Here is a 107,421-nt window from a genome sequence, read left to right as displayed (position 1 = left end):
AGGGCAGCGTAGATGGGAAACCGGTCCGGCGAGGCATAAAAAGCCGGGCATGAAAAAGGGGCCGCCCCCCGAAGGAAGCGGCCCCCGTTCGATCAGCGGCTGCTGGTGCGCACGCTGTCGTAGTTGAACTCCGGACGCTCGCGCAGGCCGTCGCGGGTCGCACCCGGCAGCACCACGCGCTCACGCTCGGCGTTCCACTGAAGGTCCGTCAGCGGCACCGCCACCAGGCGGCCGCCCAGGCCCAGGAAGCCACCCACCTGGATCACGGCCAGCGGACCACGGCCCGCACCCGCGGCGGCACCGGCGGCCGCGGCACCCGCGGGCGGCACCAGGATGATGTCATCCACCGAACCGATGCTGTCGTTCTCGTCGTTGTAGACGTTCGCGCCGATGATCTGGCTCATCCGCGGGCGCGCCATCACGGCGGAACCGGCCGGGAAGGCGGCGCCGACACCGGCGGTCGTGCCGGGGGCCGTCATGCCGGCGGCCGGAGCGTTCGTGCCCCGCGTGGTGCCGGGAATGTTGCCACCCGGCGTCTGGCCGATGGCGCCACCCGGCGTCATGCCCGGCGCGGTGCCGGCGGTCGGCGGGGCGGGCTGGCCGGGCGTCACGCCCTGCGGGGAGGTCTGCGTCATGGTCGGCCCACCGCCGGCCGGGGAGGACGCGGTCTGGCCATGAGCCAGCATCGGCGCCACGAGCAGGGCGGAAGCCAGGGCGGCCGGCGTCAGGATGTTGCGTCGCATGATGGTGTTCTCCTTGTCTGGCAGGCCTCGAAGGGACCCACACACAGGAAACGCTCGGGCTTGAGCTTGGTTTCCAAGGTTTTTCAATGTTTTGAATGCGACTGAAGCGCATGTGGCCGCGACCGGGGGCACCGGCCGCGGCACGGGTGGGGAGGGGGCGCCGCCGCTCCTGGCGGCGACTGCGCCGACTGAATCAGCGGCGCCTGCGCCGACGCCCGAAGATCAGCGCGAAGACGGCGAAGAGAAGTTTCCGCCCGATCCCCACGCCCACGCGGCCAGCCAGACCGACCGCCAGGCCACGCCAGGGAATGATGTTCGCCACCTCGCCCACGGGAGAGGACTGGCGCACCATCCGCAGGCTGTCGCGCCGGATCGCCAGCGCCTCATCGGCCGCGCGCCGGTACTTGTTGCGCCGCGCCACGAGGAGGAAGAGCCCCGCGATCACCGCATCGGCGGCGGCGACATAGAGCGCCGCCCGCAACTCCCCGTGATCCTCGGCGAGCCACAGCAGCGCCGCGAGATGAAGCAGCGCGAGCATGAACAGGCCGAACAGCCCCGCGACCGCCGCAAGAGCGGCGGACCGCGCCATGCCGGCCGCCTGGCAGCGCAGGCGGAGTGCTTCCGCCTGCGCCGCGACCTCGAGAAGCCGCAGGCTTCGCATTCTCAGCGCCGCACGAGCAGCGCGAAGACGAAGCCGGCCAGCGCGGCCGAGGCCATCGCCATCAGCGGCTTCTCATGCACGAAGTCGCTGAGGTTCTCGGCCTGGTGGCGCACCGCGTCGGTGGCGCGATGGGCCGCCGCTTCGGCGGAGCCCACGGCACTGCCGATGGCGGGCGAGACGCGCTCGCTCATCAGCGCCTCGACCTTCTCGCGCAGCGCCGTGATCTCGGCATGCGGGTCGAAGCTGGTGGAGCCGGTGGTGGTGCCGGCGGTGCCCACGCGGGGCGGATCATTGCGGAAATCGCTCATGGAAATTCTCCTTGGCCCATGTCGTCTTGGGCGTTGTCGTGTGTGGTCAGGCGACGTGGCTGCGCAGCAGCCAGGCAGCCTTCTCGTGCACCTCGATGCGGTGGACGAGCATGTCGTGGGTCGCGATGTCCTCCGCCTCCTCGGCGGCTTCGGCCAGTTCGCGCGCGCGGGCGGCGATCTTGGTGTTGTCGTCGGCCAGGGTGCGGTAGGCACCGGCCACGTCCACCTTGCCCTCCAGCTCATCGAGCGTGGCGAGGTCCAGCATCGCGGTCAGGCCGCGCGGGGCCGGCTCGCCCAGGGCGCGCAGGCGCTCGGCCAGCTCGTCCACGGCGATGAACAGCTCCTTGTACTGCGCCTCGGTCAGCTGGTGCATGCCGATGAAGCCCGGACCGGTCGCGTTCCAGTGGCAGGCCTGGGTCTTGGCCATCAGCACATAGGTGTCGGCGACATAGCCGGTCAGGGCGGAGGCGATGCCCCCCGCCGCGTCATTGGCGGCGGGGCTCTTCTTCGTCGTGCTCATGTCGAAGCTCAGCGCCAGGCCGGACGGCCGACGTTCACGTCACGGGGGCTGGTCAGCACACCCGTCGCACCGCCGGCCACGCCGCCGATCGCGGCACCGGCCAGCGGGCTGCCACCCGTGGCGGCGCCGATCGCCGCGCCGCCGGCCGCGCCCAGGCCCGCGCCGGAGAGCAGGCGGTCGCCCTGCGTCTGACCGCAGGCGGCGAGGCCGCCGGCGAGAATGAGGCCCAGGGCCAGCTTCGGGCCAATGTTGGAAAGCTTGCGCATGTCGGCTTCTCCTTCTGCGTCTGTCTGGAGAAGCAACGTGCGCGCCCCTGTCCGGTTGCAGCGCGACCGGCTCAGCTATCGTTTCGCGAAGCCTCCAACGCCTCCACCAGCGCGCGGCGGATGCCCTCGGCGGTGTGCGGCGGGCGCAGCATGCGCGGCGGCGCCTCGTCGCTCTCGTTGTCGAGGCCAAGCGTGTTGAGGAACAGCAGCGCCGAGGCGCGGCGCCGCAGCAATTGCGCCAGAGGCTGCGCCGAGCGGCCTTGCAGCGTGCCCGACAGCACGGCCGCGTCCACGCGCTTCTCGGCCTCGATGAGTTCCACCGCCTCCTCGATGCTGGTGGCGGGGCCGAGCACGGCGCAGCCCGAGGCGCGCAGCAGCCCCGCGAGGCTCCGCGCCTCGCCCGCGTTCTCCACCGCCACGATCACGCGCCGGCCGGCGAGCGGCGAGGTCTCGCGCAGCCCCGTCACGAAACGGCTGCCGGCCAGCGCCTCCGCGCCCAGCACCAGGGTGCAGCGCAGGCCGGTCTCGGCCCAGTCGCGCTCGATGTCGCCGGCCAGCAGGCCGCGGATGTTGGCGTCGATCAGCCGGGTGCCGAAGCCGCGGCGCAGCGGCGCCTGCACCATGGGCGGCCCGCCCTCCTCGCACCACTGCATGTGCAGCTTGTCCTGCTGGCGCGTCCAGCGCAGCGTGACCTGCCCCTCGGGCACGGAGAGCGCGCCGTATTTCAGCGCATTCGTCACGAGTTCGTGCAGCACGAGGGTCAGCGGCTGCGCGGCCTCGGCCGTCAGGCGCACGGGCGGGCCCTCGGCATGGATGCGGCCCGATTGCGGGGCGAATTCCTCGCGCACGATCTCGCTCAGTTCGGCCCCCACCCATTTCTCGCGCGAGAGCAGGGTGTGCGCGCGGCTCATCGCCGCGATCCGCCCCTCCAGCACCTCCACCAGCGCCGGCACGTCATCGGGCGCGTCGGCCGCGGAGAGGCGGATCAGGCCGCGCACCACGGCCAGGGCGTTCTGCGCGCGGTGGTCCACCTCGCGCGAGAGCAGGCGCTCGCTCTCCTCCACGCGCTTGCGCGCCGTGATGTCCACCTTCGAGCCGGTGACGCAGGTGATGGAGCCGTCACTGCCGCGGATGGGCCGGTAGCTGGCCAGCCAGAAGCGGGGCTGGCCGTCCACCTCGCAGGTGACCTCCAGCTCCTCCACAGGCTCCCCCGTGGCGACCACGCGGCGCATGGCCTCCTCGATGACGGGCGGCATGTCGGGCGCCACCTCGGACAGCGTCCGCCCGATATGGTCGGCCACTGGCACGCCATGGATGGCGGCCAGCATGTCGTTGATGGCGATGAAGCGCAGGTCGCGGTCCACCAGGCAAAGGCCCACCGGCGCGTTCTCATAGGTGGCGCGCAGCTGCGCCGCCGTGTCCTCGGCCTGGGCCTGGATGACGCGCAGCTCGTGGAAATCGATGCCGACCATGGCCCAGGCCGCGATCTCCGACGGATCATGCCGGATGGCCGCGCCCTTCATCAGGTGCCAGCGCCATTGCTTGTCCTCCGCGCGGCAGAGCCGCACCTCATGGCTGAACCCCTGCGCGCCATCGCCCAGGCCGCTCGCCACCATGGCGTCCCAGGCCGCGCGCAGCCCGGGCTGGTCCTCGGGGTGGGTGGCGTCCATCCAGCCCAGCCCCAGGCTGCGGGCGTTGTCGAAGCCCGTCAGCTCCTGCCAGTAGGGGTTGGTCCAGTCCACATGGCCGGCGCGGTCGGCGGTCATCACGATCTGCGGGGCCACGCCCACCACCGCCTCCATGCGGGTCAGCGCGCGGCGCCGCGCCGCCTCGCGCGTCAGCACCGCATCCGCCATGCTGTCGAGGGCCGCGGCCAGGCGCTGGAATTCCCGCCCGCCGCGGATATGGCCCACGCGCGCGCCCCAGTCCTGCCGCGCCCAGTGGTTGGCCGCGCGCAGCATGCGCTGCACCGGCCTGTCCACCGCCGCGTTGAAGAAGACGAGGCCCACCACGAAGGTCAGCAGCAGCGATCCCACCACCATCACCGCCGCCTCGACATTGGCGTCCTCCTGCGCGGCGATGGCGCTGGCGGTGTCGAGCCCGACCGCGACGAAGAGACCCTCGGGCTCGATCTCCACGGGCAGGTAGGCCACGGTGCGGACCACGCCGTCGAGCGAGGTGGCCTCCATCACGCCCGGGGCGCGGGCACGGAGCATGGTCATCCCCTGGGCGCCGAGCGGGCGGCCCACGAAGCGCTCCCGCGCGGCGGAGCGCGCGACGACGTTGCCCGCGCGGTCGGCGATGACGGCGACGCCGCCCTCGGGCAGCAGCAGGGCCTGCAATTCATCGTTCAGCCACCCGACCGAGATGGCGATGACGAGCACGCCGGCCACCTCGCCATCCGCGCCCATCAGCGGCTGGCTCATGTGCAGCGAGGCCTGGCCGCTGGCCCGCCCCGTGGCGAACTCACCGAGCTCCATGCGGCCCGAGCGAAGGGTGCGCTGGAAATAGGGGCGGTCGGCCACATTGGTGGACAGCACGGCCGGGTTGGAGGCGCAGAGCGCGTTCCCTTCGCGGTCGAAGACATTGGCCGTGGCATAGCGCGGCGCCACGGCCACCACGCGCTGGAGGAACAGGTCGCAGGCGGCGCTGGCCTCCAGGCGGCGCACATCCTCATGCGCGGCCATGGTCCGCAGCGTGTGGCGCGCGCTCTCCAGGGTGCTGGCCACCTGGCGGCCCACCAGGCTCGCCAGCTGCATGGCCTGGGCCTCGAGGTCCCGCGTGCGCGTGTCCCGCGCCTCGCGTTCCAGCTGCACCTGGACGATGCCGGCGGGAATCAGCGCGAAGAGCAGTCCAAGAAACGCAATGAGCGCGAGGGGCACTGGTGGTCATCTCCCGAATGCGGGCGCCGAGGGATGCCGGCGCCGCCTTTCGTGCGGCGGTATTCCGCCGTCAGTTGCTCTGGCCTCCCGGCGTGCCGTGCGGTGCCGGCACCGCCCTGGCCTGGACCTCCACCGTGAGAGGCAGCGGGTCCGAGGGGTCCCCCACGAAGCCGCCGGCGACCGGCATGGCCTGCGCGGGGGTGCGTGTCACCCCTACCCGGATGAGGTTTTGCCCGGCGATGATGCCGTTCGTCGGATCATATTCCACCCAACCGGCCCCCGGCAGATAGACCCCGCACCAGGCATGGGTGGCGCCGGCGCCCTGGTTGGGGGCGTCCGGCTCCTCGTAGAGGTAACCTGTGATGAAGCGCGCGGCGAAGCCCAGGCTGCGCGCGGCCTCCATCATCAGCACGGCGAAGTCCCGGCAGGTGCCGCTGCCCATGGACAGCGTCTCGGCCGGGGCCTGGGTGCCCTCGGCCTCGCGCCCCACATAGGTGAACTCCGCCTTGATGGCGCGCGTCATCTCCTCCAGCAGCCCCAGCGTGTGCACCCCGCCCTCGCGCGCGGCGAAGCGACGCGCCCAGGCATCCACCTGGCGCTCGGGGTCGGGCAGCTGGCGTTCGGTCAGGCGGGCCAGGTCCGGGATTTCATCGGCCGCGTAGGAGAAGGGGTAGAGCTCGGCCAGGGGATCCAGCGCCTCCCGCCGCAGCGAGGTTCCGGCGGGGTAATGGGTCAGCGCCAGCTCCGAGACGATGCGCAGATAAGGCGTGCGGAGGTTCTCGTCCCATTCCAGGTGGCAGATGGAATTGCCGAAGACGTCGTGCGCCCAGCGCATGCGGGCGGCGGGCGGGTCCACCGTCAGCGTGGCCTCGTGCAGCCGCAGGTCGTGGCTGTCCTGGGGACGCAGCATGAGCCGGTGCGGCATCAGGCCCACCGGACGTTGATAGGCGTATTCCGTTCGATGGCTGATCTGCACGTCGGGCATGGGTGGTCCTTGGCCGGGGTCGCGGGCGGCTGTTGTGGGGGGAGAGAAAGTCGCGTCGGCTGATGCAACGCGGCAGCCGGCGCGTCGTTGATGCAGTATCATTCCGGTGGTGCGGTGGATGTCTCCGCCAGATCCCCCCCCACTCCCTCGTCCGGCTCGCCGGGCAGGGGAGGGTGGAGCCCGCCCCGTCAGGTCCTCGCGGCTTTCCCGCGGGCCCGGTGCCGCCGGATTGTGCCATTTCGCCCCTCGCGGGCGGGCTTGGCGCAGGGTGCCGGTTCCCCCCCTCCGGCATCCTCTCTCCTTTGGCCGGAACCCCCACGGGTTCCGGCCATTTTTTTCATCCGAAGTTATCAGCCCACGGGCAGCGCCATGGCGCGGGCGAAGGCCTGGGCGAAGCGCACCGGATCGCGGTCGGTCTGGCTGCGACCGGGCTCGTCGTCGATTCGCGCCGCAATCAGATGCGGACCATCGGTGGTCAGCGCCGTCTCGATCAACGCGTCGAACTCCGCCTCGTCCGCCGCCCAGTGGCTTTGCGCGATGCCGCTGGCGCGCGCGATGGCCACCCAGTCCGTGCCCGACTGCGCGGCCGGCGTGGGTTGCCCGCCCGTGATCTGGTAGATGGCGTTGTCCCACACCACGATGACGAGGTTGCGCGGCGCCCGTGCCGCGATGGTGGAGAGGCAGCCCAGCTGCATAAGCAGGGAGCCATCGCCCTCCAGCGCCAGCACGCGCCGGTCGGGCTGGGCCAGCGCCACGCCCAGCGCGATGGGCGCGGCCAGGCCCATGCTGCCCAGCATGTAGAAATTCTCGGGCCGCGCCGGGTCGGCCGCCCAGAGGTCCCAGTTGGAATTGCCGATGCCGCCCACCACGGCCTCACGCCTGTGCAGCTTGCCCACGATGCGCTTCGTCAGCGCCGCGCGGTTCATCACCTGGGTATTGGAGCGGAGGGTTTCGGGGCGGGTCATTGCGGCCTCGCGGTCAGGAGCGGCGAGAGGATGAGGCAGGCGGGCCAGCGCGTGGCGAAGGCCTGGCGCAGCGCGCGGTCGGCCTGGAAGCCGCACTCGTCGAGGCGCGAGAGCGTGTGGTGCTCGATGCCCATGCTGTCCAGGATGGGGCGCATGGTGCGGCAGACGATGGCCTGGCCGGGGTTGAACTCGCCCAGCGTGCCGCGCTCGCTCACCACCATCACCACCGGAAGCTGGAAGGCGCAGACCAGCGAGGCGAGCGCGTTGGGCAGGGTGGCGAAGCCCGAGGTCTGCATCAGGCAGGCGGCGCGCATCCCCGACATGACGGCGCCGGCGGCGATGCCGATCGCCTCCTCCTCGCGCGCGCAGGGGAAGGCGGTGAAGTGCGGGTCGGCCTCGATGGCCGCGATCAGCGGGCGCAGGACGTTGTCGGGCACATAGGGCACCAGGCGCACATCCTGGGCCTTGAAGGCCGCGAGGATCTCGCCCGGCCAATGGGATGGCGCGGCGGTGGTCATGGGTGTTCCTCCTCTCCGGGGCGGCGCGGGGCCGCCCGGCCCCAGCGGGGGCTAGGGGGGGGTGGCACGGATCGCGCGGGATCGCCAGATGAAGGCAAAGACGGGGCTTGTATCGCCCATCGGTCAATGCAAGGTTTTTCTGGCAGGACATGGCTGCGTTGCAGTATGAGCGCGCGGCGGTCCCGGGGAGTGCGAGCGTCATCACCACGTCATCCGAGCCGGGCGCGCAGGGCGCGCCCAGGGAATCCGGCCCGCATGCGGGGCCGGCGGAAGTGACCCATGCCGGGCCCGAGAGCGCCGAGGCGGCGCTGCAGGCGGAACACCCGGTCCCGATTTCCGAGCTGATCGGCATCATCGCGCGCGACTGGCCGACCGAGCGGGTGACGCTGGGCGAGCTGATCGAATCGCTGGGGCCGCGCGGCTATGGCATCCTGATCGTGCTGTTCGCGCTTCCGAACCTGCTGCCGATCTACATCCCGGGCCTCAGCCCCATCTTCGGCTTTCCGCTGATGATCATCTGCGCGCAGCTGGCCTATGGGCTGCCCACGCCGCGCCTGCCCGCCTTCCTGACGCGCCGTTCCATGAAGCGGTCGGACCTGCGGATGATCACGAGCCGGGCGCTGCCCTGGCTGAAGCGCGTGGAGCGCTGGGTGCGGCCGCGCCCCTCCATCGTCACCTCCCGCCTGGGCGACCGGGTGATCGGCGCCTATGGCGTGCTGCTGGCCTGCATCGTGGTGATCCCGCTGCCCTTCACCAACGGGCCGCCCTCGCTGGCCTGCCTCATCATGGCGATGGGGATGATGGAGGAGGACACCTTCACCATCCTGGGCGGGGCGATGTTCGGCATCGCGGGCATCGCGCTGGCGCTGTCCATCATCGGCAGCGTGGGCTGGATGCTGATGGCGGGCTTCGGCTGGATGTTCGGGATGTGAGGGGGCGCTGGTGCTGCCGAAGAGGATTGAACTCTTGACCTCTCCCTTACCAAGGGAGTGCTCTACCACTGAGCTACGGCAGCGCGCGGTGGGTCTCTAGCGGCGAGGCGACATTCCCGCAAGCCCGCCCTTCACGGATAAGCTTCAGCCCTTCCGCATCGGCACCCGCGAAAAGGCGATCTTCTCCCCCGCATAGGATTCCCAGTCGCGCGGGGCCGCGCCGATGGTCAGGCTGCCGCGGCCGAAGCGCTGGTGCACCCGGTCGAGTGCGGCGCCCAATGCTGACCCAGGGGCCGAGCCGGTGGCGGAATCAGGCGCCTCCTCACCCCCGGCGGGCGGGCCGGCGGCGAAGAGGTCGGGCGCGGCCGCATGCTCCCGCGCCGAGACGATCTCGGCCAGCGTCACGCTCACATGCCGCAGCCGGCGCGGCGCGGCGGGCCGCGTGAGCCAGGCGCGCCACATCGCCTCCACCGCCTCCAGCACCGCGCGCTCGTCATCGGTCGGGCGCAGCTTCAGGGCGGCGTGCAGCGTCTCGGCCACGGGTTCGGAACGCCCGGGCCGCGCCTCCAGCACCACGAGCCCGGCCAGACACCCCGCCGCCCGCAGCCGGGCGGTGGCCTTCTGCGCCAGCAGCCGCGCCACATGCCTGGCCCCCTCGGGGTCGCGCAGTTCGGGCGGCAGCACGCGGGCATGGCCGAGTGAGCCGGGCTGGGCGGGCAGGGGGGGCTCGGGGATGTCCGCGCCGCGCAGCCCATACCAGAAGCGCTCCCCCTCCACGCTGTTCCACACGGCGCGGGCGCGCTTGGGGCCCATCTCCCACAGGCCCCGGACATCGGTCACACCGCTGCGCGCCAGCCGGGCGGCCAACCGCTCACCGATGCCGGGGAATTCGCGCAGGCCGATGGAGAGCAGGCGGGCAGGCAGGTCCTGGGGCAGCAGGGCCACCAGCCCATCGGGTTTTTCCAGCTCGGTCGCGAGCTTGGCCAGCCGCCAGCTGGGGGCGAGGCCGATGGAGCAGCGCAGGCACGCCCCCACATCTTCCGCGATTCCCGCCCGGATGGCGCGCGCCAGCGCCATCGCCCCCGCCGGCAGGCGCTGCGCGCCCGCGAGCCGCACCGAGAACTCATCCACCGACCAGGCGCGGGAGACGGGCGCGTGATGCTCGATCGCGGCCAGCACCCGCTGGTGATAGGCGACATAGAGCGCGTGGCGGGCGGGCCGCAGGGCGATGCCGGGGCAGAGGCGGCGGGCCTCATGCACCGGCGTGCCGGTCCGCAGCCCCAGCCGCTTGCCCTCCAGGCTCACGGCGATGAGGGAGGTGTTCTCGCCCTCCGATGGCACGACCCCGACGGGCCGGCCGCGCAGGGCCGGGTCCTCCTGCTGCTCCACGCTGGCGAAATAGCTGTTGAGATCGAGGAAGAGCCAGCGCAGCGGGGCCTGCGGGTCGGGTTGCAGCAGGGGGTCGTCGGCGTGGGGGTCGGGCTGCATCGGGGGCGGAACCAGGCCCTTCCATCTCGTGCCGGCCAGCCGGAAGGCAAGCCGTGGCCACGCCCGCCGGGCGCCAGGGCCTTCACGGGAGGGGGAGTGTGGCCTAGACAGCGCGTCACGGAAAGCCCGCCCGGGCTTGCCACCCCTTGTTCGCAGGTCTTCTGAGGAGTTCCCCCGCCCATGGCGAAGATGCAGGCCAACCAGATGCGTGCCGGCATGGTCATCGAGTTCGAAGGCCAGCGCTACACCATCCTCAAGCAGAACATCATGATCCCGGGCAAAGGCAACGCGATCATCCAGGTGGACATGCGCAACATCAAGACGGGCGCCAAGAAGGACCAGCGCTGGCGCACCGCCGACGTGGTCGAGCGCCTGACGACCGAGGACAAGGAGTTCACCTACTCCTACGCCGATGGCGACAACCTCGTGCTCATGGACCCCGAGACCTTCGAGCAGACGCAGGTCCCCGGCGCCATCCTGGGCGACCGCCTGCCCTTCCTGCAGGAGAACATGGTGGTGAACGTCCGCCTCATCGAGGGCGACCCGGTCTCCATGGACCTGCCCGAGCTGGTCACGCTGGAAATCGCCGAGGCGGACCCGGTGGTGAAGGGGCAGACCGCCTCCTCCTCCTACAAGCCCGCTTTGCTGGTAAACGGCGTGAAGACCATGGTGCCGCCCTTCATCACGGCCGGCGAGAAGATCGTGGTCCGCACCGAGGACGCCTCCTACGTCGAGCGCGCCAAGGGCTGAGGCCCACCCGCCGGGGGCACCGCCCCCGGCCCCCCACTTCCGCAAGGCTCTCCCATGTCCGGTGCCAACTCCCCCCGTCTGTCGCCCGCGCTGAACGTGGTGGTCGCCGCCTGCCGCAAGGCGTCGCGCCGCCTGCTGCGCGACTTCACCGAGGTGGAGACGCTGCAGGTCTCGGCCAAGTCGGCGGGCGACTTCGTCTCCCAGGCCGACCTCCGCGCCGAGCAGACGCTGCGCGAGGAACTCTCCAAGGCCCGCCCGGGCTTCGGCTTCCTCATGGAGGAAAGCGGCGCCAGCGGCGACAAGGACTGGGAATGGCGCTGGGTGGTGGACCCGCTGGACGGCACCACCAACTTCCTGCACGGCATCCCGCACTGGGCCATCTCGGTCGGCATCGAGAAGCGCGTGAGCGAGACGTCGGGCGAGATCATGGCCGGCGTCATCTACAACCCCGCCTCGGACGAGCTGTTCTGGGCCGAGAAGGGCATGGGCGCCTTCCTCAACGACAAGCGGCTGCGCGTCTCGGGCCGGCGCGTGATGAACGAGGCGCTCTTCGCCACCGGCATCCCCTTCGCCTCGGTGCCGCGCAAGGCGGAGTTCACCCACGCGCTGGTGCGGATCATGCCGCAGGTCTCGGGCGTGCGGCGCTTCGGCTCGGCGGCGCTCGACCTCGCCTGGACGGCGGCCGGCCGGTATGACGGGTATTGGGAACTCGGCCTCAACAAGTGGGACATCGCGGCCGGCCTGGTCATGGTGCGCGAGGCGGGCGGCTATGTCACCGCGCCCGATGGCGGCGACCCCTATGCGGAGGGCCATGTGGTCGCGGGCAACCCGAACCTTCAGGGCAAGCTGCGCGAGATCGTGGCCGACAGCATCGCCGCCGCCGCCGCCGGCCGGGGCCGCGCAGAGGTCGGCTGATGGGGGCTGGCTGAGGATGCGCGCGCGCCGGGCGCTGCTGGCCGCGATGGCGGGGCTGCTGGCGCGGCCCGCCGGCGCCCAGCCAAACCCTTCCTTGCCCGACCCCGCTTTGGCGCCCCCGCCCCCCGTGCGCCTGCCCACCTCGCCGCCGCCGGCCGCCCCCTTGCCCCTGGCGCGGCCCGTGGCGATTGGCGGCCTGCTCAGCATGAATGGCGGCGGCTGGCGCCTTGCCTTCGAACCCGGCACCGAGTCCCCCACCGCCGCCCAGCGCCTGGGGCTGCTGCGGCTGGGCGGCCATCTGGCGCGGGAGACCACCGGCCGCATCACCCTCTGGGCCGAGGCGGCGGGGAATGAGGACGTCTCCACCACGCGCCGCCTCTCCCTGCGGCGGGGTCTGGCCGTGCGGGCGGGCCTCGTGGCCGGCGGACTGCCGGAGACGCGGGTGGACATCCGCGCCCTCGGCCGTGTCGAGGCGGGGCAGGACCTGGTGGACATCCTGCCCATGGGCGCCACGCGCGGCTGAAGCCCGGCGGAGTCGCGGGCTCGCCCGGCAACCTCCAGGAGCGGCGCCGGCACGCGGCGGCGCCCCCAGGTCGCGCGGCGAGGCTTCGCTTGGTGCGACGGGGCCCAGCCTCTACTCTCCCGCCCCATGACGCAGCCTTTGCAATATCTCTGGCGCATGCTGGGCTTCCTGGCGCTGGTCCTGCTGGCGGCCCTGCCGCTGGCCGGCACGCTCTGGACCGCCTTCCTGGCCAACCCCGCGCTGAATGGCGTGATCCTGGGCGTGCTGGCCATCGGCATCGCCTGGAACATCCGCCAGGTGCTGCTGCTGCGCGACGAGGTGGCCTGGCTTTCCGCCTTCCGCAACGCCCGCCAGGGGGCGCCCGCGCGCGAGACGCCGCGGCTGCTGGCGCCGCTGGCCAGCATGCTGGCCGCGCGGCGTTCGGACCGGCTGAGCCTCTCGGCGGGTTCGCTGCGCTCGGTGCTGGACGGCATCCTCTCGCGGCTGGACGAGACGCGGGAACTCTCCCGCTACATGACCGGGCTGCTGATTTTCCTGGGGCTGCTCGGCACCTTCTGGGGGCTGCTGCTGACCATCGGCGCGGTGGCCGACGTGATCGGCGCCATGACGCTGGGCGTGGGCGATGTGAACGCGCTGTTCGACCAGTTGCGCGGCGGGTTGGCGCAGCCGCTGCGGGGCATGGGCGTGGCCTTCTCCTCCTCGCTGCTGGGGCTGGCGGGGGCCTTGGTGCTGGGCTTCCTCGACCTCACGGCCGGGCAGGCGCAGAACCGCTTCGCGACCGAGCTGGAGGATTGGCTGGCCGGCCAGACCCGCCTCTCGGCCGGATCGGGGGGTGAGCTGGAGGGGGAGGTGGAACTCCCCGCCCTGCTGGAGGCCAATGCCCATAGCCTGGAAGTCGTGGCCGGCATGCTGGCCCGCGCCGAGGAAGGCCGCGCCCAGCACGAGGCCGGCCTGCACCAGCTGGCCGAGCGCATGTCCATCCTGACCGAGCAGATGCGCGCCACCCAGATGCTGCTGGCGCGCCTCGTGGACCAGCGGCTTTCCACCGGCGAGGAGGCGAATCGCGGCCATCTGCGCGCCATCGAGGCGCAGCTTGGTGGGCTGGTGCAGGAGCTGGCGCAGGGCCGCCAGCAATCCACCGCCGAAATCCGCGCCGAGATCCAGGAAGTCACGCGCATCCTTGCGGCACTGGCGGAAGGCCCGCGCTGATGGCGCGCCGCGCGCGGCGGGGGGCGCCGGGCTTCGACGCCTGGCCCGGCTATGTGGACGCGCTGTCCACGCTGCTGATGGTCATCATCTTCGCGCTGCTGGTCTTCGCGCTGGGGCAGGGCTTTCTCTCGGCGGCACTGTCCAGCCGCGACCGGGCGCTCGACGCGCTGAACCGCCAGGTGGCGGAACTGGCCGAGATGCTGGCGCTGGAGGAGGGCAGGGCGCGTGCCCTGCGGGGCGAACTCTCCGCCGCCACCGCCCGCGCCGCCACCGCTGAGGGGCGCGCGCGCGACGAGGCGGCCGTCGCCGCCGCCTCGCGCGAGGAGGTGGGGCTGCTGGTGCGGCAGATCACCGACCTCCGCGCCCAGCTTTCGCGGCTCGCCGCGGCGCTCGACGTGGCCGACACGCGCGAGGCCGATGCGGCCGCACGGATGGAGAACCTCCAGGCCCGGCTGGACGCCGCGCTGCTGGCCCGCGTGGAGGATTTGCAGGGCTATCGCAGCGAGTTCTTCGGCCGTCTCTCCGCCCTGCTGGGCGAGCGGCCGGAAATCCGGGTGGTGGGGGACCGGTTCGTCTTCCAGTCGGAGGTGCTGTTTCCCACCGGATCGGCCGACCTGACGCCGACGGGGCAGGCGCAGCTTCGCACCCTGTCGCGCCTGCTGAACGAGATCGCCTCCAGCATCCCGCCCGGCGTGAACTGGCTGTTGCGGGTGGACGGGCATGCGGACCGCAACCCCATCCGCTCCACCCGCTTCGCCACGAACTGGGAGCTTTCGGCGGCGCGGGCCATCGCGGTGGTGAACCTCTTGATCGAGGCCGGGCTGCCGGCCAGCCGCGTGGCGGCCGCCGCCTTCGGCGAGCACCAGCCGCTGGACGAGGGCACCACGCCCGAGGCCTTCGCCCGCAACCGGCGCATCGAGCTGCGGCTGACCGACCGCTGACACCAGACTTCCGGCGGAGGTGATTGTAGGTTAACCGCCACGCATGGACTCGACCTTCCGCGTGCCGCGCCACGCCCTCCTGCGCGCGAAGCTGACCCTGATCCGCCGCCGCGAGACGGACAGCGCCACCTTCCGCCGCGTGCTGGCGGAGATGGGCGCCATCCTCACCGCGGAAATCCTGCGCGACCTGCCCGAGGCCATGGCCGGCATCGAGACGCCCGTAGGGCCGATGGACGCGCCCGTGCTGGCCGCGCCCGAGCCTTGCCTGGTTGCCGTGCTGCGCGCGGGGCTGGGGCTGCTGGAAGGCGCGCGGATGGTGCTGCCCGATGCGCCCGTGGGCCATCTGGGCCTGGTGCGCGACGAAGCGACGCTCCAGGCCAGCGAATATGTGGTGCGGCTGCCGCGTGACCTGGCACAGCGTGGCGCGCTGGTGCTGGACCCGATGCTGGCCACCGGCGGTTCGGCCATCCAGGCCATCGCGCGGGTGAAGCAGGCCGGCGCCACCAGCGTGCGCTTCGCCTGTGTGGTGGCGGCGCCCGAGGGCGTGCGGGCCTTGCAGGCGGCGCATCCGGACGTGCCCATCCTCTCCGCCGCGCTGGATGAGCGGCTGAACGAGCATGGCTATATCGTCCCCGGCCTCGGCGATGCCGGGGATCGGTGCTTCGGGACGGACTAGGACCGCGTCTGATCGGCCCCGGTGTGTCACCGGGGCCGTGAATCAGCCGCCGAAAGCTCGGGGCCGGGGATGCGCCCATGGGTGAGGAACAGGTCCAGCAGCTCCAGCCGGTCATTGCCGAAGAAGAGCTTGCCGTCGGCGATGGTGGCCGGCAGGCCGAAGATGCCGGACTGGGCCGCGGCCTCGGTGTTCGCCTCCACCTCCGCCTTCCAGCGTTCCTCGCCGGTGGCGGCGATGACGGCGGCGCGGTCCAGCCCCACCCTGGCGCCCAGGTCGCCCAGCAGGCCCGCGTCATCAATCTGCGCGGCCTCGGTCCAGTAGGCGGCCAGCACGGCGCGGGCGAAGGCGCCGCCTTTTCCCTCACTCCGGGCGAAGCAGCAGGCGCGCAGCGCGCGGGCGGGGCGGAGCGGGTAGTCGGGGTGCTGGCGCAGGGTCACGCCGGCCCGCGTCGCCCAATCCTGCAAGTCCTGCCGGTACCAGGCGACGAAGGCCGGGTTCGCCTCCAGCGGGCGGCGGCCGCCCACGCGGTCCATCAGCCGCGCCAGGTGCAGCGGCACCCAGTCCACCGCGCGGCCATGCTTCGCCGCGATGGCCTCGACCCGGAGCGAGGCCAGGAAGCACCAGGGGCTATGGACGTCGAAATGGAAGGCGAGGGGGGTCGTCATGCCGTTGGTGTGGCGGGCGCCGCCGGGCGCGGTCAAGACGTGGTAGGGTGGCGCCATTGCCGGAGGAACCCATGCGCCACGCCATCATCGCCCTTGCCGTGACACTTGGCGCCTGCGCCACGCCGCCCGCCCCCGCCACGCTGACGGGCCCCGAATGGCGGCTGGAGAGCATCGCCGGCGCCGCCCCCGCGCGCCCCTCCACGCTGCGTTTCGAGGAGGGACGGCTCGCGGGGCGCGGCCCCTGCAACAATTACGGCGGGTCCTGGCGCATGGAGGAGGGGCGGCTTCGCACCGGCCCGCTCATCGCCACCCGCATGGCCTGCCCCGAGCCCGCCATGGGGCAGGAGGCTGTGGTGCTGCGCCTGATCGAGACCGGGCGCATCGCGCGCCTCACCGGCGACCGGCTGGAACTGGTGGGCAGTGATGGCACGCGGCTGGTGGCGCGGCGCTGAAGGGTTCATCCTGGGCGGGACATTCCCGCCGAAGAGAGGCCGCCCCATGAATTCCTCCGTCATCGAGACCGTGCGCCAATGGCAGCCCGAGCTGGCCGCCATCCGCCAGGACATCCACGCCCACCCGGAACTGGGCATGGAGGAGGTCCGCACCGCCGCGCTGGTCGCGAAGGAACTGCGCGCGCTGGGCATCGAGGTGACGGAGGGCGTGGGCAAGCTCGGCGTCGTCGGCACCATCAAGGGCACGCGGCCTGGGCAGCGCGTCATCGGTCTGCGCGCCGACATGGACGCGCTGCAGATCCCCGAGGCCACGGGCAAGCCCTATGCCTCGAAGCATGAGGGGCTGATGCACGCCTGCGGCCATGACGGCCACACCACCATGCTGCTGGGCGCGGCGCGCTACCTGGCGCAGCACAAGGATTTCGCCGGCACCGTCCACCTGATCTTCCAGCCGGCCGAGGAAGGCCGGGGCGGCGCCAAGGCGATGATCGCCGACGGGCTGTTCGAGCGCTTCCCGGTGGATGCCGTCTATGGGCTGCACAACAAGCCCACCATTCCGGCCGGCAGCTTCGCCATCCGCAAGGGGCCGGCGCTGGCGGCGTCCGATCGCTTCATCGTCACCTTCAAGGGCACGGGCGGGCATGGTGGCTCGACGCCGCATTTGGCCACCGACGTCACCATCGTGCAGGCGCATTTTGTGCTCGCGCTTCAGACCATCATCGGCCGCAACGTGCCGGCGGTGGAGACGGCGGTGCTGAGCGTGGGGTCCATCCAGGGTGGTTCCCCCATCTCGGCCAACGTCATGCCGGCGGAGATGACCGTCACCGGCACGGCGCGCAGCTACACGCCGGCCATCCGGGATCTGCTGGAGCGGCGCATCGGCGAACTCGCGCACGGCCTCGCCGCCTCCTATGGCGTGACGGCCGAGGTCACCTATCGCCGCGGCACGCCGGCCACCGTGAACCATGACGAGCAGACCGATGTCGCCGCCGCCGCCGCCCGCGCGCTGGTGGGCGATGCGGCGGTGAACACCAACAACGCGCTGGTGACGGGGGCCGAGGACTTCGCCCTGATGCTGGAGCAGCGGCCCGGCGCCTTCATGTTCATCGGCGGCGGCAATGGGCCGGACGGCACCTCCGCCAACCTGCACACGCCGCACTTCGACTTCAACGACGACATCATCCCGCTGGGCGTCGCCTACTGGGTCAGCGTCGTGGATCACGAACTGCGCGGCGCCTGAAAGAAGTGGTTCCTGCCTGACGCGATGCGTTAGCCTTTCCCGGGAGACACATCTCGGGAGAGGCGGGCATGGACGAAAACGGTCTGCGCGAACTGATCGGCCGGGTGAAGCGCGGCACCCTCTCGCGCCGGGGCTTTGTCCGGCGCATGGCGGCGGTGGGCTTCACCGCGCCGATGGCGACGCAGCTTCTCGCCATCTCGGGCGTCTCGGCCCAGACCGCGCCCGAGGCCGTGCCGCCCTATCCCGGCACGCGCCGCGGCGGGGGCGGGCCGCTGCGTGTGCTCTACTGGCAGGCGCAGACGCTGCTGAACCCGCATTTCGCCGTCGGCACCACCAACCAGGACGCGGCGCGCGTCTTCTACGAGCCGCTGGCCGGCTGGGCCGCGGATGGCACGCTGCACCCCATCCTGGCGGCCGAGATCCCCTCCGTGGACAATGGCGGGCTGGCGGAGGATGGGCGCTCCGTCACCTGGAAGCTGAAGCGCGGCGTGAAGTGGCATGACGGCCAGGATTTCTCGGCCGATGACGTGGTGTTCAACTGGGAATATGGCCGCCACCCCGCGACCGCCGGCGTCACCTCGGGCAGCTATCGCGGCGTGAACGTGGTGAAGGTGGATGACCACACGGTGCGCGTGGAGTTCGAGCGCCCCACGCCCTTCTGGGCCGACACCTTCGTGGCCTCGCGCGGGATGCTGATCCCGAAGCACAAGTTCCAGGATTTCGTGGGCGCCAATTCGCGCGACGCGCCGACCAACCTCCGCCCCGTGGGCACGGGCGCCTACCGCTTCGTGAGCTTCACCCCCGGCGACACGTTGCGGGGCGAGCTGAACCCGACCTACCACGCCGAGAACCGCCCCTTCTTCGACACGCTGGAGATCAAGGGCGGGGGCGATGCGGCGTCGGCCGCGCGGGCCGTGCTGCAGACCGGCGATTTCGACTTCGCCTGGAGCCTGCGCGTGGAGGATGACCTGCTGCGCCGGCTGGAATCCGCGGGCCGCGGCGTGGTCAGCTACCTGCCCACCGGCGGCATCGAGCACATCCAGCTCAACCGCACCGACCCCAATGTCGAGGTGAATGGCGAACGCGCCCATGCCTCCACCCAGCACCCCGCCTTCCGCGACCCGGCCGTGCGCCAGGCCATCGCATTGCTGGTGGACCGCGATTCCGTGCAGCGCTTCATCTATGGCCGCGGCGGGGTCGCCACCGGGAATTTCCTGAACCAGCCGCCGCGCTTCGCCTCGCCCAACACGCGTCCGGAGTTCAGCATCGAGAAGGCGAACGAGGTGCTGGACGCGGCGGGCTGGGTGCGCGGGCGCGACGGCATCCGCGCCAAGGATGGCGTGCGGCTGCGCTTCGTGTTCCAGACCTCGGTCAGCGCGCCGCGCCAGCGCACCCAGGCCATCGTGAAGCAGGCGGCGCTGCGCGCGGGCATTGATATCGAGCTGAAGTCGGTCGTGGGGTCGGTGTTCTTCTCGGCCGATGTCGGCAATCCGGACACCTACACGAAGTTCTTCGCCGACATCCAGATGTACAACACCACCATGCCGCAGGCGGACCCGCAGCTCTTCATGAATCAGTTCACGTCGTGGGAGCTGTCCACGCGGGAGAATCGGTGGCAGGGCCGCAACATCACGCGCTGGCACAGCGACGAATACGACGCGCTGTTCCGCGCGGCCGAAGGCGAACTCGACCCGGTGCGGCGCGCGGCGATGTTCATCCGCATGAATGACCTGGTGGTGGGCAGCAACCACATCATCCCACTGATGAATCAACGCCTGGTGAATGGCCATCTGAAGAACCTGCGGCCGGTGCTGAGCGGGTGGGAAAATACCCTCTGGTTGCTGCGCGACTGGCACCGCGTGGCCTGACGCGCGCCTGCCTCGGCGTGCGGCATGTGGCGCCCAGCCTCTGTGCAGGCGGGGCGTCGCGCGCCATCACACGGTCTTCACAAAAGGGTGGTGCGCGCCGTGGGCGGTGCTATAGCCTTGGCGCAGGAAGAGGCGACCCTACCGACCGGCGAGAAACCGGCGGCGTGGGCAAGGCTGTGATCTGGGAGAGTTAAATGAGAGAAGATGATCTGCGCCAGATGATCGGGCGCGTGAAGCGTGGTTCGCTGTCGCGCCGTGGTTTCGTCACGCGCATGGTGGCGCTCGGCATGACGGCGCCGATGGCGACGCAGCTGCTGGCCATCGCGGGTGCCGGCTCGGCCCAGGCGCAGGCGGGCTCCATCCCGGCCTATACCCCCACGCGGCGCGGCGGCGGCGGGGCGCTTCGCATCCTCTACTGGCAGGCCTCCACCCTGCTGAACCCGCATTTCGCGGTGGGCACCACCAACCAGGAGTCGAGCCGCGTCTTCTACGAGCCGCTGGCCGGCTGGGCCACGGACGGCACGCTGGTGCCCATCCTGGCCGCCGAGATCCCCTCCATCGAGAATGGCGGGCTGCGCGAGGACGGCCGGGCCGTCACCTGGAAGCTGAAGCGCGGCGTAAAGTGGCATGATGGCCAGGACTTCACGGCCGACGACGTCGTCTTCACCTGGGAATATGCCCGCAACCCGGCCAATGCCACCACCACCAGCGGCAGCTACCGCGACGTGAACGTGGTGAAGGTGGACAGCCACACGGTGCGCGTTGAGTTCGAGCGGCCGACGCCGTTCTGGGCGGATGCCTTCGTGGCCTCGGCCGGCTGCATCATCCCGCAGCACCTCTTCAGCGGGTTCGTGGGCGCCACCGCGCGTGACGCCCCCACCAACCTGCGCCCCGTGGGCACCGGTCCCTATCGCTTCGTGAGCTTCGCGCCCGGCGACAACCTGATCGGTGCGCTGAACCCGACCTATCACGGCGAGAACCGCCCCTACTTCGACACGATCGAGGTGAAGGGCGGGGGTGATGCGGTCTCCGCCGCGCGCGCCGTGCTGCAGACCGGCGACTTCGACTACGCCTGGAACCTGCAGGTCGAGGATGAGCTGCTGGTTCGCCTGGAGGCGGCCAACCGCGGCCGCGTGAACATCGTGGATGGCGGCAACATCGAGTTCGTGCAGCTCAACGTCACCGACCCGAACCGCGAGGTGGATGGCGAGCGTTCGCACATCAGCACCCAGCACCCGGCCTTCCGCGACCCCGCGGTGCGCCAGGCGATGGCCCTACTGATCGACCGCAACGCGCTGCAGCAGTTCATCTATGGCCGCGGCGGCCCGGCCACGGCCAACTTCCTGAACAACCCGCCGCGCTTCAACTCGACCAACCTGCGCCACGAGTTCAACGTGCAGCGCGCGAACGAGATCCTAGACGCGGCGGGCTGGGTGCGCGGCCGCGACGGCGTGCGCGCCAAGGACGGCGTGCGCCTGTCCTTCGTGTACCAGACCTCGGTCAACGCGCCGCGCCAGCGCACCCAGGCGATCTACCGCCAGGCGGCGCAGCGTGCGGGCATCAACCTCGATCTGAAGTCGGTCACGGCCTCGGTGTTCTTCTCGGCCGATGTGGCGAACCCGGACACCTTCCCGAAGTTCTACGCCGACATGCAGATGTACACGACCACCATGCCGCAGGCGGACCCGCAGCGGTTCATGAACCAGTACGTGTCGTGGGAAGTGTCGCAGCGTGCCAACAATTGGCAGGGCCGCAACATCGTCCGCTGGCGGAACGAGGAATACGACAACATCTTCCGCCAGGCCGAGAACGAGCTGGACCCGGTGAAGCGGGCCGAGATGTTCATCCGCCTGAACGACCTGATCGTGGGCAGCAACCACATCATCCCGCTGGTGAAGCGCCCGCTGGTCTCGGCCAGCCTGCGGAACCTGCGCCCGGTGCTGAGCGCGTGGGACAACACCCACTGGCTGCTCTCCGACTGGTTCCGCGAGGGCTGATTTCCCCAAGTGACCCAATACCTGATCCGTCGTTTGATGATCGCGATCCCGAGCTTGCTCGGGATCAGCGTCATCCTCTTCACCGTGCTCGCGCTCGCTCCCGGAGATCCCTTCGAGGAGCTGGCGACGAATCCCGCCATCCCGCCCGAGGTGCGCCTGCAACTGCGCGCCTCGCTCGGCATGGATGACCCCATCTACATCCGCTACTTCCGCTGGCTGTTCGCCATGCTGCAGGGCGAGTGGGGCTTCTCCTTCGTCAGCCGCATCAATGTGGACCAGCTGATCCTGCAGCGCCTGCCCACAACGCTGATCGTGATCGGCAGCTCGCAGATCCTGGCACTCGCCATCGCGCTGCCGGTGGGCGTGCTGGCCGCGACCCGGCCCTATTCCATCTTCGACCAGGTGGTGAACACCTTGGCCTTCGTGGGCTTCTCGCTGCCCACCTTCTTCACCGGCCTGTTGTTCATCATGTTCTTCTCGATCTGGCTCGGCTGGCTGCCCTTCGTCTACAACACCAACATCACCGCCACGGGCTGGCAGTGGTGGTGGGAGCACATCCGGCAGTCCATCATGCCGGTGCTGGTGCTGGGGCTGTTCCAGGGCGCGGCCTGGACGCGCTTCGTCCGCTCGGCCGTGCTGGACGTGATCCGTCTGGACCACGTGACCACGGCGCGCGCCAAGGGCCTGCCCGAGAGCCGCGTGACCATCCGCCACGTCGTCCGCAACGCGCTCATTCCCGTGGTGACGCTGGTGGCGCTGCAAATGCCCATCGTCTTCGGCGGCGCCATCGTGACGGAGCAGATCTTCCGCGTGCCGGGCATCGGTTCGCTGCTGATCACCGCGATCCTGGCGAATGACACGCCGGTGATCATGGCGGTCACCTTCGTCTTCGCCTGCCTCGTCATCTTCTTCAACCTGCTTGCGGACATCATTTATGGCTGGCTCGACCCCCGTATCAGCTACCGTTAGCGCCGGGGGCGCCCCGGGTGTCCTCGTGACGCCCGAGGCCCGGCGGCCTCCCATCTCACCCTGGCAGGATGCATGGCGGCGCTTCCGCAAGCACCGGCTGGCGGTGGTGTGCTCGGGCATCCTGATCACGATGATCGTGGCGGTGCTCGTCGGCCCCCTGTTCTACCGGGTGCCGATCGACGGCATTGATTTCTCGGTGCGGCTGCAAGGCCCCTCCTGGGACCATCCGCTCGGCACCGATGACCTCGGGCAGGACCTGCTGGCGCGCATCCTCTATGGCGGGCGCATCTCGCTCGCGGTGGGCTTCGCCGCGATGTTCGTGGCGGTCTTCGTGGGCGTGCTGGTGGGCTCGCTCGCCGGCATGGCGGGCGGCAAGACCGACGCCGCGCTGATGTGGGTGACGGACCTGTTCCTCTCCCTGCCGCAGCTGCCGCTGCTGCTGCTCATCATCTATCTGTTCCGCGACGCGCTGACGGGCGTGGTGGGGCCGGAGATGGGCGTCTTCATCCTCATCGTCACCATCATCGGCCTGTTCAACTGGATGCAGGTGGCGCGCCTCGTCCGCGCGCAGTTCTTCTCACTCCGCGAGAAGGAGTTCGTGGAGGCCGCCCGCGCGCTCGGCGCCTCGCGCTTCCGGCTGGTGTGGAAGCACATCCTGCCCAACGCGCTCGGCCCCGTCATCGTCGCCGCCACCATCGACGTGGCGGCCGCCATCATCGCGGAGAGCACGCTCTCCTTCCTGGGCCTGGGTTTCCCGCCCGACATCCCGACCTGGGGGCGCCTCTTGTTCGATGCCAAGGACAATCTCGACTTCGCGCCGCATTGGGCGCTGTTTCCCGGCCTCGCCATCTTCCTCACGGTGCTCAGCATCAACTTCGTGGGCGATGGATTGCGCGACGCCCTCGACCCGAGGCGCGTGAAATGAGCGCGAGCACGACCCAAGCGCGCCCCGTCCCCGCGGCGGTGGGCCAGCGCCTGCTGGAGATCAGCGGCCTCAAGGTGCATTTCCGCACCGATGACGGCATGGTGCGCGCCGTGGACGGCGTGGACATCGGCGTGGACCGTGGCGAGACGGTCTGCGTGGTGGGCGAGAGCGGCTGCGGCAAGACCGTGACCGCCATGACGGTGCTGAAGCTCATCGCGATGCCGCCCGGCAAGATCGTGGCCGGCAGCATCATGTTCGAGGGGCGCGACATCGTCCCCATGTCGCCGGCGCAGATGCGCGCCATCCGCTCCAAGCAGATCGGCATCGTCTTCCAGGAGCCGATGACCTCGCTCAACCCCGTCTACACCGTGGGGCAGCAGATCGCCGAGACGGTGCGCCACCATGAGGGCCTGTCGAAGAAGGCGGCCTATGAGCGCGCGGCGGACATGCTGCGGCTGGTCAACATCCCGAGCCCGCAGCGGCGCGTGCACGACTACCCGCACCAGTTCTCGGGCGGCATGCGCCAGCGCGTCATGATCGCCATGGCGCTCTCCTGCAATCCGAAGCTGCTGATCGCGGACGAGCCGACCACCGCGCTCGACGTCACCATCCAGGCCCAGATTCTCGAACTGCTGACCGAGATGAAGGAACGCCTGGGCATGGCCGTCATGCTCATCACCCACGCCATGGGGGTGGTGGCCGAGACGGCGCAGCGCGTGGTCGTGATGTATGCGGGCAAGGTGGTGGAGGAGGCGACGGTCGAGGACCTCTTCGCCAACCCCCGCCACCCCTACACCCAGGGGCTGATCCGCTCGATCCCGCGCATTGACCTCGCCGCCACGACCCACACGCGGCTGGAAGCCATTCCCGGCACCGTGCCCTCCCTGCTGAACCCGCCCAAGGGCTGCCGCTTCGCCGCGCGCTGCCGCTACGTGACCGAGGCCTGCCTCGCCGCCGAACCGCCGCTGGTCGAGAAGGCGCCGGGGCACAAGGCGGCGTGCATTCTCTGATGGATTCCTCCGCGCCCATGACCGAACCCCTCCTGCGCGTCCAGAACCTGGTGAAGAAGTTCCCGGTGAAGGGCGGTCTGCTGCGCCGCACTGTGGACCATGTGCACGCGGTCAGCGATGTCAGCTTCACCCTCAACCCCGGCGAGACACTGGGTCTGGTGGGCGAGAGCGGTTGCGGCAAGTCCACCACCGGCCGCCTGATCCTGCGCCTGATCGAGCCCACCTCCGGCCAGGTCTGGTTCCAGGGCCAGGACGTGACCGCGCTCGACAATGAGCAGCTCGGCAGCCTGCGCCGGGACATGCAGATCATCTTCCAGGACCCCTTCGCCAGCCTGAACCCGCGCATGACGGTGGGCTCCATCATCGGCGAGGCACTGGTCATCCATGGCCTCGCCAAGTCCGCGCGCGAGCGCGAGGACCGGGTGGTGGAGCTGATGGAGACGGTGGGCCTCAAGGCCGACCAGATGCGCCGCTTCCCGCATGAATTCTCGGGCGGGCAGCGCCAGCGCATCGGCATCGCGCGCGCGCTGGCGGTCTCGCCCAAGCTCGTGGTCTGCGATGAGCCCGTCTCGGCGCTGGACGTGTCCATCCAGGCGCAGGTGGTGAACCTGCTGGAGGATCTGCAGGAGAAGCTGGGCCTCACCTACCTCTTCATCGCCCATGACCTGAGCGTGGTGGAGCACACCTCCGACCGCGTGGCGGTGATGTATCTGGGCCGCATCGTCGAGATCGCCTCGGCGCGGGACCTCTACACCAACCCGCTGCATCCCTACACCGAGGCGCTGCTTTCGGCCGTGCCCATCCCGGACCCGACCGTGAAGCGCAAGCGCATCATGTTGCAGGGGGACGTGCCGAACCCGCTGCGCCCCCCTTCGGGCTGCCATTTCCACACGCGCTGCCCGATTGCCAAGAAGCCCTCGCCCTGCGCCGACACGGTGCCGGAACTGCGCGAGTCCACGCCCGGCCACTGGGTGTCCTGCCACCTGCGCGGCTGAAGCCAGGTGCCGGCCTGCCGGGGCCAGCCCACCAGCATCCACGCGAGTAACCAAAGCGATGGCGCGGTCATGGCCGCGCCATCGCCAGGGAATTGACCCTCGCGACAAGACAACCGCAAGACATGACCGCTGCGGCTTCCAGGCTGGTGCTGGATTCGTGCCCGCCTGACTGGCCGGGGGCGGGCAGGGCGCGCCGATTCCGGCGCAAGCCCCACCGGTTCACCTTGCCTGCTGACGCCATGTGACATCGCGCATCTGCACGCTTTTCCGGCGCGGATGCGGACCTTTGACCAGATCATCGGCATGCCCTTGTCCAGCGCCCCAGATTCGCCTGCGCGCCAGGCAAGACGCGCGTGGCACGCCCCCTTGCCGTCACGTACCGTTCCGGCATGCGAGGTTGGGAAATGCACGGCAGCGTCACGATCCGGTTGAACCGGGATGGTGACAACCGTCATGCTTCCCCCGCGCAGACGGCCGCATGTGCCCTCGGCGCATGAGGCTGCCTTCAACGTCTGGGAGTACACCAAAATGAAACTGGGACTCACCCTCCTCGCCGCCGCCGCGGCGATGGTGACGGTCAGCACCGCCGCCTATGCCCAAGCGACGCTGCAGCAGGTCCGCACCCGCGGCAGCCTGAACTGCCAGGTGGGCCTGCCCACACCGGGCTTCTACGCGCTGGCCGCCAACGGCACCTGGTCCGGTCTCGATGTGGACATGTGCCGCGCCGTCGCCGCGGCCATCTTCGACGACCCCAACCGCGTGCAGTACCAGTCGGTGACCTCGGCCGTGCGCTTCACCTCGCTGGCCAATGGCGAGAGCGACATGCTCTCCCGCACCACCACCTGGACGGCGGTGCGCGACACGCAGCTCGGCCTCGAATTCGCCGGCGTGAACTTCTATGACGGCCAGGGCTTCCTGGTGCCGCGCGCGTCCAACATCACCTCGGCCCGCCAACTCGACGGCGCCACGGTCTGCGTGCTGACCGGCACGACGACCGAGCTGAACCTCGCCGACTATTTCCGCGCCAACAACATGACCTTCCGCGCGGTGACGAACGAGAACGTCAACGTGCTGGTCGAGACCTATCTGGGTGGCGGCTGCGATGCCTACACCAATGACAAGTCTGGCCTGGCCTCGCGCCGCGCCGCCTTCCCGAGCCCGAACGACCACATCATCCTGCCCGAGACCATCTCGAAGGAGCCGCTCGGCCCCGTGGTGCGCCATGGTGACCAGAACTGGGGCGATATCGTCCGCTGGGTCCTCTACGGGATGATCGAGGCGGAGGAGATGGGCGTGAACCAGGGCAACCTGGCCGAGATGCAGCGCTCCACCAACCCCGGCATCCGTCGCCTGCTCGGCACCGAGGGCAATGTGGGGCAGGGCATGGGCCTGCCGGCCGACTTCATGGTCCGCGTCATCCGCCACATCGGCAATTACGGCGAGGCGTATGAGCGCCATGTGGGCGCCAACACGCCCGTGGGCATTCCCCGCGCGAACTCGCTCAACGCGCTCTGGACCAATGGCGGGCTGATGTACGCCATGCCGTTCCGGTGATCCCGACGCCGCAGCGCTGAAACGGGGCCGCGCGCCGGGCGCGGCCCCCCCATTTCCGGAACAGGTCCCGCATGTCCAGCAGCACCAGCACGGCGCCGCCGCGCCCTTCCTTCCTCAATGATGCCGGCGTGCGGGCCTTCTTCTACCAGGCCGCGGTGTTCGTGGCGGTCACGGGGCTGCTCTACTACCTCGTCTCGAACACCATCACGAACATGTCCCAGCGGAACATGTCCGCGGGGTTCGACTTCCTGGATGTGTCCGCCGGGTTCAACATCGCCTTCACGCTGATCCCGTATCGCGAGGGCGACAGCTATCTGCGCGTCTTCCAGGTGGGCATCGCGAACACGCTGCTGGTGGCCGTCATCGGCATCGTCTTCGCCACCATCATCGGCCTCATCGTGGGGCTGGCGCGGTTGTCCACCAACTGGCTGATCGGGACGCTGGCGCGCTGGTACATCGAGGTGCTGCGCAACACGCCGCTGCTGCTGCAGATCATCGCGTGGTATTTCGGCGTCTTCAACCTGCTGCCCCGCCCGCGCGAGAGCATCGACTGGGGCGGCCTCTTCTTCCTGAACAACCGCGGCTTCTACATGCCGGGCCCGGTGCCGCAGGAGGGCTTCGGCTGGACGCTGGCCGCGCTGCTGGTCGCGGTGCTGGGCGCGGTCGGGATCGTCATGTGGTCCAACCGCCGCCGCCGCGCCACGGGGCGCATCTTCCCGGGCGGCACGGCGGCCACCGCGCTCATCATCCTGCTCCCCCTCGCGGTGTTCTACGCGTCCGGCGCGCCGCTCGCCTGGGACTGGCCCGCGCTGCGCGGCTTCAACTTCGTGGGCGGCCTCAGCGTGCCGCCGGCCTTCTGCGCGCTGGTGGTCGCGCTCTCCATCTACACCTCCTGCTTCATCGCGGAGATCGTGCGCGCGGGCATCCAGTCGGTGGCCCACGGCCAGACGGAAGCGGCGCGCGCGCTGGGCGTGAAGCCGTCGCGCACCATGCGCTTCATCATCCTGCCGCAGGCCATGCGCGTGATCATCCCGCCGCTCATCAGCCAGTACCTGAACCTGACGAAGAACTCGTCACTGGCCATCGCCATCGGCTTCCCCGACCTGGTGAGCGTGTGGATGAACACCTCGCTCAACCAGTCGGGCCGAGCCATCCCGATCGTGGCGATGACCATGGCCTTCTACTGCGTGGTGAGCCTTGCCGTGTCGGGCCTGCTCAACCTCTACAACCGCCGCATGCAGCTGACGGAGCGTTGAGCCATGGCCCCTGACCACACGCCCGCGCCGCCGCTCGTCTTCACGCCGCGCCCCTCGGCGCCGCCGCCGCCCAGCACGGTGGGGGTGATGGGCTGGCTGCGCGCCAACCTTTTCTCCTCGGTGCCGAACGCCATCCTGACGCTGCTGGGCGCCTACATCCTCTACGTCTTCCTGGAGGCCATCATCTCCTGGGCGCTGATCAATGCGGTGTGGGACGCGCCCAACCGCCGCGCCTGTCTGGACGCGGTGGGGCGCTCGGGCGCCTGCTGGCCGGGCGTCATCGCCTGGCTGCCCAACCTGATCTACGGCCTCTACCCCAAGGACCAGGTGTGGCGCATTGACCTCGGTGCCTTGATCCTGGTGCTGTGGGCGCTGCCGCTGTTCCTGCCGCGGGTGAAGTCCAAGGTGGCCATCGGGCTGACGGCGGTGCTGGTCTATCCCTTCCTCGTCTCCTACCTGTTTCTGGGCGGGGAGAAGGGCTGGATCTGGATGGTGCTGGTGGCGGGCAGCCTCGCCACCTTCTTCTGGGTCTGGCTGACCGCGATCAGCGAGATGCGGACGGGCCAGGGCTTCATTCCCCTGCTGGTCCACACCCTGGCCGGCCCCGATCCCGTCCCCGAGCGTGCGCGCCTGGTGCGGCAGCTGGCCTGGGCGGCGCTGTTCGTCACGGCCCTGCTCATCGTCTCGCGCTGGCAACTGGTGGCGGTGCCGACGCGGCTCTGGGGCGGCCTGTTCCTCACCATGGTGATCTCGGGCATCGGCATCACCTTCTCGCTGCCGGCGGGGGTGCTGCTGGCGCTGGGGCGGCGTTCCTCCATGCCGCTGATCCGTGGCTTCTGCGTCGCCTTCATCGAGCTGTTCCGCTCGGTGCCGCTCATCACCATCCTGTTCATGTTCAACACCATGCTGCCGCTCTTCCTGCCGGTGGGGGTGGAGGTGGACCGGTTGCTGCGCGCCATCGTGGCCGTCTGCCTCTTCGCCGCCGCCTACATGGCCGAGATCGTGCGCGGCGGGCTGCAGGCCATCCCCAAGGGCCAATACGAGGCCGCGGCCGCCATGGGGCTGGGCTACTGGCAGTCCACCACGCTCATCATCCTGCCGCAGGCGCTGCGCATCATGATCCCGGCCATCGTCGGGAACTTCATCGGGCTGTTCAAGGACACCACGCTGGTGTCCATCATCGGCCTCTTCGACATGCTGAGCATGGCGCGCGCGGTGGGCGAGGACACGCGCTGGCTGGGCCTGTTCATCGAGCCCTTCTTCTTCATCACGATGATCTACTTCGTGTTCTGCTTCGCCATGTCGCAATACAGCATGAACCTGGAACGCCGGCTGGGCGGGGGGCAGCGCCGATGACCACGCCCGCCATCGAACTCGTCGGCGTCAGCAAATGGTATGGCGGCTTCCAGGCGCTGAAGGAGATCAATCTCTCCATCGCCGAGCGGGAGCGCGTGGTGGTCTGCGGCCCCTCGGGCTCCGGCAAGTCCACCATGATCCGCTGCGTGAACCAGCTGGAGCGCCACCAGCGCGGCGACATCCGCATCCATGGCCGGGCCTTCGGCGGGGGGGCGCGCGACGACGAGGCCATCCGCCGCGAGACGGGGATGGTGTTCCAGTCCTTCAACCTCTTCCCGCACATGACCGTGCTGGAGAACTGCACCTTCGCGCTGACCTGGGTGAAGCAGATGCCCGAGGCGGAGGCCAAGCGCATCGCCATGTCGCACCTGGAGCGCGTGCGCATCCCGGAGCAGGCGCTGAAATACCCGCTGCAGCTCTCGGGCGGGCAGCAGCAGCGCGTCGCCATCGCGCGCGCGCTGTGCATGCAGCCCCGCATCATGCTGTTCGACGAACCCACCTCCGCCCTCGACCCCGAGATGATCAAGGAGGTGCTGGACGTGATGGTGGAACTCGCCAACACGGGCATGACCATGGTGGTGGTGACGCATGAGATGGGCTTCGCCCGCCAGGTGGCCGACCGTGTGGTCTTCATGGACCAGGGCGAGGTGGTGGAGCAGGCGCCGCCCGAGGAATTCTTCGCCAACCCGCGCTATGACCGGACGCGGATGTTCCTCAGCCAGATCCTGTAGGGCGACGGCTTCACGCCTTCGGTGACGTGACCGAAGACGATCAGACGCCGAGCGGCCTGGCCGGCACCCCGGCCACCACCGCGCCCGCCGCCACGTCGCGCACCACCGCCGCCCCCGCGCCGGCCACGGCACCAGCCCCCAGGCGGCGCCCCGGCGCCACCACCGCCCCGGCGCCCACCAGCGCGCCCACCCCCACGCGCACCGCGCCGCAGAGCACGGCGCCCGGCGCGACATGGGCGCCCCCTTCCACCACGCATTCATGCTCGACCACGGCCGCGGTGTTCACCAGGGCGAGTGCGCCGATCACCGCCAGCGGCCCGACCGAGGCCCGCGCCATCACCTGCGCGCCATCCCCGATGCGCGCGCTGGGCGAGACCAGCGCCGCCGGATGCACCAAGGCGGGCAGGGCGAGCCCCGCCTGCCGCGCCGCCTCGCCCCATTCCAGCCGCGTGGCGTTGTCGCCCAGCGCGACGACGGCGCGCGTGGCGCCATGGGCGCCCAGCGACGCAAGCGGCCCCAGCACGGGGCGGCCGAGGATGGGCGCCGTGGCCCGGTCATCCAGCACCCCGGCGACATCCCATCCCAGCGCGTCCAGCGCCTCCAGCACCACCAGCGCGTGGCCGCCGGCGCCGAGGATGAGCAGCCTCACCCGCCCGCGCCGTCCAGCGCGTCCAGCACGTGCAGGGAATAGGTCAGCGCGGCCCCCGCGTTGAGCGCGATGGCCACCCCCAGCGCCTCCGCCACCTCCTCCTTGGTGGCGCCCGCGGCACGGGCCTTGCGGGCATGGGCGTCAATGCAGCCCTCGCAGCGCGTGGTGACGGCGACGGCGAGCGCGATCATCTCGCGCGTCTTGGCGTCCAGGTGCTTCGTGGTGCTGGCGCCGCGGCTGAGGGCGCCGAAGCCCTTCATCAGCTCCGGATGCAGGGCGGACAACTCCTTGCCGCGCTCGCGCAGGCCGGCGCTGTAGTTGTCCCAATCCTCGATGCGGGTGTCGGTGGTCATGCGGTTGGCTCCATAAAGGAAAGGCCCCGATGGTTTCCCATCGGGGCCTCGCCGTCCATGGATTTGGTGAAGGTCACTCAGCCGTCTCGGGTTCCTTCTCCGCCTCGCCATCGCCTTCGGGGCGGGGCAGGGCGGCGACGGGGGCCTCGGCCATGTCGAAGCTGAGCGCGCCATCCACCAGGTTGACCTTGACCGCGCCACCCTTGGCCAGCTTGCCGAAGAGCAGTTCCTCGGCCAGCGGCTTCTTGATGTGCTCCTGGATCACGCGGGCCAGCGGCCGCGCGCCATAGAGCGGGTCGTAGCCACGCTCGGCCAGCCATTCCTTGGCGGCGGAGGAAAGCTCGATCGTCACGTTGCGGTCGGCCAGCTGGGCCTCCAGCTGCATGACGAACTTCTCCACCACCTGCGCCACGATCTCCTGCGTGAGGCCCGCGAAGGGAATCACGGCGTCGAGGCGATTGCGGAACTCGGGCGTGAACATGCGCTTCACGGCCTCCTCGTCCTCGCCGGTGCGGACGGGGCTGCCGAAGCCGATGGCGGGCTTCTGCATGTCGGCCGCGCCCGCATTGGTCGTCATGATGAGGATGACGTTGCGGAAATCCACCGTCTTGCCGTTGTGGTCGGTCAGCTTCCCGTGGTCCATCACCTGCAGCAGGATGTTGTAGAGATCCTGGTGCGCCTTCTCGATCTCGTCGAGCAGCAGCACGCAATGCGGGTGCTGGTCGATGCCGTCGGTCAGCAGGCCGCCCTGGTCGAAGCCCACATAGCCGGGCGGCGCGCCGATCAGGCGGGAGACGCTGTGCCGCTCCATGTATTCGGACATGTCGAAGCGGATCAGCTCGATGCCCAGCGTCTTGGAAAGCTGCTTGGCCACCTCCGTCTTGCCGACGCCCGTGGGGCCGGAGAACAGGTAGTTGCCGATGGGCTTCTCCGGGTCGCGCAGGCCCGCGCGGCTCAGCTTGATGGCCGAGGACAGGGCCTCGATGGCGCGGTCCTGGCCGAACACCATCGCCTTGAGGTCACGCTCCAGGGTGCGCAGCGTCTCCTTGTCGTCGGCGCTGACGGACTTGGGAGGAATGCGCGCGATCTTCGCCACCACCTCCTCCACATCCTTCAGCGTCACGGTCTTCTTGCGCTTGGTCTCGGCCACCAGCATGCGCGAGGCGCCGACCTCGTCGATGACGTCAATCGCCTTGTCGGGCAGCTTGCGGTCATGGATGTACTTGGCCGAAAGCTCCACCGCCGCGCGGATGGCTTCGGGCGTGTACTTCACCTTGTGGTGCTTCTCGTAGTTGGTCTTCAGCCCCTGCAGGATCTTGACCGTGTCCTCGACCGAGGGCTCGTTCACGTCGATCTTCTGGAAGCGGCGGACCAGCGCGCGGTCCTTCTCGAAATGGACGCGGTATTCCTTGTAGGTGGTGCTGCCGATGCAGCGCAGCGTGCCCTGGGCCAGCGCGGGCTTGAGCAGGTTGGACGCATCCATCGCGCCGCCGGAGGTGGCGCCGGCGCCGATCACGGTGTGGATCTCGTCAATGAAGAGGATGGCGCCGGGCTGGGCTTCCAGCTCGCTCACCACCGCCTTCAGGCGCTCCTCGAAATCGCCGCGATAGCGCGTGCCGGCGAGCAGGCTGCCCATGTCCAGGCTGTAGATGGTGGACTTGGCCAGCACCTCGGGCACGTCGCCTTCCACGATGCGCTTGGCCAGGCCCTCCGCGATCGCGGTCTTGCCCACGCCCGGATCACCCACATAGAGCGGGTTGTTCTTGGTGCGCCGGCACAGGATCTGGATGGTGCGCTCGATCTCGGAGTCGCGCCCGATCAGCGGGTCGATCTTGCCCTGGCCCGCCTTCTTGTTGAGGTTCACGCAATAGGTGCTCAGCGCATCCTGGTTGCGGTTGCCCCCGCGCGGCTTCTCCTCGCGCTCATTGTTGCCGGCCCCTTCCTCGGGCGGCGTCTGCGCGCTGCCTTGCACGGGGCGCGGCTGGCTGCGTCCGGGCGCCTTCGCGATGCCATGGCTGATGAAGTTGACGGCATCGAGCCGCGTCATGTCCTGCAGCTGCAGGAAATAGACGGCATGGCTCTCGCGCTCGCTGAAGAGGGCCACCAGCACATTGGCGCCGGTCACTTCGTCGCGGCCGCTGCTCTGCACATGGATGGCGGCGCGCTGCACCACGCGCTGGAAACCGGCGGTGGGCTTCGGGTCGCCGCCACGGTCGGAGACCAGGCCGGCCAGGTCCTTGTCCAGGAACTCGCCCAGGTCGCGCTTCAGCTTGTCCACGTCCACGCCGCAGGCGCGCAGCACGGTGGTGGCATCGGCATCCTCGGCCAGCGCCAGGAGCAGGTGTTCGAGTGTCGCGTATTCGTGCCGGCGGTCATTGGCGAGGCCGAGGGCCCGATGGAGCGTCTGCTCGAGATTGCGGGACAGCATGTTCAGTACGCTCCCCAGAGGGTGGCGGGCCGCGGAAATGCGGCCCATCCGTTGACAGGTGATGTGATGGCACTTCCCCCAAAGTCACCTCCCCGGCTGAAAGGCTCCTGAAAGTCAGGCGCCCCACACTCAAGCACCGGGGTCTCGTTCCGCCGTGGTCCGGCGTGCCGCCCTGGGGCGGCCGTCCCGGACCGAGAGTCCGGCTGGAAAGGTAAAGCCTGTGTGGCCGAAAGGGGGGATTTTTTTCGCGTCACACGCGCTCCGGTTTCACTCTTTCTCAATCGTGCACTGGAGCGGGTGCTGGTTCTGTCGCGCGAGGTCCATGACCTGCGTGACCTTCGTCTCGGCCACCTCATAGGTATAGACGCCGCAGACGCCCACGCCGCGCCGATGCACATGCATCATGATGCGTGTCGCCTCGTCGCGGTTCTTCTGGAAGAAGCGCTCCAGGACGTGGACGACGAACTCCATCGGCGTGTAGTCGTCGTTCAGCATCAGCACCTTGTACATCGCCGGCTTCTTGGTCTTGGGGCGCGGCTTGACGACGACGCCGGTCGCCGGGCCGCCATCGCCCTCGCGCTTGTCGCCGTCCGAGAGGGTGATGCGCAGCTTGTCCCACGCCAGGGCGCGATCCTTCAGGAAATTCGTTCCGGGCTGCATGGTGGGCCGCTTGTCCGTATGCGTCATGATCGCTGGAGGATATCGGGTGCCGGCCGCCCAGGAAAAGGGCTTGCCTGCTCCGCACCGCACGCGGGTCGAAGAAAATGACGCGCGGCGCGCGAAGTGGAACGAAAAAGGCCCCGGGCTCCTGCGCGGAACCCGGGGCCTCGTCACGCTGGCCCTCGCGAGGAGGGAAGGCGTCAGGCGGCCAGCGGCTTGCCCATCTTCTCCATCGCGACCGTCATGCGGGCGGCGATGGGCTCGATGGAGGTCTCGGCGACCTTCAGCGCGGTCTCCTGCAGCTTCACGCCGTCATTCATGGCGCGCTCCATGGAGGTCTTGGCGAAGGAGGCCTGGAAATCGGCGGCTTCCTTCAGGCTCTTCACGGAAGACAGCGTCTTCATGCCCTCGATGGCCTGCTCGGACATCGTCTGGAACATCGCCATCGTCTGGCGGGAGAGGTCCTGCACGCCGGTCACATAGGCCTGCGAGGCCTTGGTGATGGCTTCGAGGTTGCCGCGGCTGAATTCCACCGCGTCCTCGGCCACCTTCATCATGTCGGCGGTCGCCTTGTGGGCGGCTTCCATGCTCTTCTCGACGGTGGCGCGGGCCTGGGTGGCGCCGTCTTCCATCATCTTCTTCGCCTGGTCGGCGCCGGTCTGGGCGGCGGTGGTCATCGCCTTCTTCATGTCAGCCTGGTTGGCCATCTGCGTCATCCTTGTCCAAGACCGCCTCTCGGCCTGGATGAGGCGAGGCGGCACGTTTTGTCGTGGCGAAGCGCCCACGACGTTTTTTGCTGCGAAGCAGCATGCGGGCTTTGCTGCGATGCAGCATGAGTGTGATCTAGCGGCCTTCCCCGGGGATTTCAAGGAAAATGTTGCAGCGCACAAAATTCGCGGAGAAGCCGGAAAAGCCCGGTCTCGGCCCGAAACCAATGGACATCCCGCCGCATCGCTGATTGATTGCGCCCATAGGGGATGCCCAGCCTTGGGGGAGGCCGCGTCCCTGACCGATCCGGGGGGATTGCTGCATGTCGTGTCGTTTCCAGGCCTTGGGCCTTGCCGTGGTGCTTCTGCTCGCGGCCATGGCGCCGGGCCGCGCCCAGGTGGCGGCCATCGAGCGGAGTGAGCGCTACGCCGCCATCGTCCTGGATCACCAGACCGGCAACATCCTGGTTTCGCACCATGCCGATGCGCTGCGTCACCCGGCCTCGCTCACCAAGGCCATGACGCTCTACATGCTGTTCGAGGCCATGCAGGGCGGGCGGCTCGCGCTCAACTCGCCGATTCGCATGTCGGCCGAGGCGCAGTCCCGCCCACCCTCCAAGCTCGGCCTGCCCGTGGGCACGCTGTTCTCGGTCGAGACGGCCATCCTGGCCCTCGTCACCCGCTCGGCCAATGACGTGGCGGCCGCGGTGGGCGAACACCTGGCCGGCAGCGAGGAGGCTTTCGCCCGGCAGATGACGCTGCGCGCCCGCCAGCTCGGCATGACGCGGACCGTCTTCCGCAACGCCTCGGGCCTGCCCGACCCCGACCAGGTGACCACGGCGCGCGACATGGCGCTGCTGGGCCGCCGGCTGCTGCAGGATTTCCCGCAGCACTACCATTATTTCAGCGCCACGCATTTCCGGCACAACCAGGGCCTGATCCGCAGCCACAACGGCATGCTGGTGGACTACCCGGGCACGGACGGCATCAAGACCGGCTATATCCGCGCCTCGGGCTACAACATCCTGACCTCGGCCGAGCGGGGGGGCGTTCGCCTCGTGGGTGCCGTCTTCGGCGGCGCCAACTGGCGCGAGCGCAACGCCCAGATGGCGAGCCTCTTCGACGAGGGCTTCGCGCGCCAAGGCGTGCGCGGCGTCCCGCCCGCCGCCGCCGAGATGGCCGCGGCCGCCGCCGCCGGGCGGGTGCTGGCCGCCCGTGCCGTGGGGGGCGGGCTGCCCCCGCCCGTGCCCGCCGCCGTGGCGGCGCGTGCCGCCCGTCCGCCGGCCACCGCCCAGGCCACGGCCCGCCCGCGCACGCCGCCCGCGCGTGCCCAGGCCGCCGCGCGTCCGGCCCGCAACGCGCCCGCCCGCGCACAGGCGGCCCGCACCGCCCGTGCCCAGGCCGCCCGCACCGCCCCCGCCCGTGCCCAGCCGGCCCGCACCCAGGCCGCGCGCGCCCAGCCCAGCCCGGCCGCCCGCCGCGCCCCGGCCAATGCGCCGCGCGGCACCCGCGCCACCCCGCCCGGCACGCAGCGCGTCGCCGGCACGCGCTGACCACATCCGGGGGCTGGCTTGCGGGTGGCGCCTTGGCCGTGGCAACAACGGCTTGCACCGGTGAAGGAGCCCCCGTGATGAAGCCCCTCAAGAAGGCCGTCCTGCCCGTGGCAGGCTTCGGCACCCGCTTCCTGCCGGCGACAAAGGCGGTCGCGAAGGAAATGCTGCCGGTCGTGGACCGCCCGCTGATCCAGTATGCGGTGGACGAGGCGCGCGCCGCCGGCATCGAGCAGTTCTGCTTCATCACCGGCCGCGGCAAGACCGCGATCGTCGAGCATTTCGACATCGCCTACGAGCTGGAAAAGAGCCTCGAGGAACGCAACAAGGCCGACATCCTGGCCGAGCTGCGCGCGCTCGCCGTGACCCCCGGCTCCATCGTCACCGTCCGCCAGCAGGTGCCGATGGGCCTCGGCCACGCTATCTGGTGCGCGCGCGCCTTCGTGGGCGACGACCCCTTCGCCATCATCCTCCCCGACGACCTGATGCAGTGCGAGACCTCCTGCGTCGCCCAGCTCGCCGAGGCCTATCGCGAGACGGGCGGCAATGTCGTCGCCATCGAGGAAGTCCCGATGGAGCGCGTGAACAAGTACGGCGTGCTCGACATCGAGAAGGACATGGGCCGCCTCGTCTCCGTGAAGGGCCTGGTCGAGAAGCCGCCGGTGGACCAGGCGCCGTCCAACCTCACCATCATCGGCCGCTACGTGCTGATGCCCGAGGTGATGACGCACCTGGCCAAGCTGGAGAAGGGCGCGGGGGGCGAGGTGCAGCTGACCGACAGCATGGCCAAGCTCATCGGCACCCAGCCCTTCCACGGGCTGCGCTACGAGGGGCGGCGCTTCGACTGCGGCGACAAGTTGGGCTTCCTGGAGGCGCAGATCGCCTTCGCCCTGGAACGGCCGGAGCTGGCACCCGCGGTGCGCGGCTTCCTCGACCGCTACCGCTGACCCTCACTCCCGCACCCGATCGGACGCCCCTGATGGACGCCTTCAACCACCGCTTCGACCCGACCTCGCTGCGCGAATACGACATTCGCGGCATCGTGGGCAAAACGCTCCATGGCACGGACGCCTTCGCCATCGGCCGCGTCTTCGGCACCATCGTGGCCCGCGCCGGTGGCGGGCGCGTGGCGGTGGGGCGTGACGGGCGGCTCTCCTCGCCCGAACTGGAGACGCACCTCGTGGCGGGCCTCGTGGCGTCCGGCATGGAGGTGGTGCGCGTGGGCTGCGGCCCCACGCCCATGCTCTACTTCGCGAGCTACGACCAGAAGGCCGATGGCGCGGTGATGCTGACGGGCAGCCACAACCCGCCCGACTACAACGGCTTCAAGATGATGATCGGCAAGAAGCCGTTCTTCGGGAAGGACATCCAGGAACTGGGCCGCATGGCCGCCGAGGGTGACGTGGTGCCGGAGGCCACGGGTTCCTCGCGCGAGGTGGATGTCTCGGCCACCTACATCGCGCGCATGGTCCAGGACTACGGCGGGGGCGCCAAGACGCTGAACGTGGTGTGGGACCCGGGCAATGGCTCGGGCGGCGCCATCACCGAGCGCCTGGTGCGCGAACTGCCCGGCACGCACCACGTGATCAACGCCGAGATCGACGGCCGCTTCCCCAACCACCACCCCGACCCCACGGTGCTGAAGAACCTCGCGCAGATCATCGCGAAGGTGAAGGAGACCAAGGCGGACCTCGGCATCGCCTTCGACGGCGATGCGGACCGCATCGGCGTGGTGGATGGCGAGGGCAACATGCTCTTCGGCGACCAGCTTCTGGTCGTCCTCGCGCGTGACGTGCTGAAGGCGCATCCGGGTGCCACCATCATCGCCGATGTGAAGGCATCCCAGGTGCTCTTCGACGAGATCGCGGCCGCCGGTGGCACGCCGCTGATGTGGCGCACCGGCCACTCCCTCATCAAGCAGAAGATGGCCGAGACGGGCTGCCCGCTGGCCGGCGAGATGTCGGGCCACATCTTCTTCGCCGACAAGTGGTATGGCTTCGACGACGCGCTCTATTCCGCCGTGCGCCTGCTCGACATCCTGGCCCGCAGCGACCAGAGCCTCGCCCAGATGCGCGCGGGCCTGCCCCAGGTGCTCAACACGCCCGAACTGCGCTTCAACTGCGAGGACACGCGCAAGTTCGAGGTTGTGCGCGAGGTCGCGGCCCGCCTCGATGCCGAGGGCGCCGATGTCTCCGCCGTGGACGGCGTGCGCGTGAACACGCCCGATGGCTGGTGGCTGCTGCGCGCCTCCAACACCCAGGCCGTGCTGGTGGCGCGCGCCGAGGCTTCCAGCGCCGAGGGGCTGGAACGCCTCAAGGCGCAGCTCGCCGCGCAGATCGAGGCCTCGGGCCTCGCCGCGCCCGATTTCTCGGGCGAAAACGCGGGGCATTGACGGGCGCGCGGCGACGCGCCCACCCTTACTTCCATGCGCCGGACAGCAACGAGCCGGCGCCGCTGGAAGGAACGGACCCATGCTCAACCGCCGCACGCTCGGCCTCGCAGTCGCCGGGCTGCCCGCCGCCCCCGCCATCCTGCGCGCCCAGTCCTGGACGCCGAGCGGCCCCATCCGCATCGTCGTGCCCTTCCCGGCGGGCGGCACCACCGACATCCTGGCGCGCATCTTCGCCCAGCGCCTGGGTGACACGCTGGGCCCCGCCGTGGTCGAGAACCGGGGCGGCGGCGGCGGCTCCATCGGCGCCGACTATGTCGCCAAGGCGCCGCCCGATGGCCAGGTGCTGCTGTTCCACAACCTGACCTTCTCGACCACCACCGCCGCGCTGGAGATCGCCGGCCGCGCGCCGCACCGCATCGAGACGGATTTCGCGCCCATCACCCTTGGCGCCGCGGTGCCCATGATCCTGCTCGCCAACGCGCAGGTGCCCGCGCGCGACCTGACGGAATTCGTCGCCTGGGCGAAGACCCAGAACCCCCCGCCCTTCTACGGCTCCACCGGCCCCGGCAGCACCATGCACATGATCAGCGAGGTGCTGAAGCGCGACGGGCAGTTCCAGATGGAACACATCCCCTTCCGCGGCGCGGCACCCCTGGTGCAGGACCTGCTGGCCGGCCGTGTCGTGTTCGGCGGCGACCAGCTCTCCTCCTCGCTGCAGCACATCCGCGGCGGCGCGCTGCGCCCCATCGCCACCCTGGCCGACCGCCGTCCGCGCGTGCTGCCCGAGGTGCGGACCGTCCGGGAACAGGGCTTCCCAAACGCCGAATTGCTCGGCTGGAACGGCTTCTTCGCGCCCGCCCGCACGCCGGCCCCCGTGCTGGAACGCCTGCACCGCGAGCTCGCCGCCGCCGCGCGCCACGAAAGCGTGGCTAGCCGCATCCTGGAACTGGGCGCCGAACCGGGCGGCAACAGCGCCGCCGAATTCGGCGCCTCCGTCCACAACCAGATCGCCGCCGTGCGCCCGCTGGTCCAGGCCCTGAACATCCAGATGTGACCACGGCCGCACGCCGGCGGGCGGAGACGGGGAGGGGGCGCGGGGTGCCGTTGGGGAGGGCGCCGCCCTCCCCAGACCCCTCCCGCCGAGGGCCGTGGCCCTCGGAACCCGTCTCATGGCCATTTGCAGGGAGGGGCATGGCATGCCTGTGACCACGGGCGCGCCCGTGACGCCCCTCCCTGCAAATGGCCATCACACATGGGGTCAGGGGCCTATGGCCCCTGGCGGGGGTGGTATGGCGGGGGCGGCAGCCCCTGCCAGCGCGCCCCAGTGCCCGCGCTCCCGCCTGCGCCGCCAGCATCCGGCCGTGGTTGCGCTGGGCGAGCAGGGGGCGGACCAGGCGGGCGAAGCGGGTCGCTTCCTCGTCGTGCAGGTAGCCGGAGAGGCAGAAGGAGGTGCAGCCGGCCTCGATGAAGTCCTGCAGGGTGGACGCGCATTGCTGCGGGTTGCCCACGACCATGATGCCGGCCCCTTGGCGCGCGCGGGTGAGGCCGGACCAGAGGTGAGGGGCGATGAGGTCGCCATGTTCGCGGGCGAGTTGTTGCACGCGCTGGTTGGCGGCGGAGCCTGCGATGTTCGCCTGGATCTTGCGGGTCTGTTCCTCGGTCACGCCGCGGACGAGTTCGTGCGCGGCGGACCAGGCTTCCTCTTCGGTGTCGCGGCAGCAGATCTGCAGGCGCATGCCGAAGCCGAGCGCCTCGCGGCGGCCGTGGCGTTCGGCCATGTCGCGCAGGGTGGCGATGTTCTGCGCGATGGTGGCGGGCGTGTCGCCCCAGAAGAGGTGGACATCGGCGTGCTTGGCCGAGACCTCCCAGGCCTCCATGGACCCGCCGCCGAGATAGAAGCGCGGGCTGGGTTGTTGCAGCGTCTGCGGCGCGATGCGCGCGCCTTCCAGGGTGCGGAAGCGGCCCTTGAAGGTGACGGGGCCGGGGCTGCTCCACAGTGCCTTCATGATGGAGACATCCTCCTCCATCATCGCGTAGCGGTCTTCCTTGGTGAGGTTCACGCCTTCGGCGCGGTTCTCCGCCTCGCTCTGCCCGGCGATGAGGTTGACGGCGATGCGCCCGCCCGAGAGCTGGTCGAAGGTCGCGATCATCTTCGCGAATTGCAGCGGCGTGATGTAGCCGGGGCGCGCGGCGACCAGCGCCTTGATGGTTCTGGTCTTGGCCACCGCCATGGCGCTGGCGGTGAAGGCCTCCCAGCAGGGGGCGGCGACGGGGACCAGGAAGTATTCGAAGCCCGCCGCCTCGGCCGCCATCACCACGCGGTCGAACATGTCCGCCGAGGGCGGGATGTCGCTGCCGCGGTCGCCATAGCAGACCGTGTCGCCCGAGGTGGGCAGGTACCAGCCGAATTCGAGGCGGTCGGACATGGGCGGTTCCTCCTGGCGGGAAGGCTAGGCGCGACGCGCAGCGCCGACAATGCCAGGTGCTATTTCGTCGCCACCAGCAGGCTGGTCAGCATGGGCGTGCGGGTGCGGACGGGGCGGCTGGTGCTGAACCCGGCCGTCGCCAGCATGTGCTGGAGTTCTTCCATCCGGCGCGGCCGTCCCCGCCCCATGGCCAGGAGATAAAAGCCGAAATAGGCCTCGCCGATGGGCTCGGCGCCGGGCGTGCCGGACATGGGCTCGGCCAGCAGCAGGGTGCCGCCTTGCGGCAGCGCGGCATGCGCGCGGGCGAGGATGCCGGCCGCCGCGTCATCGTCATGGTCGTGGACGACGCGCACGAGCGAGATGACGTCGGCCCCCTCCGGCAGCGCGTCGGTGTGGAAGCTGCCGCCATGGGTGGTGGCGCGGTCGGCGAGGCCCTCGGCGGCCAGCCGCGCGCGCGCGCGTTCGGCGACGGCCGGCAGGTCGAACAGCATCAGGCTGAGCTTCGGCGCACTGTGGCCCGCGGCGCTGAGGAAGGCGCCCTCGCCGCCGCCGACATCCATCAGGCAGCGGTGGCGCGCCAGCGGATAGGCGCCCAGGATCTCGGCCGCGATCATGGGCTGGGAGGCCGCCATCAAGGCGCTGTATTCGCCCACCGCTCCGAGGTCGAGCGAGGCCGCGCCGTCATTGCCCGCATAGGCCCAATAGGCCGCGAGCTTCGTGCCCCCGCGCGGGCTGCGCAGCAGCGCCACGGGGTCGGCCAGGTCGGCGTAGAGCATGGCGTGGTGCTCGACCATCGCGACCACGCCGGCATTGTCCACCAGCGCGGCACCCAGCGAGCCCAGGCCATAGCGACCGCCGCCGCGCGCCTCGACAAGGTCCAACGCGGCGGCGGCTTCCATCAGCCTGAGCGTGGCCTCGGTGGAGAGGGAGAGCTTCACGGCGAGATATGCGATGGAACGCGGCCCCTCACGCAGCGCGTCGAACACGCGCAGCCGCACGCAGGCGGTGAGGATCTGCGAATAGACGAAGCCCGCATTCAGGTCGAACAGCGCCCGCGCGCGCCGGCGGGCCAATGGCCGCGTCAGCGGGAAGCGCGCGGCCCAGGCCCGGAAGCGCGGGCTCGACACCATGCGGTCCCGGAAGGCGAGGAAGCGGTCCCGCAGCGAAAGGGCAAGCGGGGCTTCGGCCACCTGGTCGCTCATGCGAAAATTCCTGCGGTCTTCATGCCGGGAGGATAGCTCAGTGCATTGCCTTGTCACCAGCATTGTCAGGATGGATTGACAATCAGGGCCGGGAAGGGGTCACTCGGGGCATGACGGGGCGGGACAGGCGCGTGGCCATCGTGGGGGCCGGGGTGGGGGGGCTGGCGGCGGCCATCCATCTCGCCGCGCGTGGCTGTGCCGTTTCGGTCTTTGAGCGAGCGGCGGTGCCGGGCGGCAAGCTGCGCGCGGTGGAACTGGGCGGTGTCGCGATGGATGCCGGGCCCACCCAGCTCACGCTGCGCCCGGTGTTCGAGGCGCTCTTCGCCATGGGCGGCACGTCGCTCGACGCGCATCTGGACCTGGCCGAGGCACAGTCGCTCGGCCGCCATGTCTGGCCCGATGGCAGCACGCTCGACCTGCACCGCGACGAGGCCCGCAACGCCGACGCCATCGGCGCCTTCGCGGGGGCCGCCGAGGCGCGCGGCTATCGCGACTTCATGGCCCGCGCCCGCGATGCGCGCGCGGCGCTGGACGCGGCCTTCCTGCAGCGCGCCCGCCCGACCGCCCTGGGGCTGGCGGCGGAACTCGGCATGGGGCGGCTGCTCGGCCTTTCGCCCTTCGCCCGGCTGGACGACGCGCTGGGCAAGCATTTCCGCGACGCGCGGCTGCGGCAGTTGTTCGGCGGCTACGCGACCTATGTCGGCGCCTCGCCGCTGCGCGCGCCGGCCACGCTGATGATGGTGGCGGCGGTGGAGCAGGAGGGCGTTTGGCGCGTCGCCGGCGGCGTGCATCGGATGGCGGCGGCGCTGGCGCGCGTGGCGGAGGACATGGGCGTGCGGCTGCGCTGCGACGCGCCCGTGGCGGAGGTGCTGGTGGCCGGCGGCCGCGCCTCCGGCCTGCGCCTCGCGGATGGCGAGGAGGTCGCGGCCGATGCGGTGGTGATCAACGCCGATGTGGCGGCCCTCGGCGCGAGCCTTTTCGGCGCGGCGGCCGCGGGCGCGGTGGACGCCATCCCGCCGCGACAGCGTTCCTTCTCGGCCGTCACCTGGCTTTTGCGCGGGCGCATCACGGGCCGCCCGGCGCTGCCCACCAATGTGGTCTTTCCCGCGCCGGGCGGCGAATATGCCGCGCTGGATTTCCGCGCCCGCTTGCCCGCCGCCTCCACCCTGCACCTGACCGCGCTGGACCGTGGCGATGACGGCGCGGTGCCAGACGGCGAGGAGGGCTTCCAGCTCAACCTCACCGCCCCCGCGCGCGGCGCCTCCGCGGTGCCGGACCTGGCGGCGCTGACGAAATCACGCCTCGCGCAGCTCGCCGCGGCCGGTTTCGCGCTGGAGATCACGCAGACCCACGCGACCACCCCCGCGGGCTACGAGGCGCTGTTTCCCGGCACGGGCGGCGCCCTCTACGGGGCCGCGATGCAGGGGTGGAACGCCGCCTTCGAACGCCCGCGCGCGGCCACGCGCCTGCCCGGGCTGTTCCTGGCGGGCGGGGGCACCCACCCTGGCGCGGGGCTCGCCATGGCGGCAATTTCCGGGCGGTTCGCCGCCGAGGCCATTCTTGAGGAGCGATGATGAGAGGTTGGGAATTCGACCGGCATGTGCCCGAGCGCGGCTATGCCTGGTGGTATGTGGACGCGCTGTCCGATGACGGGGCGCATGGCATCACCCTCATCGCCTTCATCGGCACGGTGTTCTCGCCCTGGTATGCGGCGGCGCATCGGCGCGGCCCGGCCGACCCGCAAAATCACTGCTGCCTGAACGTGGCGCTCTATGGCAGCCCGCGCCGCTGGGCGATGACGGACCGCCGGCGTGGCGCCCTGTCGCGCGGGCCGGATTATTTGCAGATCGGCCCCTCGCGGCTCGACTGGGATGGCGAGACGCTGACCATCCACATCAACGAGATGACGGCGCCCATCCCCTCACGGCTGACGGGCACGGTGCGCGTGCGGCCGCGCGCGCTGGGAAGCCGCGAATTCACGCTGGACACGCATGGGCGGCACCGCTGGCAGCCTATCGCGCCGCGCTCCCGCGTGGAGGTGGAACTGAGCAGCCCCGGCTTGCGCTGGTCCGGCCCCGCCTATTTCGACACCAACCACGGCGCCGCCCCGCTGGAAGAGGACTTTCGTGAGTGGGACTGGTGCCGTGCGCCCATGCAGGACGCGACGGCCATTCTCTACAACGCCGAACGGCGCGATGGTTCGAAGCAGTCGCTCGCGCTGAAGGCGACGGATGATGGCGCGGTGGTGGACATCGCCGTGCCGCCGCCGGCCACCATGCCGCGCACGTTGTGGCGCATCCGAAGGCCCACGCGCTCCGAGAGCGGCCAGGCGCGGGTGGTGCGGACGCTGGAGGACACGCCCTTCTACTCGCGCTCGGAAATCCGCACGACGCTGCTGGGGCAGGAGACGACGGCGGTGCATGAGAGCCTGGAACTGGATCGGTTCAAGAACCCGGCCATGTATGCGATGCTGCCGTGGAAGGTGCCGCGGACGCTGGGTTAGCCGGGCCGCTAGGTGTAGATCGCGTCCGGCTCCCGCTCCTCATTCTCCTGGCCGTCGCGCAGGGCGATGAGGCGGAAGCCTCGCCGCTCATAAAAACGGCGCGCGGGCGCGTTGCGCTGGAAGACGTGCAGCGTCAGCCCATCCGGGCTGGCCAGCTTCACCTCCCGCAACAGCGCGTCGCCGAGGCCGCGCCCCTGCGATCCGGGGGCGACGTAGAGATGATCGAGCCGCCCTGGCGTCAGCGCGGCGAAGCCGGCGGGCAGGCCCGCCTCGTCATCGGCCACCCACACCCGGCTTCGCGGCAGCACCAGCGCCTGCATCCAGTGCAGCGTCTGCGCCTCGGTGTGGAGTTCCGGCAGTCAGGGCATGGCGGCGCGGCGCGCGGCCAGGAAGAGCGCGGTCAGGGCGGGTGCGTCCGCGGGCTGGGCCGGCCTCACGGGGCGCGTTCCCCCTCGAACCAGCCCACATCCAGCGTCGCCACCTCGCCGAAGGGCACCTTCTTCGCCATGGCGAGGCGGATGATGGGCCAGGTGGTCCAGATCATGGTGAGCGCCGGCACGGGGTCACGCCGGTCGAAGGTGACATCGCGCGTGCCGAGCAGTTGCGTCAGCACCGCGAAATAGCCGCGCCGGAACATCACGCCCGACAGCGCCGTCAGCACCGAGTAGAATTGCTGCAAGCGCCGCTCCGCGCGCGGCGTGGCGGGCGCCTCGTCCAGCACGGCGCGGGCGATGCTGGCATTCTCGAAGAAGTGGATGCCCGAGGTGGTGCGCGGGTTGCACTCGATGCCCCAGACCTCGCCCGCCGCATCCTGGATCAGGTCGAAGGAGATGAAGCCGGTGTGGCCGGAGGCGGCGACGAAGCGGGTGATCCAGTCGGTGAGGCGTGGGTCTTCGACGCGCTCGAAGACGATGGCGACGGAGCCCGCGAACATCGCGCCGCGATAGAGGATGTTGCCCAGGATCCGCCCCTCGCGCGCGATGGCGCAGGAGGAGAAGATCTGGCCCTCCACGAAGCGCTGCACCACGCAGGGCACGTCGTCGGCGGGCGGGGGGGTGCCAGGTTCCAGGATTCGCACGCCGCGTCCGGCGCAGGAATGGATGGGCTTCACCACCACCTTGTGCGCGGCCGCCAGCGCCGTGGCCTCGGGCGTGCCGAGCATGAAGGTCTCCGGCGCGCGCACGCCGTATTCGGCGCAGAGCCGGGTGAAGCCGTGCTTGTCATAGAGCGGCAGCAGCGCCTCGGGCGGCGGCGTGAAGATGGTGACGTTCCCAGGCACCAGGTCGCGCAGGAAGGTGACGTGCATCGTCTCCTCCGAGATGGGGATGACCCAGTCCACCTCCTCCTCGCGCACCACGCGGGCCAGGTCGTCCAGATAGCCGCGCTTGCCCGCGCTGGGCGGACGCACCACGACCGACTTCGCCACTGCGCGCGAGGCGCCGACCAGGTGCCGCGAGAACGGTTCCGCCACCACCACGCGGCAGCCCGCGGCCGCGAAGGACCGCGCCACGTCCAGCCCCTTGGGCAGCCGCCCCAATGTCAGCAGGACCGTGGGCGCGCTCATGCGCCGGCGCGGCTCACGGTGCAGAAGATCTGCTCGGTGGGGCGGGTGGTGAGGCGCGCGGCGGGGCGCACGCGCTCGGGCGCCTCGATGTGGACGTCGAAGCGGCGGAACAGGCGCGCGATGAGCAGCACGGCCTCGGTGGTGGCGAAGGCCGCACCCGCGCAGACGCGCGGGCCCTGGCCGAAGGGGATGTAGGTGCCGGGCGTGATCTCGCCCTCGCGCTCGGGGCTGAAGCGGTCGGCGTCGAATTCATGGGGGCGCTTCCAGTAGCGCGCATGGCGGTGCAGCACCCAGGGCGCCACCATGACCAGCGCGCCGCGCCGCACCTTGAGGTCGCCGATGGTCGTCGCCTCCTGCGCGATTCGCGGCAGGAAGGTGATGGGCGGATAGAGGCGGAGCGTTTCGCGGAACACGTTGCGCACGAATGGCAGGCGCTTCGTGTGTTCGAATTCCACCGGGCCGTCACCGCAGACCTCCCGCACCTCGGCGCGCAGCCGCGCCACCAGGGCCGGGTGCGTCGCCAACAGGTAGAACACCCAGGTCAGCGCGCTGGCGCTGGTCTCATGGCCGGCCAGGAACAGCACGCCGAGCTGGTCTATCAGCTCCTCCCGCGTGAAGGGCGCGTCGGTGTCGGGGTCGCGGGCACCCAGCACGGCCGTCGCGATGTCGTCGAAGCGGGCGGCGTCCTCGCCGGTGTGGGTGTCGATCAGGGCGGCCAGGTGGGCGCGGATGGTCGCGCAGGCCTCCAGCACCTCGGGCTTTTGCGGCGCACGCGTCCAGGCCGGGTCGAAGATGAGGCGCTTGATTTCCACCTGCGCCACGCTGCGCTCGAAGAGCGTGAAGGCCTCGAAGACGTCATGCGCGGCCTGGTGCTGCAGGTTCGTGGAGAACACGGTGCGGCAGATGATGTCGGCCGTCAGGTGGCTCATCGTCAGGTCCAGGGACAGCCGCGTGCCGTCTGCGGCCGCCTGGTCCAGCATATGTTCCGCCGCCTCGCAGCCGGCGACCATCGCGGGGTAGGCGTTGTTCACCCGCATCATGCTGAGCGAGGGGTCAATCATCCGCCGCTGCCGCTTCCAGGTGGGCCCTGACGAGACGAAGATGCTGTCGCCGATCAGCGGGTCCAGGGCCTCCACCATCAGGTCGCTCTTGGGAAAGATGCCCTCGGGGTCGGACAGCACGCGGCGCACCTGGTCGGGGCGGTTCACGATCACGGTCTGCCGGCGGGACCAGCCCAGATGCCCGATCTCGGTGCGATAGGCCGAGGCCGGCAGCAGGCAGAGCAGGTCGCCATCGCCGCGCAGCACCACGCGGAGCAGGGCCACCAGCGCCGCGAAGGAGGTGGGCTTGGGCGGGGTGAAGACGCTGTTCATCGGTGAGGTCATTGCCGCGCTTTACAGGTAAAACTGTCAAGTGGCATTGTCAGTTTCGACACGGACGGGGCCAGGCGCATGGATCTCTTTCACACCCTGGTGGCACTGCACATCGTCACCGGCAGCATCGGCGCCATCGCCTTCTGGGTGCCGATCGCGGGCAAGAAGGGCGGCGCCAAGCACAAGGCCTGGGGCAAGGTGTTCAACGCCTGCCTGCTGGCCACGGGCCTCTTCGCCGTGGGGATGAGCGTGCTGACCCTGCTGGACCCGATGGGCACCCACCCGCACCTCGTCGGCATGTTCGACGCCGAGTTCATCCGCGGCATCTTCGGCTGGATGATGCTGCACAACGCCATCCTGACCGTGAACCTCGTCTGGTATGGCTGGCTCTGCGTCTGGAACCGGCGCGACCACGCGGCCAACCGCACGCCGCTCAACATGGCACTGCAATGGCTGCTGCTGGCCGCCGCCTTTGCCTGCGCGCTGGATGGCTGGCTGATCGGCCAGCCGCTGATGGTGGGCATCGCGCTGGTGGGCTTCGCCACCTTCGGCACGAACATGTACTTCATCCTGAACCCGCGCCCGGGCCAGATGGACTGGCTGAAAGAGCACCTGAAGGGTCTCGTGGGCGCGGGGATCAGCGTCTACACGGCCTTCTTCGCCTTCGGTTCGGTGCGGGTGCTGCCCTGGCTGGCACTTCACCCGGCCATGTGGGCGGTGCCCTTGGCCATCGGCGTGGGGCTGATCATCTGGCACCGGCGCAAGATTGACCTGGGCCTCAGGGCGCGGCGCGCGGCGGCGGCCGTCGCGTGAATACGCGCGGGATGGTCGCATGACGATGCGCTGGATGCTCCCCTGACCATGCGCGTCATCGTCATGGGGGCAGGGATGGGCGGGCTCGCCGCCGCCGCCGACCTGGCGCGCCAGGGCTGCGATGTGACGGTGCTGGAGGCCGCCGCCACCGCGGGCGGCAAGATGCGCCATGTGGAGGTGGCCGGCCGTGGCGTGGATGCCGGGCCCACCGTCTTCACCATGCGCTGGATCTTCGAGGGGCTGTTCGCCGATGCCGGGCAGCTTCTGGAGGACCACCTCACCATCGCGGCCTCGGACCTGCTGGCGCGGCACGCCTGGCGGGCGGGCGGGCGTCTGGACCTGTTCGCGGACATCGAGCGCTCGGCCGATGCCATCGCCGCCTTCGCCTCGCCCGCCGACGCGCAGGGCTATCGCGACTTCTGCGCGCGGAGTGCCGCTATCCATCGCACCCTGGTCGGGCCCTTCATCGCCTCGGAGCGGCCCTCCATGCTGGACCTGGTGCGGCGCGTGGGGGATCTCGGCGCGCTGTGGCGGACCATGCCGATGCGCACGCTGCATTCGGCGCTGGGCGTGTATTTCCGCGACGCGCGGCTGCGGCAGCTCTTCGCGCGCTACGCGACCTATGTGGGCTCCTCACCCTTCCTGGCGCCGGCCACGCTGATGCTGGTGGCGCATGTGGAGCAGGATGGCGTCTGGCAGGTGAAGGGCGGCATGCGCGCCGTGGCGCTGGCGCTGCACAAGCTGGCCGAGGGGCAGGGGGCGACGTTCCGTTTCAACGCGCGGGTGGAGCGCGTGCTGGTGGAGGCCGGGCGCGCGGCCGGCGTGCGGCTGGCGGGCGGCGAGGAGTTGCGCGCCGATGCCGTGGTGTTCAACGGCGATGCCTCGGCGCTGCCCGCGCTGGGTGCAGGCGGGGTGGCCACGCCGCGCGCCAAGCGTTCGCTGTCCGCCATCACCTGGTGCGTGAACGCGCCGACCTCGGGCTTCGACCTCGCGCACCACAACGTCTTCTTCGCCGAGGACTACGCCGCCGAGTTCGACGCCGTGTTCAACCGCCGCCGCGTGGCCGAAGCGCCCACCGTCTACATCTGCGCGCAAGACCGCGGCGCGGTGGGCGAGGCGCCCGCGCCCGGCGCGCCCGAACGCCTGCTGGTGCTGGTCAACGCGCCGCCCGATGGCGATGTGGCGCGCTTCGACGCGACGGCCGAGGAAGCGCGCGCCTTCGCGCTGCTGGAGCGATGCGGCCTGCATGTGCAACGCGACGGCATGGTCGCCACCACGCCCGAGGGCTTTCACGCGCTCTTCCCCGGCACAGGCGGCGCGCTGTATGGCCGCGCCAATCACGGCATGATGGGCAGCTTCGCGCGGCCCGGTGCCCGCGGCCCGTTGCCCGGCCTGTATCTCGCGGGCGGCTCGGTGCATCCAGGCCCGGGCATTCCAATGGCCGCGATGTCAGGCCGGCTCGCTGCCGCGCGAGTGATCGAGGACCGCGCCGGCCGAACGCGGCCCGTGCAGGGTGTCGGCCTTCAGACGCGCGCGCGCTGAAAGCTGGCTGCGTCCGGCACCACCTGGTCGAGCACGCGCGCCGAGGCCACCACGCCCGGAACCCCGGCACCCGGATGCGTGCCGGCGCCCACGAGGAAGAGGTTGCGCGCCTCCTCGCTGACATTGTGCGGGCGGAACCAGGCGGATTGGAACAGCTGCGGCTCCATGGCGAAGGCGGCACCATCGCGCGCGTTGAGGCGGTGCTGGAAGTCGAGAGGCGTCATGATGCGCTCGGTGGTGATGTGCCGGCCCAGGCCTGGCATCACCGTCTCCTCCAGCCGCTTCAGCACGCGGTCGCGATAGGCCTGCGCCTCGCGCGCCCAGTCCGTGCCGCTGCCGAGATTGGGCACGGGGGAGAGCACGTAGAAGCTGTCGCAGCCTTCCGGCGCGAGCGACGGGTCATTCGCCGTGGGCCGGTGCAGGTAGAGCGAGAAATCCTCGGTCAGTTTCTTGCGGGAGAAGATGTCCCGCAGCAGCCCTTCATAACGCGGGCCCAGCACCATGGTGTGGTGATAGACGTCGTCGAAGCGGCGGTCGGTGCCGAAATACCAGACGAAGAGCCCCATGGAGTAGGCGGCGCGGGAGAGCTTCGCATCGGTCCAGCGCCGGCGCTTGGTGGCGCCCATTAGCTTGCCGTAGGTCCAGGCCGGGTCGGCGTTGGAGACGACGACATCGGCGGCCAGCATCTCGCCGGAAGCGAGGCGCACGCCGCTGACGGCGCCGTTCTCGGTCGTGATCTCCGCCACCTCGCTGTTCATCCGCAAGCTGCCGCCATGGCGCGTGATGAGGTCCGCCAGCGCCTGCACGATCGCCCCCGTGCCGCCCATGGCGTAGTGGACGCCGTGCAGCTTCTCCAGATGCGCGATCAGGCAGTAATAGGCCGTTGTGCTGAGCGGATTGCCGCCGATCAGCAGCGGATGGAAGCTGAAGGCCACCCGCATCTTGTGGTTCTTGAAGTTGGCCGAGACGCGCCCGAACACCGAGCGATAGCCCTGCAGCCGCACCATGTCCGGAATGGCCTTCAGCATCGTCGTGAAGCGGTGGAAGGGCTTGTCGGCCAGTTCCGCGAAGGCCACGTCGTAGATGGCCTTGCTGGCGGCGATGTGGCGGTCGAAGCCGTCCACATCCTCAGGCGCGAGGCGCGCCACCTCCGCGCGCATCTTCTCCACGTCGGCGCTGGCATGGAACTCGGTGCCGTCGTCGAAGCGGATCACGTAGAAGGGGTCTATCGCGCGCAGGTCCACCACATCCGACATGTTTTCGCCGTGCAGTGCCCACAGCTCCTCCAGCAGGTAGGGTGCGGTGATGATGGTGGGGCCGGCGTCGAAGACATGCCCGTCCTGGCGGAAGGTGTAGGCGCGGCCGCCCGGCGCATCGAGCTTCTCGACCAGCGTCACGCGGAAGCCGCGCGCCAGCAGCCGCACCGCGGCCGCGAGCCCGCCGAACCCCGCGCCGATGACGACGGCCTGCGGGCGGGGCGGGGAGGAGATGACGTTCATCGTGGCGTGTTCCTGCGAGTGCGCCATCATCGCGCATCGCGCGCGCTCAGGCCAAGGGAAAGCGCGGGTTTCAGACGAAACCCAGCGTGATGAGCGCGAGCGCGACATAGCGCCCGGTCTTGGCGATCGCGACGAGCAGCACGAAGCTCCAGAGCGGTTCGCGCATGATGCCCGCCACCACCGTCAGCGGGTCGCCGATGATGGGCGCCCAGCTCAGCAGCAGCGACCAGCGGCCCCAGCGGCGATACCAGCCCTGCGCGCGATCCAGCGAGGCTTCGCTCGCGGGGAACCAGGGGCGGTGGCGGAAGCGCTCCACCAGGCGCCCCAGCACGTAGTTGATGACGGAGCCGAGCGTGTTGCCGAGGCTCGCCACCGCGACCAGCAGCCAGGGGTCGATTTCGGCCGTCAGCAGCATCGCGATCAGCACGGGCTCGGAGGCCATGGGCAGCAGCGAGGCGGCGCCCAGCGCCACGAAGAACAGGCTGAGAAGGGCAAGCAGGGTTGTCATGGGCACCACAAGGGAAAGGGGCGGAAGGCCTGCGCCCTCCGCCCCTTCGGTCTAGCACGGTGTCCGGCTCAGTTGAGCGCGGGCGCCGCTGCGGGGGCCGCGGCCGGCTGCACGGGGGCGGACGGGTCCGCCGCGGGTGCCGCGGTCTGGGTGGGCAGGATCAGCTCCGGGTAGTTCCGCAGCATCGGCGCACCATAGAGCGGCTGGTAGACGCCCACGTGGCAGGTGGAGCAGTTCACCTTGAGCGTATCACCCAGCGGGCCCAGGCGGTTCGGCGGGAAACGGTCCCGCAGGCTCTCGATGTAGTCGTTGTTGATGGCGCGCACCATCCGGATCCCGTGCCAGGCGGTCACGCGCTGCGGCGTGCTGCTGTCCCAGGAGGCGAAGGAACGGCTGTTGTGGCAGAAGGTGCAGTTCACGCCGAGCGACGTGGACATGTGCATCATCAGCCCATAGGTCCATTCGGTCTGCAGGATGCTCTGGTTGTTGTTGCGCTCGCGCGCCGCACCCGAGATCACGCGGATTTCCTCGTCACCCCAGAGGTAGGGGGTGAAGGGGTCGGTCGGCAGGGTTGCGTAGCCGGTGGCCGTCACGGGACGGTTCTGCTCGCCCGCCACCGCCCACATGCGCGAGGGCGCGGCGTTGGAGGGTTCCTGCGACCACACGGCGGCCGGCACGGCCTGGCCGCGGTGGCAGGTGTAGCAGGTGACGCCCACTTCGCCATTCGCGTTCACGTGGTTGCTGAAGGTGGTGTTGATGGTGTGCACCATCTGCAGCATCCGGCGCGCCACGTGCTTGGTGTACATGTCCTCGGCGGCGAAGTTGCCGGGGACGTGGCAGCCATTGCAGCTCTCGGCGGGGTTCTCGGCGTTCGGATAGATCCACTCGCTCATCGCGAGCATGATCCGGCCGAACTGTTCCACGCTCAGATGGCCCAGGATCTGGACATTCTCGTAGATCTCGGAAGCCCGGGGGCTTTCGGGATCATTGGGAATGGCCTCGTCCATCTCGGGCACCGTGTTGCGGGCCTGCACCGCGGTCAGGGTGCGGGTGTTGTACACCTGCCCCATCGAGGTGCCGCGGAACCCGGACTGCACCGTCTCGATTGTGGGCCGCTCGAAGGTGAGGACCAGGAAGGCCGCGGCGGCGAGAGCCACCACCGCGGTCCCGAAGAGGAAGTTGAACTTCCTGAAGAACTCGGGCTTCATGTGTTCTCCTCCCTCAGCGCGTCGGGTCGATGATCGGGCCCCACACGGCCGGATAGGCCGGTGCGAAGCGCTTCTCGATCGCCCAGAGGTACCAGTTGTCCACGACCGTGCCGGTCAGCAGGATGCCGATGCCGCCGGTCAGTGGGGTCAGTACCGCGAACCACCAGGCCCAGCGGTGGATGCTCTCGTAGGTGGCGTTGAAGCCCATGGTCCAGCGCCAGAAGATGCCGGCGCGCTCGGCCGCGGTGCCGCGGTCCATGGCCTGGTCCACCTCGCGCTCGCCGCCGAAGCGGGCCACGGCCAGGATCGTGGCGCCGTGCATCGCGAAGAGCAGCACGGAGCCGTAGAGGAACACGATCGAGAGCGCGTGGAACGGGTTGTAGAAGAGGTTCCCGTAGCGGATCGAGAAGGCGGCCGTCCAATCCAGGTGCGGGAAGATGCCGAAGGGCACCGCCTCGCTCCAGGAGCCCATCCACAGCGGGCGCAGGAAGCCCAGCACCAGGAAGAGCCAGATGGCCGCCGCGAAGGCCCAGAAGGTGTGCTGGCCGAGGCCCAGCTGGTCGGCCCGGCGCCAGGTCCGCGCGAGCCACAGCAGCACGGAGGCCGTCAGGAAGAAGCCGGCCATCAGCCACCAGCCGCCCTGGTTCAGTGGCGGGATACGAAGACCCCATTGCGGCCCAGGGGGTTCCAGCGCCAGCCAGGGCAGCAGGCGGATGAACTCCACCACGTTCCAGTTCACCGAGGCCAGCATGTTCAGGCCGATGATCTCGAAGGCGATGAAGCCGCAGGCCACCGAGAGCAGGCCGAGCCAGCCCAGGTAGAAGGGCCCGATCTGCGCGTCGGCGAAGAGGCCGAGCAGGCGGCTGTGCATGGGCTTGCCCACGCGCGCCTGGTTGTCACGCGGCAGCGGCACGCCCGGGTAGGAAGGCGGATGCGGCTGGACCCGCGTGAAGATGAATTGATATTCCATCGTGGCGTCCCTCCCTCAGTTCCAGATCGGCAGCTGAAGCCACCAGTTCCACCATTCGGGCCAGCCGCGGGTCCAGAAGGGGCCGCTGATCACGATGCACACCGCACTCCAGAACCCCGCCGACAGCGCGATGAACAGGCCCAGGCGATGGATGCCCAGCGTGCCGATCGAGTAGCCGATGAAGTCGCGGTAGAAGGTGTTCTCATGCTCGGCCGTCTTCACCGTCTCGCCCTTCTTGGGGTTGATGGCGGCGAGCACCAGCGAGGCATGGAGCGACAGCGCCAGCGTCGTGGTGAAGAAGAAGGTCACCGCGATCATGTGCGCCGGGTTGTAGTGGAAGTGCAGGTACTGGTAGCCGACGTTGCTCACCCAATCGAGGTGGCTGAAGATCCCGTAGGGGAAGGCATGCCCCCAGGCGCCCATCAGCACCGGGCGGATGACCACCAGGGTGATGTAGGCGAAGACCGCCATGCCGTAGGCCCAGGGAATGTGCATCCCCATGCCGAGCTTGCGCGAGATCTCGGCCTGGCGGAGTGCCCAGGACACGAAGGCGCCGATCGCGCAGATGGTGATCATCTGCCACAATCCGCCTTCGCGCAGCGGAGCAAGGCCCAGGCCATAGCGAAGATCGGGTGGCGCGATGTTGATCAGCCACGGATTCCACGTGCCGCCGATGGCCGCGCCGTAGAGGATCAGGGCCGTGCCCACCAGCGAGAAAAAGAAGGTCGTGAGGCCGAAGAAGCCCACGTAGAAGGGACCCACCCAGAAGTCGAACAGGTTCCCGCCGACGAGGGTGCCTCCCCGGACACGATATTTGGCTTCGAAAGTCAGCATCGCCATGGCTTGATGCTCCTGTCATGGCAGGCGCGGAACCTGCCCCTGTGTGTCGTCATCCGCGACAGCGGGCGACGCCCGCTGCGCTTGCTTCGCCCACTGCCGTGGAGCGACACGGCCTGTGCCTACCGAACGCCGGCGGGCGTACGGGCCACGGGCTGACCCGCCGTGTAGGCGAGGCTCTCCGAGCACCAACCGAGGTGGTCGCAGTAACGCGGCGAGCTGAGGACCACGAAGTGGATCACGGCCGCGATGCCGATGACGCCGACGGCGCCCAGCATTCCAATGCGCAGCGGGTTCGCCACCATCCAGATCTTATGCATTTGCTCTTCTCCTATAGGATGGGCAGGGAAGCGGGCCGCATGCCGTCAGGCAGGCAGCCCGCACGCTTCAATTGATGAAGAAGCGCCAGTCGGGCGGAACCACCTGGCTGCCATAGACGAGCGGCCGCCACATCCACACCAGGATGTGCGCGCCCATCGAGGCGAACACCGCGAAAATCCAGCCCTGCATCACCAGGCGATGCACTTCACGGGCTTCGGGCTCGGTCAGACCTGCCCTAGCAATCACTTCGGCCATGTGTTGACCTCCATACGGCCTTGCGGCCGGTTACCGCGCAATTCCCGCGCAGCAGGGTCGTGCTTGGCGAAGACCGCCGCGCACATCTGTCTTCCCGGCCAGGCCGGGCGGGCAGTGGGTTGGTCCGGGCGCGCGGTCATGCCGGCTGCGCCTCGGGGACAAGGATGGTGCGCGCACGCTCCAGCGTGACGCGCGCTTCGCCGGCATCGCGCGCCGCCTGCTCCACCTGCTCGCGCAGGCGCTTGGCGGCCGAGATGCGGATGAGGAAGGGCTCGCGCTCCACGCGCGCATCGAGCAGCGCCTGGGCCGCCTCCTCCCAGACATCGGAGGCGCGGGCGGGCGTCGCCGCGATCTTGTCCAGCTCGGTGCCGAGCGGGAGGATGTGGAACAGCGCGTCGAACAGCGCGTTGCAGTATTCCTGGATGACGTAGGTGGCACCCGCATAGCCCATGAAGGGCGTGCCGGTGGCGCGGCGGATGATGGCACCTGGGAAGCTCGCCGGGATGTAGGCGGCCTTCTGGCCGGCCTCGGCCATGTACATGCGCTCGTTGAAGCTGCCGAAGACGACGAGGCCCGGGGACTTCATCGCCTCGCGCGTGGCCGCGTTGTCGGGCTTCTGGCCCGCCTGGCGGCTGGCGGAATAGGCGCAGGGGATTCCCATCTCCTCGGTAAGGAACTGGGTCAGGCCGTGCGTGTAGGTGTGCGTCGCCACCACGGAGTAGGGGGCCGAGGCGAAGAAATCCTGCGTCACCGACCGCCACAGATCCCACAGCGGCTTCAGCGTGGTGTGCTTCTCGCGCTCGATGAAGGGCTCGGGGTCGAGGCCCGTGAGTTCGCCCAGCTTGCGCAGGAAGTTGGTGGTCGCGAACATGCCGATGGGCGCCTGGAGGTAGGGGCGCTCCAGCTCCTCGCAGAGCTTCCGGCCGAACTCGCGGTAGAGGCAGATGTTCACATCCGCATCCGGCAGCTTCGCGATGTCCTCGATGTGGCTGCCCAGCGGGAAGACCAGGTTGATCTCGCAGCCCATGCCTTCGACCAGGCGGCGGATTTCGGCCAGGTCGGAGGGCATGTTGAAGGTGCCGTAGATGGGGCCGATGATGTTGACGCGCGGCTTCTCGCCCAGCTTGGGGTTGCGCGCGCGCACCTTGCGCCCGCGCGCGCCGAACTCGGTCCAGAGCCACATGATGGCGCGGTCCGCGGCCTGCCACTGGTCCTCGTCGATCGTGCGGCAGATGAAGCGCTGCAGGTTGCTGCCCTGCGGCGTGACACCGCCGCCGATCATCTCGGCGATGGAGCCCGTCACCACCACGGCGGGCAGCTCGGGGTCCTGCGTCGCGGCGGCGCGGCGCATGTTGGGCTCGGTGCCGTTCTGGCTGAGGCTTTCCTCATCGAGGCCCGTCACCACGATGGGCAGCTCATGCGGCGGCAGCGCGTCGGTGTAGTGTAGCACCGCCGTCACCGGCAGGTTCTCGCAGCCCACCGGGCCATCGATCACCACGCGCAGCCCACGCACGGCCGAGAAGGCATAGATGGCGCCCCAATATCCACCGGCGCGGTCATGATCGAGAACCAGCATGGCCTAGGTCCCCACCGCTTCGAGGGCCTTCGCCTGCGCGGCGCGCAGCTTGCGCTGGCGGTCGCGGAAACCGGGCGGGTCAATGGGCTTGCCGGCGAAGCCGTAGCCCGCGCCGTCGGGCGTGCCGACACCTTCGAAGAAGCTGACCATGCGGCCGAAGCGCTCGCGGCCCTTGGTCTGCGCGGCGACGATCCCGGCCATGGAGGCCGCGCCCGCGATGCCGAAGAGCGGCCGGGCGCTGACCATGTTGGTGAAGTAGAGGGCGGGCGTGCCCATCTCCTTCGCCTTCTGCACCAGCGGCGTGGTGCCGAGCGCGAGGTCGGGCTTGGCTTCCTTCATCGCGGCCAAATCCTGCTCCAGGCTCGCGCGATACTGCACGTGGCAGCCATGGGCCTTCAGCCAATACGCATCGGCCGCGGACCATTCGGTGCGCGGGCAGGCGGTGCCGACGTAGGGAACTTCGGCGCCGGCCTCGATCAGCAGGCGCGCCACCAGCAGCTCGCTGCCCTCATAGCCCGAGACGGTGATGCGCGCGTTCACGCTGTTCTTCGCCAGCACGCTGCGGATGGCGGGCAGCACGGCCTGGCGGGCGGCCTCGCGCTGGGCGGCGGGAACATCGGCGGCGAGACCGATGGCCTCGATCCAGTCGGCCGTGCCGTCCACACCCACGGGGCCCGAGCCCACCACCTGACGCCCGGCCGCACGGAACTCGCGCACGCTCGCCGTATAGAAGGGATGCAGGGCGGCGACGGCGGCGCAGTCCAGCGCCGCATACATGTCGCGCCATTCGCGGCAGGGCGCCTGCGCGCCGGCCACAAGGCCCATGGGCGCCAGGATCTGCCCGATGCCCACCGGATCGGCGGGGAACAGCTCTCCGATCAGGGTGATGCGCCGCGCATCCGTCATGTTGCGGGGGCGTGCCACGGGGCCGGCCTCGGCCTCGTTGCGGGCATAGCGCAGCATGGCACCGGCCAGCACGTCCTTGGCTTCCGCATGGGTCGGCACGCCGAAGCCCGGCACGTCAATGCCGATGATCCGCACGCCGTTGATCTCCTTGGGCAGGAGTTCCAGCGGTACGCCCGAGGCCGTGGGCACGCACAAATTCGTGATGACGACCGCGTCGTAATCCTCGGGCTTCGCCATCTGGTGCACCGCGTCGCGGATGTCCTCGAACAGCTTGCCCGTGACCAGCGTCTCGGAGTTGAAGGGCACATAGCCCACGGTGCGCTTCGCGCCGTAGAAGTGGCTGGTGAAGGTCAACCCATAGACGCAGCAGGCGCTGCCCGAGAGGATGGTCGCCACCCGCCGCATCCTGAGCCCCACACGGAGGCTGCCGAAGGCCGGGCACATGCTCTGCGGCTGGTCGTGCGGACCGCGCGGGTAGTCGCGCATGAGCTGGTCCATCACCGCCGTCTTGCCGGCGGCGCGCGCCGCGGCATCCAGCGTCTCGCGGCCGCCATGGCAGCCCGAGGCCTCCGTTGCGCGAGGGGGGAGGGTGTCCATCCTCAGGCGCCCTCGTACACCACTTCGAGGGAGGGCTTGTTCAGCACTTCGCTGCCGCACATGTCCTCCATGGTGGCCGGGTCGAGCACCACGCCGCGGCCCACCGCATCGCCCTTGAACAGGTTCAGCAGGTTCTCGTGCGTCAGCGGGTTGGGGCGCAGCGGCGGCGCTTCCGCCACCTGCACGCCCAGCGCCTCGAACAGCGGGGCCCATTGGCCGCCCGGGGTGCCCACGATCTCGTAGTTGGCGCTCTTGCGGCGGATGTCGTCATCGGCCGGGATGGCGGCGAGCACCGGAATGCCCACCGCGTCCGCGAAGGCCTGCGCCTCGCCCGTGCCGTCATCCTTGTTGATGACCAGGCCCGCCACGCCGACATTGCCGCCCAGCTTGCGGAAGTAGTCCACCGCCGAGCACACATTGTTCGCGACATAGAGCGACTGCAGGTCGTTCGAGCCGACGACGATCACCTTCTGGCACATGTCGCGCGCGATCGGCAGGCCGAAGCCGCCACAGACCACGTCGCCCAGGAAGTCGAGCAGCACGTAGTCGAAATCCCACTGGTGGAAGCCCAGCTTCTCCAGCAGCTCGAAGCCATGGATGATGCCGCGCCCGCCGCAGCCGCGGCCCACTTCCGGCCCGCCCAGCTCCATCGCGAAGACGCCGTCGCGCTTGAAGCAGACGTCGCCGATCTGCACCTGCTCACCGGCCGCCTTCTTCTTGGAGGAGGTCTCGATGATGGTGGGGCAGGAGCGCCCGCCGAACAGCAGCGAGGTGGTGTCGCTCTTCGGGTCGCAGCCGATGAGCAGCACGCGCTTGCCCTGCTGCGCCATCATGTAGCTGAGATTCGCGAGGGTGAAGGACTTCCCGATGCCCCCCTTGCCATAGATCGCGATGATCTGGGTTTGCTTCACGGCCGGCGGCGCCTCGATCGAGGCGGCGTCGTCGGAAGACGAAGGCTGCATGTTCCCGGACACAGCGTTCATTCGAACTTCCTCCAATCAAGAATCATCTTCAGGCATCGCGCATCGCCGAAGGCGGTGCGATAGGCATCGGGCGCCGTCGCCGCGGGTTCCCGATGGGTGATGAGACCGTCCAGCGAGAGCTTCCCCGACGCGACCAGCGCGTTCAGCGCGACCATGTCGGCCGGGTGCCACTCGGCGGCGATGCGGATGCGCGCCTCACGCATGAAGGCCGGCGCGAAGGCAAAGGAGAGGCGGTCATAGAAGCCCGCCAGCGTGATCTCGCCGCCCGAACGCAGCCGGCCGATCAACATGTCCAGGATGTTCGCATCGCCACTCGCGTCGCAGATGCGGCCGTAGTCGCGGCGGTTGTCGCGCTCGGCGTCCAGCACCTGGTAGCCCAGGGCATCCGCGGCACGGTCGGGGCTCGTCTCCCACACGACGGGGGCGGGGGCGCCGATGGCCAGCGTGATGCGCGCGAGCAGGCGCCCCAGCACGCCATGGCCGATGATGAGTTCCGGCGGATGCTCGGCGATGGCGTGGTAGGCGGTGGCGGCCAGCGCCAGCAGCACCGCGCGTTCGCCCAGCTCCTCGGCCACCGGGACCACGCGCTTGCCGGAGGAGACGAGGCGACCGGCGGCGCCGCCGAACAACCCGCGCACATCACGGAACCCGCGCGAGCCGGGAATGAACACCCGCGACCCCACCGCCTGGCCCGAGGCCGGGCCGGCCTGGACCACGCGGCCCACGCTCTCATAGCCGGGCACCAGGGGGTAACCCATGCCGGGGAAGTTCGGCATGCGGCCGGTGTAGAGAAGCTTCTCCGTGCCGGTGGAAATGCCCGACCACTCGACATCCACGACCACATCCTCATCGCCAGGCGCGACGAGGCCCACACGCTGCAGGCGCAGGTTTTCGGGTTCGGTGAGGATGATGGCGATCGTGTCCATTTGGACGGGACTTCCCCCAGGAAGGTGTTGGGTCACTGTAAGGTGACGATGACAGGTGTCAAGCAAAATGGACATATACCGTTGGTGGTGGGAAGGTCACATCGCCCCCGCGGGCAGGGTCTTGGGCAAAAGGCGGCGCGCGCCCTCGCGAATCAGGGCGCCCAGCCCCGCGCGGCCACGGCAGGGCGGCACGGCGGCGGCAGCCGCGTCGGCCAGCGCCTCGAGTCGCGCCACGGCACCGCGCAGCCCCAGCTCGCGCACGGCGCTGGGGCGGCCGAGGGCCGCGTCCTGGCCCACGGGCTTGCCCATTTCCTCGGCGGCCGAGATCGCGTCGCCGATGTCGTCGGCCACCTGGTAGGCCTCGCCCAGCCGTTCGCCGACCGCGCGCCATTCCTCGATGGGCCCGCCCGCCGCGGCCGCGCCCGCCATGCTGGCGCCGGCGAAAAGGGCGGCCGTCTTGGCGCGGTGGTAGGCCGAGACATCCACATGGGTCTCGCATTCCCAGGCCTGGCCCGCCACGATTCCCGTGGGTGTGCCGACCGAATCGGCGACGATGCGCATGATTTCGGCGAGGCGTTCCGGATGCCGGATGGGCGCGCGCAGCACGGTCTGGAAGGCGAGGACGATCAGCGCATCGCCCGCCAGCAGGGCCAGCGGCTCGCCGAAGGCGCGGTGGACGGAGAGTCGCCCGCGCCGTGTCGCCGCGTCGTCGAAGCAGGGCATGTCGTCATGCACGAGCGAGGCGCAGTGCATCAGCTCGATGGCCGCCGCCGCCGCCTCGGCCAGCGCCGGGTCATCGCCGCCACAGGCCTCGGCCGCGGCGAGGCACAGCCGCGGCCGCACCCGTGCCCCGCCGGGAAAGACGGCGTGCTGCATGGCCAGGTTCAAGAGGGGCGGCGTCGCCCCGGGGGCGAGGGCCGTGTGCAGGCTCCGCTCGATCCGCGCGGTGATGTCCATGGGGCGTCTCCCTTCCGAAGGGAGAGCATGACACTGTCAGCCCCTATGTGTCACGCGAAACTGACACAAGAAAATGTCCAATCGACAAGCGGGCCTTACATCATGCCCAGCACGGCTTCCGCCGCCGCCTCGCTGGGCAGGCCCTGGGCGGGGCTGAGGCGGGCCAGCGCCTCGGCGAAGCCCGCCCGCTGCGCCGCCGCCGCCTCACCGCCCGCGAGCAAGGGACGCAATGCCACTGCCAGCTTCTCGGGCGTGCAGTCCTGCTGGATGAACTCCGGCACCACCTCACGGTCGCAGAGCAGGTTCACGAGGCTCGCGAAGCGCACCCGCACCAGGCGCCGCGCGATGGCGGCCGTGATGGGGTTCACCCGATAGGCCACCACATGCGGCAGCCCGGCCACCGCCGCCTCGAGCGAGGAGGTGCCGGACTTGATCAGCCCGGCCGTCGCGGCCGCGAAGGCATCGGCCTTTTCCAACGGGCCACGGACGAAGCGGCAGGGGCGGCCGAAGCCGGCGGCCTTGGCCTTCACCTCCTCCGCCACGGTGCCGGCCAGGCCCAGCACCGGAACAACCTCCGGCGGCAGGGCGCGCAGCGTTTCGGCGAAGATGGGCAGTAACCGCCCCACCTCGCCGCGCCGGCTGCCGGGCATGACGATCAGCCCCGGCCCCTCCAGCGGGAAGCGGGCGGCATCGCCCTGCGCGGCCTCGCTCTCCAGGATGGGGTGGCCCACGAAGCTGACCGGGATGCCCGCGGCTTCGAACAGCGGCGCCTCGAAGGGCAGCAGCGCCAGGATGCGGTCCACCCGCTGCGCGATCTTCTTGACGCGTCCCGGCCGCCAGGCCCAGATCTGCGGCGCCACGTAATGCACCACCGGGATGCCAAGCGGCCGCACGCGGGCCGCGAGGCGCAAGTTGAAGCCCGGGCTGTCTATGGTCACCACGAGGCGCGGTCGGCGACGCGCGATGTCGGCCGCCGTCTCGTCGAGCCGCCGGGCCAGACGCCGCAGGCTGGGCAGCACCTCCAGCAAGCCCATCAAGGCCAGTTCGCGGATGGGGAACAGGGTTTCGAAGCCCTGCTCGGCCATGCGCTCCCCGCCCAGACCGGCGAATTCCAGATCGGGCGCGCGGGCGCGGAGTGCGGCTATCAGCCGCGCCCCCAGCACATCGCCTGAGGCCTCGCCGGCCGAGAGGTAGAGCAGCGTCATGCGAAGCCCAGGGGAGCGGGGTGTGGGATGGCGCCCGGCCAGTCGCTGTGGTTGCGCACCGCGCCATCGGCGCGCACCGCCTGAAGGCGCGCGGGGTCGAGATCGGCGAACACCAGCCCGGCCGCGTCCAGCACGCCCGCCGCCACCACGCCATCCGGCGCGAAGCCACGGTCCACGGGGCCGAAGACGCAGGCCGCGCCGTGGTTCTCGTCCAGCGCGGCCGAGGCCGCGAAGCCGCCCACCGTCGGCGCCACGGCCACGAAGCACTGGTTTTCCATGGCGCGCGCCTGCGCCGCGATTCGCACGCGGTGCCAGCCATGCAGCGTGTCGGTGCAGGAGGGCACCAGCACCAGCCAGGCGCCGGCCTCCACCTGCGCGCGCACCAGCGACGGGAATTCCGCGTCGTAGCAGATGGCAAGGCCCACCCGTCCCCAGGGCGTCTCGAAGACGCCGGGCGGGGCGCCGGCCGCGACGCCCCAGCGCTCGGCCTCGAAGCGGGTCATGCGGAACTTGTCCTGGAAGGCGATGCGCCCCTCGGGCGTGATCAGCGGCGCGCGGTTGATGATGCGCCCGCCCATCGCCACCGGCAGGGTGCCCGGCGCCAGCCATAGCCCGTGCCGCATGGACGCGCCGCGCATGGCCGCCAGGATGGCCTCGCTTGCCGCCACCATGGCGCGGAGTTCCGTGGCCTCATCCGCCTCGCGGTTGCCGGCCAGGGCGGCGCCCAGTTCCACGCAGGCATATTCCGCCGCCAGCAGCAGCTCCGCCCCGCCCGCGCGGGCCTGGCCGCACCAATGGTCGAGCTTGGCCGCATAGGCCGAGACATCGGCCAGTGGTTCCACGGGCCAGGCGAGGGTCGCGAGCCTCACGCCAACGCCTTCACCCAGAAGGCGAGGGTGTGCGGCGTCTCCCGGTCGTCGTCGTGTTCCCGCCAGCGCATCACGCAGGAGAGTTCCGGATGGTGGGTGTAGCCGCGCTTGCGCCAGAAGGCGTCGAGCGGCGTGTAGCCGGCCGGACGGCGCGGGTCGTTCGGGTTGCGGACCACGGCGCAGAAGGTCGCGATGCGAAGGCCCAGCGCGCGCGCATGCGCCTCGCGCGCCATGAAGAAGCCGACGCCGATGCCCTGGCCGCGATAGGAGGCGCGCAGCACGGATTCCCCGAAATAGCAGGTGGCGGCGGGATCGTGGCCCGAGCGCGCGAAGGCCTCGCGCACCTCGCCATGGGTTTCCACCATGGGCTGGCAGGTGGCCGCGCCCACGGCGGTGTCGCCGTCCAGCGCGACCACGATGGCGGCGCCGCGCCCCTCGGCATAGGTGGCGAGGTAGCGCGCCTCCTCCTCGCGGTCGCCGGCGTAGAGATAGGGGAACTCCGCGAAGACCTCCGTCCGCAGCGCGGCCAGCGAGGCGAGGTGCGGCCGCGCCGCCGTCCCCGCCAGGGTTTCGAGGCGCACCGTCATGCCGCGGCCTCCAGGAAGGCGCGCAACCCGTCCTCCACCACGCGCGGCTCCAGGTCGCGCAGGATGAAGACGAGGCGCGAGGACCGGTCATCCCCCGCCGGCCATTCCGCCAGGCGCTGCGGCGGGTGGAAGCTGTGCTGCACGCCGTGCATCACCACCGGGCCCGGCTCGCCCTTCAGGTTCAGGATGCCCTTCATGCGGAGCATGTGCTCACCCTGGGTCATGGCCATCATTTCCAGGTAGCTCGCCAACCCTTCCCAGGGCAGCGGCGCGTCGAAGCGCAGGCAAAGGGCGCGGATGCGCGCGTCATGCCGGTTCACGTCGTGGTGGTGATGGTGGTGATGGTGCCCCGCCGCCGCGATCCAGCCCGTGATGTCGGGCAGCTTGCCATCGGCGCCGAAGGGCCCGGCGTCGAGCAGTTCCTCGACCGTGGCCGTGCGCGCGTCCAGCATGGGCGCGACGGGGTTCAGCGCCGCCAGCCGCGCGCGCAGCGGCGCGGGGTCCGCCAGATCCGCCTTGCTGATCACCAGCCGATCCGCCACGGCCACCTGCCGCCGCGCCTCCTCCTGGGTGTCGAGCGTGGCCATGCCGGCCACCGCGTCCACCAGCGTCACCACGCCATCCAGGCGGTAGTCGCGCAGCAGCAGCGGGTCGCGCATCAGGGTGTGCAGGATGGGGGCGGGGTCGGCCAGGCCCGTCGTCTCGATCACCACGCGGCGGAATTCGCGCCCGCGCGCCGCGAGGTCACGCAGCGCGCGGGAAAGATCGCCCCGGATGGTGCAGCACAGGCAGCCCGAGGCCAGCAGCACCGAATCCTCCTCGGGTGCCACGATGAAGAGGTGGTCCAGCCCCACCTCCCCGAACTCGTTGATCAGCACGGCGGTGCCGGCCATGGCGGGGTCGTGCAGCAGGCGGTTCAGCAGCGTGGTCTTGCCCGCGCCCAGGAAGCCGGTCAGCAGCGTGACGGGGGTGCTCATGCGCCATAGAGCCTTTCGGGGCTGATGAGGGGTGCCATGATTTCGGAAAGCTCCCCCTCGCGCGGGGCCAGGTAGAAGCAGCTGCGGCGCCCGGTGTGGCAGGCCACGCCATGCTGGTGGACCAGCAGCAGGATGGTGTCGCCGTCGCAATCCAGGCGCAGGTCCCGCACCTCCTGGTGCTGGCCCGAGGTCTCGCCCTTGCGCCACAGCCCGCCGCGGCTGCGGCTGTAGTAGCAGGCGCGCCCGGTGGCGAGCGTCTCGTCCAGGGCCGCTTCGTTCATCCAGGCCATCATCAGCACCTCGCCCGTGTCGTGCTGCTGGGCGATGGCGGGGACGAGGCCGCGCATGTCGAAGCGCACGGCGGCCAGGATGCGGGCGCGCGCCGCCGGATCTGTCACGAGGGGGGAGGGGGTGTCCGTCATCGCCACACACTATATGTCAGAAGCGGAAGCGCGATGAGGGGCGGATGGAGCTGGACACCATGCTCGAACAGGCGGCGGCGCAATGCGCGAAGCGCGGCGCGCAGCTCACCCCGCTGCGCCGCCAGGTGCTGCGCCTGGTGCTGGAGGCCGAGCAGCCCGTGGGCGCCTATGCCCTGCTGGACCAGCTGAAGGCCCAGCGCGCCGGCGCGGCCCCGCCCACCGTCTATCGCGCGCTGGATTTCCTGCTGGAACAGGGGCTGATCCATAAGCTGGAGCGGCTGAACGCCTTCACCCCCTGCATCGAGGCCGGGCACGACCATGGCGCCCACAGCCACCCCCACCAGTTTCTGATCTGCCGCCGCTGCGGCACCACCACCGAACTCACCGACCATGAAGCCGCCCACGCCCTGGAGGCGGCCGCCGCCCGCGCGGGCTTCCGCGTGGAGCGCATGACGGTGGAGCTGGAAGGCCTCTGCGCCGCCTGCGCCAAGCCCTGAACGACCCCGAGAGAGAGACGAGCATGGACATCGCCACCCCGATCGCCACCACGAAGCAGGAGGCCCTGACCGCGCGCTATGGCGCCGCCACCCCCGCCGCCGGGCCGTGGAACGAGCATATCGCGCTGCTGCTCTCGCACCGCTCCATCCGCGGCTACCGGCCCGACGCGCCGCCCGCGGGCACGCTGGAGACGCTGGTCGCCGCCGCGCAATCGGCCGCCACCAGTTCCAACCTGCAGACCTGGTCGGTCGTCTCGGTGACGGACCCGGCCAAGCGCGCGGCGATGGCGAAGCTGGCCGGCAACCAGAAGCATATCGAGCAATGCCCCATCTTCCTGGTGTGGTGCGCCGACCTCTCGCGCAATGCCCGCATGGCGGAGGCGGAGGGCCGCGTGCTGGAAGGCCTGCCCTATCTGGAAAGTTTTTTGGTGGCGGCGATTGATGCCGCGCTCGCCGCGCAGAACGCCGTGGTGGCCGCGGAATCGCTGGGGCTGTCCACCGTCTATATCGGCGCGCTCCGCAACGACCCCGAGCAGGTGGCGCAGCTTGTCGCCCTGCCGCCGGGCGTCATGGGCGTCTTTGGCCTCTGCGTGGGCTATGCCGCCGAGGGTGTCGCGAATGAGGTGAAGCCGCGCCTGCCCCAGGCCAGCGTGCTGCACCACGACACCTATGCCACCGAGGGCGAGGCCAGCCTGCGCGCCGCCTATGATGGCGAGATGGCTGCCTTCTCCGCGCGCCAGGGCATGGACAACGACAACTGGTCGGGCCGCGTGCTGCAACGGATGGGCAGCATCCGCGCGCTGAACGGGCGCGACCGGCTGAAGGCGGCGGTGCGCGCCCTGGGCTTCCCGCTCAAGTAGCGGGCAGGGGATACCGGTCCAGATAGGGCCGGTATTCCGGCTCCACATCAATGGCGAGGCTGGCCAGCGTCCGCACCACGGCGCAGTAGAAGGCGCAGGTGAGGGTCAGCTCCACCATCCGGGCATCGCCCAATTCGGCCTGGAGGGCGGTGAAGGTCTCCTCCTCCATCCCGCCCGCGAAGACCTCCGCGGCACCTTGCAGGACGAGGCGCGCGAGGGGCTCCAGCCCCTCCCCACCCGCCATCAGGGCGCGGATGTCGGCATCGGTCACGCCGAACTCCATGCCGATCTTCACATGGTGCGACCACTCATAGGGCGAGCGCGCCAGCCAGCCGACCTGCAGGATGGCCAGCTCCCGCAGCCGCGCGTCCAGCGCCATGCCGTAGCGGATATGCTTGCCCATCCCCGAGAAGGCCCGCGCCATGCCCGGCGCGTTCACCAGCGCGCGGTGCAGGGTGATGGGCCGTGCCAGCAGCTCCTGGTCCTGGGGCGCCAGATCCGCGCGGTCGCGATAGGGGATGCGGGCCATCAGCCCTTCTCCTTCACCCGGCCGGCCTGGAAGCCCGGGCTGGCCCGCAGCGCCTCGGTCGTGTCGAAGTCGCGCAGCACGCCGTCATCGGCCACCTCGACCTCGACGAGGCGGTCGGCGTGGCGGCCCACCAGTTGCCGCGCGCCCACATCGCCCGTGATCTCCATCATCGCCGGCACGAATTCGCGCCCCCACAGCACCGGGTTGCCCTGCTTGCCGCGGAAGGTGGGCTGGACGATCGCGCGGCCCTCCTCCGGGTCGAAGGCGGAGACGAGGCGCTGGATCACGGAGGGCGTCACCAGCGGCATGTCGCCGAGTGCCACCAGCACGCCCTCGGCACCCTCGGGCAGGGCGGCGAGGCCGGCGCGCAGGCTGGCCGACAGCCCCTCCGCGTAATCCTCGGCATGGGCGAAGATGACGGGGCGGCCGGTCAGCGCCTCCTGCACCCGATCGCGCTCATGGCCGGTGACGACCAGCACCGGGCGCACGCCGCTTTCCAGCACGGAATCCACCACGCGGGCGATCATGGCCACACCTTGCGTGTCGGCCACCAGCAGCTTGTTCAGCGGCGCCATGCGGCGCGAACGTCCGGCGGCCAGAACCAGGCCCGCCACCTGGCGCGGCCGGCGCGGGGCGCGGGCGGGGGGAGGGGTTGTCGGCGCCTTCTCGCGCGGCAGGGGCCGCGTCTCGATCTCCTTGAGCAGGCCGCCCACGCCCATCGCCATGATGTCGCGCGCGCGGACGGGAATGCCGGCGAAGAGGCGCTGCAACACCCAGTCGAAGCCGTTCAGCTTGGGGCTGCGGGCGCAGCCGGGCAGGACCATGGCGGGGATGCCATCCACCTCGCCCAGGCAGATCAGGTTTCCGGGGTCCACCGGCATGCCGAAATGCTCGATGCGCCCGCCCGCCTTCACGATGGCGGCGGGGCCGACGTCGCGCCGGTCCACCGTGGCCGAGGCGCCGGCGATGAGCAGCATCTCCGCCCCCTGGCGCTTGAGGCGCGAGAGCGCATCGGCGGTGGGGCCGGCCTCGTGCCGCGCGCGCTCCACCGGCAGCAGCGTGCCCATCAGGGCCTCCACGCGGGCGCGGGTGACCTCCACCGCGCCCTCCATGGCGCTTTCCTTGACGCCCGGCAGCTCGGTCATCACCAGCCCCACCTTCATGGCGCGGTAGGGGTGCAGCGAAAGGGCCTGGCCGCCGCGCAGCAGCGCCTCGGCCACGGCCAGCGCCGGCCCCGGCACGGCGAAGGGGATGATCTTGATGGTGGCCAACATCTCCTTGGGGCTGACCTGGCTGTGGTTCGGCAGGGTCGCGATGGTGATGCTCTCATCGAGCGTGTTGAGCCGCTCGATCAGCGCGGCATCCAGAACCAGCAGCCCCGCACTCTCCGCCAGCAGGTTCACCCGCCCGGTGGCGGATTTGCTGCGCGCGATCAACGGGCGCAACGCCGCATCGGCGATGCGCGCCGCCGCCTCGTCCTCCGGCACGTCGCCCGGGGCCATGCGGGCGGCCACCACCTGGGGCTGCCCCGCGGCGCGCAGCGCGGCCACGGCGTCGGCGTCCAGCACCGTGCCCTTCTTCAGCACGCGGTCCTTGAGGCGGATGGTGTGGGCGAGGATGGCGCCCTCGGCCTCGTCCAGCGGCGTGAGTCCAAAAATCATTTGCCGCGCCTCCGCGCCACCACCTGCGCCATGATGGACAGCGCGATTTCAGGCGCCGTCACGGCGCCGATGTCCAGCCCCACCGGGGCCGCGATGCGGGCGATGGCGGCATCGCCATGGCCCAGTTCCTTCAGGCGGTCCACGCGCTTGGCATGGGTGCGCCGGCTGCCGAGTGCGCCCACGTAGAAGGCGGGGCTTTTCAGCGCCACGTCCAGCGCGGGGTCGTCCAGCTTGGGGTCATGCGTCAGCGTCACGATGGCCGTGCGCGTGTCGGGCGCCAGCGCCACCATCGCCTCGTCCGGCCAGTCATGGTTGAGCGCCACACCCGTGAAGCGTTCCTCGGTGGCGAAGGCCCGGCGCGGGTCCACGATGGTGACGGCAAAGCCCATGCCGGCGGCCATGGGCGCCAGCGCCTGCGCCACATGCACCGCGCCCACGATGACGAGGCGCAAGGGCGGGTTGTGCGGCTGGACGAACCAGGCCTCGCCCTCGCTCTCGATATTGGCGGTGCGGTCGGAATCCAGCGCCGCCTGCGCGGCCTCGGCCAGCGTTCCGGGCAGCGCCTCATCGGGCCAGAGGCATTGGTGGCCGTCCGAAAGGCGCGTCAGCACCACCACGGGGCGGCCGGCCGCGCGCGCCTTGCGCAGGCTGGCCAGCAAAGCGAGTTTCACGCCAGTTTCTCCACGAAGACCTTGAGCTTGCCGCCGCAGGCCAGCCCCACCTCCCAGGCGCGCTCATCGCTGATGCCGAAGTCGAGCAGCTGCGGCTGGCCGGTGCGCATCGTCTCCTGCGCCACTTCGGCCACCGCGCCCTCGATGCAGCCGCCCGAGACGCTGCCCGCCATCCGACCGGATGCGGTGACGACCAGCATGGACCCCGCCGGCCGCGGCGAGGAACCCCAGGTTTCCACCACCGTCGCGATGGCCACCTGCTCCCCCGCCTCGGCCCAGGCGGCGGCGGTTTCCAGCATGTCCTCGGTCATCGTCCGTGCTCCCGCTTGGGGGTTTCGCTCAGCGCATCCACCAGCGCCTTGAGGCTGGCGAGGTTGTGCACCGGGCGGAAGTCATGGACATGGGGCAGCATCGCCCGGATGCCCTGGGATTTGGGTTGGAAGCCCGCATAACGCAACAGCGGATTCAACCAGATCAGCCGCCGGCAGGAGCGTTGGAGCCGGTCCGTGGCCTCCGCCAGCCCCCGCCCGCCCTCGCGGTCCAGCCCGTCGGTGATCAGCAGCACCACGGCACCCTGGCCCAGCACGCGGCGGCCCCAATCCTGGTTGAAGCGTTCCAGCGCCTCGCCGATGCGCGTCCCGCCTGACCAGTCGGGGACGATGTGGCTGATCATCTCGAAGGCGATCTCGGGGTCCTTGTGGCGCAATTGCCGCGTGATGTTGGACAGCCTGGTGCCGAAGAGAAAGCTGTGGACCCGGTCGCGATCCGCCGTCACGGCGTGCATGAAGTGCAGCAGGATCTGCGCGTAGCGCGCCATGCTGCCCGAGATGTCGCAGATGGCGACGAGCGGCGGCGTGCGCTCCACCTGGCGGCGGCGGGCGATGGTCGCGATCTCGCCGCCCGTGCGGGTGGCCGCGCGGATGGTGGCGCGCACATCCACGCGCGGGCCCAACGGGTCGGGACGGAAGCGGCGGGTGGGGCGGGCGTCCAGCGGCAGAACGAGCTTGCGGATTTCCTGCTTGGCGGCGCTGATCTCGGCGGCGCTCATCGCCTCGAAATCCATCTGCTGCAGGCGTTCGCGTTCGGACACCGTCATGGAGGCGTCCAGCTCGCGCTTTTCCTCCTCCTCCGGAGGCGGGGGCTTGGGGCGGTCGCCCGCCATGGCCTCGGCGAGGCGCCGGCCGCCGGGCTTCGCGCGCTCCTCGGGCTTCTGGGCCTCCATCAGCGCCATCGCGGCCCCGGCGCGGGCGCGTTCCGGGTCGCGCCAGAACAGTTCGAAGGCGGCGTCGAAGATGTCGTTCTGCTCGTGCTTGCGCAGCAGCGTGGCCTTGAGCGCGGCGCGGAATCCCGCCCGGCTGTCCAGCCCCGCGATGGTTAGCGCCTCCATGGCCAGCAGCGCATCGCCGGGGCCCACCGAAAGCCCCGCCCGGCGCAGCAGGCGCACAAAGGCCTGGATGTTCGGCGCGAGCGCGGCCGCCGGCCTGAGCGGCGCCGGCGGAACCTGCATGGATTCGCGCGGCGGGATCACGCCCGCGCGCCTTCCTTCGCCTCCGCCACCAGTCGCGCCGCCTCCTCGCCGCGCAGCTTCGCGATGTCGTCCTGGTATTTCAGCAGCACGCCCAGCGTGGCGTTGACGGCCCCCGCCTCCAGTTCCCGCGCGTCGAGTGCCGCCAGGGCGTTGGCCCAATCAATGGTCTCGGCCACGCCGGGCAGCTTGTAGTAATCGCCCTGGCGCAGGCGCTGCACGAAAGCGACCACCTGGGCCGAGAGCGTCTCGGCCACATGCGGCGCGCGCAGCGCCAGGATGGCGCGTTCCCGCGCCGCGTCGGGGTAGTCCACCCAATGGTAGAGGCAACGCCGGCGGATGGCGTCATGCACCTCCCGCGTGCGGTTGGAGGTGATGATGACCACGGGCGGCGTGGCCGCATGGATGGTGCCGAGCTCGGGCACCGTGATCTGGAAGTCGCTCAGCACCTCCAGCAGGAAGGCCTCGAAGGGTTCGTCCGCGCGGTCCAGCTCGTCAATGAGCAGGACCGAGGGTTCGCCCTCCAGCGCGCGCAGCAGGGGCCGCGCCTCCAGGTAGCGGCGTTCGTAGATGGAGGCTTCCAGGTTCGCCGTCTCGCCCCGCGCCTCGGCCATGCGGATGGCCATGAGCTGGCGCGCATGGTTCCACTCATAGGCCGCGGCCGAGAGGTCCAGCCCGTCATAGCATTGCAGCCGCACCAGGCCGCGCGGCAGTTGCGCGGCCAGGACCTTCGCGATCTCGGTCTTGCCGGTGCCGGGCTCGCCCTCCAGGAAGAGGGGGCGGCCCATGCGCAGCGCCAGGTGGACGGTGGTGGCCAGCGCGGCATCCGCCACATAGCCGCCCGACGCGAGCAGCGCGGTGGTGGCCGCGACATCGGCGGGCAGCGTGGCGGTCACGTCAGGAAGATCAGGAACAGCACGAAGAGCATGCCGGCGCTGCCGATCCAGAAGACGAGAGGCATTCCAAGAAACTCCGAAGGGATGAGGGAGAAGACCGAGATCGCGGCGGGCGCGGGCGCGGGCGTCACGGCCGGGGCGGGTGCCGCGCCAGGCACGGCCGCGACCTGCACCTTGGGCTCCAGGTTCGCCTTGAAGCGGTCGAAGAACTGGTCGGCCATCTGCTTGGCGGTGCTGTCGATCAGCCGCGCGCCGAGCTGGGCCATCTTGCCGCCCACCTGCGCCTTCACACTGTAGCGCAGCAGGGTTTCGGTCGGGCCCACCTCGTCGAGATGGACATCGGCGCCGCCCTTGGCGAAGCCCATGGCGCCGCCATTGCCCTCGCCGGTGATGGTGTAGCTGGCCGGCGGGTTGAGGTTTTCGAGCTTCACCTTCGCCGAGAACTTGGCCGCCATCGGCCCGATCTTGATGGCCAGGCGGGCCGCAAGATCGGTCTCGGACAGTTTCTCGATGCTCTCGCAGCCCGGGATGGCGGCCTTCAGCGCCTCGGGGTCGTTCAGGGCCGCCCAGACCTCGGCGCGGGGCGCCTCGATCCGGCGCTCGCCGGACATTTCCATGGGATATCTCCTAAGCTTGTCGCGTTATTAGGGGCGGGGGCGCCCCCACGCAAACCCCCCGGCGCGCCGGGGGGTGTCCCAAGGGCTGGAAACCGTGGTCGTTCTGTTGACGCGCGGGGTTTTTTGGGGAAAGCCTTGGCCGCTTTTTCCAGGGGGTGGCCTTGCGTCCGGTTCTGATCGCGCTCTTGCTCGCCTGTGTCGTCACCCCCGCCCATGCCGCGTCCATAGATGGCAGCCAGATCGGATTGATCTGGGGCCTGCCCTTCGCGGGCATCCTGCTCTCCATCGCTCTGATGCCGCTGCTGGCGCCGCATTTCTGGCACCACCACTATGGCAAGGTGGCGGCCGCCTGGGGGGCGGCCTTCCTCATTCCCTTCGCCGCCATCTTCGGGGTGGGCGCCGCGGGCAATGAGGTCGCCTTCGTGCTGGTGGACGAGTACATCCCCTTCATCGTGCTGCTGCTGGCGCTCTACACCACGGGCGGCGGGGTGCTGCTGCGCGGCACGCTGGTGGGCACGCCGCTGACCAACACGGCCATCCTCGCCGTGGGCACCATCCTGGCCAGCATGATGGGCACCACGGGCGCGTCCATGCTGCTGATCCGCCCGTTGCTGCGCGCCAATGCGGACCGCACGCGCAAGGTGCACAGCTTCGTGTTCTTCATCTTCCTGGTGTCGAACATCGGCGGCAGCCTGACGCCCATCGGCGACCCGCCGCTCTATCTGGGCTTCCTGAAGGGCGTGTCCTTCTTCTGGCCCACCATCCACCTCTTCCTGCCCTTCGCCGTCTGCGCCGTGGTGCTGCTGGGCATCTACTTCCTGCTCGACAGCTGGCTCTACGCGAAGGAGCCGGTGAAGCCCGGCTTCGAGGGCGCGCGCGTGCGCCTGTCCATCGAGGGCTGGGTGAATGTGGGCCTGATCCTGGTCGTGGTGTTCGGCGTGCTGCTCCAGGGCATCTGGAGCCCCGGCACCACCACCGTGCTGGGCCAGACCGTGGGGATCGAGCGACTGGTCGCCATCGCCATCTTCCTGGGCGTCACCGCCGTCTCCATGCTGCTGACCTCCAAGACCCTGCGCGAGGCCAATGGCTTCACCTGGGGCGCCATGGCCGAGGTGGCGAAGCTGTTCGCCGCCATCTTCCTCTGCATGGGCCCGGTCATCGCCATCCTGAAGGCCGGCCCCGCGGGCGCCATGGCGCCGCTCGTGGCGCTGACCTCCGATGGCGCGGGCGCGCCCATCCCCTGGGTGTATTTCTGGCTGACCGGCGCGCTGTCGAGCTTCCTCGACAACGCACCCACCTACCTGGTCTTCTTCAACCTGGCGGGCGGTGATCCGCAATTCCTGATGACGCAGGGGGCGGCCACGCTCGCCGCCATCTCGGCCGGCGCGGTGTTCATGGGCGCCAACACCTATATCGGCAACGCGCCCAACTTCATGGTGAAGGCCATCGTCGAGGAGAACGGGGTGCGGATGCCCTCCTTCTTCGGCTATTTCGCCTGGGCCTGCCTCTTCCTGGTGCCGCTCTTCGTGCTGTGCACCTTCCTGTTCTTCATCTGATCGATTTCCCCCGCGTGATCCGGTGATCACGCCCAGACCGGAGCCCCGCCCATGCCCTATGTGATCGGCGCCGACCTCCCCGACCGCCCCGCCGGCGAGCGCTTCCGCGCCCTGCTGGACCGCCCGAACATCCTGCAGATGCCGGGCGCGCATCTGGGCCTGGCCGCGCTGCTGGCGCAGAAGCAGGGCTTCGAGGCGCTGTATCTCTCGGGTGCGGCCATGTCCGCCACCATGGGCCTGCCCGACCTCGGCATGATCACCGTCGAGGATGTGTGCTTCCACATCCGCCAGGTGGCCCGCGCCACCGGCATGCCCCTGCTGGTGGATGGCGACACCGGCTATGGCGAGGCGCTGAACGTCATGCACATGGTCCGCACCTTCGAGGATGCGGGGGCGGCCGCCGTGCATCTCGAAGACCAGCACCTGCCCAAGAAGTGCGGCCACCTGAACGACAAGAAGCTCGCCAGCGTGGAGGAGATGGCCGCCAAGGTCGCCGCCGCCCGCAAGGCGCGGCGCCACCTCTACGTCATCGCCCGCACCGACGCGGTGGCGAGCGAGGGCATGGAGGCCGCCGTGGACCGCGCCAAGCGTTATCTGGAAGCCGGCGCGGACGCCATCTTCCCCGAGGCGCTGGTCACCCGCGACATGTTCATCGAGTTCGCGCGCCGCATGCCGGGCGTGAAGCTGCTCGCCAACATGACCGAGTTCGGCCGCACCCCCTTCTTCACCGCGGCCGAGTTCGAATCCATGGGCTATTCCATGGTGATCTGGCCCGTCTCCCACCTGCGGATCGCGGCCAAGGCCTGGGAGAAGCTCTACGCCCAGATCGCGGCCGAGGGCGGCACCCAGGGGGCGCTCGACCGCATGCAGACGCGTGCCGAGCTCTACGCCACCATCCGCTACCATGAATACGAGGAGCTGGACGCGAGCCTGGTGCGGACCATCATCCCCGAGGGCATGCCGCAAAACAATTGAGCCCGCCGCTGCTGGTGGGCAGCGAGATCTACCGCCGCTCCACCTACGGCCCCAAGCACCCGCTGGCCATCCCGCGCGTCTCCACCACGCTCGACCTGATCCGGGCGCTGGGCTGGGTGGAGGAGGCGCAATACCGCGACAGCCCCATGGCGGATGTCGCGGCCCTCACGCGCTTCCACGACCCCGGCTATATCGCGGCCCTTCAACGCGCCGAGGAAGCGCAAGCTGTTAGCCCCGAAGACCGCGAGCGCTTCCGCATCGGCGCCGATGGCAACCCCGTCTATCGCGAGGTCTTCCGCCGCCCCGCCACCAGCGCGGGTGGCGTGCTGCTGGCCGCTGAGCTGACGCGCCATGGCGGCGTGGTGCATGTGCCGGGCGGCGGCACGCATCATGGCCGCCGCGATCGCGCGTCGGGCTTCTGCTATGTGAACGATGCGGTGCTGGGGCTGCTCGCCTGGATGGACCAGGGGCTGACGCGCCTCCTCTACCTCGACGTGGACGCGCATCACGGCGATGGCGTGCAGGATGCCTTCCAGGATGAGCCGCGCGTCATCACCGTCTCCATCCATGAGGGCGCGCGCTGGCCCTTTTCCGGCGTGGCCGAGGACGTGGCGGGCGGCCAGGCGTTGAACCTGCCCGTGCCCGCGGGCTTCCATGACACCGAGATGCGCGCCCTGCGCGAGGGCCTGATCGAACCCCTCATCGCCCGCCTGCGCCCTGAGGCCATCATGCTGCAATGCGGCTCGGACGCGCTGCTGGAGGACCCGCTGTCGCGCCTGGCCCTCTCCAACAACGCCCATCGCGACCTCGTGGCCTGCCTGCGCGGGGCCGCGCCGCGGCTGATGGTCCTGGGGGGAGGGGGCTACAACCCCTGGTCCGTGGCGCGCTGCTGGGCACTGGCCTGGGCGGAGCTGAACGGCATCGCCCCGCCGCTGCGCCTGCCGGAGGCGGCCGAATCCGTGCTGCGCGGCCTCAGCTTCCACCGCGCCGCCGGCCGCAACCCCGCGCCGCACTGGTTCACCACCCTGCTCGACGCCCCCCGCGAGGGCCCGGTGCGCGCGGAGGTGCGCGCCCTGCTCGCCCGGGGGCTGCCCGAAAGCCTCTTCGCCATGGCATGATGCGCGCCATGAAGAAGCGCCCCTTCCTGCTCGCCCTCCTGCTGGCCCCTTTCGCGGCGGTCGCGCAGCCCGGCGTGGACCGCCCCCAGCCACGCCTGCCCACGGAACCGCTGGTCATCGTCACCCGCGACGGCACCCGCCACACCTTCCGCACCGAGATGGCGCTGAGCCCGGACCAGCAGATGGTGGGCATGATGTTCCGCAGCAGCATGGAGCCCGATGAGGGCATGCTCTTCGACTGGGGCGCCCCGCGCGAAAGCTCCATGTGGATGCGCAACACGCTCATCTCGCTCGACATGGTGTTCATCCGCGCCGATGGCCGCATCCATCGCATCCATGAGCGCGCCACACCGCTGAGCCTCGCCACCATCGACAGCCGCGGCCCCGTGCGCGCGACGCTGGAATTGCAGGCGGGCGCCGCCGAACGCTTCGGGCTGCGCGTCGGCGATGTGGTCGAGCACCACATCTTCGGCACCGCCCGCTGAACTTCACCAACAAGGGAGAGTGAACCATGGACCTCGGCATCAAGGGCCGCAGCGCGATCGTCTGCGCGGCCAGCAAGGGCCTCGGCCGCGCCTGCGCGTTTGCATTGGCGGGCGAGGGCGTGCGCCTCGTCATCACCGCCCGCGGGCGTGAGGCGCTGGAGGCCACGGCGGCCGAAATCCGCGCCGCCACCGGCGCCGATGTGACGGCCGTCGCCGGCGACATCACCACCGAGGAAGGCCGCGCCGCCGCACTCGCCGCCTGCCCGGAGCCCGACATCCTCATCAACAACGCGGGCGGGCCGCCGCCGGGCGATTTCCGCGACTGGGAGCGCGACGCCTGGATCAAGGCGCTCGACGCCAACATGCTGACGCCGATCTTCCTGATCCGCTCGGTGGTGGATGGCATGATCGCGCGGCGTTTCGGGCGCATCGTGAACATCACCTCGGCCTCGGTGAAGGCGCCCATCCCGGCGCTGGGCATGAGCAATGGCGCGCGCGCGGGGCTGACGGGGTTCGTCGCGGGCCTGGCGCGCCAGGTGGCGGCGCACAACGTCACCATCAACGGGTTGCTGCCCGGCCCCTTCCTGACCGACCGGCTGCGCGGCAACGCCGTGGCCGCGGCGGCCAAGAGCGGCAAGACGGCGGAGGAGGAGTTGGCGGCCAATGCCGCGCGCAACCCCGCCGGACGCCTGGGCGACCCCGACGAATTCGGCCGCGCCTGCGCCTTCCTGTGCAGCGCGCAGGCGGGCTTCATCGTGGGGCAGAACCTCGTGATGGATGGCGGCGCGTTCAACTCGTCCATGGGCTGAGGCGACCACGCGGCGCGCGCACGGGTTCCACCCTTGTGCGCGCCAGACGCCGGGCCGGCGGCATCCGCGCGGGCGGGTCAGCGCATCGCGTAGGGGCGGAAGCCCGGGGCGTTGGGGTCGTAGGTCTTGAAGGTGGCCAGGTCGAACCACGCCTCGGCATTGCGCCGCCCCTCGGCATAGCCGCCGCCCATGGGGCCGAGGCCCGGGATGTAGAGCTGCTCCATGTGCAGGTGCGGCGCCTCGCCGCCCGCGACGATGCGCCGCTCGCCCGCCCCCTCCGCGGTCAGCCCACGGCCCGCCCAGGCGCCCAGCAGCAGGCCGGCGCGGGGGCGCACGGCCAGGATCTGGTCGGCATCGGTGAAGGTCTCGGGCAGGGCGAGCTGGCGCCGGGCCATCTCGACCAGCGGCACCGCCGCCTCGCGCGCGCGGGTGATGAGCAGCACCATGCGGTCCTGTTCGATCCACCAGGGGGAGTTCAGCAGGTCCGCCGCGCCATGGCCCGCCGGCATCCGGCTGGGGCTCGCGAAGCGCATCATCAGGTCGCCCTGGTAGTAGGTGACGCGGCGCACCGCCACCATGCCGCCATTGCGGGCAAAGACGCCGGCCGAGTTGCGGCGGGAAGGGTCGGGGTTGGGGTCCGAGGTGATGACGGGGCTGCCGTCATCGCTGAACTGGAAGCCCTCCATCTCCGCCCGCAGCCGGCCGTTGCCGAAATAGGCTTCGTTGACGGGGAGGGTCATGCCGGGGCTCCTGGGCGGCGATGTCCACCGGGCAGGGAGGCCCCCCGCCCGGTGGTGTTCACATTCAGGCGAGCACGAACATCGGCACCGGGGCGCCATCGCCCTCGGTGGCGCGGAACTTCACCTTCACCTTCTGGCCGCAGGCCAGCGCATCGAGGTCGCACTCGATGATGTTGGTCAGCATGATCGGCCCTTCGTCGAGCTTCACATAGGCCACGCAGAAGGGCTCCTTCCCGCGGGCCACGGACCAGGAGTAGATCTCGCCCGTGCCCTTGGCCTCCACGAACTCGACATTGTTCGAGAGCGTGAAGGGCGAGACATGGCGCGGGTAGTGGAAGACCTTCCCCGTGTCCTTGCACTTGCCCAGGATCAGCTTGCCTTCGCGGCAGCCGTCAAAATAGGGCTTGTTGTCGGGGCTTTCCGCGGGCGCCTGGGGCGTGCGGTCAAAGGCTTGCGTTGCCATGGTGATCACTCCCTCTCCAGGATGACGGTGCCGCAGCCATGCCGCGTGCCGAGGTTGCCGCCCTTGCCGTTGGCGAGCACGAGGTCGGCGTTGGGGACCTGCACCTTCGGGTGGGCCTCGCCACGCGCCTGGCGCACCGCCTCGATCACCTTGGTCATGCCGCCGCGGTTGGACGGGTGGTTGTTGCACAGACCGCCGCCATCGGTGTTGAAGGGCAGCTTACCCACGCCCGAGATCAGGCCGCCATCCTGCACGAACTGGCCGCCCTTGCCCTTCTCGCAGAAGCCGAGGTCTTCGAGCTGCACCAGCACCGAGATGGTGAAGCTGTCATAGATCGAGGCGTACTTGATGTCGGCGGGCTTCACGCCGGCCTTGTTGAAGGCCATCGGCCCGGACATGGCGGCGGCGGAGTAGGTGAGGTCGATGCCGCCCGCGTTCTGGTGCTTGTAGGCCTCGCCCCAGCCCTTCACGCCCACCTTGGGGCGGTTCAGCGTCTTGGCGATCTCGGGACGTGCGACGATCAGCGCGCCGCCGCCATCGGAAATCACGCAGCAGTCAAGGCGATGCAGCGGGTCCGCCACCATGGGCGAGTTCACCACATCCTCGACCGTCACGACCTTGGGCAGCATGGCGTGCGGGTTGTACTGCGCATGGGTCGAGGCCGCGACCTTGATCCAGGCGAGCTGCTCGCTGGTCGTGCCGAACTCGTACATGTGCCGGGTCGCGACCATGGCGTGCATGGTGGCGATGGTGCGGCCATAGGGCAGCTCGAAGCTCTCATCGGGCACGCCCGCGCCGAAGCTGCGCACGGCGGTGCCGGTCTGCATGCCCTCGGCGCGCGGACGGCCGGCGAGCGTGATCAGCGCGACGTTGCACTTGCCCTGGATGATGGCTTCGACCGCATGCCCCACATGGATCACGTAGGAGGAGCCACCGCTCTCCGTCGTGTCATAGTGGCGCAGCTTGTTGAGGCCCATGTAGTCGATCATGGACAGGCCACCCATGCCGGGGGCGTCGCCGGCGCAGAAATAGCCGTCGATGTCGGAGGCCTGCAGCCCCGCATCCTGCAGCGCGCCATAGGCGACTTCCGCATGGAGCTGCGCGGTGGACTTGGTCTCGGCCTTGCGCGTCGGGTGCTCGAAGGCACCGACGATGTAGGCGGGATTCTTCATGGGCGTTTGGCCCCCTTTCTGGCGTGTGGCGTCATCGCGGAATTCTACTCCCCCCGGGATCGGCGTCAGCATTCATGCCGCGAGCGATCATCGCGGGCAGAGGGTTGCCCCCGCGCCGCGATCCGTCAACCGCATGCCCGTGAATTGGGGCAGGTTTTCGGGGGCGGCCTCAGCCCAGCCCGAGCCGCCGCGCGATGTCGCGATAGAGGGTGATCTGCGCCAGAACATGCGCCCGCGCGCCCGCGCCATCGGTGATGATGGGGCGGCTGCCCTCGGCCTCCGTCTCGCGGACCCAGCGCGGATCGGCGCCGATGCGCTGGATCACGCCCTCCCACTGGCGGGCCAGCGCGTCGGGCAGGCCGGCGGGGGCGGCGATGGCGCTCCAGCCCGACAGATGCGCCATGTCGGGCAGCCCCGCCTCGGCGGTGCTGGGCACCTGGGGCAGCAGCGGCAGCCGCGCATTGCCGCCGATGGCGAGCGGCCGCACGCGCCGCGCGCGGATGGCCTCCATCATGTCGCCGAGGTTGCTGCCGAGGAAATCCGCCTCGCCTGCCAGCATCGCCGCCAGCGCCTCGCCCCCGCCGCTCGTCGCCACCGCCTCCGCCGCGTCGATGGGAAGGCCGGCGAGCACGAACATCTTGCGGATGCCGAGGTCGAGGATGGTGGCGGGCCCGCTGGTGGCGAAGCGCAGCGGCGGCTGGACGGCGTCATGCAGTCGGGCCAGCAGCGCCGGCAGGTCCGCGAAGGGGGCGCCCACCGGCACGGCAATGACGAAGGGGTTGGCATCGAGCAGGCCGAGCCAGGTGAAGTCATCCACCCCATAGGCCGTGCGCGGGTCGGTCGCGGGCAGGATGGCGGAGGAGGCGACGCGCGCCAGCAGCAGCGTCTCGCCATCCGGTGCCGCGCGCGCCACGGCGGCCGTGCCCAGCGCGCCCGAGGCGCCGGGCATGTTCTCGACCCGCAGCGGCAAGGCGCCGGCGCCACGATGGCGCACGGCGTGGCGGGCGAAGCGGCGGGCCGCGATGTCGGCGGCACCCCCTTCCGAGAAGGGCGTGACGAGGCGCACCGAACCGGGTGTTGCCGTCTGGGCGCGCGGAGACGACAAGACAGTGGCGCAACCAAGCGAAGCAGCGGCAGCGGTCAGCAAAATGCGGCGGGAATTGGGCATGAAATCACCTTCCTCCTGCATCAGATGGGGCAGTCCTGGCCTCAGGAAAACCACTCGGGTTGCCCTTTCGCGTCACAGCATGCTACGCGCTGTTTCATGTTGGACGGGCATCACCTTCCCACGGCAGCGCCGGATCGGCGTGCACCCTGGGGCCCCCGCATGGCGTACAAGCGCTTTGCTTTTGCAATACTTGCCGGCTGCGTCCTCGCGGTCGGCTTTTCTGTCGCGCCAAGTAGTGCGCGAGCGGACCAGCCGCGCATGCGCGACGCCCCGCAGGAGCTGTTGCCGGCCTATGATCCCAATTTGCGGGGTGCCACCCGCGGCCCGCGGGCGGCCTGCCTGCTGGCCACCCGCCGGGCGGAGGACATCCACGGCTTGCCCCGCGGCCTGCTGACCGCCATCGCGCTGTCCGAGAGCGGGCTGCACGCCCATGCACTTTCCATCCGCGGCACGCCCCACTACCCGGCCGATGTGGACGAGGCGCGGCGGCTGCTCCGCCAGGCGCGGGGCAGCGTCATGGCGGGCTGCATGCAGGTGAATGCGCGCGTCCATGCGCGCGGCGAGGACTGGCCGCTCGACCCCTTCACCGCCGCCGATTGGGCGGGCGGCGTGCTGGCGCGCTGGGCGCGGGAGAACAACGGCTCCTGGACCGAGGCGCTGCGCCGCTGGCATGGCGCGAGCCCGGGCAACACGCGCAGCCTGGTCTGCCGCGTGCGCGCCAAGCTCGAGGTGACGAACCCCGGCAGCGACCTGTTCCAGAGCACGCGCTGCCCCGAGGCCACGGCCCAGCGCCTTCGCAATGACGCGGAGGCCCACCTGCAGACCGCGGAGGCCCAGGCGGGCCGCCGCGGCGTCGCGAGCGCCGCCGCGGGTTTCTGACCCACGGCGGCTGCGCCCTACTGGCGGGAGACCTCGGTCTCCTTGCTGGTGATGAATTCCAGCAGCGCGGGCACGCCGTTCTTCGTCTGCTCGATCCCGCGCTGGATGGCGGGGATGATCTGCTCCACCTCCGTCACCCGCTCGCCATAGCCGCCGAAGGCCCGCGCCATGGCGGCATAGTCGCCGCTGATGTCGGTGGTGCGGTATTTCTCGGTGCTGAGCGCCATGATCTTCAGCTCGATCGCCATCGAGAAATTGTTCAGGAGGATGGAGAGGATGGGGATGCGCTCGCGCACCGCCGTCTCGAAATCCATCCCCGTGAAGCCGATCGCGGCATCGCCCCAGACATTGATGCAGAGCTTGTCCGGGGCCGCGAGCTTGGCGCCCATCGCCAACCCCAGCCCATAGCCCAGCTGCGTCGTCTTGCCCCAGCCCAGGTAGGAGAGCGGCGTGCGGCTGATCCAGAAGGGGGAGAGCTGGTCGCGCGGCGAACCCGCGTCATGGGTGATGATGGTGTTGTCCACATCCACCGTGCGCCAGAGGTCGCGCAGCACGCGGTAGGGGTTGAGTGGCGCGTCGTTGCTGTCCCGCTTGTGCGCCCATTGCGCGAGCCAGGGGGCGCGGATGGCCTCGATCTCCTGCTGCACCGGCGCGTGGTCGCGCTTTTCGCGCACACGCCCGCGCAGCTCCTCCAGCAGCGCGTCCAGGATCAGCCCCGCATCGCCCACTAGGCCGATGTCGCAGCGGAGGTCCTTGTCGATGTGGTCGGGGTCCAGCGTCGCGTGGATGAACTTCACCCCGCCCGGCTTCCGCGCGGGCATCTTCACGCCGAAATTCGTCTCGGTGAAGGAGCAGCCGATGCCGAAGATGACGTCGGCATTGTCCAGGAAATGCCGCACCGGCTTGGGCATGGCGAGGCCGCCGGAGCCCAGCGACAGCGCATGGTCCTCGGGGAAGGAGGACTTGCCGCCCAGGCTGCTCGTCACCGGGATGGCCAGCAGCTCCGCCAGTTCGCGCAGCTGCGGCCAGGCCTGCGCCCAATGCACGCCGGTGCCGGCATAGATCACGGGGCGGCGGGCATTGGCCAGCATCTCGGCCGCGCGGCGGATGTCCACCGGGTCCGCGCCGCTGCGCGTGGCCACCACGGGCGTGTAGTCGAGTTCGCCCGGCAATTCCTCGTTGAACATGTCGGTCGGGATTTCGACCAGCACGGGGCCGCCGCGCCCGTTGCGCAGCCGCGCGAAGGCGCGGCGCATGATGTTGGGGACTTCCGCCGCCGACATGATGGCCTCGGCCGACTTGGTCACGCCGCGCATCTGGATGGTGGAATTGTAGTTGGGCGGCACATGCGCGATGCGGCGCGGATAGCCCATGGGCATGACCAGTACCGGGATGCTCTCGCCGAAGCACTGCGCGACGCCGCCATAGGCGTTCTCCGCCCCTGGCCCATGCTGCATGCAGAAGGCGCCGAGCTTCTTGCCCGAGGTGACGCGGCTGATGGCATCGGCCATGTGCAGCCCGATACGCTCCTGCCGGACCATGACGGGGCGGATGTCCACCGCCGCCGCGTGCTCGATAAGGTGGTTGACGGGGTAGCCGGTGAGGATCTCGATCCCCTCCCGCTTCATGATCTCCGCGATGGCGTCGCCGACCTTCATGGCGCTTCCTTCCCTTGCTGGTTGGGGGCCACGCTAGACCCCGGCTTCAAGGCACCGCAAGCTGGTGGCCCGCACAGGAGACGCGCATGGCCGAGCTGCACCCGCCCTTGAGCCCCGAGGAATTCGCGCTGGTCATGCGCCAGGTCGGCCTCGACCTTCCGCCCGCCGAGGCGGAGGCGCTGCGCCTGGCCCACCCCCATCTGCGCGTGCTGCTGGATCGGCTGCGTGCGCCCTCCAACCCCATGGCCGCCGAGCCCGCCTATACCTTCGCCCTGCCGGTGGCGCGCGCATGATCCCGACCATCGCCGAGGCCGCCCGCGAGATCGCGGCCAAGCGCCTTTCGCCCGTGGAACTGGCGCAGGCCTGCCTCGCCCGCGTGGAGGCGCATCAGCCCGCGCTGCACGCCTTCATCCACCTCACCGCCGAACGCGCCCTGGACGACGCCCGCGCCGCCGAGGCGCGACAGATGGCGGGCACCCTGCGCGGCCCGCTGGACGGCATCCCCATCGGCCACAAGGACATCTACGAAACGGCCGGCATCCCCACCACCGGCCATTCGGCGCAGATGCAGGACCATGTGCCCGAGCATGACGCCTTCACCGTGGCGCGCTGGCGCGAGGCGGGCGTGGCGCTGCTGGGCAAGCTCGCCACCCATGAATTCGCCTTTGGCGGGCCGAGCTTCGACCTGCCCTGGCCCCCCGCCCGCAACCCCTGGGACACGGAACGCTTCACCGCCGGCAGCAGCAGCGGCACGGGTGCCGCGGTGGCGTCCGGCATGGTGCTGGGCGGCACGGGGTCCGATACGGGCGGCTCCATCCGCGGGCCCGCGGCGCTGTGCGGCATCGCCGGCATCAAGCCGAGCTACGGGCTGTGCTCGCGCACGGGCGTGCTGCCGCTGGCGCACACGCTGGACACCACGGGCCCCATGGCCTGGACCAGCGAGGATTGCGCCCTGCTGCTGGAAGCCATGGCCGGACACGACCCCGCCGACCCCAGCAGCGCCAGCCACCCCCTGCCATCCTTCGACCTCGGCCAGGATTTGCGCGCGCGCCGCGTGGGCGTGATCCGCCATTTCCACGAGAGCGACCACCGTGTCTCCGACGCCACGCTGCGCGGCATCGAGGAGAGCCTCGCCATCTTCCGCGCGCGCGGCATGGAGGTGGTGGAGGTCACCCTGCCGCCGCTCCAGGATTTCCACGCCGCCGGCTGGGTGACGCTCGCCGCCGAGGCCTGGGCCGTCCATGAGCCCCGGATGCGCGAGAAGCCCATGAAGTATGGCGAGGCCCTGCGCGCGCGGCTGGGCATGGGCGCGCTGCTGACGGCGGGCGACTACCTCCAGGCCCAGCGCAAGCGGCGGGAAATCATCGCCCGCACCCTGGCCGCGACCGAGGGCGTGGATCTGCTGGTCACCGCCGCCGTGGTGGGCGAGGCGCCACGCATCACGGATGTGGGGAAATTCGCCAGCATCGAGAAGCCGGGCTTCACCATCCCCTTCAACATCCTGGGCTGGCCGGCGCTGTCGGTGTGCAGCGGTTTCGGCGCGGGTGGGCTGCCGGTGGCGGTGCAGATCGTGGGCAAGCCCTGGCAAGATGGGCTGGTGCTGGCGGCGGGGCATGCGGTGGAGAGCGAGAACGGCCACCGCGCCAAGCGGCCGGCCTTGCTGCGCGACTGACTCACGCCGCCGCTCCGCGGCCGTTCTACCGCGCCGCTCCGCGGCCGTTCCCACGCGCCGCTCCGCGGCGACGATCAGGCGCGGGCGGGCTCACCCCCGCCCGCGATACGGCGCCACCCCCTGGTCGGGGATCCACACCCCCTCCGGCGGCGCCCCGGTCGCGTAGAACACGTCAATCGGGATGCCGCCGCGCGGATACCAATAGCCGCCGATCCGCAGCCACACGGGGTCAAGCAACGCCACCAGGCGCTTCGCGATCTCGACCGTGCACGCCTCGTGGAAGGCGCCGTGGTTGCGGAAGCTGCCGAGGAAGAGCTTCAGGCTCTTGCTCTCCACCAGGTGCGCGCGGGGGATGTAGTCAATGACCAGATGCGCGAAATCCGGCTGGCCGGTCAGCGGGCAGAGCGAGGTGAATTCGGGGGCCGCGAAGCGCACGCAGTAAGCGAGGTCCGGGTGCGGGTTGGGCACGCGCTCCAGCACGGCCTCTTCCGGCGTCGCGGGCAGGCGGGCGGCCGCACCCAGCAGGGTCAGGCCGGTGGTGTCGGTGGTGGCGGTCATTCGGGGCGGCTCCAATCGGCCTCGATGCGGGCGGCCTCGTCCTCGAAGCGGCCCTGCTGGATGGCGTGGCGCATCCGGCGCATCAGCGCCTGGTAATAGTGGATGTTGTGCCAGCTCAGCAGGATGGGCCCCAGCATCTCGTCGCATTTCAACAGATGGTGGATATAGGCGCGGCTGTGGTTTCGGCAGGCCGGGCAATCGCAATCGGGGTCGAGCGGGCGCAGATCCTCGGCGTGCTTCGCGTTGCGCAGGTTGAGCGGCCCGCGCGAGGTATAGGCCCGCCCCATCCGGCCCGAGCGTGTCGGGATCACGCAGTCGAACATGTCCACGCCGCGGCGCACGGCGCCCAGCAGGTCGTCGGGCTTGCCGACGCCCATGAGGTAGCGGGCATGGGTCTGGGGCAGCAAGGGCGTGGTGACGTCCAGCGTGGCGAACATCGCCTCCTGCCCCTCGCCGACCGCGAGGCCGCCGATGGCATAGCCCTCGAAGCCGATAGCCGTCAGGGCCGCGACACTTTCCGCGCGCAGGTCGGGATAGGTGCTGCCCTGCACGATGCCGAACAGCCCATAGCCCTCGCGCGGGGTGAAGGCCGTGCGGCTGCGCGCGGCCCAGCGCATGGAAAGCCGCATGGAGCGCGCCGCTTCCTCATGCGTTGCGGGGAAGGGGGTGCATTCGTCGAAGCACATGGTGATGTCGCTGCCCAGCAGATGCTGGATCTCGATGCTGCGCTCCGGTGTCACGCGGTGCTTCGAGCCGTCCACATGGGAGGCGAAGGTCACCCCATCCTCGTCCATCTTGCGCAGGCCCGAGAGGCTCATCACCTGGAAGCCACCGGAATCCGTGAGGATCGGCCCGTGCCAATCCATCATCTTGTGCAGGCCACCCAGGCGCGCCACGCGCTCCGCCCCCGGCCGCAGCATCAGATGATAGGTGTTGCCCAGCACGATGCGGGCACCCGTGCTGCGCACGCCATCGGCCGTCATGCCCTTCACCGTGCCGGCGGTGCCGACGGGCATGAAGACGGGCGTTTCCACCTCGCCATGGGCGGCGTGCAGCACGCCCGCGCGCGCGCGGCCATCGCTGGCCTGGTGCGTCCAATGCAGCGTCATGCGGGAATGTCCTGGTCCTGGCGGAACAGCAGCGAGGCGTCGCCATAGGAGAAGAAGCGATACCCCCGCGCCACCGCATGTTCATAGGCCGCGCGCATCCGCCGCATCCCCGCGAAGGCCGAGACCAGCATCAGCAGGGTGGAGCGCGGCAGGTGGAAATTGGTCAGCAGCATGTCGGCCGCGCGGAAGGGAAAGCCCGGCAGGATGAAGATGTCGGTCAGGCCGCGGTAGGGCGGGATGGGGGCGCGGGGGTCGGTGATGCCGCGCGCCGCCGTCTCCAGCAGCCGCAAGGCCGTCGTGCCGCAGCACAACACGCGGCGGCCCTCGGCGCGGGCCTGGTTGATGGTGGCGGCGGCCTCGGGGGGCAGTTCGCACCATTCGGCGTGCAGCTTGTGGCTGGCGATCTGCTCGTCGCGCACCGGCAGGAAGGTGCCCGCGCCCACATGCAGCGTGACGGTGGCGCGCTTCACGCCGCGGGCCTCGATGGCCGTCAGCAATTCGGGCGTGAAGTGCAGGCTGGCCGTGGGCGCCGCCACCGCACCGGGGCGTGCGGCGAAGAGCGTCTGGTAGTCGTCCCGGTCCTCGGGGCGCGTGCCGCCCGCGCGGCTGATGTAGGGGGGCAGGGGGATCTCGCCCGCCACCTCCAGCGCGGCCGCGAGGAGCGCCGGGTCCGCGTCGAAATCGAGCCGCGCGGCCCCGCCCTCGAACTTCTCCAGCACGCGGGCGGTGAGGTCCGCGCCCTCGATCGCCACCTCGTCGCCCACGCGCAGCCGCCGCGCGTTGCGGACCAGGGCGTGCCAGGAGCCATCGCCCTCGGCGCGGTTCAGCATGATCTCGACCCGCGCCTCGCCCCGCCGCCCGCGCAGGCGCGCGGGGATCACCTGGGTGTCGTTCACCACCATGACGTCGCCGGGCTGCAGGAAGCGCGGCAGGTCGCGCACGCCGCAATCCTCGGGCGCGTCGCCTTGCACCACCAGCATCCGCGCCGCGTCGCGCGGGCGGATGGGGGATTGGGCGATCAGCGCCTCGGGCAGGGCGAAGTCGAAATCGGCGGGGGAAAGCGGCATGGGAGGCCGGGCGGTAGCGCGCCCCATGCGCGCGTGCAACCGGCGCAACCGCATGCCGGATGACCGCAAGCCTCCAAACATGACAGGATGGCGCGAACCGGAGAGACTCGCGCCCATGTCCGCCACCCCCCGCGCCGCGGGGCTGCTCATCGCCTGCGCCGTGCTGGGCGCCGCCCTCGCCATGGGGCTGCGCCAGAGCTTCGGCCTGTTTCTCGCGCCCATGACGACCACGCTGGGCTGGTCGGCCTCGGGCTTCGCGCTGGCCATCGCGCTGCAGGTGCTGGTCAATGGCGTGGCCCAGCCCATCTGCGGCCAGGTGGCTGACCGCATCGGCGGGCGGCGCGTCATCATGGCGGGTGCCGTGTTCTACGCGCTTGGCATCATGGGCATGGCGCTCTCCACCTCGCTGTTCTGGTTCACCTTCTTCGCGGGCGTCGTCATGGGGGTCGCGGTCTCGGCCGCCGGCATGCCCGTCATCATCGCGAGCCTGACGCGGCTGCTGCCGCCCGAGATGCGCGGCCGCGCGGTCGGCCTCGGCACGGCGGGTTCGAGCTTCGGGCAGTTCCTGGTGGTGCCGCTGAGCCAATTGGGCATCTCGGTGGCTGGCTGGCAGGGGGCGCTGTTCCTGCTGGCGGGCGCGGCGCTGCTGATGGTGCCGCTCGCTTTGCCGCTGAACGACAAGCCCGCCCCCCCGGTGGCGGGAGAGGTGGAGCAGACGGCGGGCGAGGCGCTGCGGCTGGCTTTGCGTTCGCCCACCTTCTGGTGCCTCTTCTTCGGCTTCTTCGTCTGCGGCCTGCATGTCAGCTTCCTGGCCGTCCATATGCCGGGCTTCGTGGCCTCCTGCATGCTGCCGGCCAGCGTGGGCGCGGCCTCCATCGCGCTGATCGGGCTGTTCAATATCGCGGGTTCGCTGGCCGCGGGCGAACTCTCCCAACGCTGGCGAAGGCGCGAATTGCTGGTGCTGATCTATGCCGGCCGCGGCGTGCTGATGACGGCCTTCCTGCTCGCCGACAAGACGACAACGAACGTCCTGATCTTCTCCGCGCTGATGGGCGTGCTGTGGCTCTCCACCGTGCCGCCCACCGTGGCCCTGGTCGCCCGCAACTTCGGCACGCGCTGGCTGGCCACCATCTTCGGCCTGGTCTTCCTGGGCCACCAGATCGGCGGCTTCACGGGCGCCTATCTGGGCGGGCTGATCTTTGACCTGACCGGCAGCTATGACCTGATGTGGAGCCTTTCCATCGCCGCCGCCGCCTTCGCCGCCCTGGTGCACCTGCCCGTGCGCGACGGCCCGGCTTTGGCACTCCCCGCCCAAGCGGCTACAAAGCCCTGACCCCGGCCCGGAGAATTCACCTTGCCCAGCTTGCGCCGCCGTTCCCTGCTGCTCGCCGCCCCCGCCCTCGCGGCCCCCGCCCTGGCGCGGGCCCAGTCCGGGCCGCCCCATGAATGGCTCTTCGGCACCTGGACCGGCGGCATCTTCCCCGCCGTGGACACCCAGGGGCCGGGCTGCTTCGGCAATGCCGTCGTGATCTTCACGCGCGACGTGATCATGCGGATGGCCAATCTGGACGTCGCCTACCGCCAGCGCCTGATCGAGACGGTGGCCGTCACGAATGACGGCGTGGAAATCCGCCTCGTCTCGCAGGGCGGGCGGATGATGCCCGAATCCGGTTTCGGCTGCGAGAACAACCCGGACCTGCTGCGCGTGGTCCGCCGCGGCGATGACGAGATCGCCTTCCCCAACTGCATCGAATTCCCCTCGGTGCTGCGCCGCTGCCGGACCTGACGCGCCATGTCTGACACCATGCCCCACCGCATCACCCTCATCCACGCGCTGCGCCATTCGCCGCCGCCCATCGAGGCCGCCTTCGCCCGCCTCTGGCCCGGCCAGGTGCTGATGAACCTGCTGGATGACAGCCTCTCCGCCGACCTCGCGCGCGAGGGGAAGCTCACCCCCGCCATGACCGAACGCTTCCTGACGCTGGGGCGCTACGCCGCCGGGACCGGGAGTGCCGCCATCCTCTTCACCTGCTCGGCCTTCGGCCCCTGCATCGAGGCGGTGGCGGCCGAGAACGCCGCCATCCCCGTGCTCAAGCCCAATGAGGCGATGATCGAGGAGATCATCGAGGCCGGGCACCGCCGCATCGGCCTGCTGGCCACCTTCCCCGGCACGCTGACCTCCATGCCGCCGGAGTTCCCGCCCGGCATCGAGGTGGTGCCCATGCTGGCCGAGGGCGCGCTGGCCGCGCTCGACGCCGGCGGGGTGGCGCGCCACGACGCGCTGGCCATCGAGGCGGCGCAGCGTTTCCAGGGGGTGGACGCCATCGCCCTTGGCCAGTTCAGCCTGGCCCATGTGGCGCCCGCGGTGGCCGAGGCCACGGGCCTGCCCGTCTTCACCACCCCCGACAGCGCGGTGCGCAAGCTGCGCCGCGTGCTGGGCGGTTGAAACCCACGGCCGCGGGCGCATCTGCGGTGCGCGACCAGAGAAGGATGCGCGTCAAATGAGCGAGTTGTCGGTGGGCGATGCGCCGCCGGATTTCACCATGCCGGCCTCGGGCGGCCAGACGGTCAGCCGCGAGGGGCTGAAGGGCCAGCCCTACCTGCTGTATTTCTACCCCAAGGCCGACACGCCGGGCTGCACCAAGCAGGCCTGCGGCATCCAGGAGGCGCTGCCGGCGCTGGGCAAGCTCGGCCTCACCGTCATCGGCATCAGCCCCGACGCCATGCCGCCCATCGAGAAGTTCGCGAAGAAATACGGGCTGGAATTCCCGCTGGCCTCCGACGCCGACCAGAAGGTGGCCACGGCCTACGGCACCTGGGTCGAGAAATCCATGTATGGCAAGAAATACATGGGCATGGAGCGGACGAGCTTCCTCGTCGGCGCCGACGGCACCATCAAGGCCATCTGGCGCAAGGTGAAGCCCGAGGCGCATGCCGCCCAGGTGATGGAAGCCGCGAAGGCGCTCTGAAACGGGGGCGCCCTGAGTGGGGAAGGGGGCGCGCCCCCTTCCTTCACAGCTCGTTGTCGGCGTCCGGGTGGCGCAGGTGCCACAGCCGCTCATGCGCGGCCACCAGCGTCTCGATGTTGCGCCGGCGGTTGGCGTCGGGCGAGACGGCGCGGCGCGTCAGCATCATCTCCAGCACGCGCAGCAACTGCTCCGCCACCTCGAAATCCGACTGGTCGCAGGCCTGGTGGAAGGCCACCAGGATCTTGTCCGACAGGCGGCGGCCCTGGCGCGGCGGCGCGCCGGCGCGCGTGCCCTCTTCTCCGGCCTGGCCGTGCTCGTCTTCATCCGCCATGTCGCACTCCTCGCACGGCGGCGCCGTGCCTGTAGTCCTCAATTGGAAATCTTATGAACATGGAACGGCCCGTGCCGCCAGGGGCCGACGCATGCGCATCCCTTTGGCCAGTCCCGCGCCGCCTCACGTCCCGATACGTCCCGCCGCGCGCAGCTGGCCGCGCACCGCCGCTGCCATGGTTTCGGGCGTGGTCTCGGCGCGGAACAGCGTCCGCACCAGCCCATCCGGCCCCACCAGATAGACGAAGCTGGAATGGTCCATGGTGTATTCGGTCATCTCCGGCCGCTGGGCGCGGGCGTAGAAGACGCGGTAGCGCCGCGCGGCATCGGCCACCTGCTGCGCCGTGCCGGTCAGGCCGATCATGCGCGGGTGGAAGGCCGCCACGTAGTCGGCCAGCTGCGCGGGCGTGTCGCGCTCGGGGTCGATGGTGATGAGCAGCGGCGTCACCGCCTCGCCCTCCGGGCCCATGATGTCCAGCGCGGCCGCGATGGTGCCGAGTTCGGTCGGGCACACATCCGGGCAATAGGTGAAGCCGAAATAGACCAGCATCCAGCGCCCGGCGAAATCCTGCTGGGTCACGTCGCGGCCGGTGTGGTCGGTCAGGCTGAAGGCGCCGCCCAGCGTCACGCCGGGCGGGAGCTGCATGCCGCCGCCCCCGGCCGAGGGGCTGGGCATGTCCTGCCCGAAGACCGAGGCCAGGCGGTTGGCGAAGGCCTCGCCCAAGGTTTCCTGCGGGGATTTGGTGGCCCAGGCGAAGGCCCAGACGCCACCCACCATCAGGATCAGGAGCAGGCTGGAGAGACGAAGGATTCGAAGCATCCCGGTTATATAGCGCAACGCGCCGCGGCGTGCATGGGGCCGCGGCGCGCGCCTGCCCTCAGTGGGTGGGCAGCTTGATCTCGCCCTCGGGCTGGGCGCTGCTGAAGGTGTGGCCGGCGAAGGCCTCCTCCCAGGTGCCTTCGGTCGAAGCGCGGGAATATTCGGTCGCGCGGTTCTCGAAGAAGTTGGTGTGCTCGATGGCACCCAGCATCTCGTCCAGCCAGGGCAGGGGGTTCTTCTCGACGTGATAGAGCGGTTCGAGGCCCAGCTGCGTCAGGCGCCGGTCGGCGATGAAGCGGATATACTGCTTCACGTCCGCCGCGGTCAGGCCTTCCACGCCGCCCAGCTCGAAGGCCAGGTCGATGAAGGCGTCCTCATGGTCCACGATGGTGGCGCAGATGAGGTAGAGGTCGCGCCGCAGCTCCTCGTTCCAGATCTCCGGGTTTTCCTGCACGAAGGTGCGGAAGAGGCGGATCACGCTGAGGCAATGCAGCGTCTCGTCCCGCACCGACCAGGACACGACCTGGCCCATCCCCTTCATCTTGTTGAAGCGGGGGAAGTTCATGAGGATGGCGAAGGAGGCGAAGAGCTGCAGCCCCTCGGTGAAGGCGCCGAAGGCGGCCAGCGTCTTCGCGATCTCGGTCTTGTTCTCGACCGAGAAGGCCTGCATGTAGTCGTACTTGTCCTTCATCTCCTTGTACTTGAGGAAGGCAGTGTACTCCGTCTCCGGCATCCCGATGGTGTCGAGAAGGTGGGAATAGGCGGCGATGTGGATGGTCTCGGTATTGCTGAACGCCGACATCATCATCAGAACTTCGGTCGGCTTGAAGACCTGGGAATACTGCTTCATGTAGCAGTTGTTCACCTCGACATCCGCCTGGGTGAAGAAGCGGAAAATCTGGGTAAGCAGGTTCTTCTCGGACGGCGTGAGGCTCTTCTGCCAGTCCTTCACATCATCGGCGAGCGGCACTTCCTCCGGCAGCCAATGGATGCGCTGCTGCTGCAACCAGGCCTCATAGGCCCAGGGGTAGCGGAAGGGCTTGTAGACCGGGTTGGAGGTCAACAAGTCGAAGCGGATGGGAAGCTGATCCTGGGTGCCGTCGGGCATGACAATTGTCCTTTGGTTGAACTCAGGGGCTCTGCCCCTGAAACCCCGCCAGGAAACGCGTTTCCTGGACCTTCGTTACTTTGGCTGATCTATGGTCAAACTGGCGCGCTACAAGAAACCCGAAGGTGCAGGAAACTAAGTTTCCTGCCGGGGAGCGTGAGGGGCAGCGCCCCTCACTGGCACGCCAGACACTCCTCATAATCCGTCGTGCTCGTCCCCTTGGCCGCGATCGGCTGGTCCACCGCGATCGCCACCGCCTTCTCGCTGACGGCATCGGCCCGCTGGATGGACAGCGAACGGCAGTAGTAAAGCGACTTCACCCCCCGCTTCCACGCCATCCAATGCAGCCCGTGCAGGTCACGCTTGTGGATGTTCGCCGGCAGGAACAGGTTCAGCGACTGCGCCTGGCAGATATAGGGCGTGCGGTCCGCCGCATGTTCGATCACCCAGCGCTGGTCCAGCTCGAAGGCCGTCTTGAACACGCCCTTCTCATCTTCGCTCAGGAAGTCGAGGTGCTGCACCGAGCCCTTGTTGACCGTGATGGTCGTCCAGGTGTCCGCATCATCCCGCCCATGCCGCGCCAGCACCTTCTTCAGATATGGGTTGCGGACGATGTAGCTGCCGGACAGCGTCTTGTGGTTGTACACATTGGCCGCGATCGGCTCGATCCCGGGCGAGGCACCCCCGCAGATGATGGAGATGGACGCCGTGGGCGCGATCGCCATCTTGTTCGAGAACCGCTCCTGGAAGCCATACTCGGCCGCATCCGGGCAGGCGCCGCGCTCCTCGGCCAGCAGGCGAGAGGCCGCATCCGCCTGGGTGCGGATGTGCTTGAACATCTTCTTGTTCCAGGCCTTCGCCACCGCGCTCTCGAAGGGCACTTCCTTCAGCTGCAGGAAGGAGTGGAAGCCCATGACACCGAGGCCCACCGAACGCTCGCGCATCGCGGAATAGCGGGCCTTGGCCATGCTGTCCGGCGCGGTGTCAATGAAGTTCTGCAGCACGTTGTCCAGGAAGCGCATCACGTCGGTGATGAACAGCGGGTCCTTGTTCCACGCGTCCCAGGTCTCGAGGTTGAGCGAGGAGAGGCAGCACACCGCCGTCCGCTGCTCGCCATGCTGGTCGAGGCCGGTGGGCAAGGTGATCTCGGAACACAGGTTGGAGGTCTTCACCTCCAGCCCCGCCAGCTTGTGGTGCTCGGGCCGCGCCGAATTCACGTGGTCGGCATAGATGATGTAGGGCTCGCCCGTCTCGATGCGCGCCGTCAGGATGCGGATCCACAGCCCCCGCGCCGAAACGGTGCGGACGATCGCGCCATCCTTGGGCGAGGTCAGCGCCCAGGCCTCATCGGCCTCGACCGCACGCATGAAGGCGTCGCTGATCAGGATGCCGTGGTGCAGGTTCAGCGCCTTGCGGTTCGGATCGCCGCCGGTGGGCCGGCGGATCTCGACGAATTCCTCGATCTCGGGGTGGTGCACCGGCAGATAGACCGCCGCCGAACCGCGCCGCAGCGAACCCTGGCTGATGGCCAGCGTCAGGCTGTCCATGACCCGGATGAAGGGGACGATGCCCGAGGTCTTGCCGTTCTGCCCCACCTTCTCGCCGAGCGAACGCAGGTTGCCCCAGTAGGAGCCGATGCCGCCACCCTTGGACGCCAGCCAGACATTCTCGTTCCAGAGCCCCACAATGGATTCGAGACTGTCGCTGGCTTCGTTCAGGAAGCAGGAGATGGGCAGCCCGCGCGTCGTCCCCCCATTGGACAGCACGGGCGTCGCGGGCATGAACCACAGCCGCGAGATGTAGTCGTAGAGGCGCTGCGCGTGCGCCGCGTCGTCGCCATAGGCCGAGGCCACGCGGGCGAAGAGGTCCTGGTAGCTCTCGCCCGGCAGGAGGTAGCGGTCATCGAGCGTGGCACGGCCGAAATCGGTCAGCAGCGCATCGCGCGACCGGTCCACCTGCACCTGGTGGTGCCCCTGCAATTGTACGGCGTCGAACACGGTAGGCACCCCCTCTGCTACGGCCGGCGAACATGCCCCAACTCGCTTCGGCATTCAACCACATCTAGCGGCCAAGGTCGCGCCGGATACCAGATCATGTGTGACCCCCGCGCCACAAGCGGCGGTTTTCCGCGCCTTGCGGGCGCCAGAATTGGTGTCTCGCCGGGCGGCTGCAACCGTCGCTTGTGGCATGGCAGGGGCGCGGACCGGGGGGAAGGGGGTGCCAGAAGATACCCCCGGGATTCACCGAATCCCCAGAAAACCGCGCGGGACTCGTGAAGGCGGAAACCAGCGCCTGATCCGCGGAGGCGAAATCGCCGGAGCGGTGAATCAGTCGCTCAAGACCAGCGCCTGATCCGCGCAGGCGGAATCGCCGGAGCGGTGAATCAGTCGCTCAAGACCAGCGCCTGATCCGCGCAGGCGGAAGCGCCGGAGCGGTGAATCAGCCGCTCAAGACCAGCGCCTGATCCGCGCAGGCGGAATCGCCGGAGCGGTGAATCAGTCGCCCAAACGCCGCTATCGGCCGGAGCGCCAATGCGCGGGCGGGGTGAAGCCCCCGGCCCAGAGCCCGTTTTGCCGGGCGCGCGCCGCGGCCTCCAGCGGCACCAGGGCCGGCTGGCGGGAGCCATCGGCCAGCGCCCAGCCGGCCGAAACGAGAGAGGCGTTCAGCTCCACCCCCTCGGCCTGGCAGACGCCCAGCGCGCGGCCGAAGCGGTCCCGCCCATGCAAGCGGCAGGTGACGGCGCGCTCGGCCACCAACTGCGCCAGGGCGGCCGCGGCGGCACCGCCGCAATCATAGGTCTGTCCGGCCGGGGTCACGCATTGCTGCCCGCGCTCGGGCGCATCGAGGCCATAGAGGCGCAAGGTGCGCTCGCCCAGGCGCAGCGTGTCGCCATCCAGCACGCGGACATCCGGGGCATCGGCCCGCCACTCAGGGTTGCGCGGGGCGGAGCCCATCAACTCCGCCGGGAGGCCAAAGCCCAGGATCAGCACGCCAAGCCCAGCGGCCCCCCCGAGGAGCAGGGCCTTTCCCCATCGGAATGGGGGGCGCGCGGGACGGAACAGGCGGCGGCGACGCATAGTCGGTCGTTACCCCGTGGGCAGGGACGCTGGCAACCCGGGAGATACGAAACTCATTCATTCTCATTCTCTACACGGGACCAGAACTGGCCGGCCTTTCGCAGGCGCGCCCAGGCCTCCAGCGCGGCCAGGCGGCTGCCCTCGGCCCGGCCCGCCGCGAAGCCCGAGACCGCGCCCAGCGCGAAGCCACCCGCGCCCTTGCCCTCCAGCCTTGCGGCCAGGTCGCGCGCCACCACGGCGTCATTGGCCAGCCCCAGCGCCTCCTGCAACGCGGCCAGGCGCCGGTTGAAACGGCGCGGTGCCTTGCCCGGCCAGATTGCGGCGAAGGGTTCGGCCGCATAGCGCAGCCGCTTGGCGTCGAGGCGCATCTCGTGCAGCGCCTCGGCGTCCAGCTCCTCCATCCGCGCGCCCGCCCGGCGCAGCCGCTTCCAGCGCTTGCGCAGCACCTCCGCCGCGAAGGGCCGCAGCGGTGCGTCGGGCGGCGAGGCCGGCCGCAGCGCCAGCAGCCCCACCCCGGACCAGAGGGCGCCGCGAAAGAGCGGGCCCTCCAGCAGGGCGGCGACCCGTTCATAGGCCAGGGCGCGTTCCCGCCCCGCCGCGGCCAGCATGCGCTTCATCCGCGGGTCGCGGTCCAGCGCCTGGAAGGCGGCCTCGCCCAACCCGCCCAGGAAGACATCCCAGTCGCGCGCCCCGCCCAGGATGGCGGCGGCCTCCTTCAGCCGCGCATCCCAGTCGCGCCATTCGGGTCCGTCCACCACGGGGCGGAAGATCCGCAGCAGGGAACGCAGGCGGCGCAGCGCCACGCGCGATTGATGGACGCCGCGCGGCCCCGCCTCCAGCCGGCAATGGGCGCTTTCGGCCAGCAGCACCTCCAGCAGATGGCCCAGCGCGGCGCGCAACGCCTCCTCGACGGTGCGGGCCTGGCCCAGGGCGGCGGGGCCGGCGCGGCGGGGGCGGGGCGCGCGGCCCTCGGCCAAGGCGAGGGCCAGCTCGTCGAGGCTCGCGCGCGCGGGCAGCAGGGGCAGGGTCTCGGCCAGGGTGGCGGCCTGCGACAGCACCTCGGCGGCCGGTCCCCCCAGCACGAGCCGGCCCACGCGGCGCGAGGCCTCGCCCGCGATGATCCGCCCCTCGATCCAGGTCACGCCGGGCAGGGGGGAGGTGGCGCGGCCGGTGAAGCGCGCGATCTCGGCCAGTTCGCCCTCGGGCTGGGCCTCCAGCGGCAGGGGGGCGGGCAGGGCGCCGGGCAAGAGGGTGGCGTCCTCGGGCGGCAGGGGCTCCACCGCGTGCAGCCGGCGTTGGCGGCGCAGCAGCAGGGGCGCGTCGTCATCACCGGCCGGGCGCAGCCAGGTCCAGCTCTCGCGCCGCCAGCGGGGCGGCGTCCCGGAGAGCAGCAGGGGGTGGCGGGGGAGGCTCTCGCCGCACTCCGCCTCAAGGCGCAGGCTCAGGCGGCCACCTCCGGCAGGTCGCGCGGGGCGAGGAAGCGCACCAGCCGCCCGCTGCCCTCGCCGACCTGCCCCCAGGGCGCGGCGAGTGTGAACTCCGCCAGCGCGCCGGTCGGGAAGCCCGCCGCCAGGCGCTGCGCGGCCGCACTGCCCATCGCCGCGCCGGCGGGGCCCAGCAGGGCCAGCGCCAGGTCGTGCAGGCCCGGATTGTGGCCGATCACCATGGCCGAGCGCGCGGTCTGCGGCAGCCGGCGCAGCACATCCAGCATGGCGGGCCAGGGGGCGAGGTAGAGGTCGTCCATCACCTCGATGATGGGCGGGCCTTCCAGCGGCTGCAGCGCCTCCAGCGTCTGCAGCGTGCGGCGCGCGGAGGAGACCAGCACCACATCCGGCGCCAGGCCGAGTTCGCGCATCTCGGCCGCCATGGCGTCGGCGGCCTTGCGCCCCCGCGTGTTCAGCGGCCGGGCGTGGTCGGTGAGCCGCGCGTCATCCCAGGAGGATTTGGCGTGGCGGAACAGCAGGAGCTGACGCATCGCCCGGCATCATGCCACGGCGTGGGCGCCCTGTCCCATCCCCCCTCGTGGCCGGGGTTTCGCAACCGGCAAGCCGCCCCATCTGTGCGGCCTTGCAAGGAAAGGGCAGGCATATGGCCGGACGCATCGTCATCCTGGGGGCGACGGGGGGTATCGGGGCGGCGCTGGCCCGGCGGGTGGCGGCGCGCGGGGCGACGCCCGTGCTGATGGCGCGCGACGCGGCGCGGCTGGAGGCGCTGGCCGCCGAAATCCCGGGCGCCGAGGCGCATGTGGTGGATGTGACCGACACCGCCGCGCTGAAATCCGCGATCACCGGCCTGGGCGGGCCTCTGGCGGGCCTCGCCTATTGCGTGGGCTCCATCCTGCTCAAGCCCGCGACGCGGGTGACCGAGGCCGACCTCGCCGACACCTACCGCCTCAACGTCATCGGGGCGGCCATGGCGGTGCAGGCCGCCATCCCGGCCTTGCAGGCGGGGAATGGCAGCGTCGTGCTGTTCAGCAGCGTGGCCGCGCGGGCGGGCTTCGCCAACCACCTGGCCATCGGCGCGGCCAAGGCGGCGGTGGAGGGGATGACCGTGTCGCTGGCCGCCGAACTCGCCCCCGCCGTGCGGGTGAACTGCATCGCGCCCAGCCTGACCCGGACCCGCATCGCCGAGCCCTTGACGCGCAACCCCGCCATGGCCGAAGCCATCGGCAAGCTGCACCCCATCCCGCGCCTCGGCGAGCCCGAGGACGTGGCCGCGCTCGCCGACCTGCTGCTCTCGCCTGATGCCGGCTGGATCACGGGCCAGGTCATCGGCGTGGATGGGGGGCGCGGCACCCTGCGGACCAAGACCGGCTGAGGCCTTTGCATGATCCTCCGACGCGCGCTTCCCTTGCTGCTTGCCGCCTCCCCTGGCACGGCCCTCTCCCAGGGCCGCGGCCTCCCGCCGCGCGAGGCCTATCGCTGGCGGGTGATGCGCCAGGGCAGCGCCATCGGCACCCACAACGTCACCTTCACCCAGCGGGGCGAGGAGGTGGTGGCGCTGTCGGACGTCACCATCACGCCCTCCTTCCTGGGCGTGGTCGTCTATCGGTATGAGCACCGCTACAGCGAGGTGACGCGGGGCGGGCGCTTCGTCTCCGTCGCCTCGCGCCTCAACCGCAATGGCACCATCATCGAGGTCGAGGCGCGCGCCGGCGCGAACGGCGTGGAGGTGCAGGGGCCGGAGGGCGCGCTGCGCCTGCCCAGCGGTTACGTCCCCCTCTCCTGGTGGGAGCCGCAGCGCTTCGGCGGCCAGGTGCCGCTCTTCGGCACCAGCACCGGCAGGCCCTTCGAGTTGCGCTGGGCGCGCGAGGCCCTGGCCGGCGGCGGCACACGCTGGCGCACCGCCGGCGAGATCGAGGCCGTGCTGGACTACACGGCCGAGGGCCGTTGGGTGGGCTATTCCGTGCGCGGCGATGACGGCGTGACCGTGAGCTACGCCCCCGCATGACGAAGGGCGCGCTGCGCCTGGTGCTCGGCGACCAGCTGAGCGAGGGGCTCTCCGCGCTGGAGGGGCTGGACGCGGCGCGCGACGTGGTGCTGATGCTCGAGGTGCGCGACGAATGCACCTACGTCCCGCACCACCCGCAGAAGATCGTCCTGATCCTTTCCGCCATGCGCCATTTCGCTGAGGCGCTCCGGGCGCGCGGCGTCACCGTGGATTACGTGGCGCTGGACGACCCGGCCAACACCCATTCCTTCACGAGCGAGGTCGCGCGCGCCGTCGCCCGCCACAAGCCCGAGGGGGTCATCGCCACCCACCCCGGCGAATGGCGCGTGCTGGAGGCGATGCGCGGCTGGGAAGATGCGCTGGGCGTCCCCGTGGAGATCCGCGACGACACCCGCTTCCTGGCCAGCCTGGAATTCTTCCGCCGCTGGGCGCACGGGAAGAAGGCGCTGCGCATGGAGTTCTTCTACCGCGAGATGCGCCGGGCCTCCGGCCTGCTGATGGAGGGCGACGCCCCCGCCGGCGGCGAATGGAACTTCGACGCCGAGAACCGCAAGCGCCTGCCGCGCGACGTCATTCCCCCGCCGCCGAAGCGTTTCCCGCCCGACGCCCTCACGCGCGAGGTCATGGCGCTGGTGGGCCGCGAATTTCCCCGCCATTTCGGCAGCCTGGACGGTTTCGCCTGGCCCGTGACGGCCGAGCAGGCGGGGCAGGCGCTGGACGCCTTCATCACCCAGCGCCTGCCCCGCTTCGGCGACTACCAGGACGCCATGGCCGAGGGCGAGGCGACGCTCTTCCACGCGCTGATCAGCACCAGCCTGAACCTCGGCCTCCTCGACCCCCGCGACGCCTGCGACGCGGCGGAGGCCTCGTATCGGCGCGGTGACGCCCCGCTCAACGCCGTGGAGGGCTTTGTCCGGCAGATCCTGGGCTGGCGGGAATATGTGCGCGGCCTCTACTGGCTGCGGATGCCGGGCTACGCGAAGCTGAACGCGCTGGAGGCCCGGCGCGCCTTGCCCGAATTCTACTGGACCGGGCAGAGCGGCATGCGCTGCATGGACGCGGCGCTGACCCAGACGCGCGACATGGCCTATGCCCATCATATCCAGCGCCTGATGGTGACCGGGAACTTCGCCCTGCTGGCCGGCGTGGCGCCGGACGCCATCAATGAATGGTATCTCGCCGTCTATGCCGATGCCTATGAATGGGTGGAGCTGCCCAACACGCACGGCATGGCCATCCATGCCGATGGGGGGGTGATGGCCTCCAAGCCCTATGCGGCCTCCGGCGCCTACATCAACCGCATGAGCGACCATTGCGGCAAATGCCGCTTCGACGTGAAGGGCAGCACGGGCGAGGGGGCCTGCCCCTTCAACTATCTCTACTGGGACTTCATCGCGCGGCACGAGCGCCGCTTCGCGTCCAACCCGCGCATGTCCATGCCGCTGGCCAATCTGCGGAAGATGGAGGGGGCGAAGCTCCAGGCCATGCAGGCCGAGGCGAAGCGCTTCCTGGACAAGCACGCGCCCCTGCCTTGACCCGGCGGCCCGCGCGCGGAACCCTCGCGCGGACAACCGGAGAATAGCAGATGCCCCGCGCCCTCGAATGGATGAAGCTCACCGCCGCCGAGGTGCAGCAGGCGGCCGCCGAGAACGCGCTGGTCATCGTGCCGGTCGCATCGCTGGAGCAGCACGGCCCGCATCTCTGCACCGGCACGGACATCATCCTGGGCGGCAATGTCGCGCTGGAGACGGCCAAGCGCCTTGAGGCCGGCGGCATGCCCGTCATCGTCACCCCCGTGGTCTGGACCGGCCTGGCCGAACACCACATGGCCTTCGGCGGCACCGTGACGCTGGATTCCAGCGTCTTCCAGGCATTGCTGCACGGGGTGGTGGGCAGCGTCGCCCGCCACGGCTTCCAGCGCGTGATGCTGATGAACGGCCATGGCGGCAATGCCGAGGCCATCGGCACCGCCGCCACCGAACTCGCGGTGGAATTCGGCATCCGGGTGGCCGGCGCCACCTACTGGCACATGGTGCCCGAGGCCATCGCGCCCCTGCTGGAAGCCCAACCCACGCTGATGCATGCCTGCGAGGCCGAGACCTCCATGGTGTGGCACCTCATGCCCGAGGGCGTGCGCCCCGACCGCCTGCCCGAAGCGGTGGGCCCGAAGTCCAGCCGCGTGGAAGGCCAGCCTCCCGGCCTGCTGATGCGCCGCTCCTTCCGCGAGATCAGCGAGACGGGCGTGGTGGGCGATGCCCGCACCGCCAGCGCCGAGAAGGGCGCGAAGCTGCTCGATGCCATCGCCACCCGCGCGGCCGAGGTGCTGGCCAACCCGCGGCTCTGGGGCGAGGAATAGCTGGCCGACACCATAACGCCGCCCGCCATCGAAAGGCTCGGCCACACCATCCTCCTGTGCCGCGACCTGCCGGGGACGCGGGCCTTCTATCAGGACATCCTGGGCCTTCCCCTGGCGGAGGACCGGGAGAACTGGGTCAGCTTCCGCCTGGGCGAGACCCTGCTCACCCTGCGCCCGCGGGGCGTCTGGTCCGTCTGCGACGACGGGCCATAGCCGCCCGGCTCGGCCGCCATACAGCTGGCATTCCAGGTGACGGTGGCCGCCGTGGATGCGTGGCACCGCCTGCTGGAAGCCCGTGGCGTTCCCATCCTCCGGGCGCCCACGGACCTGCCGCAGTGGCGGCACCGGACGCTGTTCTTCCGTGACCCGGAGGACAACATCATCGAGCTCTACGCCGAATACTGAGCGCGCCGTCGCGTCGCGGCAGGGCCTACCCCACCACGATCCCCTCCGCCCGCGCCATCGCCACCCAATGGTCGCGGAAACTCGCCACGAAGCGCGTGAACTCCGCGCCCAGCGGCGCGGGGCTGCGCGGTGTCGAGGCGAATTCCGTGAGCCGCTGTTGCACCAGCGGCTGCGCCGCCGCCCCCGGTATGGCCGCGATGATGCGCTCCGCGATGGCGCCTGGCAGGTTGCGCGGCGCGCTGATGCCGATCCATTGCGTGTGCGTCGCCTGCCCGATGCCAAGCTCGGCCAGCGTGGGCGCATCGGGGAAGGCCGCCACCCGCGCCTCGCTGGAGACCGCCAGCAGCCGCAGCGAGCCGTCGCGCAGCTGCGGCACCAGCGTGGTGATGGGCGCGTTCAGCGCCTCGATCTGCCCCGCCATCAGGTCCTGCAGCGCGGGCGTGGTGCCGCGATAGGGGATGTGGTCGAGCTGCGTGGCCCCGCTCGCGCGCTGCACCACGGCGCCCATGATGTGCTCGGCCGAACCCACGCCCGAGGAGCCATAGCGCACGGGCCGCGTCTTCGCCGCCTCCAGCATCTCGCGCATGCCGCGATAGGGCGAGCGCCCCAGCACCACCGTCACCGTCGGCGCCTCGGCCAGCAGGCCCAGATGGGTGAAGTCCGCCACCGGATCATAGGGGATGCTCGGCAGCACCCCCGGCGCGAAGCCGAAGGGGATGGCGTGGGAGACGGCGAGCGTGAAGCCATCGGGCGCCGCCTTGGCCACCGCATCGGCGCCCAGCGTGCCGGAGGCACCGGTGCGGTTCTCGACCACCAGCGAGGTGCCCAGCGCCTCGCCCAGCGGCCCGGCGAAGAGGCGGCCGATGGCATCGGCCAGCCCGCCCGCCGGAAAACCCGCGATGAATCGGATGGGCTGGCGGTTGGGCCAGGCCGGTTGCGCGGCGGCGGCGGCGGGCAGCAGGGCGGGCAGGGCGAGAAGCCCGCGGCGCGACAGGGGGAAAGATTGCATGGGGATTGGGCTCCGTGATCGGCACATGCCCAAGGCGCGGGCGGAAAACCCCACCTGCGCCGTGGCTTGCCGCGAGTTCAGCAAGCGTCGTGCCGCGCCGCCCCACCTGTCGCGCGGATTGATCCCACGCAATGATGCCGGCACCCCGCCGGGCTTGAATGGCGGCAAGCAGAATCGAGGAGATCGCCATGCGCGCCGAGGACATCATGACGCGGGAGGTGGTGACCGTCCGCCCCGAGACCCCCGTGGGCGAACTGGCCCGCCTCTTCTCCGACCGCGGCATTTCCGGCGCGCCGGTGGTGGACGCCGAGGGCACCCTGCTCGGCGTCGTCACCGAGACGGACCTGATGCGCCGCATCGCCGCCCCCACCGATGCGAAGCCCGGCTGGCTGGGCGGGTTGTTCCATGACCCGGCCGACCTCGCCCGCCGCTACGCCCGCAGCCATGGCCGCACCGCCCAGGACGTGATGACGCCCGAGCCCATGACGCTGGGCCCCGATGTTCCCATCGCCCGCGTGGCCAAGCTGCTGGAGGAGAAGGACATCCGCCGCGTGCCCATCGTGGCGGCCGGGCGGCTGCTGGGCGTCGTCAGCCGCGCGGACCTGTTGAAGGCCGTGCTGGACGCGCCCGCGCCCGAAGCGCCGCCCGAGGCCGCGGACGACGCCGCCATCCGCGCCGAGCTCGCCCGCCGGCTGCGTCAGCAGCCCTGGGTGGACCGCCACTTCCTGCATGCCAGCGTGCGGCACGGCCACGTCACCTTCTCGGGCTTCGCCCGCAGCCCCGCCGTGGTGCAGGGGCTGCGCGCGCTGGCCGAAGGGGTGCCGGGCGTGCGCGAGGTCAGCCTTGACCTCGCGCCGCCGCCGCCCTTCATGCTGGGCATGCCGTGATCCCGAAAGGTTGAGGACAATGCAGGTCAAGGACGTCATGTCGCGCGGGGTGCTGACCGTAGCCCCCGAGACGCCCATCCAGGAGGTCGCCGCCCAGTTGTCGGAGGCGCATGTCTCGGGCGCCCCGGTGGTGGCGGCCGATGGCTCCGTGCTGGGCGTGGTCACGGAAAGCGACCTGGCGCACCGCCTGGCCGCCAAGGCGGCCCCCGCGCCCAGCTGGCTGCAAAGCCTGTTCTCGGCGGCCCCGGCCGAGGCGCTGGACTATGCCAAGACGCGCGGCCGCACGGCGCGCGACATCATGACCGCGCCGCTGAAATCCGTCTCGGAGGAGACCAGCATCGAGGAGGCGGCCCAGACCCTCGAATCGCTGAACATCCGCCGCCTGCCGGTGCTGCGCGACGGGCGGCTGGTGGGCATGCTCAGCCGCGCCGACCTGCTGCGCGCACTGCTGACGCCCGATTCGCCCGGCCCCGCCAGCGTGGATGACCGCGACCTGCGTGCCGCCATCATCCGCGCCCTGAACCAGGCGGCGTGGTCGCACGCCTATTCGGTGCATTTCACCGTGCGCGCGGGCCATGTCACCTTCTACGGCTTCGCCGAGCCCACGGAGGTGCAGCGGGCGCTGCGCGTCCTGGCCGAGGGCGTGCCGGGGGTGAAGGGCGTGAGCTTCCCGGGCGAACCCGCGCCGGCCAAGGAGTAGCCCTGGCCGGGATGGCGCTTCACCGCGATGGCAAAGCCGCCATCGCGGATCGCACCACCTTGCCGAGAGGGCGATTCACCCCGATGGCGAGGCCGCCATCGCGGATCGCACCACCTTGCCGAGAGGGCGATTCACCGCGATGGCCAAGCCGCCATCGCGGATCGCACTCTACCCGCCGTAAAGCCGGCCCAGCCCCTCCGGATAGCCCGAGAGGGGCCGGGCGCGGACCGCGCGCCGGGCGGGCGCCATGCCCGCCAGCGCGGCCGCTAGCCGCACACCCGCCACCGTGCCATCCACCAGCGGCACTGAAACCTCCGGCTGGAGCGTGGCGGCGACGCCGGCCAGCGGCCCGCCGGCCAGAATGACCACCTCCGCGCCATCCTCTTCCACGCTGGCCCGCACCAGCTCCAGCAGCAGGCCGCGGCGTTCCTCGGCCACCTGGCCCGGGTCGCCCGCGAAGGCCGGGCCCATGCGGAAGCCGGCGCAGCGCGCGGCGAGGCCCGAACGCTCCAGGCAATCCTCGAACATGGGCCGCAGGGCGGCGGTGAAGCTCACGATGCCGAAGCGCCGTCCCAGCAGGCAGGCGGCGTGGAAGGCGGCCTCGCTGATGCCGATGACGGGCACGTCGAACATCTCCCGCGCCGCCTCGACGCCCGGATCGCCGAAGCAGGCCACCACGGCGGCGTCGAAACCGCCCCGGTGGGCCGCCAACCCGGCAAGGGTCGCCGGCCCGGCCACGAGCCAATCCGCGCGCGTCACGATCAAGGGAAGCCCGAAAGGCGCGGTGATGGTGGTGACCTCCGCCCCCGGCGGCGTCGCGGCGGCGGCGGCCTCGGCGATGCGCCGCGTCACCCCCTCGGTGGTGTTGCTGTTGATGACCAGGATGCGCGCCACGGGGGGTTCCTTGTGCTGTGGCCCGGAGGGGCGGAATGGGGATAGGCTACCCCCCATGGCACCGGACACCCAGGCCCCCATCCCACAGCAGGCCGCCCCGTCGCGGGAGGCGGCGCCGCGCGGCCGCTTCATGGGGCGCATCGGCACGCGCGCGGCCGGCATCGTGCTGCTGATCTTCGCGGTGCTGCTCTATCTCGCGGGCAGTTCGCTGCTGCTGCTGTCACGCCAGGGCGAGATCATCGAACTCATGGGCGTGCGCGACCGCGTGGCGACCGAGGCGGTGGACGACTTCTCCAACGACGTCGCCGAATACGCCCAGGCCTTCGCCGCCGTCATGGCCGGCGCCCTGCCGCCCGGCGTCACCGCGGGCCGCATGGTCCGCAACGCGGAGGGCATCTCGGAATCCTTCGCCCTGCTGGATGAGCTGGTGGGGGCGCGGCTGGACAGCGTGGTGATCGAGGCCGCGCGCGACATGGCCGCCCGCCTGCCGGACCTGTCGGACCGCGTGCGCGACGCCTTCATGGCCCGCGCGCGTGACCAGTACGGGCCGCTGCAGGAGGAATGGCTCGACATCGTGGTGGCCTTCAACGCCGTCTCGGCCCGGGCGCGCGAGATCAGCAAGGCCGATGCCGATGCCTCGCTGGCCACCGCGCGCGGCATCCAGGA

At 70.4% G+C, this 107,421-nt stretch carries 108 protein-coding genes, 1 tRNA gene and 3 pseudogenes (1 of these 112 only partly in view); 49 read left to right on the top strand and 63 right to left on the bottom strand.

Translation table 11 applies throughout. From position 1 onward, the window contains the following. Positions 1-92: 92 nt before the first annotated feature. From GGQ83_RS11675 to GGQ83_RS11635, 9 genes are all read right to left on the bottom strand, one after another. Entirely contained in the window at positions 93-743 is a 651-nt protein-coding gene (locus tag GGQ83_RS11675) for a PRC-barrel domain-containing protein (protein ID WP_184384124.1), read from the bottom strand. A 193-nt stretch (positions 744-936) separates the two neighbouring features. Then, on the bottom strand, positions 937-1,404 hold the full coding sequence (locus tag GGQ83_RS11670) for a phage holin family protein (RefSeq protein WP_184384122.1): 468 nt from the start codon (positions 1,402-1,404) through the stop codon (positions 937-939). 2 nt (positions 1,405-1,406) lie between these two features. Beyond that, complete coding sequence (locus GGQ83_RS11665) at positions 1,407-1,712, bottom strand: hypothetical protein (RefSeq protein WP_184384120.1); 306 nt, start codon at positions 1,710-1,712, stop codon at positions 1,407-1,409. Positions 1,713-1,758: 46 nt separating this feature from the next. Further along, positions 1,759-2,232 (bottom strand): Dps family protein, encoded by a 474-nt coding sequence (locus GGQ83_RS11660; protein WP_184384118.1) that lies wholly within the window; start codon positions 2,230-2,232, stop codon positions 1,759-1,761. Positions 2,233-2,240: 8 nt separating this feature from the next. Continuing rightward, the gene (locus GGQ83_RS11655) at positions 2,241-2,498 is read right to left on the bottom strand and encodes a hypothetical protein (RefSeq protein WP_184384116.1); all 258 of its coding nucleotides are present in this window, start codon (positions 2,496-2,498) and stop codon (positions 2,241-2,243) included. Between the two features lie 71 nt (positions 2,499-2,569). Then, positions 2,570-5,380, bottom strand: a complete 2,811-nt coding sequence (locus GGQ83_RS11650) for a PAS domain-containing protein (protein WP_184384114.1) — start codon at positions 5,378-5,380, stop codon at positions 2,570-2,572. A gap of 70 nt (positions 5,381-5,450) precedes the next feature. Then, positions 5,451-6,365, bottom strand: a complete 915-nt coding sequence (locus GGQ83_RS11645) for a transglutaminase family protein (RefSeq protein ID WP_184384112.1) — start codon at positions 6,363-6,365, stop codon at positions 5,451-5,453. 350 nt (positions 6,366-6,715) lie between these two features. Next, positions 6,716-7,330, bottom strand: coding sequence for a thiamine pyrophosphate-dependent enzyme (locus tag GGQ83_RS11640; protein WP_184384110.1), 615 nt, complete (start codon positions 7,328-7,330; stop codon positions 6,716-6,718). Beyond that, entirely contained in the window at positions 7,327-7,848 is a 522-nt protein-coding gene (locus tag GGQ83_RS11635; protein WP_184384108.1) for a thiamine pyrophosphate-binding protein, read from the bottom strand. Before GGQ83_RS11635 ends, GGQ83_RS11640 begins: the two co-directional genes overlap by 4 nt. A gap of 149 nt (positions 7,849-7,997) precedes the next feature. Here GGQ83_RS11635 and GGQ83_RS11630 point away from each other — a divergent pair, with 149 nt between their 5' ends. Then, positions 7,998-8,780 carry an exopolysaccharide biosynthesis protein gene (locus GGQ83_RS11630; RefSeq protein WP_184384106.1) on the top strand — a complete coding sequence of 261 codons (783 nt, stop codon included), beginning with the start codon at positions 7,998-8,000 and terminating at the stop codon, positions 8,778-8,780. Between the two features lie 8 nt (positions 8,781-8,788). Here the strand turns inward: GGQ83_RS11630 and GGQ83_RS11625 are convergent. Both GGQ83_RS11625 and GGQ83_RS11620 read right to left on the bottom strand, forming a co-directional pair. Then, positions 8,789-8,863 (bottom strand) — tRNA-Thr (locus tag GGQ83_RS11625). A 61-nt stretch (positions 8,864-8,924) separates the two neighbouring features. After that, positions 8,925-10,268: a Y-family DNA polymerase gene (locus GGQ83_RS11620; RefSeq protein WP_184384104.1), complete on the bottom strand. Its 1,344-nt coding sequence runs from the start codon at positions 10,266-10,268 to the stop codon at positions 8,925-8,927. A gap of 180 nt (positions 10,269-10,448) precedes the next feature. Here GGQ83_RS11620 and efp point away from each other — a divergent pair, with 180 nt between their 5' ends. From efp to upp, 6 genes are all read left to right on the top strand, one after another. Further along, positions 10,449-11,018, top strand: coding sequence for an elongation factor P (gene efp, locus GGQ83_RS11615; RefSeq protein WP_184384103.1), 570 nt, complete (start codon positions 10,449-10,451; stop codon positions 11,016-11,018). Positions 11,019-11,072: 54 nt separating this feature from the next. Then, positions 11,073-11,933 carry an inositol monophosphatase family protein gene (locus GGQ83_RS11610; protein ID WP_184384101.1) on the top strand — a complete coding sequence of 287 codons (861 nt, stop codon included), beginning with the start codon at positions 11,073-11,075 and terminating at the stop codon, positions 11,931-11,933. A gap of 16 nt (positions 11,934-11,949) precedes the next feature. Beyond that, positions 11,950-12,456 carry a hypothetical protein gene (locus GGQ83_RS11605; RefSeq protein WP_184384099.1) on the top strand — a complete coding sequence of 169 codons (507 nt, stop codon included), beginning with the start codon at positions 11,950-11,952 and terminating at the stop codon, positions 12,454-12,456. Positions 12,457-12,582: 126 nt separating this feature from the next. Continuing rightward, complete coding sequence (locus GGQ83_RS11600; RefSeq protein ID WP_184384097.1) at positions 12,583-13,665, top strand: flagellar motor protein MotA; 1,083 nt, start codon at positions 12,583-12,585, stop codon at positions 13,663-13,665. Continuing rightward, positions 13,665-14,606 carry a peptidoglycan -binding protein gene (locus tag GGQ83_RS11595; protein WP_184384095.1) on the top strand — a complete coding sequence of 314 codons (942 nt, stop codon included), beginning with the start codon at positions 13,665-13,667 and terminating at the stop codon, positions 14,604-14,606. Before GGQ83_RS11600 ends, GGQ83_RS11595 begins: the two co-directional genes overlap by 1 nt. A gap of 43 nt (positions 14,607-14,649) precedes the next feature. Beyond that, entirely contained in the window at positions 14,650-15,282 is a 633-nt protein-coding gene (gene upp / locus GGQ83_RS11590) for a uracil phosphoribosyltransferase (protein WP_184384093.1), read from the top strand. Positions 15,283-15,308: 26 nt separating this feature from the next. On the opposite strand, the gene GGQ83_RS11585 is transcribed toward upp, so the two are convergent. After that, positions 15,309-15,947: a 2-hydroxychromene-2-carboxylate isomerase gene (locus GGQ83_RS11585; RefSeq protein WP_184384091.1), complete on the bottom strand. Its 639-nt coding sequence runs from the start codon at positions 15,945-15,947 to the stop codon at positions 15,309-15,311. 71 nt (positions 15,948-16,018) lie between these two features. On the opposite strand from GGQ83_RS11585, the gene GGQ83_RS11580 reads away from it, so the two are divergent. The 12 genes from GGQ83_RS11580 to GGQ83_RS11525 all read left to right on the top strand — a co-directional run bounded on the left by GGQ83_RS11580 (position 16,019) and on the right by GGQ83_RS11525 (position 30,300). Further along, positions 16,019-16,399 carry an META domain-containing protein gene (locus GGQ83_RS11580; RefSeq protein WP_184384089.1) on the top strand — a complete coding sequence of 127 codons (381 nt, stop codon included), beginning with the start codon at positions 16,019-16,021 and terminating at the stop codon, positions 16,397-16,399. Positions 16,400-16,445: 46 nt separating this feature from the next. After that, entirely contained in the window at positions 16,446-17,639 is a 1,194-nt protein-coding gene (locus GGQ83_RS11575) for a M20 aminoacylase family protein (protein WP_184384087.1), read from the top strand. A 68-nt stretch (positions 17,640-17,707) separates the two neighbouring features. Beyond that, positions 17,708-19,507 (top strand): peptide ABC transporter substrate-binding protein, encoded by a 1,800-nt coding sequence (locus GGQ83_RS11570; RefSeq protein ID WP_184384085.1) that lies wholly within the window; start codon positions 17,708-17,710, stop codon positions 19,505-19,507. A 194-nt stretch (positions 19,508-19,701) separates the two neighbouring features. Next, on the top strand, positions 19,702-21,504 hold the full coding sequence (locus GGQ83_RS11565; RefSeq protein ID WP_184384083.1) for a peptide ABC transporter substrate-binding protein: 1,803 nt from the start codon (positions 19,702-19,704) through the stop codon (positions 21,502-21,504). 9 nt (positions 21,505-21,513) lie between these two features. Then, entirely contained in the window at positions 21,514-22,473 is a 960-nt protein-coding gene (locus GGQ83_RS11560) for an ABC transporter permease (protein ID WP_184384081.1), read from the top strand. Between the two features lie 25 nt (positions 22,474-22,498). Next, positions 22,499-23,398, top strand: coding sequence for an ABC transporter permease (locus tag GGQ83_RS11555; RefSeq protein WP_311727938.1), 900 nt, complete (start codon positions 22,499-22,501; stop codon positions 23,396-23,398). Then, on the top strand, positions 23,395-24,408 hold the full coding sequence (locus tag GGQ83_RS11550) for an ABC transporter ATP-binding protein (RefSeq protein ID WP_184384077.1): 1,014 nt from the start codon (positions 23,395-23,397) through the stop codon (positions 24,406-24,408). Before GGQ83_RS11555 ends, GGQ83_RS11550 begins: the two co-directional genes overlap by 4 nt. Positions 24,409-24,425: 17 nt before the next feature. Next, positions 24,426-25,403, top strand: a complete 978-nt coding sequence (locus GGQ83_RS11545; protein ID WP_184384075.1) for an ABC transporter ATP-binding protein — start codon at positions 24,426-24,428, stop codon at positions 25,401-25,403. Between the two features lie 528 nt (positions 25,404-25,931). Further along, positions 25,932-26,957, top strand: a complete 1,026-nt coding sequence (locus GGQ83_RS11540) for an amino acid ABC transporter substrate-binding protein (protein WP_184384073.1) — start codon at positions 25,932-25,934, stop codon at positions 26,955-26,957. Positions 26,958-27,028: 71 nt separating this feature from the next. Next, positions 27,029-28,213, top strand: a complete 1,185-nt coding sequence (locus GGQ83_RS11535) for an amino acid ABC transporter permease (protein WP_184384072.1) — start codon at positions 27,029-27,031, stop codon at positions 28,211-28,213. Positions 28,214-28,216: 3 nt separating this feature from the next. Then, positions 28,217-29,569, top strand: coding sequence for an amino acid ABC transporter permease (locus GGQ83_RS11530; RefSeq protein ID WP_184384069.1), 1,353 nt, complete (start codon positions 28,217-28,219; stop codon positions 29,567-29,569). Beyond that, entirely contained in the window at positions 29,566-30,300 is a 735-nt protein-coding gene (locus tag GGQ83_RS11525; RefSeq protein WP_184384067.1) for an amino acid ABC transporter ATP-binding protein, read from the top strand. The genes GGQ83_RS11530 and GGQ83_RS11525 overlap by 4 nt, the downstream gene beginning before the upstream one ends. 40 nt (positions 30,301-30,340) lie before the next feature. Here the strand turns inward: GGQ83_RS11525 and GGQ83_RS11520 are convergent, their stop codons facing one another. The 5 genes from GGQ83_RS11520 to GGQ83_RS11500 all read right to left on the bottom strand — a co-directional run bounded on the left by GGQ83_RS11520 (position 30,341) and on the right by GGQ83_RS11500 (position 35,097). Continuing rightward, positions 30,341-30,949 (bottom strand): NeuD/PglB/VioB family sugar acetyltransferase, encoded by a 609-nt coding sequence (locus GGQ83_RS11520; protein WP_184384065.1) that lies wholly within the window; start codon positions 30,947-30,949, stop codon positions 30,341-30,343. Then, a complete protein-coding gene (locus GGQ83_RS11515) occupies positions 30,946-31,284 on the bottom strand; it encodes a carboxymuconolactone decarboxylase family protein (RefSeq protein ID WP_207018170.1) in 339 nt (112 codons plus the stop codon). Before GGQ83_RS11515 ends, GGQ83_RS11520 begins: the two co-directional genes overlap by 4 nt. Positions 31,285-31,375: 91 nt before the next feature. Beyond that, positions 31,376-33,730: an ATP-dependent Clp protease ATP-binding subunit ClpA gene (clpA, locus tag GGQ83_RS11510; RefSeq protein WP_184384061.1), complete on the bottom strand. Its 2,355-nt coding sequence runs from the start codon at positions 33,728-33,730 to the stop codon at positions 31,376-31,378. A 267-nt stretch (positions 33,731-33,997) separates the two neighbouring features. Further along, positions 33,998-34,417 (bottom strand): ATP-dependent Clp protease adapter ClpS, encoded by a 420-nt coding sequence (gene clpS, locus GGQ83_RS11505; RefSeq protein WP_375781519.1) that lies wholly within the window; start codon positions 34,415-34,417, stop codon positions 33,998-34,000. A 173-nt stretch (positions 34,418-34,590) separates the two neighbouring features. Continuing rightward, the gene (locus GGQ83_RS11500; RefSeq protein WP_223880739.1) at positions 34,591-35,097 is read right to left on the bottom strand and encodes a phasin family protein; all 507 of its coding nucleotides are present in this window, start codon (positions 35,095-35,097) and stop codon (positions 34,591-34,593) included. A 323-nt stretch (positions 35,098-35,420) separates the two neighbouring features. Between GGQ83_RS11500 and GGQ83_RS11495 the strand changes: the two genes are divergently transcribed. From GGQ83_RS11495 to GGQ83_RS20155, 4 genes are all read left to right on the top strand, one after another. Then, the gene (locus GGQ83_RS11495) at positions 35,421-36,650 is read left to right on the top strand and encodes a D-alanyl-D-alanine carboxypeptidase family protein (RefSeq protein ID WP_242535075.1); all 1,230 of its coding nucleotides are present in this window, start codon (positions 35,421-35,423) and stop codon (positions 36,648-36,650) included. A gap of 77 nt (positions 36,651-36,727) precedes the next feature. Further along, positions 36,728-37,594: a UTP--glucose-1-phosphate uridylyltransferase GalU gene (gene galU, locus GGQ83_RS11490; protein ID WP_184384057.1), complete on the top strand. Its 867-nt coding sequence runs from the start codon at positions 36,728-36,730 to the stop codon at positions 37,592-37,594. A gap of 32 nt (positions 37,595-37,626) precedes the next feature. Next, positions 37,627-39,039 (top strand): phosphoglucomutase/phosphomannomutase PgmG, encoded by a 1,413-nt coding sequence (pgmG, locus tag GGQ83_RS11485; protein ID WP_184384055.1) that lies wholly within the window; start codon positions 37,627-37,629, stop codon positions 39,037-39,039. Between the two features lie 79 nt (positions 39,040-39,118). Next, positions 39,119-40,093, top strand: coding sequence for a Bug family tripartite tricarboxylate transporter substrate binding protein (locus tag GGQ83_RS20155; RefSeq protein ID WP_242535074.1), 975 nt, complete (start codon positions 39,119-39,121; stop codon positions 40,091-40,093). Positions 40,094-40,499: 406 nt separating this feature from the next. Here GGQ83_RS20155 and GGQ83_RS20150 read toward each other — a convergent pair. Further along, positions 40,500-41,465: pseudogene (locus tag GGQ83_RS20150) on the bottom strand (LLM class flavin-dependent oxidoreductase); the annotation flags it as partial. Positions 41,466-41,524: 59 nt separating this feature from the next. After that, complete coding sequence (locus tag GGQ83_RS11475) at positions 41,525-42,667, bottom strand: methyltransferase (protein WP_184384051.1); 1,143 nt, start codon at positions 42,665-42,667, stop codon at positions 41,525-41,527. A 110-nt stretch (positions 42,668-42,777) separates the two neighbouring features. Here GGQ83_RS11475 and GGQ83_RS11470 point away from each other — a divergent pair, with 110 nt between their 5' ends. Beyond that, positions 42,778-44,241, top strand: a complete 1,464-nt coding sequence (locus GGQ83_RS11470; RefSeq protein ID WP_184384049.1) for a phytoene desaturase family protein — start codon at positions 42,778-42,780, stop codon at positions 44,239-44,241. Beyond that, positions 44,241-45,170 carry a carotenoid 1,2-hydratase gene (locus tag GGQ83_RS11465; protein WP_242535073.1) on the top strand — a complete coding sequence of 310 codons (930 nt, stop codon included), beginning with the start codon at positions 44,241-44,243 and terminating at the stop codon, positions 45,168-45,170. Before GGQ83_RS11470 ends, GGQ83_RS11465 begins: the two co-directional genes overlap by 1 nt. 8 nt (positions 45,171-45,178) lie before the next feature. Here GGQ83_RS11465 and GGQ83_RS11460 read toward each other — a convergent pair whose 3' ends face one another. From GGQ83_RS11460 to GGQ83_RS11450, 3 genes are all read right to left on the bottom strand, one after another. Continuing rightward, the gene (locus GGQ83_RS11460) at positions 45,179-45,490 is read right to left on the bottom strand and encodes a GNAT family N-acetyltransferase (RefSeq protein ID WP_340643622.1); all 312 of its coding nucleotides are present in this window, start codon (positions 45,488-45,490) and stop codon (positions 45,179-45,181) included. Positions 45,491-45,603: 113 nt separating this feature from the next. Then, positions 45,604-46,734: an ATP-grasp domain-containing protein gene (locus GGQ83_RS11455; protein WP_184384045.1), complete on the bottom strand. Its 1,131-nt coding sequence runs from the start codon at positions 46,732-46,734 to the stop codon at positions 45,604-45,606. Beyond that, entirely contained in the window at positions 46,731-48,107 is a 1,377-nt protein-coding gene (locus GGQ83_RS11450) for a cytochrome P450 (RefSeq protein ID WP_184384043.1), read from the bottom strand. The genes GGQ83_RS11455 and GGQ83_RS11450 overlap by 4 nt, the downstream gene beginning before the upstream one ends. Before the next feature lie 78 nt (positions 48,108-48,185). Here GGQ83_RS11450 and GGQ83_RS11445 point away from each other — a divergent pair, with 78 nt between their 5' ends. Together GGQ83_RS11445 and crtD are read left to right on the top strand one after the other, a co-directional pair. After that, positions 48,186-48,920: a hypothetical protein gene (locus tag GGQ83_RS11445; protein ID WP_184384041.1), complete on the top strand. Its 735-nt coding sequence runs from the start codon at positions 48,186-48,188 to the stop codon at positions 48,918-48,920. A gap of 48 nt (positions 48,921-48,968) precedes the next feature. Next, a complete protein-coding gene (gene crtD / locus GGQ83_RS11440) occupies positions 48,969-50,462 on the top strand; it encodes a 1-hydroxycarotenoid 3,4-desaturase CrtD (RefSeq protein ID WP_184384039.1) in 1,494 nt (497 codons plus the stop codon). On the opposite strand, the gene crtI is transcribed toward crtD, so the two are convergent. From crtI to hisI, 17 genes are all read right to left on the bottom strand, one after another. Then, positions 50,444-51,961 carry a phytoene desaturase family protein gene (gene crtI, locus GGQ83_RS11435; protein WP_184384037.1) on the bottom strand — a complete coding sequence of 506 codons (1,518 nt, stop codon included), beginning with the start codon at positions 51,959-51,961 and terminating at the stop codon, positions 50,444-50,446. The genes crtD and crtI overlap by 19 nt on opposite strands. A 70-nt stretch (positions 51,962-52,031) precedes the next feature. After that, positions 52,032-52,469 carry a YqaA family protein gene (locus GGQ83_RS11430; protein ID WP_184384035.1) on the bottom strand — a complete coding sequence of 146 codons (438 nt, stop codon included), beginning with the start codon at positions 52,467-52,469 and terminating at the stop codon, positions 52,032-52,034. A 68-nt stretch (positions 52,470-52,537) separates the two neighbouring features. Beyond that, entirely contained in the window at positions 52,538-53,677 is a 1,140-nt protein-coding gene (pufC, locus tag GGQ83_RS11425; RefSeq protein ID WP_184384033.1) for a photosynthetic reaction center cytochrome PufC, read from the bottom strand. Between the two features lie 13 nt (positions 53,678-53,690). Continuing rightward, a complete protein-coding gene (gene pufM, locus GGQ83_RS11420; protein WP_184384031.1) occupies positions 53,691-54,647 on the bottom strand; it encodes a photosynthetic reaction center subunit M in 957 nt (318 codons plus the stop codon). 15 nt (positions 54,648-54,662) lie between these two features. Then, positions 54,663-55,487: a photosynthetic reaction center subunit L gene (pufL, locus tag GGQ83_RS11415; RefSeq protein ID WP_184384029.1), complete on the bottom strand. Its 825-nt coding sequence runs from the start codon at positions 55,485-55,487 to the stop codon at positions 54,663-54,665. 119 nt (positions 55,488-55,606) lie between these two features. Then, the gene (gene pufA / locus GGQ83_RS11410) at positions 55,607-55,804 is read right to left on the bottom strand and encodes a light-harvesting antenna LH1, alpha subunit (RefSeq protein ID WP_184384026.1); all 198 of its coding nucleotides are present in this window, start codon (positions 55,802-55,804) and stop codon (positions 55,607-55,609) included. A 67-nt stretch (positions 55,805-55,871) separates the two neighbouring features. Then, positions 55,872-56,060 carry a M14 family metallopeptidase gene (locus GGQ83_RS11405; RefSeq protein WP_184384024.1) on the bottom strand — a complete coding sequence of 63 codons (189 nt, stop codon included), beginning with the start codon at positions 56,058-56,060 and terminating at the stop codon, positions 55,872-55,874. A gap of 136 nt (positions 56,061-56,196) precedes the next feature. Further along, a complete protein-coding gene (gene bchZ / locus GGQ83_RS11400; protein ID WP_184384022.1) occupies positions 56,197-57,636 on the bottom strand; it encodes a chlorophyllide a reductase subunit Z in 1,440 nt (479 codons plus the stop codon). Between the two features lie 3 nt (positions 57,637-57,639). Further along, the gene (gene bchY / locus GGQ83_RS11395) at positions 57,640-59,139 is read right to left on the bottom strand and encodes a chlorophyllide a reductase subunit Y (RefSeq protein ID WP_184384020.1); all 1,500 of its coding nucleotides are present in this window, start codon (positions 59,137-59,139) and stop codon (positions 57,640-57,642) included. 2 nt (positions 59,140-59,141) lie between these two features. Next, on the bottom strand, positions 59,142-60,122 hold the full coding sequence (locus GGQ83_RS11390; protein WP_456315675.1) for a chlorophyllide a reductase iron protein subunit X: 981 nt from the start codon (positions 60,120-60,122) through the stop codon (positions 59,142-59,144). Next, positions 60,119-61,048, bottom strand: a complete 930-nt coding sequence (bchC, locus tag GGQ83_RS11385) for a chlorophyll synthesis pathway protein BchC (protein ID WP_184384017.1) — start codon at positions 61,046-61,048, stop codon at positions 60,119-60,121. Before bchC ends, GGQ83_RS11390 begins: the two co-directional genes overlap by 4 nt. A 96-nt stretch (positions 61,049-61,144) precedes the next feature. Next, complete coding sequence (locus tag GGQ83_RS11380) at positions 61,145-62,005, bottom strand: polyprenyl synthetase family protein (protein ID WP_184384015.1); 861 nt, start codon at positions 62,003-62,005, stop codon at positions 61,145-61,147. Between the two features lie 95 nt (positions 62,006-62,100). Further along, positions 62,101-63,210: a lipid-A-disaccharide synthase gene (gene lpxB / locus GGQ83_RS11375; protein WP_184384013.1), complete on the bottom strand. Its 1,110-nt coding sequence runs from the start codon at positions 63,208-63,210 to the stop codon at positions 62,101-62,103. Then, entirely contained in the window at positions 63,207-64,079 is an 873-nt protein-coding gene (locus GGQ83_RS11370; protein ID WP_184384011.1) for a carbon-nitrogen hydrolase family protein, read from the bottom strand. The genes lpxB and GGQ83_RS11370 overlap by 4 nt, the downstream gene beginning before the upstream one ends. Beyond that, positions 64,076-64,666, bottom strand: a complete 591-nt coding sequence (locus GGQ83_RS11365) for a GNAT family N-acetyltransferase (RefSeq protein WP_184384008.1) — start codon at positions 64,664-64,666, stop codon at positions 64,076-64,078. The genes GGQ83_RS11370 and GGQ83_RS11365 overlap by 4 nt, the downstream gene beginning before the upstream one ends. Beyond that, a complete protein-coding gene (locus GGQ83_RS11360; RefSeq protein WP_184384006.1) occupies positions 64,663-65,643 on the bottom strand; it encodes a CobW family GTP-binding protein in 981 nt (326 codons plus the stop codon). Before GGQ83_RS11360 ends, GGQ83_RS11365 begins: the two co-directional genes overlap by 4 nt. Next, complete coding sequence (gene hisI / locus GGQ83_RS11355; RefSeq protein WP_184384005.1) at positions 65,640-66,065, bottom strand: phosphoribosyl-AMP cyclohydrolase; 426 nt, start codon at positions 66,063-66,065, stop codon at positions 65,640-65,642. Before hisI ends, GGQ83_RS11360 begins: the two co-directional genes overlap by 4 nt. Positions 66,066-66,109: 44 nt before the next feature. Here hisI and GGQ83_RS11350 point away from each other — a divergent pair, with 44 nt between their 5' ends. Continuing rightward, positions 66,110-66,562 (top strand): Fur family transcriptional regulator, encoded by a 453-nt coding sequence (locus GGQ83_RS11350; RefSeq protein WP_184384003.1) that lies wholly within the window; start codon positions 66,110-66,112, stop codon positions 66,560-66,562. A gap of 23 nt (positions 66,563-66,585) precedes the next feature. Further along, positions 66,586-67,422 carry an NADPH-dependent oxidoreductase gene (locus GGQ83_RS11345; protein WP_184384001.1) on the top strand — a complete coding sequence of 279 codons (837 nt, stop codon included), beginning with the start codon at positions 66,586-66,588 and terminating at the stop codon, positions 67,420-67,422. Here GGQ83_RS11345 and GGQ83_RS11340 read toward each other — a convergent pair. Genes GGQ83_RS11340 through GGQ83_RS11310 form a run of 7 tightly spaced genes read right to left on the bottom strand, consistent with a single transcriptional unit; the run spans position 67,415 to position 73,321 of the window. Further along, the gene (locus tag GGQ83_RS11340; RefSeq protein WP_184383999.1) at positions 67,415-67,951 is read right to left on the bottom strand and encodes a carboxymuconolactone decarboxylase family protein; all 537 of its coding nucleotides are present in this window, start codon (positions 67,949-67,951) and stop codon (positions 67,415-67,417) included. The two genes, GGQ83_RS11345 and GGQ83_RS11340, sit on opposite strands and share 8 nt — an antisense overlap. Next, positions 67,951-69,612, bottom strand: a complete 1,662-nt coding sequence (locus GGQ83_RS11335) for an NTP transferase domain-containing protein (protein ID WP_184383997.1) — start codon at positions 69,610-69,612, stop codon at positions 67,951-67,953. The genes GGQ83_RS11340 and GGQ83_RS11335 overlap by 1 nt, the downstream gene beginning before the upstream one ends. Then, entirely contained in the window at positions 69,609-70,283 is a 675-nt protein-coding gene (locus GGQ83_RS11330; RefSeq protein ID WP_184383995.1) for an XdhC family protein, read from the bottom strand. The genes GGQ83_RS11335 and GGQ83_RS11330 overlap by 4 nt, the downstream gene beginning before the upstream one ends. Continuing rightward, positions 70,280-70,594 carry an XdhC family protein gene (locus GGQ83_RS11325; protein WP_184383994.1) on the bottom strand — a complete coding sequence of 105 codons (315 nt, stop codon included), beginning with the start codon at positions 70,592-70,594 and terminating at the stop codon, positions 70,280-70,282. The genes GGQ83_RS11330 and GGQ83_RS11325 overlap by 4 nt, the downstream gene beginning before the upstream one ends. Beyond that, positions 70,591-71,811: a VWA domain-containing protein gene (locus GGQ83_RS11320; RefSeq protein ID WP_311727914.1), complete on the bottom strand. Its 1,221-nt coding sequence runs from the start codon at positions 71,809-71,811 to the stop codon at positions 70,591-70,593. Before GGQ83_RS11320 ends, GGQ83_RS11325 begins: the two co-directional genes overlap by 4 nt. After that, a complete protein-coding gene (locus GGQ83_RS11315) occupies positions 71,808-72,704 on the bottom strand; it encodes an AAA family ATPase (RefSeq protein WP_184383992.1) in 897 nt (298 codons plus the stop codon). Before GGQ83_RS11315 ends, GGQ83_RS11320 begins: the two co-directional genes overlap by 4 nt. Further along, the gene (locus tag GGQ83_RS11310; RefSeq protein ID WP_184383990.1) at positions 72,701-73,321 is read right to left on the bottom strand and encodes a CoxG family protein; all 621 of its coding nucleotides are present in this window, start codon (positions 73,319-73,321) and stop codon (positions 72,701-72,703) included. The genes GGQ83_RS11315 and GGQ83_RS11310 overlap by 4 nt, the downstream gene beginning before the upstream one ends. A gap of 161 nt (positions 73,322-73,482) precedes the next feature. Here GGQ83_RS11310 and GGQ83_RS11305 point away from each other — a divergent pair, with 161 nt between their 5' ends. The 5 genes from GGQ83_RS11305 to GGQ83_RS11285 are packed head-to-tail and all read left to right on the top strand — an operon-like array spanning position 73,483 to position 78,264. Beyond that, positions 73,483-74,877, top strand: a complete 1,395-nt coding sequence (locus GGQ83_RS11305; RefSeq protein ID WP_221223494.1) for a sodium:proton antiporter — start codon at positions 73,483-73,485, stop codon at positions 74,875-74,877. A 51-nt stretch (positions 74,878-74,928) separates the two neighbouring features. Continuing rightward, entirely contained in the window at positions 74,929-75,852 is a 924-nt protein-coding gene (gene prpB / locus GGQ83_RS11300; protein WP_184383986.1) for a methylisocitrate lyase, read from the top strand. Next, a complete protein-coding gene (locus GGQ83_RS11295) occupies positions 75,849-76,970 on the top strand; it encodes an arginase family protein (RefSeq protein WP_184383984.1) in 1,122 nt (373 codons plus the stop codon). The genes prpB and GGQ83_RS11295 overlap by 4 nt, the downstream gene beginning before the upstream one ends. Before the next feature lie 8 nt (positions 76,971-76,978). Continuing rightward, on the top strand, positions 76,979-77,455 hold the full coding sequence (locus GGQ83_RS11290) for a DUF192 domain-containing protein (RefSeq protein ID WP_184383982.1): 477 nt from the start codon (positions 76,979-76,981) through the stop codon (positions 77,453-77,455). Between the two features lie 26 nt (positions 77,456-77,481). Further along, on the top strand, positions 77,482-78,264 hold the full coding sequence (locus GGQ83_RS11285; protein WP_184383980.1) for an SDR family oxidoreductase: 783 nt from the start codon (positions 77,482-77,484) through the stop codon (positions 78,262-78,264). 77 nt (positions 78,265-78,341) lie between these two features. Here the strand turns inward: GGQ83_RS11285 and GGQ83_RS11280 are convergent, their stop codons facing one another. The 4 genes from GGQ83_RS11280 to GGQ83_RS11265 all read right to left on the bottom strand — a co-directional run bounded on the left by GGQ83_RS11280 (position 78,342) and on the right by GGQ83_RS11265 (position 81,744). Continuing rightward, complete coding sequence (locus GGQ83_RS11280; RefSeq protein WP_184383978.1) at positions 78,342-79,004, bottom strand: hypothetical protein; 663 nt, start codon at positions 79,002-79,004, stop codon at positions 78,342-78,344. 64 nt (positions 79,005-79,068) lie between these two features. Next, entirely contained in the window at positions 79,069-79,467 is a 399-nt protein-coding gene (locus tag GGQ83_RS11275) for a Zn-ribbon domain-containing OB-fold protein (protein ID WP_184383976.1), read from the bottom strand. Between the two features lie 5 nt (positions 79,468-79,472). Beyond that, a complete protein-coding gene (locus GGQ83_RS11270; protein ID WP_184383974.1) occupies positions 79,473-80,639 on the bottom strand; it encodes a thiolase domain-containing protein in 1,167 nt (388 codons plus the stop codon). Between the two features lie 169 nt (positions 80,640-80,808). Further along, positions 80,809-81,744 (bottom strand): tripartite tricarboxylate transporter substrate binding protein, encoded by a 936-nt coding sequence (locus GGQ83_RS11265; RefSeq protein WP_184383972.1) that lies wholly within the window; start codon positions 81,742-81,744, stop codon positions 80,809-80,811. Between the two features lie 321 nt (positions 81,745-82,065). Between GGQ83_RS11265 and GGQ83_RS11260 the strand changes: the two genes are divergently transcribed. Next, on the top strand, positions 82,066-82,686 hold the full coding sequence (locus tag GGQ83_RS11260; protein WP_184383970.1) for a transglycosylase: 621 nt from the start codon (positions 82,066-82,068) through the stop codon (positions 82,684-82,686). Between the two features lie 17 nt (positions 82,687-82,703). Here the strand turns inward: GGQ83_RS11260 and GGQ83_RS11255 are convergent. After that, positions 82,704-84,347 (bottom strand): annotated as a pseudogene (locus GGQ83_RS11255) (thiamine pyrophosphate-requiring protein); the annotation flags it as partial. A gap of 83 nt (positions 84,348-84,430) precedes the next feature. Here GGQ83_RS11255 and GGQ83_RS11250 point away from each other — a divergent pair. Both GGQ83_RS11250 and GGQ83_RS11245 read left to right on the top strand, forming a co-directional pair. After that, positions 84,431-84,637: a hypothetical protein gene (locus GGQ83_RS11250; protein ID WP_184383966.1), complete on the top strand. Its 207-nt coding sequence runs from the start codon at positions 84,431-84,433 to the stop codon at positions 84,635-84,637. Next, positions 84,634-86,016 (top strand): amidase, encoded by a 1,383-nt coding sequence (locus tag GGQ83_RS11245; RefSeq protein ID WP_184383964.1) that lies wholly within the window; start codon positions 84,634-84,636, stop codon positions 86,014-86,016. The genes GGQ83_RS11250 and GGQ83_RS11245 overlap by 4 nt, the downstream gene beginning before the upstream one ends. A gap of 90 nt (positions 86,017-86,106) precedes the next feature. On the opposite strand, the gene queF is transcribed toward GGQ83_RS11245, so the two are convergent. Genes queF through queA form a run of 3 tightly spaced genes read right to left on the bottom strand, consistent with a single transcriptional unit; the run spans position 86,107 to position 88,750 of the window. Continuing rightward, a complete protein-coding gene (queF, locus tag GGQ83_RS11240; protein WP_184383962.1) occupies positions 86,107-86,574 on the bottom strand; it encodes a preQ(1) synthase in 468 nt (155 codons plus the stop codon). Continuing rightward, positions 86,571-87,683 (bottom strand): tRNA guanosine(34) transglycosylase Tgt, encoded by a 1,113-nt coding sequence (gene tgt / locus GGQ83_RS11235; RefSeq protein ID WP_184383960.1) that lies wholly within the window; start codon positions 87,681-87,683, stop codon positions 86,571-86,573. The genes queF and tgt overlap by 4 nt, the downstream gene beginning before the upstream one ends. Next, positions 87,680-88,750 carry a tRNA preQ1(34) S-adenosylmethionine ribosyltransferase-isomerase QueA gene (queA, locus tag GGQ83_RS11230; protein WP_184383958.1) on the bottom strand — a complete coding sequence of 357 codons (1,071 nt, stop codon included), beginning with the start codon at positions 88,748-88,750 and terminating at the stop codon, positions 87,680-87,682. Before queA ends, tgt begins: the two co-directional genes overlap by 4 nt. Positions 88,751-88,865: 115 nt before the next feature. Between queA and GGQ83_RS11225 the strand changes: the two genes are divergently transcribed. The 4 genes from GGQ83_RS11225 to bcp are packed head-to-tail and all read left to right on the top strand — an operon-like array spanning position 88,866 to position 91,719. Continuing rightward, a complete protein-coding gene (locus GGQ83_RS11225; RefSeq protein WP_184383955.1) occupies positions 88,866-90,083 on the top strand; it encodes an MFS transporter in 1,218 nt (405 codons plus the stop codon). Between the two features lie 30 nt (positions 90,084-90,113). Continuing rightward, a complete protein-coding gene (locus GGQ83_RS11220; protein WP_184383954.1) occupies positions 90,114-90,536 on the top strand; it encodes a hypothetical protein in 423 nt (140 codons plus the stop codon). 6 nt (positions 90,537-90,542) lie between these two features. Then, positions 90,543-91,196 carry an aspartate/glutamate racemase family protein gene (locus tag GGQ83_RS11215; protein WP_207018145.1) on the top strand — a complete coding sequence of 218 codons (654 nt, stop codon included), beginning with the start codon at positions 90,543-90,545 and terminating at the stop codon, positions 91,194-91,196. 55 nt (positions 91,197-91,251) lie between these two features. Further along, complete coding sequence (gene bcp / locus GGQ83_RS11210) at positions 91,252-91,719, top strand: thioredoxin-dependent thiol peroxidase (protein ID WP_184383952.1); 468 nt, start codon at positions 91,252-91,254, stop codon at positions 91,717-91,719. A gap of 43 nt (positions 91,720-91,762) precedes the next feature. Here bcp and GGQ83_RS11205 read toward each other — a convergent pair whose 3' ends face one another. From GGQ83_RS11205 to GGQ83_RS11175, 7 genes are all read right to left on the bottom strand, one after another. After that, positions 91,763-92,050 (bottom strand): hypothetical protein, encoded by a 288-nt coding sequence (locus GGQ83_RS11205; RefSeq protein ID WP_184383950.1) that lies wholly within the window; start codon positions 92,048-92,050, stop codon positions 91,763-91,765. Between the two features lie 123 nt (positions 92,051-92,173). Then, on the bottom strand, positions 92,174-92,869 hold the full coding sequence (locus tag GGQ83_RS11200; RefSeq protein WP_184383948.1) for an SCO family protein: 696 nt from the start codon (positions 92,867-92,869) through the stop codon (positions 92,174-92,176). A 58-nt stretch (positions 92,870-92,927) separates the two neighbouring features. Beyond that, a complete protein-coding gene (locus GGQ83_RS11195) occupies positions 92,928-93,977 on the bottom strand; it encodes a ribonucleotide-diphosphate reductase subunit beta (protein ID WP_184383946.1) in 1,050 nt (349 codons plus the stop codon). A gap of 173 nt (positions 93,978-94,150) precedes the next feature. Beyond that, entirely contained in the window at positions 94,151-96,028 is a 1,878-nt protein-coding gene (locus tag GGQ83_RS11190; protein WP_184383944.1) for a ribonucleoside-diphosphate reductase subunit alpha, read from the bottom strand. A 462-nt stretch (positions 96,029-96,490) separates the two neighbouring features. Further along, positions 96,491-96,967, bottom strand: a complete 477-nt coding sequence (locus GGQ83_RS11185; RefSeq protein WP_184383942.1) for a thermonuclease family protein — start codon at positions 96,965-96,967, stop codon at positions 96,491-96,493. Positions 96,968-97,107: 140 nt separating this feature from the next. Then, entirely contained in the window at positions 97,108-98,334 is a 1,227-nt protein-coding gene (locus tag GGQ83_RS11180) for a CYTH and CHAD domain-containing protein (protein WP_184383940.1), read from the bottom strand. A gap of 161 nt (positions 98,335-98,495) precedes the next feature. Next, positions 98,496-99,029, bottom strand: a complete 534-nt coding sequence (locus GGQ83_RS11175) for a SixA phosphatase family protein (RefSeq protein WP_184383938.1) — start codon at positions 99,027-99,029, stop codon at positions 98,496-98,498. Positions 99,030-99,142: 113 nt separating this feature from the next. On the opposite strand from GGQ83_RS11175, the gene GGQ83_RS11170 reads away from it, so the two are divergent. The 5 genes and pseudogenes from GGQ83_RS11170 (at position 99,143) to GGQ83_RS20145 (ending at position 103,265) form a co-directional block, all read left to right on the top strand. Beyond that, entirely contained in the window at positions 99,143-99,871 is a 729-nt protein-coding gene (locus tag GGQ83_RS11170; protein ID WP_184383936.1) for an SDR family NAD(P)-dependent oxidoreductase, read from the top strand. A 9-nt stretch (positions 99,872-99,880) separates the two neighbouring features. Continuing rightward, on the top strand, positions 99,881-100,504 hold the full coding sequence (locus GGQ83_RS11165) for a DUF6134 family protein (protein WP_184383935.1): 624 nt from the start codon (positions 99,881-99,883) through the stop codon (positions 100,502-100,504). Next, positions 100,501-102,039, top strand: coding sequence for a cryptochrome/photolyase family protein (locus GGQ83_RS11160; protein ID WP_184383933.1), 1,539 nt, complete (start codon positions 100,501-100,503; stop codon positions 102,037-102,039). The genes GGQ83_RS11165 and GGQ83_RS11160 overlap by 4 nt, the downstream gene beginning before the upstream one ends. A 50-nt stretch (positions 102,040-102,089) precedes the next feature. Next, a complete protein-coding gene (locus GGQ83_RS11155; protein ID WP_184383931.1) occupies positions 102,090-102,860 on the top strand; it encodes a creatininase family protein in 771 nt (256 codons plus the stop codon). Next, positions 102,861-103,265, top strand: a pseudogene (locus GGQ83_RS20145) (VOC family protein). A gap of 25 nt (positions 103,266-103,290) precedes the next feature. Here GGQ83_RS20145 and GGQ83_RS11140 read toward each other — a convergent pair. Then, positions 103,291-104,274, bottom strand: coding sequence for a Bug family tripartite tricarboxylate transporter substrate binding protein (locus GGQ83_RS11140; RefSeq protein ID WP_184383927.1), 984 nt, complete (start codon positions 104,272-104,274; stop codon positions 103,291-103,293). Positions 104,275-104,432: 158 nt separating this feature from the next. On the opposite strand from GGQ83_RS11140, the gene GGQ83_RS11135 reads away from it, so the two are divergent. Next, complete coding sequence (locus tag GGQ83_RS11135) at positions 104,433-105,161, top strand: CBS domain-containing protein (protein ID WP_242535071.1); 729 nt, start codon at positions 104,433-104,435, stop codon at positions 105,159-105,161. Positions 105,162-105,180: 19 nt separating this feature from the next. Then, on the top strand, positions 105,181-105,861 hold the full coding sequence (locus GGQ83_RS11130; protein ID WP_184383926.1) for a CBS domain-containing protein: 681 nt from the start codon (positions 105,181-105,183) through the stop codon (positions 105,859-105,861). A 168-nt stretch (positions 105,862-106,029) separates the two neighbouring features. Here GGQ83_RS11130 and GGQ83_RS11125 read toward each other — a convergent pair whose 3' ends face one another. Further along, entirely contained in the window at positions 106,030-106,755 is a 726-nt protein-coding gene (locus GGQ83_RS11125) for an aspartate/glutamate racemase family protein (protein ID WP_184383924.1), read from the bottom strand. Between the two features lie 55 nt (positions 106,756-106,810). Here GGQ83_RS11125 and GGQ83_RS11120 point away from each other — a divergent pair, with 55 nt between their 5' ends. Beyond that, on the top strand, positions 106,811-107,421 hold the 5' portion of the coding sequence (locus GGQ83_RS11120; protein WP_184383922.1) for a methyl-accepting chemotaxis protein. 1,006 nt of this gene lie beyond the right edge of the window; 611 of the gene's 1,617 nt are visible here — the first part of the coding sequence; the start codon lies at positions 106,811-106,813; the stop codon falls past the right edge of the window.

The organism is Roseococcus suduntuyensis (assembly GCF_014196305.1).
GTDB classification, from domain to species: Bacteria; Pseudomonadota; Alphaproteobacteria; order Acetobacterales; family Acetobacteraceae; genus Roseococcus; species Roseococcus suduntuyensis.
The sequence above is the reverse complement of the archived record's forward strand: the minus strand, read 5'-3'. Positions and strand labels throughout refer to the sequence as shown.

What these genes read in the sequence shown, in the direction of transcription:
- GGQ83_RS11350 (WP_184384003.1), top strand. Translation starts at nt 66,110, where the DNA reads ATGGAGCTGGACACCATGCTCGAACAGGCGGCGGCGCAATGCGCGAAG.
- GGQ83_RS11610 (WP_184384101.1), top strand. Translation starts at nt 11,073, where the DNA reads ATGTCCGGTGCCAACTCCCCCCGTCTGTCGCCCGCGCTGAACGTGGTG.
- bcp (WP_184383952.1), top strand. Translation starts at nt 91,252, where the DNA reads ATGAGCGAGTTGTCGGTGGGCGATGCGCCGCCGGATTTCACCATGCCG.
- GGQ83_RS11170 (WP_184383936.1), top strand. Translation starts at nt 99,143, where the DNA reads ATGGCCGGACGCATCGTCATCCTGGGGGCGACGGGGGGTATCGGGGCG.
- GGQ83_RS11535 (WP_184384072.1), top strand. Translation starts at nt 27,029, where the DNA reads ATGTCCAGCAGCACCAGCACGGCGCCGCCGCGCCCTTCCTTCCTCAAT.
- GGQ83_RS11160 (WP_184383933.1), top strand. Translation starts at nt 100,501, where the DNA reads ATGACGAAGGGCGCGCTGCGCCTGGTGCTCGGCGACCAGCTGAGCGAG.
- pufA (WP_184384026.1), bottom strand. Translation starts at nt 55,804, where the DNA reads ATGCATAAGATCTGGATGGTGGCGAACCCGCTGCGCATTGGAATGCTG.
- GGQ83_RS11570 (WP_184384085.1), top strand. Translation starts at nt 17,708, where the DNA reads ATGGACGAAAACGGTCTGCGCGAACTGATCGGCCGGGTGAAGCGCGGC.
- GGQ83_RS11275 (WP_184383976.1), bottom strand. Translation starts at nt 79,467, where the DNA reads ATGGCAACGCAAGCCTTTGACCGCACGCCCCAGGCGCCCGCGGAAAGC.
- GGQ83_RS11600 (WP_184384097.1), top strand. Translation starts at nt 12,583, where the DNA reads ATGACGCAGCCTTTGCAATATCTCTGGCGCATGCTGGGCTTCCTGGCG.
- GGQ83_RS11475 (WP_184384051.1), bottom strand. Translation starts at nt 42,667, where the DNA reads ATGAGCGACCAGGTGGCCGAAGCCCCGCTTGCCCTTTCGCTGCGGGAC.
- GGQ83_RS11665 (WP_184384120.1), bottom strand. Translation starts at nt 1,712, where the DNA reads ATGAGCGATTTCCGCAATGATCCGCCCCGCGTGGGCACCGCCGGCACC.
- GGQ83_RS11135 (WP_242535071.1), top strand. Translation starts at nt 104,433, where the DNA reads ATGGCGGCAAGCAGAATCGAGGAGATCGCCATGCGCGCCGAGGACATC.
- GGQ83_RS11635 (WP_184384108.1), bottom strand. Translation starts at nt 7,848, where the DNA reads ATGACCACCGCCGCGCCATCCCATTGGCCGGGCGAGATCCTCGCGGCC.
- upp (WP_184384093.1), top strand. Translation starts at nt 14,650, where the DNA reads ATGGACTCGACCTTCCGCGTGCCGCGCCACGCCCTCCTGCGCGCGAAG.
- GGQ83_RS11445 (WP_184384041.1), top strand. Translation starts at nt 48,186, where the DNA reads ATGGATCTCTTTCACACCCTGGTGGCACTGCACATCGTCACCGGCAGC.
- GGQ83_RS20155 (WP_242535074.1), top strand. Translation starts at nt 39,119, where the DNA reads ATGCTCAACCGCCGCACGCTCGGCCTCGCAGTCGCCGGGCTGCCCGCC.
- queF (WP_184383962.1), bottom strand. Translation starts at nt 86,574, where the DNA reads ATGACCGCCACCACCGACACCACCGGCCTGACCCTGCTGGGTGCGGCC.
- GGQ83_RS11580 (WP_184384089.1), top strand. Translation starts at nt 16,019, where the DNA reads ATGCGCCACGCCATCATCGCCCTTGCCGTGACACTTGGCGCCTGCGCC.
- GGQ83_RS11545 (WP_184384075.1), top strand. Translation starts at nt 24,426, where the DNA reads ATGACCGAACCCCTCCTGCGCGTCCAGAACCTGGTGAAGAAGTTCCCG.
- GGQ83_RS11165 (WP_184383935.1), top strand. Translation starts at nt 99,881, where the DNA reads ATGATCCTCCGACGCGCGCTTCCCTTGCTGCTTGCCGCCTCCCCTGGC.
- GGQ83_RS11390 (WP_456315675.1), bottom strand. Translation starts at nt 60,122, where the DNA reads ATGAACGCTGTGTCCGGGAACATGCAGCCTTCGTCTTCCGACGACGCC.
- GGQ83_RS11530 (WP_184384069.1), top strand. Translation starts at nt 28,217, where the DNA reads ATGGCCCCTGACCACACGCCCGCGCCGCCGCTCGTCTTCACGCCGCGC.
- GGQ83_RS11605 (WP_184384099.1), top strand. Translation starts at nt 11,950, where the DNA reads ATGCGCGCGCGCCGGGCGCTGCTGGCCGCGATGGCGGGGCTGCTGGCG.
- GGQ83_RS11130 (WP_184383926.1), top strand. Translation starts at nt 105,181, where the DNA reads ATGCAGGTCAAGGACGTCATGTCGCGCGGGGTGCTGACCGTAGCCCCC.
- GGQ83_RS11340 (WP_184383999.1), bottom strand. Translation starts at nt 67,951, where the DNA reads ATGGCCCGCATCCCCTATCGCGACCGCGCGGATCTGGCGCCCCAGGAC.
- GGQ83_RS11525 (WP_184384067.1), top strand. Translation starts at nt 29,566, where the DNA reads ATGACCACGCCCGCCATCGAACTCGTCGGCGTCAGCAAATGGTATGGC.
- GGQ83_RS11640 (WP_184384110.1), bottom strand. Translation starts at nt 7,330, where the DNA reads ATGACCCGCCCCGAAACCCTCCGCTCCAATACCCAGGTGATGAACCGC.
- GGQ83_RS11670 (WP_184384122.1), bottom strand. Translation starts at nt 1,404, where the DNA reads ATGCGAAGCCTGCGGCTTCTCGAGGTCGCGGCGCAGGCGGAAGCACTC.
- GGQ83_RS11260 (WP_184383970.1), top strand. Translation starts at nt 82,066, where the DNA reads ATGCGCGACGCCCCGCAGGAGCTGTTGCCGGCCTATGATCCCAATTTG.
- GGQ83_RS11155 (WP_184383931.1), top strand. Translation starts at nt 102,090, where the DNA reads ATGCCCCGCGCCCTCGAATGGATGAAGCTCACCGCCGCCGAGGTGCAG.
- efp (WP_184384103.1), top strand. Translation starts at nt 10,449, where the DNA reads ATGGCGAAGATGCAGGCCAACCAGATGCGTGCCGGCATGGTCATCGAG.
- GGQ83_RS11250 (WP_184383966.1), top strand. Translation starts at nt 84,431, where the DNA reads ATGGCCGAGCTGCACCCGCCCTTGAGCCCCGAGGAATTCGCGCTGGTC.
- GGQ83_RS11575 (WP_184384087.1), top strand. Translation starts at nt 16,446, where the DNA reads ATGAATTCCTCCGTCATCGAGACCGTGCGCCAATGGCAGCCCGAGCTG.
- GGQ83_RS11290 (WP_184383982.1), top strand. Translation starts at nt 76,979, where the DNA reads ATGAAGAAGCGCCCCTTCCTGCTCGCCCTCCTGCTGGCCCCTTTCGCG.
- clpA (WP_184384061.1), bottom strand. Translation starts at nt 33,730, where the DNA reads ATGCTGTCCCGCAATCTCGAGCAGACGCTCCATCGGGCCCTCGGCCTC.
- GGQ83_RS11630 (WP_184384106.1), top strand. Translation starts at nt 7,998, where the DNA reads ATGGCTGCGTTGCAGTATGAGCGCGCGGCGGTCCCGGGGAGTGCGAGC.
- pufL (WP_184384029.1), bottom strand. Translation starts at nt 55,487, where the DNA reads ATGGCGATGCTGACTTTCGAAGCCAAATATCGTGTCCGGGGAGGCACC.
- GGQ83_RS11280 (WP_184383978.1), bottom strand. Translation starts at nt 79,004, where the DNA reads ATGACCCTCCCCGTCAACGAAGCCTATTTCGGCAACGGCCGGCTGCGG.
- GGQ83_RS11450 (WP_184384043.1), bottom strand. Translation starts at nt 48,107, where the DNA reads ATGAACAGCGTCTTCACCCCGCCCAAGCCCACCTCCTTCGCGGCGCTG.
- GGQ83_RS11360 (WP_184384006.1), bottom strand. Translation starts at nt 65,643, where the DNA reads ATGAGCACCCCCGTCACGCTGCTGACCGGCTTCCTGGGCGCGGGCAAG.
- GGQ83_RS11365 (WP_184384008.1), bottom strand. Translation starts at nt 64,666, where the DNA reads ATGACGGTGCGCCTCGAAACCCTGGCGGGGACGGCGGCGCGGCCGCAC.
- crtD (WP_184384039.1), top strand. Translation starts at nt 48,969, where the DNA reads ATGCGCGTCATCGTCATGGGGGCAGGGATGGGCGGGCTCGCCGCCGCC.
- lpxB (WP_184384013.1), bottom strand. Translation starts at nt 63,210, where the DNA reads ATGACGCTGCTCTACCTCTCGGCCGGCGAGGCCTCAGGCGATGTGCTG.
- GGQ83_RS11495 (WP_242535075.1), top strand. Translation starts at nt 35,421, where the DNA reads ATGTCGTGTCGTTTCCAGGCCTTGGGCCTTGCCGTGGTGCTTCTGCTC.
- GGQ83_RS11380 (WP_184384015.1), bottom strand. Translation starts at nt 62,005, where the DNA reads ATGGACATCACCGCGCGGATCGAGCGGAGCCTGCACACGGCCCTCGCC.
- GGQ83_RS11550 (WP_184384077.1), top strand. Translation starts at nt 23,395, where the DNA reads ATGAGCGCGAGCACGACCCAAGCGCGCCCCGTCCCCGCGGCGGTGGGC.
- GGQ83_RS11455 (WP_184384045.1), bottom strand. Translation starts at nt 46,734, where the DNA reads ATGAGCGCGCCCACGGTCCTGCTGACATTGGGGCGGCTGCCCAAGGGG.
- GGQ83_RS11310 (WP_184383990.1), bottom strand. Translation starts at nt 73,321, where the DNA reads ATGGAAATGTCCGGCGAGCGCCGGATCGAGGCGCCCCGCGCCGAGGTC.
- GGQ83_RS11225 (WP_184383955.1), top strand. Translation starts at nt 88,866, where the DNA reads ATGTCCGCCACCCCCCGCGCCGCGGGGCTGCTCATCGCCTGCGCCGTG.
- GGQ83_RS11200 (WP_184383948.1), bottom strand. Translation starts at nt 92,869, where the DNA reads ATGCTTCGAATCCTTCGTCTCTCCAGCCTGCTCCTGATCCTGATGGTG.
- GGQ83_RS11565 (WP_184384083.1), top strand. Translation starts at nt 19,702, where the DNA reads ATGAGAGAAGATGATCTGCGCCAGATGATCGGGCGCGTGAAGCGTGGT.
- GGQ83_RS11345 (WP_184384001.1), top strand. Translation starts at nt 66,586, where the DNA reads ATGGACATCGCCACCCCGATCGCCACCACGAAGCAGGAGGCCCTGACC.
- GGQ83_RS11595 (WP_184384095.1), top strand. Translation starts at nt 13,665, where the DNA reads ATGGCGCGCCGCGCGCGGCGGGGGGCGCCGGGCTTCGACGCCTGGCCC.
- GGQ83_RS11465 (WP_242535073.1), top strand. Translation starts at nt 44,241, where the DNA reads ATGAGAGGTTGGGAATTCGACCGGCATGTGCCCGAGCGCGGCTATGCC.
- GGQ83_RS11655 (WP_184384116.1), bottom strand. Translation starts at nt 2,498, where the DNA reads ATGCGCAAGCTTTCCAACATTGGCCCGAAGCTGGCCCTGGGCCTCATT.
- tgt (WP_184383960.1), bottom strand. Translation starts at nt 87,683, where the DNA reads ATGACGCTGCATTGGACGCACCAGGCCAGCGATGGCCGCGCGCGCGCG.
- GGQ83_RS11325 (WP_184383994.1), bottom strand. Translation starts at nt 70,594, where the DNA reads ATGACCGAGGACATGCTGGAAACCGCCGCCGCCTGGGCCGAGGCGGGG.
- prpB (WP_184383986.1), top strand. Translation starts at nt 74,929, where the DNA reads ATGCCCTATGTGATCGGCGCCGACCTCCCCGACCGCCCCGCCGGCGAG.
- GGQ83_RS11500 (WP_223880739.1), bottom strand. Translation starts at nt 35,097, where the DNA reads ATGGCCAACCAGGCTGACATGAAGAAGGCGATGACCACCGCCGCCCAG.
- pgmG (WP_184384055.1), top strand. Translation starts at nt 37,627, where the DNA reads ATGGACGCCTTCAACCACCGCTTCGACCCGACCTCGCTGCGCGAATAC.
- GGQ83_RS11430 (WP_184384035.1), bottom strand. Translation starts at nt 52,469, where the DNA reads ATGACAACCCTGCTTGCCCTTCTCAGCCTGTTCTTCGTGGCGCTGGGC.
- GGQ83_RS11470 (WP_184384049.1), top strand. Translation starts at nt 42,778, where the DNA reads ATGACGGGGCGGGACAGGCGCGTGGCCATCGTGGGGGCCGGGGTGGGG.
- GGQ83_RS11140 (WP_184383927.1), bottom strand. Translation starts at nt 104,274, where the DNA reads ATGCAATCTTTCCCCCTGTCGCGCCGCGGGCTTCTCGCCCTGCCCGCC.
- bchY (WP_184384020.1), bottom strand. Translation starts at nt 59,139, where the DNA reads ATGGACACCCTCCCCCCTCGCGCAACGGAGGCCTCGGGCTGCCATGGC.
- GGQ83_RS11660 (WP_184384118.1), bottom strand. Translation starts at nt 2,232, where the DNA reads ATGAGCACGACGAAGAAGAGCCCCGCCGCCAATGACGCGGCGGGGGGC.
- pufC (WP_184384033.1), bottom strand. Translation starts at nt 53,677, where the DNA reads ATGAAGCCCGAGTTCTTCAGGAAGTTCAACTTCCTCTTCGGGACCGCG.
- GGQ83_RS11195 (WP_184383946.1), bottom strand. Translation starts at nt 93,977, where the DNA reads ATGCCCGACGGCACCCAGGATCAGCTTCCCATCCGCTTCGACTTGTTG.
- GGQ83_RS11540 (WP_184384073.1), top strand. Translation starts at nt 25,932, where the DNA reads ATGAAACTGGGACTCACCCTCCTCGCCGCCGCCGCGGCGATGGTGACG.
- GGQ83_RS11205 (WP_184383950.1), bottom strand. Translation starts at nt 92,050, where the DNA reads ATGGCGGATGAAGACGAGCACGGCCAGGCCGGAGAAGAGGGCACGCGC.
- GGQ83_RS11335 (WP_184383997.1), bottom strand. Translation starts at nt 69,612, where the DNA reads ATGATTTTTGGACTCACGCCGCTGGACGAGGCCGAGGGCGCCATCCTC.
- GGQ83_RS11285 (WP_184383980.1), top strand. Translation starts at nt 77,482, where the DNA reads ATGGACCTCGGCATCAAGGGCCGCAGCGCGATCGTCTGCGCGGCCAGC.
- GGQ83_RS11585 (WP_184384091.1), bottom strand. Translation starts at nt 15,947, where the DNA reads ATGACGACCCCCCTCGCCTTCCATTTCGACGTCCATAGCCCCTGGTGC.
- GGQ83_RS11460 (WP_340643622.1), bottom strand. Translation starts at nt 45,490, where the DNA reads ATGCAGGCGCTGGTGCTGCCGCGAAGCCGGGTGTGGGTGGCCGATGAC.
- bchC (WP_184384017.1), bottom strand. Translation starts at nt 61,048, where the DNA reads ATGGACACGATCGCCATCATCCTCACCGAACCCGAAAACCTGCGCCTG.
- GGQ83_RS11645 (WP_184384112.1), bottom strand. Translation starts at nt 6,365, where the DNA reads ATGCCCGACGTGCAGATCAGCCATCGAACGGAATACGCCTATCAACGT.
- GGQ83_RS11190 (WP_184383944.1), bottom strand. Translation starts at nt 96,028, where the DNA reads ATGCCGAAGCGAGTTGGGGCATGTTCGCCGGCCGTAGCAGAGGGGGTG.
- GGQ83_RS11620 (WP_184384104.1), bottom strand. Translation starts at nt 10,268, where the DNA reads ATGCAGCCCGACCCCCACGCCGACGACCCCCTGCTGCAACCCGACCCG.
- hisI (WP_184384005.1), bottom strand. Translation starts at nt 66,065, where the DNA reads ATGACGGACACCCCCTCCCCCCTCGTGACAGATCCGGCGGCGCGCGCC.
- clpS (WP_375781519.1), bottom strand. Translation starts at nt 34,417, where the DNA reads ATGACGCATACGGACAAGCGGCCCACCATGCAGCCCGGAACGAATTTC.
- GGQ83_RS11405 (WP_184384024.1), bottom strand. Translation starts at nt 56,060, where the DNA reads ATGGCCGAAGTGATTGCTAGGGCAGGTCTGACCGAGCCCGAAGCCCGT.
- GGQ83_RS11245 (WP_184383964.1), top strand. Translation starts at nt 84,634, where the DNA reads ATGATCCCGACCATCGCCGAGGCCGCCCGCGAGATCGCGGCCAAGCGC.
- queA (WP_184383958.1), bottom strand. Translation starts at nt 88,750, where the DNA reads ATGCCGCTTTCCCCCGCCGATTTCGACTTCGCCCTGCCCGAGGCGCTG.
- galU (WP_184384057.1), top strand. Translation starts at nt 36,728, where the DNA reads ATGAAGCCCCTCAAGAAGGCCGTCCTGCCCGTGGCAGGCTTCGGCACC.
- pufM (WP_184384031.1), bottom strand. Translation starts at nt 54,647, where the DNA reads ATGGAATATCAATTCATCTTCACGCGGGTCCAGCCGCATCCGCCTTCC.
- GGQ83_RS11675 (WP_184384124.1), bottom strand. Translation starts at nt 743, where the DNA reads ATGCGACGCAACATCCTGACGCCGGCCGCCCTGGCTTCCGCCCTGCTC.
- GGQ83_RS11270 (WP_184383974.1), bottom strand. Translation starts at nt 80,639, where the DNA reads ATGAAGAATCCCGCCTACATCGTCGGTGCCTTCGAGCACCCGACGCGC.
- GGQ83_RS11215 (WP_207018145.1), top strand. Translation starts at nt 90,543, where the DNA reads ATGTCTGACACCATGCCCCACCGCATCACCCTCATCCACGCGCTGCGC.
- crtI (WP_184384037.1), bottom strand. Translation starts at nt 51,961, where the DNA reads ATGAACGTCATCTCCTCCCCGCCCCGCCCGCAGGCCGTCGTCATCGGC.
- GGQ83_RS11175 (WP_184383938.1), bottom strand. Translation starts at nt 99,029, where the DNA reads ATGCGTCAGCTCCTGCTGTTCCGCCACGCCAAATCCTCCTGGGATGAC.
- bchZ (WP_184384022.1), bottom strand. Translation starts at nt 57,636, where the DNA reads ATGCTGGTTCTCGATCATGACCGCGCCGGTGGATATTGGGGCGCCATC.